The sequence below is a fragment of the Pseudomonas sp. FW507-12TSA genome (assembly GCF_058781435.1).
This window is the reverse complement of record NZ_JBYSWT010000014.1, coordinates 56,182-167,823: the sequence shown is the minus strand read 5'-3', so window position 1 is coordinate 167,823 and position 111,642 is coordinate 56,182. Positions and strand designations below refer to the sequence as shown.

Here is a 111,642-nt window from a genome sequence, read left to right as displayed (position 1 = left end):
TGACCTGTTGTCATTGCTGAACGAACAGGCGGCGATCCAAGGCCTGCCGTTGCGGACCTGCGCCGAGCGCTTCACCACGGTCAAGCTGAGCGTCAGTCCCCAGGGTTGGCGCTTTCATCCGGTGCTGGGGTTTGCCTCAAGAGCTTGAGCCACTGCCTCTGTTCAGGGGCATCGACCTCTTGAAGGCACAATCGCAGGTTGCTAAAACCCTTGGTGGCCAAGAGCCATCAAGGATTGTCACGGACTTGTCATCGACAAGCGCTCTACAGGGAAGGGACATGAATCAAGGAACGAACCCGGCAATACGCTCCAGGCTGTTTCGCCACACCATCAACGCTTTCATCCAGGAACGGCGAGACGCAAAACCGAAAGCCGCTGAGGCCAGTGATGCACTCAGCGCCGCAAAATATGAATACGCCACCTGGCTCGCCGACGCGGCCCGTCGAGTAGGGCAGATCCAGGCCGTCACCCATGTGCTCAAGGCCACCCATCCCGACGCTCGCGGCAGCAGCCTGCATGTCGCTCCGCAAACATTGCCGCGGCACCGGGAAGTCGGCAGCCACATGCTGGGCAGCGATTACGCGCAGGACATCGTCGGCAACGCCGCCGCGCTGGATGTCTACAAGTTCCTCAAGCTGGAGGTGGAGCAACGTCGGCTACTGGACTGGCTGCTGGAGGACGATGCCGACCTGTTGGCCGCCCTGAGCCCGGACCCGGCCCTGGCGCAAAGTTGGGCCGAAGCCTTCAAGGGCCTGGTTCGCCCCCATCAGACCTTGAGTTCCCACGCCATGGCCAAGCAGGTGTTCTGGTGTGTGTCGGGCGAGCCTGGCGACGATGCCGGTTTCGAACTGTTGCAACCGATGTTTCCCAGCAGCCTGGTCCATGCGGTCCATGCCGATATCAACGATGCACGTTTTGGGGAGCGCAACCAGGCGGCGCGCCAGGCCCGGCGCCAGCGTCAAGCCCACGACGGAATCTATCGCGACTATCCACAACTGGTGATACGCAAGCTCGGCGGGACCAAGCCGCAAAACATCAGCCAGCTCAACAGTGAGCGTGGCGGAGTGAATTACTTGCTGGCGTCCTTGCCCCCTAAATGGCGCCAGCAGCATCCGGGCAACCTGCTGCACCTGGAGTCGGTGTTCAGTCGCCTGCGGCGTTTCGAAGACATGGGCGAGCTGATCGAGGCCCTCTGCCTCCTGCTGCAAGCCGATCCGGCGCGCAGCCTGCGCACTCGGGCTCAACGTGAACGTATAGAGCGCGCCCTGGGCCGGGCGTTGGCGGCCTTTGGCCTGAGCTTGCGGGCCTCTTTACCTCCTGGTTGGAGTCGTGACCGGCACTGCCAGCTGCCGCTGTGCGAACAACTCTGGCTCGACCCGCAACGCGCGCAGTTGGCATCGGCTGATGACCACCAGGACGCGGACCAAGCCTTCGCTGCGGCCTTCGCCCAACGCCGTTGGCCGGACGAGATCGCCCAGCGTTTCGGCCACTGGTTGAATGCCATCCTGCTGCAACGGGGCCTGCCGGTGGGCGATACCGAACAGGCGCATTGGGCGCGGCAGGCGGTGGTCGATGCCGAGATCTCATGCGCTACCCGTGAGGTGGTGGAGCAGGAGGTGCGCCATGGCTGAGTGCCCACATTTCGAGCACCTGCTGGTCATCCCTCACCTGCAAGTACAGAACGCCAACAGCCTTTCCAGCCCGCTGACCCATGGCTTTCCGTCGATCACCGCCTTTCTCGGGCTGATGTGGGCCCTGGAACGCAAGACGGTCGATACGGGCCTGGATCTGCAATTCAACGCGGTGGGCGTGGTGGTCCACGATCACGAAGAACAGGTCACCGATGGTGATTTCGTCAACACCCTGCGCCTGACTCGCAACCCCCTCAATCGCGATGGCAGCACCGCCGCGATTGTCGAGGAAGGGCGGGTCCATCTGCGCATCAGCCTGGTATTCGCGGTCCAGAGCCAGGCCCTTGACGACAAGGAAAGTACCGTCGCCCGCCAAGTGCGGGAGCTCTTGCTGCAGATGCGTATTGCTGGCGGCAGCCTGATTCCCTCCCGTGCCCCCCAGGGCCAGCAACAGCCCTATTCGATCCCCATGACGGGGGATGAAGAGGCACGGGACGTGTTGTTCTACCAGGCCAAGTTGCGCCTGCTGCCGGGTTTCACCCTGGTGGAGCGCCAGGATCTGCTGGAGCAACGCCATCGCGATCTGCAAGCCAGGCAACCCGGGGCTTCGGTGTTGGACGCCTGGTTGTCGCTGGCGCGGATCAACTGGTCCAGCGTGGCCCCCGGTGCAGACGGGGAGGTTTCAGGGCCGGTGCAGTGGCGCAACGACCGCACCGACCTCGGCTGGCTGGTGCCGATCCCCGTGGGTTATGGCGCGCTCACCGCCTTGCAGGCGCCGGGCACGGTGGCCCGGGCCCGCGACTCGCAAACGGCCTTTCGCTTCGTGGAAAACCTCTATGGCATCGGGCAGTGGATCAGCCCACACCGTTTGCAATCGCCACAACAATTGCTCTGGTACGCCGACTCTCGCAGCGACCAGGGCCTGTACCGCTGCCGCAACGACTACCGCGTGCCATCGCTGGCGCACTTCGACTGACTTCAAAGGAGTTCGAACATGAGCAATGACGCCCTGAAAACCGCTTCGGTCCTGGCCTTCGAGCGCAAACTCGACCCTTCCGATGCGCTGTTCCATGCCGGCGACTGGCAGTCGCGCAGTCAGTGGGAGCCGGTGGTGGTGCGGGAAAAATCCGTACGCGGAACCATTTCCAACCGACTCAAGGCCAAGGAACTGGACCCAGCCAAGCTGGATGCCGCCATCGAGCATCCCAACCTGCAAACCGTGGACGTGGCCACCTTGCCGCACGATGCCGACACCCTGCGGGTCAGCTTCACCCTGCGGGTGCTGGCCGGTACTGGCCAGCCTTCGGCCTGCAACGATTTCGCTTACCGGCAGAAACTGCTCGAGACTGTACAGGGGTATGTCCAGGCCAATGGCTTCGGCGAATTGGCCCACCGCTACGCCCATAACCTGGCTAACGGTCGCTTCCTGTGGCGCAACCGCATTGGCGCCGAGCAGGTCGAGGTGGAGGTCGAGCATCTGGTGGAGGGCCAGGCAGCGACGCAATGGCGCTTCGACAGCCTGAGCCTGTCCTTGCGTCAGTTCGACGCTGCCGGTGAGCAGGGCGAGGCCTTGCAGTCGTTGGCTGGCTTGATTGCCCGGGGCCTGGCCGGCGAACAGCATGTGCTGCTGCGCATCACGGCCTACGCGCGCATGGGCGCCGGGCAGGAAGTGTTCCCGTCCCAGGAGCTGATCCTGGACCGTGGGCGCGGAGACAAGAGCAAGACGCTGTACAGCGTGGGCAACATCGCCGGCATCCACTCGCAGAAAGTCGGTAATGCCTTGCGCAGCATCGACACCTGGTACCAGGGCGCCGACAGCAACGGGCCGATCGCCGTGGAACCCTATGGCTCGGTGACTACCCAGGGCAAGGCCTATCGCCAGCCCCGCGGCAGCCAGGACGATTTCTACACCCTGCTGGACAGCTGGGTGCTCAAGGATCGAGTACCCGCGCTGGACCAGCAGCACTTCGTGATCGCCACCCTGATTCGCGGCGGCGTGTTCGGCGAGGCAGGTTGAGCCATGGACCATTACCTGGATTTGAAACTGCTGCCGGACCCTGAGTTTCCCGAGCCGCAGTTGATGAGCGCCTTGCTCAATAAATTCCATCGGGCCCTGCACGACCTGCGGCGCAACGATATCGGCATCAGCTTTCCCGATACCCGGCGGCCGATCAGGCACCTGGGCTCGCACCTGCGCATCCACGGCAATCGCCAGGCCCTGGGCCAGTTGCTGGCCATCGATTGGCTGACCGGTATGCGTGACCATGTACAGATCGGCCAGCCCTGCTCGGTGCCGACGCCGGTGCAGCATCGCCATGTCAGCCGGGTACAGGTCGATAGCAGCCCGGCACGCCTGCGTCGCCGCCTGATCAAGCGCCATGGGTTGACCGAGGACCAAGCCCGCCAGCGCCTGCCCGACAGCGCGGCGAAACGTTGCGACCTGCCGTTCGCGGTGATGCGCAGCCAGACCAGCCATCAGCTGTTCAACCTGTTCATCCGCCACGGCCCGTTGCTCGAACAACCCCAGCCCGGCACGTTCAACGGCTATGGCCTGAGCTCCAGCGCGACAGTGCCCTGGTTCTGACCCTTTTTTCCGGGTGCCGTGGAGCGCTTTGTAAAATCAATGACTTACAAAGCGCTTCAGAAAAAGGGTGTACAGCAACCTTTAACGGCCTTTCTTTTGAAATTCAGGAGGTTATAGAGAAAGTGCTCTAGTTCACTGCCGTATAGGCAGCTAAGAAAATTGAAGGCGGGCCGTTCATGCAGGCAACCGAGTTCACTGCCGTATAGGCAGCTAAGAAATGGGAGCTCAGGCAGGTATCTTCGATCTGCTCGTTCACTGCCGTATAGGCAGCTAAGAAAGCCATGGGTGTCAAAAAGGGTTGTGCGACCTTGTTCACTGCCGTATAGGCAGCTAAGAAATGATCATGAGGTCGTGATTGTCTTCGACCCCAGTTCACTGCCGTATAGGCAGCTAAGAAAATCGCCACGAAGGACGGCGACTACCTGCGCATGTTCACTGCCGTATAGGCAGCTAAGAAAGTGGCGACACCGGCAGTGGTGGAGCTGGTCAGGTTCACTGCCGTATAGGCAGCTAAGAAAAGTCCAGTACGGGCATTCCCTATGTTGAATCAGTTCACTGCCGTATAGGCAGCTAAGAAACGGCCCGGATAAGTCGGTCGCTAGCACCAGGAGTTCACTGCCGTATAGGCAGCTAAGAAAGCTTGCGCCGCCCCCACCGACCGCCCCGGCGGTTCACTGCCGTATAGGCAGCTAAGAAATGCACCGGCGTTACAGCCGCATCCTGCTGGAGGTTCACTGCCGTATAGGCAGCTAAGAAAAAGGACAAGTCATGCCTGAAGAAAGAACGGTAGTTCACTGCCGTATAGGCAGCTAAGAAAAGAGTCGTATTCTTCCTGGCCGAGATAGTCGCGTTCACTGCCGCACAGGTAGCTAAGAAACCAGTCCTTCAGCGTCCTTCGGTGCTGTTTATCTCGATTGCCGAACAGGCAGGCAACACACAATCCATCATCAATCCATCGGCACCCGTTACTGCCGTAGAGGCAGCTTGAGAGACCCGCTGCACCCGTCGCCGCTGGCCTGGGACTCCCGGGCCAGGACGCGGCTTTGTCACATCCCCTTCATCGGCGCTGGCTAAGGTGGCCTCTTTTGACCATGTCAGGGAGTCACCATGAGCGAGTTCAACCTCGGCCGTCGACGGATCATGCAAATCGCCGGGGCGGGGATGTTGCTGCCCAGCCTGGCGCCGGCGGTGATCGCCTCGGTCAAGGATCGGCCCAAGCTCACCGATGGCGTGCAGTCCGGGGACTTGCAGGGCGATCGGGCGATCATCTGGAGCCGCAGCGACCGCCCGGCGCGGATGGTGGTGGAGTGGGACACCCGCAGCATGTTCACCAACCCGCGGCGCCTGGTGTCGCCGCTGGCTGATGCCCGCACCGACTTCACCGCCCGGGTGGACCTGAGCGGGCTGCCGGTCAACCAGGCGATTTTTTATCGGGTGACCTTCGAGGATGCCCGCACCGGGGTGGCCAGCGAACCCTGGTTCGGCCATTTGCGCAGTGCCCCGAGCCAGCGCCGGGATATCCGTTTCGTCTGGAGCGGCGACACCGTCGGCCAGGGTTTTGGCATCAACCCGGACATCGGCGGCATGCGCATCTACGAGGCCATGCGCCTGCGCCTGCCGGACTTTTTTATCCACAGCGGCGACACCATCTACGCCGATGGCCCGGTGCCGGCGCAGCTGACCACCGAGGGCGGGCGCATCTGGCGCAATATCACCACCGAGGCCAAGAGCAAGGTGGCCGAGACCCTTGACGAGTACCGTGGCAACTATCGCTACAACCTGCTGGACGAGAACCTGCGCCGGTTCAACGCCGAGGTGCCGCAGATCTGGCAGTGGGACGACCACGAGGTGGTCAACAACTGGTCGCCGAGCAAGCAGCTGGACGAGCGCTACATGGTCAAGGACATCCAGACCCTGGTGGGCCGTGCGCGCCAGGCCTGGCTGGAATACGCGCCGATGCGCCGGCAGAGCGCCGATGGTGGCGGGCGCATCTATCGCAAGCTCAGCTACGGGCCGTTGCTGGATGTGTTCGTGCTGGACATGCGCAGCTATCGCGGGCCCAACGACGACAACCTCGGCGGCGAGAAGCCGTTCCTCGGCCGTGAACAGCTGGACTGGCTCAAGCGCGAGCTCAAGGATTCCCAGGCGCAGTGGAAGGTGGTGGCGGCGGACATGCCCATCGGCCTGGGCGTGCCCGACGGCGAGGTCAGCCCCGGCGTGGCGCGCTGGGAGGCCATCGCCAACGGCGACCCGGGCCAGGCCCAGGGTCGCGAGCTGGAGATCGCCGAGTTGCTGGCCTACCTGCGCAAGCACCGGGTGCGCAACCATGTGTGGCTGACCGCCGACGTGCATTACTGCGCGGCCCACCACTACCACCCCGACCGGGCGGCGTTCCAGGATTTCGAGCCGTTCTGGGAGTTCGTCGCCGGCCCGTTGAATGCCGGCAGCTTCGGGCCCAACGTGCTGGACAAGACTTTCGGCCCCGAGGTGGTGTTCCAGAAGGCGCCGCCGACCCAGAACGCCTCGCCGTTCGCCGGGTTCCAGTTCTTTGGCGAGGTGCAGATCGATGGCCAGACGGCGCAGATGAGCGTGATCCTGCGTGATCTCGATGGCGTGGCGGTGTTCGAGCGCAAGCTGCAACCGGCCTGATGCGCGCCTATGGCCCATGGGGCAGGAGCGCAGCTCGCCCGCGATAAATGCTAACGCGGTGTCCCAGGCACACCGCATCGCGCTTATCGCGGGCGAGCCTCGCTCCTGCGGGTCAGTAGACGTCGCGGCGGTAGCGGCCTTGTTCGATCAGGCGCTCGACCTGTTCGGCGCCCAGCAGTTCGTTGAGCACCTGGTCCACCCCCGAGGCCATGCCTTGCAGGCTGCCGCAGATATAGAGCGCGGCGCCGTCGTCGAGCCACTGTTGCAAGGTCTTGGCGGCTTCGCGCAGGCGATCCTGGACGTAGATCTTGTGTTCCTGATCGCGGGAGAAGGCCAGGTCCAGGCGACTCAGGTCGCCCCGGGCCAGCCATTCCTGCAGCTCGTCCTTGCAGTAGAAATCATGCTCGGCATTGCGCTCGCCAAAGAGCAGCCAGTTGCGTTGCTGGCCCTCGGCGATCCGCGCCTTGAGCAGGCTGCGCAGCCCAGCCAGGCCGGTGCCGTTACCCAGCAAGATCAGTGGGCAGGGCTCGGCCGGCAGGTGGAAACCGCTGTTGCGGCGCACCCGCAGGCTGATGCTCGCGCCTACTTGGACGTGCTCGGTGAGCCAGCCGGAGCCGATGCCCAGGCTGCCGTCGGCGTGGCGTTCCTGGCGCACCAACAGTTCCAGGCAGCCGTCGGCGGCGATCGAGGCGATGGAGTATTCGCGCTGGGTCAGCGGCACCAGCGCATCCACCAGGGCCTGGGCATGCAGGCCCACCAGGTGGGCGCGGTTCTCCGGTAGCTGGCGGCTGCCCAGGGCCTGCTCCAGGCTCTCTTCCAGGCCGTCGAGCTGCACCGGGCTCTCGCCGGAAAGCCCCAGGCCCTCGAGGAAGTGGTCCACCAGCCACGGGCAGTTGCGCGGCATGACTTCCACCAGGTCGCCGGCCAGCCAGCTGCTGGTGCCGGGCGGTTGCAATTGCAGCAAATAGACCCCGGAGCCGCTGCTCTCGGGGTTCAGCAGGTGGCGCTGGCTCAGGGTCCAGTTGGCGAAAGCCGGGGCCTGCCACAGGTCCACCGGGGCATGGCCGGTGAGCTGGCCCAGTTGTTGTTGCCAGTGGCGCAGGGCGTAGCTGTCGCCATTGTCGACTTCCACCGGGGTGAACAGGCTGCTGGCGCCCTGGCTCGACAGCCAGGTGTGCAGGCGCCGGGCGAAACCGCAGAACTGCGGGTATTGGCGGTCGCCCAGGCCCAGCACTGCGTACTCCAGGCCGTTGAGGGCCAGCTCGCGGCCCAGCAGCTTGCGCTCGAAGCCCCGGGCGCTGTCCGGGGCCTCGCCATCGCCGAAGGTGCTGACCACGAACAACGCCCGCTGGGCACTGCGCAGCTCCTGCTCGTCCAGGCTGGCCAGCGGGCGGACCCGGGCGCCGATGCCGGCGGCCTGCAATTGCCCGGCGGTCTGCCAGGCCAGTTGTTCGGCGAAACCGCTCTGGCTGGCAAAGCCGATCAGCCAGCCGTTGGTATCGTCGGTGGCCTGTTCCAGGCCCTTGCGGGCGTCCTTGATCTGGCGCTTCTTGCGCCGGCGATCCAGGTATAGCAACCAGCCGGTGATGAAGAACAGCGGCATGCACAGCGAGGCCAGGGTCAGCACGATGCGCCCCACCAGGCCGAAGTAGCTGCCCACGTGCAGGGCGTAGACGCTGGTCAGCAATTGCGCCTTGAAGCTCTTGTCGGCGTAGCGCTCGTGCCGGCTGATGACGCCGGTGGTCGGGTCCAGGGTGATCTGGTTCAGGGCGCGCTCGTGGGGCGAGTCCTTGAGCAGGTAGAACACCGTTGCCGGCTGCCCGGCCACGGGCGGCATGCGCACGTTGTAGGCGCTAAGGTCCTTGCCGGCGGCGCTGTAGATGCTGCTCCACATGGCGTTGTAGTCGGCCACCGGGGCCGGGCCCTTGGCCGGCGGGCCGCCGCGCCCGCCCCGGGCGCGCTCGCTGTGTGGCGAGTCGGACAGCAGGCGGGTCAGGCCCTTGCTGTACCACTCGTACGACCAGTACAGGCCGGTGAGGGCGAACAAGAGGTAGAACAACAAGCACCAGGTGCCGAACACCGCGTGCAGGTCCCAGTTGAAGGCCCGGCCTTTCTTGGCCCAGTCCAGGGTCAGCCAGGCGCGCCAGCTGGCGACCTGGCGCGGCCAGCGCAGGTACAACCCGGACAGGCAGAAGAAGATCAGGATCAGGGTGCAGGCGCCGGTGATCTGCCGGCCGCTGTCGCCCATGGCCAGGAACCGGTGCAGTTGCAGCATGAAGCCGAAGAAGCCCTGGCCCACGGCCTCGCCGGTGAACTGCCCGGTGTAGGGGTCGAAGTAGCGCATCTGCCCACGGCGCTCCCCGGGCGGCGGGGTGTAGAACACCCGCGCGGCATTGCCGCTGTCGGTCTCGACCCAGAGCATGGACACGTCCTTGCCCTCGGCCGCCTGGAGCTTGGCCACCAGCTCGGCCGGCGGCAGGGTGCCGGCGGGCAGCTTGTCGACCTGCAGCACCGAGGGGTTGAGCGCCCGCAGGATCTCATCCTCGAACGATACCGTGGCCCCGGTGATGCCCATCAAGGCCAGGACCAGCCCGGCGCTGATGCCGAAGAACCAGTGCAGCTGGAACAGGGTTTTCTTCAACACATCGACCGCCTTGTTCGTCCGAAGAGGTGAAACACGGCGCGCATTATGCCGTGTGTGAGCGAGAAGCATTCTTCTTTACATGCAAAAGCCCCAGGCAGCGGGTGCATGGGGCTTGGGCACCTGTGGCCGGGGCCACAGGGTGTCGCGGTGGATCAGAAGTGGAAGTTGGTGCTTAGCAGAGCGGTACGGCCTGGCGCCTGGTTGGCGAAGTGCGCCGCGTAGGCCTTGTCGTAGTAGGTCTTGTCCGTCAGGTTCTGCACGTTCAGTTGCAGGTCGACGTTCTTGGTCAGCTTGTAGCTGGCCATGGCGTCGTAGCGGGTGTAGGACGGTACATACAGAGTGTTGTTGTTATCACCCCAGACCTTGTCGACGTAGAAGGCACCACCACCGATGGTCAGCTTCTGGGTCAGGTTGTAGGTGGTCCAGAGGCTGAAGCTGTTCTTCGGCGTGTTGGGCAGCTCGTTGCCTTTGGCCGGGTTGTTCAGGTTAGTGATCTTGCCGCTGCGATCACCAGCGGCACCTGGATCGACGATGGTGCTGTCCAGATAGCTGTAGCCGGCGAACACTTGCCATTTGTCGGTCAACTTTCCGCTGGCTGTCAGCTCGAGGCCGTCGACGCGGGTCTTGCCGGCGTTTTCGTAGGTGTAGTTGCTACTCAAGACTCGGGTGTTTTCTTTCTCGGTGCGGAAGATCGCTCCGGTCAGCGATAGCCGCTCGCTGAACAGATCCCATTTGGTACCGATTTCGTAGTTGGTGGTTTCCTCGGGCTTCATGTCGCTGACGATGCTGGTCGGCGTCCCGGAGGTGGTCGCGAAGGGGTTGGTTTCAGCCCCGTTATCCAAGGTGCTGCCCACCGGTGTTGCAGAAGTGGCATAGGAAATGTAGACGCTACCGTTGTCCTGGGGCTTCCAGATCAACCCCAGCTGGCCGGTCACGAACTCACTGGTGTCCTCAGCCTTGAAGGTGGTGGTACGAGCGCCGTTCTTGGTCTTGGCTTGGGTTTCGAAATGGTCGTAGCGCAGGCCCATGTTGACCAGCCACTGCGGGGTCAGCTCCAGGGTATCTGCGAAGTAGATGGCACGAGTGGTGCCCTCGGTATCGGTACCCGCGTAGTTACGACTGATAGTGCCGGCGTAGATGTCGTCCGGCGTCGGATTCGACAGCGAGGTACAGACGCCCGATGGCTGCGGCACGTTGCACTTGATACTCGAGTTATTGGAAACGTTGTAGCCGCTCTTCTTCGAGGACTCGTCGGACAGTTCGATACCGGTGGAGAAGTTGTTCTTGAAGCCACCCAGGACGAACTCACCATAGAGATCGGTCTGGTTGGTGGTGGTCTCGGTATTCGAGACCCGGGTGTTGGCCCGGCGCCATACCGTGCCGCTGCGTACGTTGCCCTGGCTATCGTCCGGCTGGGTCAGGATGTAGTCCTGCATGCTGGTGCCGTGGCGGAAGGTGTTCTTGAGGGTCAACGAGTCGTTCAGGTCGTGCTCGAAGGCAAAGGTCGCCGTGTCCACCCGGGACTTGCGGAAGTCGCGATCGGTCAGGCCGTAGAAGTTGCTGCTATCGCCACCGTTGACTGGTTTGTCCGGATGCGCGGCGGTGTGGGCCGTGCCCATGGAGTAGCCGTAGGGAATGCCCGAATCCGGCAGGTCGTCGCTTTCCAGATGGTAGTAGTCGAGGAATACCCGGGTGTCGGTACCCAGGCCGAAGGCCAGGGACGGCGCGACGCCCCAACGGTCGTAGTTGACCTTGTCCCGTCCAGCGACATTGCTTTCATGGCTCATCAGGTTCAGGCGGCCCGCAACGGTGTCACTGAACTGATAGTTGCCGTCCAGGGTGTAGCGTTGAGTCTGGTCGGAGCCCCAGGTGAAACCACCGTCGAGGGAGTTGCCCAGGTGAGCTTTCTTGCTGACCAGGTTGATGCTGCCCCCTGCTGCGCCACGACCACCCATGGCCGAGTTCGGGCCTTTGCTGACCTCGATATTTTCCACGGCGAAGACTTCCCGGCTTTGAGCGCCGGTATCGCGTACGCCATCCAGGTAGGTGTCGCTTTGTGCATCGAAACCACGAATGAAGGGGCGGTCACCTTGTGGGTTGCCACCTTCACCAGCGCCGAAGGTGATACCTGGAACGGTGCGCAGTGCGTCTTGCAGCGAGGTCGCCGCCGTGTCCTTGAGGACTTGCTGCGGTACTACAGTTACCGAGCGCGGGGTGTTGACCAGCGGTGCCGTGTACTTCTTCGAGGAGGAGCTGTCGACCTTGTAGGACGTCGCATCCTGGGCTTCACCGGTGATGCTGGTGGCTTCCAGGGCAATCGCTCCCGAGGCTTTCTTGCCGGTGTCCTCGGCGGCCTGGACCATGTGCGCGGCGGAGCCGGCGGTGATGGCGACGCCGATGGCCGATGCCAGCAAACGTGGCGAACTGACAGCGGATAATGGTTGTTGGCGTGTCATATCTTGTCCCCTCCCCGAGGTTTTGAGGCCGCGGAATATAGGGGATGCGAGCATTCGTTATCAATTGCGAAATATTGCTATTCGCACTGAATTTACATTCTTTACAATTTATCTTTACGGTTTTTGCATTCCCATCCGTCCCGGGCGTTTTACACAGTCAATAAGAATCAATACCATTGCCGCACTTTCGGCTTCCAGGTACCTGGCCATGTTGCTGCACATCCCCGGCGTGTTCACCCGTGATGAAGTAGGGCGCATCCGCCAAGCCCTGGAGCAGGCGGACTGGGCGGACGGCAAGATCACCGCCGGCTACCAGTCGGCCAAGGCCAAGCACAACCTGCAACTGCCCGAGGGCCATCCGCTGGCCCGGGAGATCGGCGAGGCGATGCTCGAACGCCTCTGGCAGAACCCGCTGTTCATGTCCGCCGCCTTGCCGCACAAGGTGTTCCCGCCACTGTTCAACTGCTACACCGCAGGTGGCAGTTTCGACTTCCATATCGACAATGCCGTGCGCCAGCCCAAGGGTAGCGCCGAGCGGGTGCGCACCGACCTGTCCTCGACCCTGTTCTTCAGCGACCCCGAGGACTACGACGGCGGTGAGCTGGAGATCCAGGACACCTACGGCGTGCAGCGGGTCAAGCTGCCGGCTGGCGACCTGGTGCTGTACCCGGGCACCAGCCTGCACAAGGTCAATCCGGTGACCCGTGGTGCCCGCTACGCTTCGTTCTTCTGGACCCAGAGCCTGGTGCGCGAAGACAGCCAGCGGGCGCTGTTGTTCGAGATGGACGGGGCGATCCAGGAGCTGACCCGGGACATGCCCGAACACCCCTCGCTGATCCGCCTGACCGGCACCTACCACAACCTGCTGCGCCGCTGGGTCGAGGTCTAGGCCATGGCTTTTCGACTGCGCCGCGAGGAAAGCCTCGATGGCGGGCAACTGAGCGCCATGCTCGAAGAGAGCCCGGGCCGCGCCGCCCAGGCGATCCTGCTGGCCGCCGGCGAAGGCCTGGTGGACGCCCAGGCGCTGCTGGGGCAGATCTTGCTCGATGGTCGCGGCATCGAGCAGGACCAGGCCCTGGCCCTGCGCTGGTTCGGCATCGCCGCCCAGCGCGGGCACCTGATGGCGCGCAACATGCTCGGCCGTTGTCATGAACACGGCTGGGGCTGCCCGGCGGACCCAGGCGTCGCTGCCGAGCATTACCGCCAGGCCGCGGCTGCCGGCCTGGACTGGGGCCTGTACAACTACGCCAACCTGCTGGCCACCGGCCGTGGCGTGCCCCAGGACCACGGTCGGGCCCTGGCCTGCTACCAGCGCGCCGCGCAACTGGGCCATGCCAAGTCGATGAACCTGCTGGGGCGTTACCTGGAAGAGGGGCTGGTTTGCCCGGCCGACCCCCAGGCGGCCCGGGATTGGTATCGTCGCTCGGCCGAGGGCGGTGACTTTCGCGGGCAGTTCAGCCATGGGGCGATCCTCGCCGATGCCGGGCGCATCGACGAAGCCCTGGACTGGCTGCAGCGGGCCCTGGTCGGCGGCAACCTGAATTTCCTCCGGGTTGCCCGTGCTGCCTTGCTCGAGGCCCGCCATCCCGAGATCCGCCAGTTGGCCCTGGCCTATCACCAGCGTGCGGCGCAACTGGGGGATGAGCGGGATGCCGAGCGGCTTGCTGCCTTGATATAAATCACTATGATTCAAAGCTAATCGCTTTCAATCATTCTGATGCAGGTCTTGCCTCATGCCCGCGACAAAAGTGCTGACTGCACATATTCCTTTGGATCTGGCCAACAAGGTTGACCAGTTGGCCTCGCGCCTGGAGCGTTCGCGTGCTTGGATCGTCAAGCAGGCGCTGGTTGCCTGGGTGGACCAGGAGGAGGAGCGTCGGCGCCTGACTCTTGAGGCCCTGGCTGATGTGGATGCCGGTAGGGTTATCGATCACCAGGCTGTGCAGGCCTGGGCGCAGAGCTTGTCGGGTGACAGTCCTCTGCCACTGCCGAAATGAGACAGCTGGATTGGACGAGCAAGGCGCTTTCCGACCTGGCCCGTCTTTTCGAGTTTCTTGCCCAGGTCAATCGCTCCGCTGCCGCCCTGACTGTCCAATCCCTGGTACAGGCCCCTGAGACTCTTCTAAATAACCCTCGATTGGGAGAGCAGTTGGAAGAGTTCCTGCCCCGGGATGTGCGACGTCTGCTGGTGGGGCGCTATGAGATGCGTTACGAGATTCAAGGCATGACCTTGTTCATCCTGCGTATCTGGCATGTCAGGGAAGATCGGTAAGCGCAGCGCCATTAAAAAGCCCATGACTGCTCATGGGCTTTTTACTTGCAGCTTGAAGCTAACCGCTTGCCGCTGCCTTTATACGTAATACGACTTCAGCGGTGGGAAGCCGTTGAACTCCACGGCGCTATAGCTGGTGGTGTAGGCGCCGGTGGACAGCCAGTACAGGCGGTCGCCGATGGCCAGGTTCAGCGGCAGGCCGTACTTGTAGTTCTCGTACATGATGTCGGCGCTGTCGCAGGTCGGGCCGGCAATCACCACTTCTTCCACTTCGCCTTTCTTCTCGGTCCAGATCGGGAACTTGATGGACTCGTCCATGGTTTCGATCAGGCCGGAGAACTTGCCCACGTCGGTGTATACCCAGCGCTCCACGGCGGTGCGCGACTTGCGTGCCACCAGCACCACCTCGCTGACCAGGATGCCGGCGTTGGCGATCAGCGAACGGCCCGGCTCGAGGATGATTTCCGGCAGGTCATCGCCGAAGTCTTCCTTGAGGAAACGGATGATTTCCTCGGCGTAGGTTTCCAGGCTGTTGGTGCGGGTGATGTAGTTGGCCGGGAAGCCACCGCCCATGTTGATGAGCTTCAGTTCGATGCCGTCTTCTTCTTTGAGACGCTCGAAGATCACCTTGACCTTGGCGATGGCGGCGTCCCAGACGCTGATGTCGCGCTGCTGGGAGCCGACATGGAACGACACGCCGTAAGGCACCAGGCCCAGGTCGCGAGCCAGGATCAGGAGGTCCATGGCCATGTCGGTCTGGCAGCCGAACTTGCGCGACAGCGGCCAGTCGGCAGTGGTGGAGCCTTCGGTGAGGATGCGCACGTAGACCTTGGAGCCCGGGGCGGCCTTGGCGATGTTGCGCAGGTCGGCTTCGGAGTCGGTGGCATACAGGCGCACGCCCTTCTCGTAGAAGTAGCGGATGTCCTTGGACTTCTTGATGGTGTTGCCGTAGCTGATGTTGGCCGGGTTGACGCCGCGCCCCAGCACCTTGTCCAGCTCGTAGATCGAGGCGATGTCGAAGCTCGAGCCTTTTTCGTGCAGCAGGTCGATGATTTCCACGGCCGGGTTGGCCTTGACCGCGTAGTAGACCTTGGCGAACTCGAACCCGGCGCGCAGGTCGTCGTAGGCCTGGGCGATCATCTGGGTATCGATCATCACGAACGGGGTTTCTTTCTGGTCGGCGAACGCCTTCATTTTCTGAAAGGTTGCGCGCGCGAAATAGTCTTCGACGTTAATCGACATGCGTTGGGAGCTCCTGATGGCAAACGTTGGTAATCAATGGGTGCATATGAACGTCCTCCGTATCCCCACTTTGGTTCGCCTACTTCCCAAGGCATGTCGCCGAAAGCAAAAAGGCCATGGGAAATCTGCCCTTGGCCTTGCTGTCTCGTCGTCAGTACTTGAGCCGGATGGATCGTTTCCAGCATGGACGTTCGGCGCGAACTTTAGGCGGTGAGGGGGCTGAGATCAACAAAAAATGTCGCGTTTTTGCACTTGTCTGACGTGCGTTATCGGCATGTCCTTTTGTAGCCGACACAGATGACCGGCAGATGTTCCCGAAGAATTTCCGAGTGTTAAAAATACCTGCACGTTCGCGGCTTTTGCGCGCCAAGTGGTGGTGAACTGCCGAAGTCGCCAACATCGGCGACGTTAGCGGCGAGAGGGCGGTGCAAGGGGGATTTTGACTGTTTCGCAATCGCTCGCCGCAGGGCTGCCACAGGCGCGACTGTTGATATTTTTTTTCGGCACGTGGGAGCGCCAAAAATCGGTTGGCGAGGGTGCTGGTTTGCGCTGGACCGCGCAGCGGTTCCCTTCCTTTATGAAAAGAAGGGTCGCTGCATGGCCCAGCGCGAGCAGGCCACCGCGCCACGGGTTGGCTTTTGATTATTTATTGATCAGGCACTCACGGCCTCGGCCGGGGAGACGATGTTGGTCTTCATCCCACGGGAGCGTCCCGAGCTGAGATAGGCGGCGATGGACTCCTGGGTCACCTCGCCGAGGAACACCCTTTCGGCGTCCAGCACCGGCAGCCACGAGCGGTTGAACTCGTACATGCGCGACAGCAGGATGCGCAGGTGCTCGTCGTAGGCGGCGGTGGCGTTGAACTGGCGCAGGAACTGGCCGCAGGTGCCGCCCTGGCGGTGCAGGTCGCGGCGCCGTACATAACCCAACGCTTTGTTCTCGGTGCAGGTCACCACCACGTAGCGCCGATCGTGCTCGTCCATCAGTTCCAGGGCCTCGGTCACCGGGGTGTCCGGGCTCACCGACGGCGCGTTGTCGGCCGCGTCCTCGGCCTTGACCAGCAGCAGGCGCTTGAGGGTGCTGTCCTGGCCGACGAAGTTGCTGACGAAATCGTCCGCCGGATGGGCCAGCAGGGTGTCCGGGTGGTCGATCTGCAGCAGTTTGCCGGCGCGGAAGATGGCGATCTTGTCTCCCAGCTTGATGGCCTCGTCGATGTCGTGGCTGACCATGATCACGGTCTTGTTCAGCGCCCGCTGCATCTCGAAGAACTCGTTCTGGATCATCTCGCGGTTGATCGGGTCCACCGCGCCGAAGGGTTCGTCCATCAGCAGCAGCGGGGCCTCGGCGGCCAGGGCGCGGATCACCCCGATCCGCTGTTGCTGGCCGCCAGACAGCTCGCGCGGGTAGCGATGCAGGTAGTGCTTGGGTTCGAGCTTGATCATGCTCATCAGCTCGCGGGCGCGGTCGTGGCACTTCTGCTTGTCCCAGCCCAGCAGGCGCGGCACCACGGTGATGTTTTCCTCGATGGTCATGTTGGGAAACAGGCCGATCTGCTGGATCACGTAGCCGATGTTGCGGCGCAGGGTCACTTCGTCCAGGCCGGTGGTGTCCTCGCCGTTGATCAGCACCTTGCCCGAGGTGGGCATGATCAGGCGGTTGATCATCTTCAGCGTGGTGCTCTTGCCGCAGCCGGAGGGGCCGAGGAATACGCAGATCTCGCCTTCGTTGACGGTCAGGCTGACCGCGTCGACGGCTTTGACATCCTTGCCGTTGCTGCGAAAGGTCTTGCTCAGGTTCTGTAGTTCGATCATTTTAGGGCTCCTATTGGGCTCAATCCTTTTGGCGTCAGCGAACGTTGCAGCCATTGCAGAAGCAGGTCGGCAAAGATGGCCAGGAGGCTGACCAGCACGGCGCCGACGATCAGCATCGACATGTCGCTGCGGCTAATGGAGGCCAGGATCAGCACCCCCAGGCCGCCGGCGCCGATGGTGGCGGCGATGGTCATGACGCCGATGTTCATCACCACCGCGGTGCGTACTCCGGCGAGGATCACCGGCACCGCGATCGGCAGCTCGACCATGCGCAGGCGCTGGCCGAAGGTCATGCCGATGCCCCGGGCGGCCTCGCGGATGCCCGGTTCGACGCCGGTCAGCGCCAGGTAGGTGTTGCGCATGATGGGCAACAGGGAATAAAGGAACACGGCGGTGATCGCCGGCAGCGGCCCCAGGCCCTGGCCGAACTTGGAGTAGAACGGCAGCAGCAGGCCGAACAGGGCGATGGAGGGGATGGTCAGCAGCACCGTGGCGCTGGCCTGCAATGGCCCGGCGAGGCTGGGGAAGCGGGTCATCAGCACGCCCAGGGGTACACCAAAGACGATGGCCAGGGTGACGGCGATGCCCACCAGGGTGATGTGTTGCCAGGTCAGGTGCAGGACCTGGGCCCAATCGAGATGGGAAAAGGCGTTCAAGAATTCCATGTCTTCTCCTCTTTAATCGAGTGGGTGCTGGCGCAGGAAATCTGCGGCCACGGCGGAGGGGCTTTCATGGTCGACGTCGACCCGCGCGTTCAGCTGGCGCATGGTTTCGTCGTCGAACAGCGCCGCCAGCGGCTCGAGCTCGGCGGCCAGTTGCGGGTGGGCGTCGAGGTAGGCCTGGCGCACCACGGGAGCGGCGGTGTAGTCCGGGAAGTAGTGCTTGTCGTCTTCCAGCAATTTGAGCTTGAAGGCGCTGAGGCGTCCGTCGGTGGTGTAGACCAGGCCGGCAAACACCTGGCCATTGCGCAGGGCGGTATAGACCAGGCCTGCGTCCATCTGCCGGGTGTTCTTGCGGGTCAGGGCCATGTCATACAGCTTGACCATCCCGGCCATGCCGTCGGAACGGTTGGCGAACTCGGTGTCCAGGGCCACCAGGCGGTTTTCCCGGGTGTTTTCGTCCAGGGCCCGGGTCAGGTCGCTGATGCTGTTGATTTGTGGATGTTCCTTGGCCACGTTTTCCGGCAGCGCCAGGGCATAGGTGTTGCTGAACCTGGACGGCGACAACCAGACCAGGCCTTTTTTCGCGTCGAGTTCTTTCACCCGGGCGTAGGACTGCTGCTTGTCGAGTTTCTCGTCGATGTGGTTGTAGGCCACCAGCGACACCCCGGTGTATTCCCAGATCAGGTCCAGTTGGTCGCTTTCCTGGGCGCTGCGCGCCAGGTTGCTGCCCAGGCCGCCGGTGACCCGGGTGTCGTAGCCCTTGCTGCGCAGGTACTGGGAGGTGATTTCCGCCAACAGGGTCTGCTCGGTGAAGACCCGGGCGCCGATGCGGATCAGCGGTTTTTGTGCGGCGTGGGCCAGGCTGGCAAACAGCAGGACGCAGCCGAGTATCAGGCTCAATTTCTTCATGTCGGTTCCTTGTCTCTGACGGGCTTAGGACGGGCGCAGGCCACGTTCCAGCCAGAGGCGGCTGGCCAGGGTCACCAGGCCGTCCAGAAGCAGCGCCAGCAGGGCGGTGCAGGCGGCGCCGAGCAGCAGTTGCGGCTGATTGTTCAGGGCGATGCCGGGGAAGATCAGGCTGCCCAGGCTGTTGGCGCCGATCAGGAAGGCCAGGGGCGCGGTGCCGACGTTGATCGCCAGGGCCACCCGCACGCCGCCGACGATGATCGGCACGGCATTGGGCAATTCGACTTTCCACAGCACCTGGCGCGGGGTCATGCCGATGCCGGTGGCGGCTTCCTTGAGCGAGCCCTGGACGTTCTTCAGGCCTTCATAGGTATTGCGCACGATGGGCAGCAGGGAGGCCAGGAACAGGGCGAAGATCGCCGGTCCGCTGCCGATGCCGAGGACCCCGAGGGCGATGGCCAGGACGGCCAGGGGAGGGATGGTGTTACCGATGTTGAACACTTGCATGAAGCGTTCGGCGCGCCTGGCCATGGCGGGGCGGCTGAGGAGGATGCCGGCGGGAATGCCGACCAGCAGGGCGGCGCACATGGACGCCAGGACCAGGAACAGATGAGCTTGCAGGTAGAACAGTAGATCGTCGCGGTAGTGTTCGATCGTATCGATGCCGATCCAGTGGACCAGCAGGGCCAGGAGGGCAATGACCGCAGCCCCTCCTATCAGCCCTTTGCCATAGCGAATAGCCACGGGCGGACTCCTTTTTTCTTATCGGTCGGCGGGCGCTTTCCCCTGTGGCAGGGCCGTGGCCGACTGCCGGGAAAGTCCCCGCGAAAAGCAGTTCGTCGAGTGCCGGCAGGGCGGCGGTGAACGAACCATGAGCGCAGCTTCGTCAAGCTAACTTGCTGAAATTCCAGGCATCTGATGAGCGCCTGGCAGGGAAGTGGACGTCTCCACCTTTTAAAAGGTTCCATAGTCGGCGGCGTTTGGCCACCCTTGTGGCCGCGACCTCGTGGCGCGAGGCGGTGATCGAGGCGGGGAATCCAACGGGTTCCAGGGCGATGACCGGGTTGCGGATGCTGCGCGCCCGGTCGCAGCCGTCGCTGGCGCCCGACAGCGGCTACAGGGGGATGGCAGGGCCGGACGGTGGTCCGGGAAGGCAGCTTTGCGCTATACTCGCCGCCCTTTTTTGATCACCGCCAGGCGATTTCCCATGACCCAACAGGCCGCCGAAGTCGCGAAACGCCGCACCTTCGCCATCATTTCCCACCCGGATGCCGGTAAGACCACCATCACCGAGAAGCTGTTGCTGATGGGCAAGGCCATTGCGGTGGCGGGTACCGTCAAGTCGCGTAAGTCCGACCGCCATGCCACCTCCGACTGGATGGAGATGGAGAAGCAGCGTGGTATCTCCATCACCACCTCGGTGATGCAGTTCCCCTATCGCGAGCACATGATCAACCTGCTCGACACCCCCGGCCACGAAGACTTCTCGGAAGATACCTACCGCACCCTGACCGCGGTGGACTCGGCGCTGATGGTGCTCGACGGCGGTAAGGGCGTAGAGCCGCGGACCATCGCCCTGATGGACGTCTGCCGCCTGCGGGATACGCCGATCGTCAGCTTCATCAACAAGCTGGACCGCGACATCCGCGACCCGATCGAGCTGCTGGACGAAATCGAGGCGGTACTGAAGATCAAGGCCGCGCCGATCACCTGGCCGATCGGTTGCTACCGCGATTTCAAGGGCGTGTACCACCTGGCGGGTGACTACATCATCGTCTACACCCCGGGCCATGGCCACGAGCGCACCGAGACCAAGATCATCGAGAAGCTCGACTCCGCCGAAGCCCGTGCCCACCTGGGCGACGAGTACGAGCGTTTCCTCGAGCAGCTGGAACTGGTGCAGGGCGCCTGCCACGAGTTCGACCAGCAGGAGTTCCTCGACGGCCACCTGACTCCGGTGTTCTTCGGCACTGCCCTGGGCAACTTCGGTGTCGACCATGTGCTCGACGCCGTAGTGGACTGGGCGCCGCTGCCGCTGCCACGGGCGGCCAACGAGCGCAGCGTGGCGCCCCAGGAAGAGAAGTTCTCGGGCTTCGTGTTCAAGATCCAGGCGAACATGGACCCCAAGCACCGCGACCGCATCGCCTTCATGCGCATCTGCTCGGGCAAGTACGAGAAGGGCATGAAGATGCGCCACGTGCGCACCGGCAAGGACGTGCGCATCGGCGACGCCCTGACCTTCTTCTCCTCCGAGCGTGAGCAACTGGAAGAAGCCTATGCCGGCGACATCATCGGCCTGCACAACCACGGCACCATCCAGATCGGCGACACCTTCACCGAAGGCGAGGCCCTGGGCTTCACCGGTATCCCGCACTTCGCCCCGGAACTGTTCCGCCGCGTGCGCCTCAAGGACCCGCTGAAGTCCAAGCAGCTACGCCAGGGCCTGCAGCAGCTGGCCGAAGAGGGCGCGACCCAGGTGTTCTTCCCCGAGCGCAGCAACGACATCATCCTCGGCGCCGTCGGTGTGCTGCAGTTCGATGTGGTGGCCAGCCGCCTGAAGGAAGAATACAAGGTCGAATGCGCCTACGAGCCGATCACCGTGTGGTCCGCGCGCTGGATCAGCTGCGACGACAAGAAGAAGCTGGAGGAGTTTTCCAACAAGGCGGTGGAGAACCTGGCACTGGACGGCGGCGGTCACCTGACCTACCTGGCGCCGACCCGGGTCAACCTGGCGTTGATGGAAGAGCGCTGGCCGGACGTGAAATTCCGCGCGACCCGCGAACACCACTAAGTTCGCCGGCAACATCCCAAGCCCCGCAGTGCAGGCTGCGGGGCTTTTTTGTGCCTGTTGGCAAGCCCAGGGTGGCACGCACCGTTAGTCGGACGGGGGCTCCTGGCATGGGGATCGATAGCTGGCTATCTGGAAAGTCCCGGGTATCGCGACTAGGTTTCAGGTGGTGCTGTGGCCGCTGCACGTCAGGGTTTGCAGCCATCGATGATTCACCTATGAAGGGATGGAATCGGCTATGAGAATTTTTCAACGCGTGGTGCTGCTGATCAAGGTGCTGGTGCTGCTGAGCCTGGGAACCTCCGGGGCCTGGGCCCACAACCTGTTGCAGGTCAAGGAGCCGGGTTACTCGTCGGAGCAGAGCACGCCGGTGCAGATGCTGGCCAAGTCCGAGTCGGAGCCGGGGGATGAGGGGCAGGGCGGCAGTTCGGGGGATGACGACCAGACCACCGACGATGGCGGGGAGCCCGATCAGGGGTGAAAAAAACCCCTCGCGGCGGATCGATGCGCAATCCGTCGCAAGGGGCCGGTGCAACAAGGTCAAGGCGTCTGCGGTGGTTCCGCAGGCGCCTTTTTCATGCTCGTCTACAAGAACTGCTCGGCGTAGTGGCAAGCCACTTGGCGTGTGTCGAGCTGGCGCAGGGCCGGCTCTTCAGTGCTGCAACGCTCGGTGGCGTACGGGCAGCGCTTGTGGAAGGCGCAGCCGGGCGGCGGGTTCAGCGGGTTGGGCAGTTCGCCGGCGATCTTGATCTTCGGTTTGTCCGGGTCCGGGTGGATGGCCGGGGTCGCCGAGAGCAGGGCCTGGGTGTAAGGGTGCAGGGGACGGTTGTAGATGTCCTCCTTGGGCCCCATTTCCACCGGCCTGCCCAGGTACATCACCAGTACCTGGTCGGCGACGTGGCGCACCACCGCCAGGTTGTGCGAGATGAAGACGTAGGCGGTGTTGAATTCCTGCTGCAGGTCCATGAACAGGTTCAGCACCTGGGCCTGGATCGACACGTCCAGGGCCGAGGTCGGTTCGTCCGCCACCAGTACCTTGGGTTGCAGCATCATCGCCCGGGCCAGGGCGATGCGCTGGCGCTGGCCGCCGGAGAACATGTGTGGATAGCGCTGGTAATGCTCGGGGCGCAGGCCCACCTGCTTCATCATCGCCTGGACTTTCTCGCGGCGCTCGGTGGCCGACAGCTTGGTGTTGATCAGCAGCGGCTCGGCCAGCTGGTCACCGATCTTCTGCCGTGGGTTGAGCGAGGCATAGGGGCTCTGGAACACCATCTGCACGTCGCGGCGCAGTTGCTTGCGCTGCTCCTTGGTGGCGCCCTTGACCTCATGGCCGGCGATCTGCAGCGAGCCCGAGGATGGCTCTTCGATCAGGGTCAGGGCCCGGGCCAGGGTGGACTTGCCACACCCGGATTCGCCCACCACGGCCAGGGTCTTGCCGGCCTCCAGTTCGAAGGACACGCCATTGAGCGCGCGGACGGTGGCGTGGCCCTTGAACAGGCCCCGGGACACTTCGTAGTGACGGGTCAGGTCGCGGGCGGTTAGAACGACGGCCATCACGCCACCTCCTGGTTGAGCGGGTAGAAGCAGCGCACCAGGCTGGCGGCTTGCGGATCGAGGCCGGGGCGTTGCTGGCGGCAGTTTTCCTGGACGTAGGGGCAGCGTGGCGACAGCAGGCAGCCCTGGGGTCGGTCATAACGACCGGGAACGATGCCCGGCAGGGTGGAGAGCCGCGAGGCACCGAGGCTGTGCTCGGGAATCGCCGCCAGCAGGGCTTCGCTGTAGGGGTGTGCGGGGATGTCGAACAGCTCCGGCACCTTGCCTACTTCCACGGCCTGGCCGGCGTACATCACGCAGACGCGCTGGGCGGTCTCGGCCACCACGGCTAGGTCGTGGGTGATCAGCACCAGGCCCATGTTCTGCTCTTTCTGCAAGCTCAGCAGCAGGTCCATGATCTGTGCCTGGATGGTCACGTCCAGGGCGGTGGTCGGTTCGTCGGCGATCAGCAGCTTGGGTTCGCCGGCGATGGCCATGGCGATCGCCACGCGTTGGCTCATGCCACCGGACAGCTGGTGCGGGTAGGCGTCCATGCGGCTGGCGGCGCCGGGGATCTCGACCTTCTCCAGCAGTTCGATGGCGCGCTTGCGGGCGGCCTTGCCGGACATCTTCAGGTGCAGGCGCAGCACTTCCTCGATCTGGAAACCCACGGTGTAGCTGGGGTTCAGCGCGGTCATCGGGTCCTGGAAGACCATGGCCAGGTCCTTGCCGACGATCTGCCGGCGCTGGCGGGCGCTGAGCTTGAGCATGTCCTTGCCGTCGAAGGTCAGGGCGTCGGCGGTGACGATGCCGGGATGCTCGATCAGGCCCATCAGGGCCATCATGGTCACCGATTTGCCGGAGCCGGACTCGCCGACGATGGCCAGTACTTCGCCCTTGTCGACCTTGAGGTCCAGGCCGTCCACCACGGGAACTGCCTTGGCGTCGCCGAAACGGACATTGAGATTCTTGATTTCTAACAGTGACATGGGAATCTCCTCAGGCGGCATTCTTGAGCTTCGGATCCAGCGCATCGCGCAGGCCGTCGCCCATCAGGTTGATTGCCAGCACGCTGAGCAAAATGGTCAGGCCAGGCAGGCTCACTACCCACCAGGCGCGTTCGATGTAGTCGCGGGCCGAGGCCAGCATGGTGCCCCACTCGGGGGTAGGCGGCTGGACGCCGAGGCCGAGGAAGCCCAGGGCGGCGGCGTCGAGGATCGCCGAGGAGAAGCTCAGGGTGGCCTGGACGATCAGCGGCGCCATGCAGTTGGGCAGCACGGTGATGAACATCAGGCGCGGCAGGCCTGCACCGGCCAGGCGTGCGGCGGTCACGTAGTCGCGGTTGAGCTCGCCCATGACGGCGGCTCGGGTCAGGCGCACGTAGGACGGCAGCGAGACCACGGCGATGGCGATCACGGTGTTGATCAGGCCTGGGCCGAGGATGGCGACGATGGCCACGGCCAGCAGCAGCGAAGGCAGGGCCAGCATGATGTCCATCAGGCGCATGATGCTCGGGCCCAGCAAGCGCGGGAAGAAGCCGGCGAACAGGCCCAGCAGGATCCCCGGGATCAGCGACATCACCACCGACGACAGGCCGATCAGCAGCGACAGGCGCGAACCCTGGATCAGGCGCGAGAGCAGGTCGCGGCCCAGTTCGTCGGTACCCAGCAGGAACTGCATCTGCCCGCCTTCGAGCCAGGCGGGTGGGGTCAGCAGGAAGTCGCGGTACTGCTCGCTGGGGTTATGCGGGGCTACCCAGGGGGCGAACAGTGCGCAGAACACCACCAGCAGCATGAACAGCAAGCCGGCCACGGCGCCCTTGTTGCGGGAGAAGTGCTGCCAGAATTCTTTGTAGACGGACGGGTAAAGCAGGCTTTGATCGACTGCTACCGAGGAAGTTGGAGTACTCATGAGTCTTGGCCTCAGCGCTGATGACGGATGCGTGGGTTGGCAAAGCCGTAGAGGATGTCCACCACGAAGTTGACCATGATCACCAGGCAGGCGATCAACAGGATGCCGTTCTGCACCACGGGATAGTCCCGGGCGCCGATGGCTTCGATCAGCCATTTACCGATGCCGGGCCAGGAAAAGATGGTTTCGGTCAGGACCGCGCCGGCCAGCAGGGTGCCGACTTGCAGGCCGACCACGGTCAGTACCGGGATCAGCGCGTTGCGCAGGCCGTGGACGAAGACCACCCGGTTGGGCGACAGGCCCTTGGCCTTGGCGGTACGGATGTAGTCCTCACGCAGCACTTCGAGCATCGAGGAGCGGGTCATCCGCGCGATCACCGCCAAGGGAATGGTGCCCAGCACGATGGCGGGCAGGATCAGGTGTTCCAGGGCATCGACGAAGGCGCCGGTGTCGCCTGCCAGCAAGGTATCGATCAGCATGAAGCCGGTCTTGGGCTCGATGTCGTAGAGCAGGTCGATACGTCCGGAAACCGGGGTCCAGCCCAGGCTCACCGAGAAGAACATGATCAGGATCAGGCCCCACCAGAAGATCGGCATCGAGTAGCCGGCGAGGGAAATTCCCATCACCCCGTGGTCGAACAGCGAGCCGCGCCTGAGGGCGGCGATCACCCCGGCCAGCAGGCCGATGACGCCGGCGAAGAGCAGGGCGGCCATGGCCAGTTCCAGGGTCGCGGGGAACAGCGAGGAAAACTCGCTCCAGACGCTGGTGCGGGTGCGCAGGGACTCGCCCAGATCGCCGTGGGCAAGCTTGCCGATGTAGTCCAGGTACTGGGCATACAGCGGTTTGTTCAATCCAAGGCGTTCCATTGCCTGGGCATGCATCTCGGGGTCGACCCGGCGCTCGCCCATCATGACTTCCACGGGATCGCCGGGAATCATGCGGATCAAGGCGAAGGTCAACAAGGTGATGCCGAAGAATGTGGGAATCAACAACCCCACACGGCGGGCAATAAAACTAAACATCTTCTGAAGTACCTCAATCAGCCGGTTAGGCGTGTCCGCCGCTCCCGGGTCGGGAGCGGTGGGCGTTTCTTATTACTTCACCTGGGTGGTAGCGAAGTTGTTGGTGGTCAGGGGGCTCTGGTGATACCCCTCGACGTTCTTGCGCATGGCGGTGAACATTTTCGGATAGGCCATGGGAATCCAGGGTTGATCCTGCTCAAAGACCAGCAGGGCCTTTTCGTAGAGTTCGGCACGCTTGGCAGGTTCAGCCTCGGCGCGGGCCTGGTCGATCAGGTCCTGGAAGGTCTTGTTGCACCAGCGGGCGTAGTTTTCGCCGTTTTTCGCCGCGTCACAACTCAGGTTCGGGGTCAGGAAGTTGTCCGGGTCACCGTTATCCCCGGCCCAGCCAGCGGACACCATGTCGTGCTCGCCGTTCTTCGCGCGCTTGAGCATTTCGCCCCATTCCATCACGCGGATATCCAGCTTGAGGCCGATCTTGGCCAGGTCGGCCTGCATCATCTGTGCGCCCAGCAGCGGGTTGGGGTTGGTCGGGCCGCCGCCGTTGCGGGTGAACAGGGTGATCACGGTGCCTTCGGGCACCCCGGCTTCCTTGAGCAGGGCGCGGGCCTTGTCCAGGTCGCGGGGCGGGTTCTTCAGGCTGGTGTTGAAGCCCAGCAGGGTCGGTGGGTACGGGCCGGTGCCGACCAGGGCGTTGCCCGGGCCATACAGGCTATTGACGTAGGCTTCCTTGTCGAAGGCGATGTCGATCGCCTTGCGGACCCGCACGTCGCTCATGTACTTGCGGGTGGTGTTCATGGCGATGTAGCCGGTGGTCATGGCCGCCAGTTCATGTACCTGCAGGTTCGGGTCGGCCTTGATGCTGGGAATGTCGTCGGGCTTGGGATACAGGGCGACCTGGCACTCGTTGGCCTTGAGCTTCTGCAGCCGTACGTTGTTGTCGGTGGTGATCGCCAGGATCAGTGCTTCGGCCGGTGGCTTGCCACGGAAATAGTCCGGGTTGGCCTTGAACCGCACCTGGGCGTCCTTGGCATAGCGGATGAAGATGAACGGGCCGGTGCCGATCGGCTTGCTATTGAGCTCGGCGGTCTTGCCTTCCTTGAGCAGCTTGTCGGCGTATTCGGCCGGGAAGATCGACGAGAAGGCCATGGCCACGTCGGCCAGGAACGGAGCTTCGCGGCGGGTCAGTGTGAAGACCACGGTGTGGTCGTCGACTTTCTCTACGCTCTTGAGCAGTTCCTTGAAGCCCATGCTTTCGAAATAGGGGAAACCCACGCTGGACTTGTCATGCCAGGGGTGTTTCGGGTCCAACTGGCGCTGGAAGCTCCAGAGCACGTCGTCGGCGTTCATGTCGCGGGTCGGGGTGAAGTAGTCGGTGCTGTGGAACTTGACGCCCTTGCGCAGGTGGAAGGTGTATTGCAGGCCGTCAGGGCTGATTTCCCAGGACTCGGCCAGGGCCGGCTCGATGTCCGTGGTGCCCGGCTTGAAGTCCACCAGGCGGTTGAAAATGGTTTCCGCCACTGCGTCGGCAGTCACCGCGGTCGTGTACTGGACCATATCGAAGCCTTCCGGGCTGGCTTCGGTACAGACCACCAAGGGTTTGGCCGCGGCGCCCAGGGCGACGCTCAGCAATGCGGCGCTCAAGGCCGCTTTCATGGGTAGCATTTTCATCGAGAACCCCTTTCGAACGATGGAACCAGCGTAGCTTGAAGGGCGGACTCGTCATGAGTCCGCCGTTCGACTGGTGGGTTATAGGATATTGAATGGAACCGTGGTGACCAGGCGGAACTCGTTGATGTTGCCGTCGGCCTGGTACTTGCTGGCGCGGTGGGTGGTGTAGGTCGCGCGGATGGCGGTGGCCTTGAGCGGGCCGCTCTGCACCGCGTAGCTGGCGCCGATGCCGTATTCGTAGTGGGTTTCGCCGTCCATGGTGCTGACGCCGACCAGTTTGCCTTCGGAGTTCAAGCCACCGTAGGCGGTGCCCTTGTAGTGGGTACCGTCGATGCCCCAGCCACGGGCCTGGTAGATGTTGAACTTGAGGCCGGGCACGCCGTACTCGGCCATGTTCAGGCCGTAGGCGATCTGGAACGACTTCTCGTTCGGGCCGTTGAAGTCCGAGAGCAGGGAGTTGGCCAGGTAGATGCCGTTGGTTTCGTGCAGGTAGTCGAAGTACTCGTTACCGTTCACCGCCTGGTAGGAGAAGGTCAGGCTGTGGGCCTGGTGGGCCAGGCCCAGGGACAGCGAGTAGGTATCGTTGTCGATCTCGCCCATCTCTTTCTTGCCGGTATCGACGGTCTTGTAGTAGTTCAGGCCGGTGGTCAGGCCCAGCACCGAGCTGTCGCCCAGTTCGTGGGTGAAGCCGAAGTAGTACTGGTTCCAGAAGTCTTCCACCTTGGACGCGTAGAGGCTGGTCTTCAGGCTCTTGAGCGGCTGGTAGTTGGCGCCGATCACGCTGACGCGGTCGGTCTCGGCGGTGTTGTTGGTGTATTCGGAGCGGAATTTCGACAGGCTCTGTTCGGTCCGTGGCGATACCCGGTCATAGGTGCCCGCGTCGAACGACAGGTTGTTGAATTCTTCGCTGTGGATACTGGCCCCTTCGAAGCTCGAGGGCAGCGGACGGTTGCCGATGACATCGACGATCGGCGTGCTGACGTTCTGCCGGCCGACGGTCAGGGTGGTGTTGGATACGCGAAACTTGACGTTGGCCAGGCCCAGCTTGCTCCACTGGCCCACGGCGTCGCCGTCGGAGTGGGTCAGGGTACGGTTGTTCTTGCCGGCGATGTCCTTGCGGTCACGATCCAGGGCAATGGCGTTGTAGGCGGCGACTTCGGTACTGACCCCAACGGTGCCTTCGGTGAAGCCGGAGGTGTAGTTGAGGATGGTGCCCTGCACCCAGTTGATACGGCGTGATGTGGAGGTCGGCTGGCCGTTGTGGTTGTAGGAGAAACGGTCGTTACGACGCTTCAACTCGTTGGCGTACCAGTTACGGGTGCTCCCGGACAGGCTCTGGCCTTCGATGAACCCCTTGGACTCGGCCTGGGCATTCTTGCTGTTCAGTTCAGTCGGGACGAAGTCCTGGCTGACGCTCTCTGCATAGGCCGTAGCAGTAATGCTACTGATGGCCAGGGCTAACAATGCGCTGCTGCTCAGTTTCATGGGTGATGCTCCTTTGTTTTGTTTTTTTACTTGCCGGTTTTTTTCGGCCGGCTGGCTTTTTGGAACTCATTCAAGGCATCGCAAACGTTTGCAGAGGGCTCATTCTCTGAATCCAGGCAATACGCCTGCATGAGGGCGAGCAACGCCCTCAGGGTTCTAGGCTCATCGGTTATGGGGTCAGGCCGACCCCGGAAAAGGAGTTGCGGCCAAAGGGGCTGACCTTGAAGCCCTCGACTTTCGCGCTCAACGGCTGGTTGATCGTCGAATGGGCGATCGGGGTGATCGGCACCTGTTGCTTGAGCAGTTGCTGGGCCTGCTTGTACAACAAGGTGCGCTGGTCGCGGTCGGTGACGATCTTGGCCTGCTTGATCAGCTTGTCGTACTGCGGGTCGCACCACATCGAATAGTTGTTGCCGCCAATGGCATCGCAGCTGTACAGGGTGCCCAGCCAGTTGTCCGGGTCACCGTTGTCGCCGGTCCAGCCGATCAGGCTGACGTCGTGCTCGCCGTTCTTGGTGCGCTTGATGTACTCGCCCCATTCGTAGCTGACGATCTTCACCTTGAGGCCGATCTTCGCCCAGTCCGCTTGCAGCATCTCGGCCATCAGCTTGGCGTTGGGGTTGTAAGGGCGCTGCACGGGCATGGCCCAGAGGTTGATTTCGGTGCCTTCCTTGACGCCGGCGGCCTTGAGCAGTTCGCGGGCCTTTTCCGGGTTGTAGGCGGCGTCCTTGATGCTGTCGTCGTAGGACCACTGGGTGGGGGGCATGGCATTGACCGCCAGTTGCCCGGCGCCCTGGTACACGGCGTTGAGGATGGCCGGTTTGTTCACCGCCATGTCCAGCGCCTGGCGTACTTCGAGGCGATCGAAGGGCTTGTGCTGCACGTTGTAGGCGATGTAGCCGAGGTTGAACCCGGGCTTCTCGATCACCTGCAGTTTCGGATCGTTCTTCAAGGCCTCGATGTCCGCAGGGCGCGGATGCAGGGTGATCTGGCATTCGCCGGCGCGCAGCTTCTGCACCCGTACCGAGGCGTCGGTGTTGATGGCGAAGATCAGCCGATCGAGCTTGACCCGGCTCGGGTCCCAGTAATGTGGGTTGGCGGCGTAGCGGATCTGCGAATCTTTCTGGTAGCGCTGGAAGACGAAGGGACCAGTGCCGATGGGTTTCTGGTTGATCTGGCTCGGGTTGCCGGCCTTGAGCAGGTGCTCGGCGTATTCGGCGGAAAGGATCGAGGCGAAGCTCATGGCCAGGTTCTGGATGAACGCCGCATCCACGGTATTCAGGGTGATGACCACGGTCAGCGGGTCGGTCTTCTCGACCTTGGCGATGTTCTTGTTCAGGCTCATGCCGTTGAAGTAGGGGAACTCCGTCGGGTAGGCACGGCGGAACGGATGGTCGGCGTCGAGCATGCGGTTGAAGGTGAACAGCACGTCGTCGGCATTGAAGTCACGGGTTGGCTTGAAGTACGAGGTGCTGTGGAACTTCACGCCCTCGCGCAGGTGGAAGCTGTACTTCAGGCCATCCTCGGAGATGTCCCAGCGCGTGGCGAGGGCGGGCAGGACGTTGGTCGCGCCTCGCTCGAACTCCACCAGGCGGTTGTACAACGGCTCGGCCGCATCGTTGTCGGTGGCGGTGGTGTATTGCGCGGTGTCGAAGCCGGCCGGGCTGCCTTCGGAGCAGAACACCAGGCTGCGATCGGCGGCCTGGCCCAACGAACTGGCGACCAACAAGCTGCTGCCCAGCAATGCCGGGATGATCAAGGAGTGACGCATGACGATCCATCTCCATTTTTTGTTGTGATGATCAAGGGACCATGGCTCCTTCCTGGAGCCTGTAGAGGCCATTGATGACAAACCATGGTTGCAAAAATGCCCACCGTCGCCCTTGCAAGTTGAAGGCCAGGGCCGTATCCGGCGCGGGCTCTGCAAGTCTTTTCGGGTACGGCTCCGGGATCGCGCGGCTGCGAGGTAGCGCAGTTGCGTCGATGCCGGGGCGGACTCTTTCGGGGGGCAAGGCGACGGTGGCGTCAGGACGCCACCGTCGTCGCAAGTTACTTGCTGATGCTCACGCCGTAGAAGGAGTTCAAGCCGAACGGGCTGATCTTGAAGTCCTGCACGTTGGCGCGCATGGGTTGGAACACCGTCGAGTGTGCGATAGGTGTCATCGGGACTGCGTCTTTGAGGATGTGCTGCGCCTGCTTGTACAGCTCGGTGCGTTTAGCGACATCCGATGTGGCCTTGGCTTGCTTGATCAAAGCGTCGTAAGGCTTGTCACACCATTTCGAGAAGTTGTTGCCGTTCATGGAGTCGCAGCCGAACAGGGTGCCCAGCCAGTTGTCGGGGTCACCGTTGTCACCGCTCCAGCCGATGATCATCGCCTGGTTCTCGCCGCCCTTGGAACGCTTGATGTACTCGCCCCACTCATAGCTGACGATGTTCACCTTCAGGCCGATCTTCGCCCAGTCGGACTGCAGCATTTCTGCCATCAGCTTGGCGTTGGGGTTGTAGGGACGCTGTACCGGCATGGCCCACAGGGTGATCTGGGTGCCTTCCTTGACGCCGGCTTCCTTGAGCAGTTGGCGGGCTTTCTCGGGATCGTACTTGGCGTCCTTGATGGTGGTGTCGTAGGACCACTCGGTCGGCGGCATGGCGTTGACCGCCAGCTGGCCGGCGCCCTGGTACACCGAATCGATGATCTGCGGCTTGTTCACCGCCATGTCCAGGGCCTGGCGTACCTTGAGGTCGGCCAGAGGGTTGGCGTCGGTGCGGCCCTTGAGGACCGGCATCACGTTGTAGGCGACATAACCCAGGTTGAAGCCGGCCTGTTCAGGCATCTTCAGGTCCTTGTCTTCCTTGAGGGCCTTGAGGTCGGCCGGACGTGGGAAGAGGGTGACCTGGCATTCGTTCTTCTTCAGCTTCTGGATACGCACCGATGGGTCGGTGGTGATGGCGAAGATCAGGTTGTCGATCTTCACGTCTTCAGGTTTCCAGTAGTCCTTGTTGCCGGTGTAGCGGATGTTCGAGTCTTTCTGGTAGCTCTTGAACACGAATGGGCCGGTACCGATCGGCTTCTGGTTGATGTCGCTGGTCTTGCCTTCCTTGAGCAGCTTGTCGGCGTATTCGGCGGACTGGATGGAGGCGAAGCTCATGGCCAGGTTCTGGATGAACGCGGCGTCGACGCTCTTCAGCGAGAAACGCACGGTCTTGTCGTCGAGTTTCTCGATCTTGGTGATGTTGGTGTCCATCCCCATGTCGGTGAAGTACGGGAATTCGGTCGGGTATGCCTTACGGAACGGCATGTCCTTGTCGATCATCCGGGTGAAGGTGAACACCACGTCGTCGGCATTGAAGTTGCGGGTCGGGGTGAAGTACGGCGTGGTATGGAACTTGACGCCTTCACGCAGGTGGAAGGTGTAGGTCAGGCCGTCTTCGGAGATGTCCCAGCTGGTGGCCAGGCCCGGGATGACCGCGGTGCCGCCACGTTCGAACTGGCTGAGACGGTTGAACAGGGTCTCGGCCGAGGCGTCGAAGTCGGTTCCGGTGGTGTACTGGCCCGGGTCGAAACCGGCAGGGCTGCCCTCGGAGCAGAACACCAGATTAGTCGCCGCCTGGGCGATGGGGGCGCTGGCCAGCAGACCGGCGCTGACTAAAAACGGAATGACTGCTTGTTTGAACATGGTGGCCTCATGATTTGTTGTCATTGTTTGTGTTGAGGGCGACCTTGTGAGTCGACCCGCCGATACTTATGCAGGCCCCATACCCAATGCAAGATGTGGGGCCGGCGCAGGTATCAAAGAGTGGAACGAACGTACAGGAATGACGCATTTGTATAAAACTTGACGCATTTGATCGTTTGCGTCGGTTCTTTATGGTGCATTTGCCGCCTTTTTTGTGGGCATGCATGGGCGATTGCGCCCCGTAATGGTGCATGCCTTGGGCGGGCGGCGAGCGACTTGCGCAGCGGATTTTCCGGTGCACGGGCGGTCCTGCAGGAGAACTGCAACGCCATGGCGGCCGGAAGGAAAGACGCGGGGTAATGGTTGCCAACGGCGTGGGGCAGCGGGGAGCCGAGGCTCAGACCGGCGGCTTGCCAAACCTGGAATGGGTGGAACTTACACATGCAAACCTCATTTTTTCTTTTTCTAGGGCTTACCTGAGGGTGGCCTTGTGGGCCGTGGCAACTCGCCTTGCCATGGGGAATGGATGAACCCATGGAGCCTTTGCGGCGATGGCGAGTGCCTGTCATGTGTTTGCGTGGTCACTCGCCGATGCCGAAATTAAGTCATGCTGAAATTGCGGTCAACGAAAATTAAGCATGACTAACTTTTCTCCTGCGCAAAGCCTCGTCCTTGAGGCTCGGCAGGCATGGCGGGAATGGGTTTCAGGAGGCGGGGAGGTCGTCGAACAGGCCCATGGTGGTGACGGTCAGGACTTCCGCCGGACCGTCGCCGACATTGGCCAGGAAGTGGGCCTTGGTAGCGTCGAAGTGCACCGAGTCGCCGGGGCCCAGGGGGTATTGCCGGCCTTCGATGGTGTACACGATCTGTCCAGAGAGAACGTAGGAAAACTCCGACCCATCATGGGAGATGAGTTCTGATTGATATCCCACTGAGATGTTCATCTTCACCGCGTTGATCATGTTTCCGGGAAATGAACTGGACAGTCGTTCATAGGCCAGCGGCTGGCCCTCGATGGTGTAGCGCACCCGTTCGCCGTCGTGGGAGTCGGGCTGTGCCTGGATTGGCTGGTCGAACAGGGCGTTCAGTGGAACATTCAGGGACTTGGCGATGTTGACCAGGGATGAAATGGACACGCCGGTGAGATTGCGTTCTGCCTGGGAGAGAAAGCTGGCAGTCAGACCGGACTCGCTGGCAATCTGGCGCAGGGTTTTCTTGGCGGCGCGGCGATAGCGGCGCAGGCGTTCGCCGATGCGATCTGCGGTCATTGAAGAGACTCTTATTGGAAAGCTGCAGTAAAAATACCCGGCGTGTATCTGGCGGACGTCAGCAACGTATGACAGATCCATGACGGGGCGTCACTGTAACATCACCTTGCTGGTTGGATTCATACACAACGACGCGAGTTTTTCTAATTCGCCAGACGACAGGTAGAAACGCAAAACGGCGACCACGTTTGCCCGGGGTCGCCGTTTTGCGTGGTTGATGCGTGGCTTATTGCATCAGCACTTCGATGGCGCCGTCGGCGGTCATGTTGACCTTGCTGGTGCCGGCTTCGACTTCCGGGGTGACGGAAGAGGAAGCGAAGTCCGCGCTGGCGGCCTTCATCATCGGTGCGCGCAGGTAGGGCTGTGGATAGCCGTTGCTGTTGAGGTTCAGGTTGACGATCTTGTAGCCCTTGCCACCCAGGGCCTCGGTCGCCAGCTGGGCCCGGGCCTTGAATGCCTGGACCGCGTCCTTGAGCAGGGCATCCTCGCTGGCCTTGCGGGTCGCAGGGGCGATGGCGAAGTCCATGCCGTCCATCTTCAGGTCGGTCAAGAGTTCGCCGGTCAGCTTGGACAGGGCGGCGAAGTTGGAGCTTTCCAGGCGCAGTTCCGCGCGCTCGCGCCAGCCGGTGATCTTCTGGCCCTTGCTGTCGTAGATCGGGTAGCTGTTGCGGCTACCCTGGCTCAGGGTCACTTCCTTGACCTGGCGCGCCTGTTCCAGTGCCTTGTTCATGGTGGTGCTGATTTCTGCCGCCAGCTTGGCTGGATCGGAGTTCTGCGACTCGCTGTAGAGGGTCACGATCATCAGGTCCCGGGCCACTTCCTGGCTGGCTTCGGCGCGCAGGGAAACCTGGTTGTAATGCAAATCATCGGCGGCCAGGGCAGGCAGGCTGGTGAGGGTGCCGGCGCCAAGGGCCAGAAGGGCGACGCTGCGAGTGAAAGGCTGCATGGGATCTCCTTGAGTGCAGTCCGCAAGCCGAAAGTTCGCGCCTGCGTGAGCGATATGACTCTAGCTTTTATTCCCAGTTGCACCCATTACAACTTTGATACACCTTGGCCTCCCTTATTCCGGGACTTGTGCTTGTAGCTCAAAGCTTGCCGCTTGCCGCTGCTTTTCCTGTGGCGCTTTGCCGCAGTTTGCCTGCGTTGGGGGCTGCTTGGTTATACTCCCGCCGATTGCCCTGGAGCGCTCATCAGGAGAGCTCATGCTCGCCCCCGTAAAATTGCTGTCTGCAACTCGCCAGAACCTCTGGCGCCTGACCTTCATCCGCACCCTGGTTCTGGCCGCTCAGGCCGGTTCGGTGGGGCTTGCCTACTGGCTCGACCTGCTGCCGCTGCCCTGGTTGCAACTGGGCATCACCCTGGTGTTCTCCATGGTGCTGTGTGCCTTCACCGCCATCCGTTTGCGCACCTCATGGCCGGTGACGGAGCTCGAATATGCCCTGCAACTGGCTTGCGATCTATTTATCCACAGCGTGCTGCTGTATTTCTCCGGCGGCTCCACCAATCCTTTCGTCTCCTATTACCTGGTGCCCCTGACCATCGCCGCGGTGACCCTGCCCTGGCGCTATTCGGTGGCACTTTCCGGGATTGCCCTGGCCCTCTATACCCTGTTGCTGGCGTGGTTCTATCCCTTGCAGACCCTGCCCATCGCCCGCGAGAACCTGCAGGTCTACGGCATGTGGCTGAGCTTTGCCCTGGCCGCGGCGGTGATCACCTTCTTTGCCGCACGGATGGCCGAGGAGCTGCGGCGCCAGGAAGAACTGCGGGCGATCCGCCGCGAGGAAGGGCTGCGCGACCAGCAGTTGCTGGCCGTGGCCACCCAGGCCGCCGGCGCCGCCCATGAGCTGGGTACGCCGCTGGCGACCATGAGTGTGTTGCTCAAGGAAATGCGCCAGGACCATCCCGATCCGTTGTTGCAGGAGGACCTCAGCGTGCTCCAGGACCAGGTCAAGCTGTGCAAGGAAACCTTGCAGCAACTGGTACGTGCCGCCGAAGCCAATCGGCGGATGGCGGTAGAGATGCAGGATGTGACCCAGTGGCTCGACGAAGCCCTGAACCGTTGGCACTTGATGCGTCCTGAGGCCAGCTATCGTTTCCACCTGCTGGGCCAGGGCCCGATGCCACGCCTGGCACCGCCGCCGGACCTGACCCAGGCGCTGCTGAACTTGCTCAACAATGCCGCCGATGCCTGCCCCGAAGGCCTGGAGGTGCGCCTGGACTGGAATGCGGACGACCTGACCATCAGTATCCGCGACCATGGCGCCGGAGTACCCTTGGCCATCGCCGAGCAGATTGGCAAACCGTTTTTTACCACCAAGGGCAAAGGTTTCGGCCTGGGCCTGTTCTTGAGCAAGGCCAGCGTGACCCGCGCTGGTGGCTCAGTAAAACTCTACAGTCATGAGGAAGGCGGTACGCTCACCGAGCTGCGCCTGCCCCGTGCCGCCCGAGGAGACGACCATGAGTGAAGAGAACCAAGTCGAAGGCGAGGAACTGCCGCACCTGTTGCTGGTGGATGATGACGCTACCTTTACCCGCGTGATGGCGCGAGCCATGAGCCGTCGCGGCTTTCGCGTCAGTACCGCGGGTTCCGCCGAAGAGGGCCTGGCGCTGGCCCAGCAGGACCTGCCGGACTATGCCGCGCTGGACCTGAAGATGGACGGCGATTCCGGCCTGGTCCTGCTGCCCAAGCTGCTGGAGCTGGACCCGGAGATGCGCGTGCTGATCCTCACCGGCTACTCGAGCATCGCCACCGCGGTGGAGGCGATCAAGCGCGGCGCCTGCAATTACCTGTGCAAGCCGGCGGACGCCGACGATGTACTGGCGGCGCTGCTGTCCGAGCATGCCGACCTCGACACCCTGGTGCCGGAAAACCCGATGTCGGTGGACCGCCTGCAGTGGGAGCACATCCAGCGGGTGCTGACCGAGCACGAAGGCAACATCTCCGCCACTGCCCGGGCCCTGGGCATGCACCGCCGTACCTTGCAGCGCAAGCTGCAGAAGCGCCCCGTCCGCCGCTGATCCGCGCCGGGCGCCGTGTCCTCCAGGACAGGTGAAAAAGCGAGCCGATCGACTATGATCGGCTCGATGCTTTCCCCCCTCTCAATCGAGCTCCAATGATGAATCAGAACGCTGAATACTCTGCGGTCAACGATGCCGTGCGCGGGCAATTCTTCCGTCGGGTGTGGGCCATGACCGTGCCCTACTGGCGCAGCGAGGAAAAGGGCAAGGCCTGGCTGCTGCTGATCGCGGTGGTCGGCTTGTCGCTGTTCAGCGTGGCGATCTCGGTGTGGATCAACAGCTGGTACAAGGATTTCTACAACGCCTTGCAGAAGAAGGACGAAGCGGCATTCTGGCACCTGATCCTGTATTTCTGCGGCATTGCCGCGGTGGCGATCCTGGGCGCGGTGTACCGCCTGTACCTGACCCAGATGCTGACCATCCGCTGGCGGGCCTGGCTCACCGAGAAGCACTTCGCCCGTTGGCTGGACAACAAGAACTACTACCAGCTGGAGCAGGGCGGTTATACCGACAACCCCGACCAGCGGATTTCCGAGGACCTCAACAGCTTCACCACCAACACCCTGGCGCTGGGCCTGGGGCTGATCCGCAACCTGGTCAGCCTGGTGTCCTTTTCCATCATCCTCTGGGGCGTGTCCGGCAGCATCGAGGTGCTGGGCTATACCATTCCCGGCTACATGTTCTGGTGCGCCCTGGTGTACGCCCTGGTCGGCAGCTGGCTGACCCACCTGATCGGGCGCCGGTTGATCGGCCTGAACAACCAGCAGCAACGTTTCGAGGCCGACCTGCGTTTCTCCATGGTGCGGGTCCGGGAAAACGCCGAGAGCATTGCCCTGTATGACGGCGAGAAGAATGAGAACCAGCGCCTGAGCAGTCGTTTCGGCAAGGTCTGGCACAACTTCTGGGACATCATGAAGGTATCCAAGCGCCTGACCTTCTTCACGGCCGGTTATGGCCAGATCGCGATCATCTTCCCGTTCATCGTCGCGGCCCCACGTTACTTCGCCGGCAAGATCGAGCTGGGCGAACTGATGCAGATCAACTCGTCCTTCGGCAACGTCCAGGAGAACTTCAGCTGGTTCATCACGGCCTATTCCGACCTCGCAGCCTGGCGCGCCACCTGCGACCGTCTGCTGAGTTTCCGCCAGGCCATGAGCGACAACGAGGAACGCCCCCCGGCCATCGACGTGCGAACCGAGGGCAAGCAGCTGCAAGTGCATGACCTGGGCCTGGACCTGGCCGATGGCCGGCACCTGCTGGCTGGTGCGCAGATGACCGTGAGCCCGGGCGAGCGGCTGATGCTCAGCGGCCGTTCCGGCAGTGGCAAAAGCACCCTGCTGCGGGCCATGGGACGCCTGTGGCCGGCGGGCCACGGCAATATCCGCTTGCCGGACCAGCGTGCGCTGTTCCTGCCGCAAAAACCCTACCTGCCCATTGGCAGCCTGCGTGAGGCCCTGAGTTATCCACAAGCGGGCGACAGCTATGCCCAGGAGCGCTACGAGCAAGTGCTGGATACTTGCCGCTTGGCGCATCTGGTACCGCGCCTGGATGAGCCCAATCACTGGCAGCGCATGCTTTCTCCGGGCGAACAGCAGCGCCTGGCCTTTGCCCGGGCGCTGTTGTATGCACCGCAGTGGCTGTACATGGACGAGGCCACCTCGGCCATGGATGAAGAAGACGAAGCGGCGTTGTACCAGGCGTTGATCGACCAGCTGCCGGGGTTGAGCATCGTCAGTGTCGGCCACCGCAGCAGCCTCAAGCGTTTCCATCCGCGGCATGTTCGCATCGACCAGGGCCAGCTGGTGGAGCAGCCCCTGAGCGCCTGATCACCGTCCGGATGTACGAAGGCCCGCCCGGCAGTAGCTGCCGGGCGGGCCTTTTTTTCGCGGGTGTCAGCCGTTCTTGAGGATAGTGCGGTCGACCCGCACCGCCAGCTGGCCGCTGCCCGGCTTGGCGTTGAAGGCCACGTTGCCGCGTTCGTCGACGCTGGCCCGGGCGATTGGCGCGCCGTTGAGCAGCAGCTCCAGCGGAGCGCCCTTGAGGGATTGGCCGGAGGCCAGTTGCAGGTTCAGATTGATAGCCATGGTGATGTCCTTGTCAGGCGTTGCGGTCGATGAAGCGGGTGGCGTTCTTGTCGATGGAGCCGATCAGCTCCGGTGAGCCGCCACGGAACTGGCGGAATACATTGCGCCCGCTGGCGCCGCTGTTGCTGGTGCCGGCCGGGATCGCCAGGGTCGGCTGGAAGCTGTCGCCGAGCTCGACATAGGCCGACCAGGGGCCGATGTACGACTCGTTCAAGCCATTGGTTTCGCTGACGGCGTAGCGCACTGCGTGGCCTGGCAGCCAGTTCGGTTCGCTGGGGGTGTGGCTCTGCCAGCCATCGGCGACGATCGAAGGCATCGCACTGGGGGTTTCAAGGTAGCCCGCCGGCTTGTTGGGGCTGTAGTTCTTGAGCAGCAGGTAGGTGCTCCAGCCCCACCAGTTGTCGATGGTCTTGCTGTCGTTGAGGTTGTTGACGTCGCTGCGACGCAGCACCTGGTCGCCCTTGGTGACGAACAGTGGCGAGAAGTTGCCGCTCTTGGCGGCGTTCAGGTCCGGTGCCACTTTCAGCGCCGCATAGCTGGCCGGGGCCGGCAGGCTGCCGCTGAGGTAGCTGGCGAAGATCTCGTCGGCCGAGCGTTGGACCGCCAGTTTCACCAGCTGGCGATTGCGGTGGTCGACGCTGTCGAAATAGCGCTTGTCGCCGTAGGAGTGCCAGCGATCGCCCTGGGCGTTGCTGACATTGAGGCCGAACTTGCTGTCCTCGTCATGCATGAAGCGGGTGATCAACGAACCCAGGTCGCTGGGAGTGACCACAGCCGCTACTTGCTTGCGCGGCACCCGTACATGGCCGGCGGAGAACAGGTCGGTGAGGAAGTGGTCGGCGAAGGCGCTCATCGCATAGGCCAGTTCCAGTTGCTTGTCATCCGCGGTCTTGCCTGCCTGCACCGCTTGTTGCAGGGCGGCGGTATGGCCGGCGGTGTAGGCCGCCAGCGCCCATTCGCCGAAATGGTCGGCGTTGTTGGCGGCCAGCTTCAGGTAGCGGCCCAGGGGGAACAGCGCGGATACCGCGCTGCCACCGCCGGTGATCTTGTTCCATTCCTCGGACAGGCTGTCGCCGAGGGCGTCATAGGCCTCGTGGGGTTGCTTGCCGTCACGGATGGCCTGGTTGGCGGCGGCGGTTTCCTTCTGCATCACGGCCAGGATCTGCCGGGCCTCGTCCTTGGACGCGGGGAGCACTGCCAGGGAGTTGAATGCGGCGATGAAGCGTTGCACCCGTTCGGCCGGGGTCGCGCCATCGCAGATCGGCTGGTCGGGAATACCGTAGAAGTCACCGCCCAGGGCGACGACCTGGCCGTAGGTCAGGGCCAGGCCGTTGGGCAGGTGCAGTTCGACTTGCCAGGCAGGGATGGCGGGGGCGTCCTTGGCGAAACGCAGCAGGGTGCTGTCGCCGATGGCGGTGTGTTCGCCGCCTTCGAAGCGCAGCGATGGCTGGCCCGGTGCTACGGGCTGTGGCTCACGGGGCAGGTGTTCCGGGCGGTGGTACTTGATGGTGTGGTGGCCGTCGGCGACCAGTACCAGGTTGTCGCCATCGCCGTTGATGGCGATGCCTTGTTCGGTGAACAGGCGGTCCAGGTCGGCGATGATCTTGCCGGCATGTTGCGGTTGCTGCTTCTGTGCAGAGATTCCTGACATTTCTAGCTCCTTGATATGTCATGGGTTATTTGAATTTAACTGTATTTATATACAGTTGAAATCGAGGATAAACGAAAATCATTCCACGTCAAGATGGCAAGCATCCGAAGCAGGATGTTTTTTCGCGCCGGCCGCAGTGACGGTTTGGCGAGGCCTCTGGCCCAAGGGTTGGCGGCTCGCTCCTCGAGCGGCCGCGGGATGATTGGATTACCATTGGCCGCCTTACGACAGGCTCAAGGTCCACCCGCCCATGCTGGCCATCTTTTTCGAAACGCTGACGATTACCGCGCCCGTCTTCGCCATGCTGTTGCTGGGCCTGTTGCTCAAGCGGGTGGGCTGGATCAACGACAACTTCATCCATACCGCCTCGGCCCTGGTGTTCAACGTCACCATGCCGGCGTTGCTGTTCCTGGGTATCGTCCACGCCGACCTGCGTTCGTCGATCAAGCCCGGGGTGCTGGTGTATTTTTCCCTGGCCACCCTGGCATGCTTCGCCCTGGCCTGGCTCTGGGCGATCTGGCGTTGTCCGCGGGAGGATCGCGGCATCTATACCCAGGGCGCGTTTCGCGGCAACAACGCGATCATCGGCCTGGCCCTGGCGGCCAGCATGTATGGCAGCTACGGCATCTCCCTGGGGGCGGTGCTGGCGGCGCTGGTGATCCTTTTCTACAACACCCTGTCGACCATCGTCCTGGCGGTCTACAGCCCGGTGATCAAGTCCGACCCCTGGAGCATCTTCAAGAACGTGATCAGCAATCCGCTGATCGTCAGTGTGCTGGCGGCCGGGCCATTCGCCTACTGGCAGATCGACCTGCCTGGCTGGGTGCAGACCTCGGGCCAGTACCTGGCGCAGATGACCCTGCCGCTGGCGCTGATCTGCATCGGCGGCACCCTGTCCATGGCGGCCTTGCGCAACAGCGGGCGGATGGCTATCAGTTCCAGCCTGATGAAGATGATCAGCCTGCCGGCGCTGGCGACTTTCGGCGCCTGGCTTTGCGGCTTTCGCGGGGCCGAACTGGGAATCCTGTTCCTGTACTTCGGCAGCCCCACCGCGGCGGCAAGCTTCGTCATGGCCCGGGCGGCCAACGGCAATCATGAACTGGCAGCGGCGATCATCGTCATCACCACGGTGATGGCGGCAGTGACCACCAATATCGGGATCTTCCTGCTGCAGTGGGGCGGCTGGATCTAGGGGGCACGCCGGCGCGCAGGGGCGACCGGCGACGAGATATCACTGGTCTTGCTGGTAGGCGTCTATCACTTCCTGGGCGGCGCGAAAGGCATCGACGGCCGCCGGCACCCCGGCATACACCGCGCAGTGCAGCAGCGCTTCGCGAATCTCTTCGACAGTGCAGCCGTTGTTCAGCGCGCCGCGTACGTGGCCCTTGAGTTCCTGCGGGCACTTGAGGGCGGTCAGGGCCGCCAGGGTGATCAGGCTGCGGGTCTTGAGCGGCAGGCCTTCGCGGTTCCACACGCCTCCCCAGGCATGTTCGTTGACGAAGTCCTGCAAGGGTTGGCTGAACTCGGTGGCGTTGCCCAGGGCTCGGTCGACGAAGGCATCGCCCATCACCTGGCGACGCATCTGCAGACCGCTTTTATTGTTCTCGCTCATGGCGTTTCCCTCTTGTGTTGGCGGTGCCAGGCCCGTAGCGAACTGAACAGCAGGAACGCCACCAGCGCCGGCAGGATGAAAAACAGCATCAGGCGCTCCAGCTTGCCCGCCAGGGGCATGCCGGTCGTGAAGGACATCACGTGCAGCCCGTAGGCCAGGTACAGGCCGAGCAGCAGCAAGCCCTCGGCCCGCGTCACGCGGTAGCCGGAATAGAACACCGGCAGGCACAGGGTCGCGACGCCGAGCAGCACCGGCAGGTCGAAGTCCAGGGCATTGGGCGAGACCGACAGCGGCGTGGGCGCCACCAGGGCGGTGAACCCCAGGACCCCCAGCAGGTTGAACAGATTGCCGCCGATCACGTTGCCCACGGCGATATCGCGTTGGCCGCGCAGGGCGGCCAGCAGCGAGGTGGCCAGCTGGGGCAGCGAGGCGCTGACGGCGATCACCGTCAGGCCCATGACCCGCTCCGACAGGCCCAGGTCGTCGGCCACGGTGATCGCGGCGCCCAGCAACAAGTGCCCGGCGAATACCAGCAGGCCCAGGCCCAGGAGGATCAGCAGCAGGCTGCTGAACCAGGGCGTCGGGTGCTTGCGCGCGGGTGGCGCGGGGGAGTGCAGGCGCGTGGCGTGGCGCGACTGGCGCGACAGCAGGGCCAGGTACAGCACCAGCGCCGCCAGCAGGATCGCGCCGTCGAGCGGGCCCAGGTGCTCGTTGTAGGCCAGGGCGAATACCAGCAGGCTGGCGCCGATCATCAACGGGATGTCCAGGCGCACCAGTTGCCGGGAAACCCGTAGCGGAATGATCAGCGCCGAGAGGCCCAGGGTCACCAGGATGTTGAAGATGCTGCTGCCGATCACGCTACCCACGGCGATATCGGTGCTGCCGCCCAGCGTCGCTTGCAGGCTGATGGCCAGCTGCGGGGCACTGCTGCCGAAGGCGACGATGGTCAGGCCGATGATCAGCGGCCGCACATGCAGGCGGACCACCAGGCGCACGGCCGCGCGGACCAGCAGCTCGGCACCGGCGACCAGCATCAGCAGGCCGCTGATGAGCTGGATCAGGCTGAGCAGGGGCAGTTCGGCGAAGGCGGTAATGATGAACTCCGGGAATCAGTCGCTGAGGGCTTGGACACGTACTTTCGCGGTTCCGCTGCGCAGCATGTCCAACTGCTGGGCGGCACCGTGGGACAGGTCGATCAGGCGGCCACGGGTGTGCGGGCCTCGATCGGTGATACGGACCACGACGCGCTTGTCGTTGGCCAGGTTGGTGACTTGCACCCGGGTGCCGAAGGGCAGTTGGCGATGGGCGGCGGTAAGGCCGTTCTGGTCGAAGGCTTCGCCGCTGGCAGTGCGCTTGCCGTGATGCCGGGCACCATAGTAGGAGGCGGTTCCGGTCTCGTCATAACCCCGGGGGTCGACCAGTTGGCTACTGGCGCAGCCGCTGAGCAGTGCCAGCAGGGCGCAGGCGCCGAGCCAGGATTGCAGGGGCGAACGCATGGGGAAAAGGGGGGCGGGCATCGATGGGGAAGGAGGGCTTGCCAGCGAGAACGGCGGTACGCGGACCACGTTTCGACTGGCAAGCCACGGCTTCATGTCCCGGTCAGCCTTCGAGCTTGCTTTTCAGCAACTCGTTGACCTGTTGCGGGTTGGCCTTGCCCTTGGAGGCCTTCATCGCCTGGCCGACGAAGAAGCCGAACATCTTGCCGCGCTTGGCTTCGTCCGCGGCGCGATATTGTTCGACCTGCTCGGCGTTGGCCGCGAGCATTTCGTCCAGTACCGCCGAGATCGCGCCGGTGTCGGTGACCTGCTTGAGGCCGCGCTTGTCGATGATCTCGTCGGCGTTGCCTTCGCCGTTGGCCATGGCTTCGAACACGGTCTTGGCGATCTTGCCGGAGATGGTGTTGTCCTTGATGCGCTGGAGCATGCCGCCCAGTTGCTCGGCCGATACCGGGGCTTGGTCGATCTCCAGGCCCTGCCTGTTCAGCAGGCTGCCCAGCTCGACCATGACCCAGTTGGCCGCCAGCTTGGCGTCGCCGGCGATGTTGGCGACCTTCTCGAAGTAGTCCGCCTGCTCACGGCTGGAGGCCAGCACGCTGGCATCGTAGACCGACAGGCCGAACTGTTCCTGGAAGCGCTCGCGTTTCTGCGGTGGCAGCTCCGGCAGGGTCGCGCGCACCTGGGCGAGGAAGGAGTCCTCGATGACCACCGGCAGCAGGTCCGGATCGGGGAAGTAACGATAGTCGTTGGCTTCTTCCTTGCTGCGCATCGGACGGGTCTCGTCCTTGTTCGGATCGTACAGGCGCGTCTGCTGGATCACCTTGCCGCCGTCCTCGATCAGGTCGATCTGGCGCTGGATCTCGGAGTTGATCGCCTTCTCGATGAAGCGGAACGAGTTGACGTTCTTGATCTCGCAGCGGGTGCCGAACTCGGCCTGGCCCTTGGGTCGGATCGAGACGTTGCAGTCGCAGCGCAGGGAACCTTCGGCCATGTTGCCGTCGCAGATGCCCAGGTAGCGCACCAGGGCGTGGATCGACTTGACGTAGGCCACGGCTTCCTTGGCGCTGCGCAGGTCAGGCTCGGAAACGATTTCCAGCAGCGGCGTGCCGGCGCGGTTCAGGTCGATGCCGGAGGCGCCGTTGAACTCTTCGTGCAGGCTCTTGCCGGCATCTTCCTCCAGGTGCGCACGGGTGATGCCGATGCGCTTGACGGTACCGTCTTCCAGGGGGATGTCCAGGTGGCCCTTGCCGACGATCGGCAGGTCCATCTGGCTGATCTGGTAGCCCTTGGGCAGGTCCGGGTAGAAGTAGTTCTTGCGGGCGAACACGTTGTGCTGGCCGATCTGGGCGTCTACCGCCAGGCCGAACATCACCGCCATGCGCACCGCTTCCTGGTTCAGCACCGGCAGCACGCCGGGCATGCCCAGGTCCACCAGGCTGGCCTGGGTGTTGGGCTCGGCGCCGAAGGCGGTGGAGCTACCGGAGAAAATCTTCGATTGAGTGGTGAGCTGGGTATGGATCTCCAGCCCGATCACGACTTCCCATTGCATGTGTGTCTCCTCAGAAGCCGGTTGGGGTGCGGGTGTGCCAGTCGGTGTGCAACTGGTACTGGTGCGCAACGTTGAGCAAGCGGCCTTCCTGGAAATACGGGGCAAGCAGTTGCACGCCCACCGGCAGGCCATCGACGAAACCTGCCGGCATGGACAGGCCCGGCAGACCGGCGAGGTTGGCGGTGATGGTGTACACGTCTTCCAGGTACGCAGCGACCGGGTCGCTGTTCTTGGCGCCGAGTTTCCAGGCCGGGTTCGGCGTGGTCGGGCCGAGGATGACGTCGACTTCGTTGAAGGCGTTCATGAAGTCGTTCTTCACCAGGCGCCGGATCTTCTGCGCCTTGAGGTAGTAGGCGTCGTAGTAGCCGGCGGACAGCGCGTAGGCGCCGACCATGATCCGGCGCTGCACTTCGCTGCCGAAGCCTTCGCCACGGGAACGGGTGTACAGGTCTTCCAGGTCCTTGGGGTTCTCGCAGCGGTAGCCGAAGCGCACACCGTCGAAACGCGACAGGTTGGAGGAGGCTTCCGCCGGAGCGATCACGTAGTACGCCGGGATCGCGTGCTGCATGTTCGGCAGGCTGATTTCCTTGATCACCGCGCCGAGCTTCTCCAGCTCCTTGATGCTGGCGTGGATCAGGTCGGCGATACGCGGGTCGAGGCCGGCGCTGAAGTACTCCTTCGGCACGCCGATGCGCAGGCCCTGCAGCGAGCCGTTGAGGCTGGCGCTGTAGTCGGGCACGGGTTCATCGATGCTGGTGGAGTCGTTCGGGTCGAAGCCGGCCATGCCTTGCAGCAGGAGCGCGCAGTCTTCGGCGGTGCGTGCCAGCGGGCCGCCCTGGTCGAGGCTGGAGGCATAGGCGATCATGCCCCAGCGGGACACGCGACCATAGGTCGGCTTCAGGCCGGTGAGGTTGGTGAAGGCCGCGGGCTGGCGAATCGATCCACCGGTATCGGTGGCCGTTGCGGCCGGCAGCAGGCGTGCGGCCACGGCTGCGGCGGAACCGCCGGACGAACCGCCCGGCACGTGCTCGAGGTTCCACGGGTTCTTCACCGCGCCATACCAGCTCGACTCGTTGGCCGAGCCCATGGCGAATTCGTCCATGTTGGTCTTGCCCAGGGTCACGGTACCGGCGGCGGCCAGCTTGGAGACCACGGTGGCGTCGTAGGGCGCCTTGAAGTTGTCGAGCATCTTCGAGCCACAGCTGGTGCGGATGCCCTGGGTGCAGAACAGGTCCTTGTGGGCGATCGGCGCGCCCAGCAGGGCGCCGCTCTCGCCATTTGCGCGACGGGCATCGGCGGCCTTGGCCTGGGTCAGCGCGAGGTCTTCGGTGAGGCTGATGAAGCTGTTGATCTGCGGGTCGAGCTGGGCGATGCGCGCCAGCAGGGTCCGGGTCAGTTCTTCGGAGGAGAATTTCTTGTCGGCGAGTCCGCGGGCGATCTCGGCCAGGGTCATGTGGTGCATTGCAGGCTCTTTCCCTTTAGTCGATGACTTTCGGAACCAGGTACAGGCCGTTTTCGACCGCTGGCGCGATGGACTGGTAGGCCTCGCGATGATTGGACTCGGTCACAACGTCTGCGCGCAGGCGCTGGCTGGCTTCCAGGGGGTGGGCCAGCGGCTCGATACCGTCGGTATCGACTGCCTGCATTTCATCCACCAGCCCCAGAATGCTGTTCAGGGCGGAGGTGATGTGTGGAAGATCGCCTTCATTGAGCTTGATGCTGGCCAAATGAGCGATTTTTTCCACATCGGAGCGTTCAAGCGCCATGGGATTCTCCAGTGGAAAACAAAAGCGGAAATCGTCCGCGTGTCAGATTGTCGGAACACTACCGTATTTCTACGGTCTTACGGCCGCGATTGTGGGGGTTGGTGCACAGAAAAGCCGCCAATTTAACATATTGGCGCCTTGCCCAAAATCCCTGTCGTTGTTAGAGTTTGCCGCACTTTTTTACCCACGCGTTGCCTAGGGTCCCTTTCCCATGTTCAAGAAACTGCGTGGCATGTTTTCCAGCGATCTTTCCATTGACCTGGGCACTGCCAACACCCTTATTTACGTGCGCGAGCGCGGTATTGTCCTGAATGAACCATCTGTCGTAGCCATCCGGACCCACGGTAATCAGAAAAGTGTTGTGGCGGTTGGTACCGAAGCCAAGCGCATGCTCGGTCGTACTCCGGGCAACATTGCTGCCATTCGTCCGATGAAAGACGGCGTGATCGCCGATTTCAGCGTCTGCGAAAAGATGCTGCAGTACTTCATCAACAAGGTTCATGAAAACAGCTTCCTGCAGCCCAGCCCTCGTGTGCTGATCTGCGTTCCATGCAAGTCCACCCAGGTTGAGCGTCGTGCCATCCGTGAATCGGCCCTCGGCGCCGGTGCCCGTGAAGTGTTCCTGATCGAAGAACCGATGTCCGCCGCTATCGGCGCCGGCCTGCCGGTCGAGGAAGCCCGTGGCTCGATGGTCGTGGATATCGGTGGCGGTACCACCGAGATCGCCCTGATCTCCCTGAACGGCGTGGTCTATGCCGAGTCCGTCCGTGTCGGCGGCGACCGCTTCGACGAAGCCATCGTCACCTACGTGCGCCGCAACTACGGCAGCCTGATCGGCGAATCCACCGCCGAGCGCATCAAGCAGGAAATCGGTACCGCCTACCCGGGCGGTGAAGTGCGCGAAGTCGACGTGCGCGGCCGTAACCTGGCCGAGGGCGTGCCACGTGCCTTCACCCTGAACTCCAATGAAGTGCTGGAGGCTCTGCAAGAGTCCCTGGCCGCCATCGTTCAGGCAGTCAAGAGCGCCCTGGAGCAGTCGCCTCCGGAGCTGGCTTCGGATATCGCCGAGCGTGGCCTGGTGCTGACCGGTGGTGGCGCGCTGCTGCGTGACCTGGACAAGCTGCTGGCCCAGGAAACCGGCCTGCCGGTGATCGTCGCCGAAGACCCGCTGACCTGTGTCGCCCGCGGCGGTGGCCGTGCATTGGAAATGATGGACAAACACACCATGGACCTGCTCTCCAGCGAATAACTTCGCTGTCGGCATCTATGCTGTTGCGCTCACAGGCAGCACTTTGCAGTGCTGCCTGTCGCGTTTATCTTCTGTCAATCTGCACCCAGGCCGGTTCGACGCCTTATGAATAGACACAACATTTGCCCGGGAGGAGCGGCTTATTAAACCGCTTTTCGCCAAAGGCCCCTCATTGGGCGTGCGCCTCCTCGTGCTGGTCGTGCTGTCGATCACGCTGATGGTGGTCGACGCGCGCTTCACACTGCTCAAGCCGGTGCGTAGCCAGATGTCGCTGGTGCTGATGCAGTCCTACTGGATCACCGATCTGCCGCAACGGCTATGGCAAGGCGTGGCCAGCCAATTCGGCAGCCGCACCGAACTGGCCGCTGAAAACGAAAAACTCAAGACCGAGAACCTGCTGTTGCAGGGGCGCCTGCAGAAGCTTGCGGCCCTGACCGAGCAGAACGTACGTCTGCGCGAGCTGCTCAATTCCTCGGCACTGGTCAACGAAAAGGTCGAAGTGGCCGAGTTGATCGGCATGGACCCCAATCCCTTCACCCACCGCATCCTGATCAACAAGGGTGAGCGCGACGGCGTGTTCCTCGGCCAACCGGTGCTCGATGCCCGGGGCCTGATGGGCCAGGTGGTGGAGCTGATGCCCTATACCTCGCGCGTCCTGTTGCTCACCGACACCACCCACAGCATTCCCGTGCAGGTCAATCGCAACGGCTTGCGCGCCATCGCCAGCGGCACCGGCAATCCGGAGCGCCTGGAACTGCGCCATGTGGCCGACACCGCAGACATCAAGGAAGGCGACCTGCTGGTCAGTTCCGGCTTGGGGCAGCGTTTCCCCGCCGGCTACCCGGTGGCCACCGTCAAGGAGGTGATCCACGACTCCGGCCAGCCGTTCGCTATCGTTCGCGCGGTGCCCACCGCGGCGTTGAACCGCAGTCGCTACCTGCTGCTGGTGTTCAGCGATTCGCGTACCGCCGAGGAGCGCGCCAATGACGCGGCCCAGGCCCAGGAGGCCCAGGACCAGCAGGGTGGCGTCGTTGTGCCGGGCACGGTCGCCAAGCCCGCGGCGGCGCCTGCGCCTGCAGCGGCCGCGCCGGCCAGCGCTCCTGCGGCAACTCCGGCGACCCCGGTCAAGCCTGCGGCCCATGCTCCGGCCAAGCCGGTCCACAAACCCGTGGTGAAACCGGCAGCCGCCAAGCCGCCAGCCGCAGCGCCGGCCACCACCGGAGGAAGAGAATAATGGCGGGCACTACCTATTCGAATAACGGCTGGATCGTCTGGCTGACATTCCTGGTGGGCATGTTGCTCAGCGTGTCGCCGATGCCGCAGTTCATGGAGATCCTGCGGCCCCTGTGGCTGGCCTTGCTGCTGGCATTCTGGAGCCTGGCCCTGCCGCACAAGGTGGGCATGGTCACTGCCTGGTGCCTGGGGCTGGCCATGGATGTGCTGTATGGCACGCTGCTGGGACAGAACGCGTTGATCCTGACCCTGATCACCTTCCTGGTGCTGTCCTTGCAGCAGCGCCTGCGGATTTTCCCCATGTGGCAGCAGAGCCTGGTGATCCTGGTGATCTTCGGCCTGGCGCAGCTGGTGCAACTCTGGCTCAGTGCCCTGACCGGCAACCGCCAGCCGACCCTGGCGGTGGTCCTGCCAGCCCTGGTCAGCGCCCTGTTGTGGCCTTGGGTCAGCTTCGGCCTGCGCGGTTTGCGCCGGCGTTTCAAGATCAACTGAGCCGGTCAGGCATTGGCCCGCACCTCGACAGGGAGATGTCTTGATGAGTCCGCTCTACCTCGCTTCCGGTTCACCGCGTCGGCGTGAACTGCTCACCCAGATCGGCGTGCCGTTCACTGTCATCGGCGCGGACATCGATGAAACCCCGCTGGCCGCCGAAACCCCTGCCGCCTATGTCGAACGCCTGGCCCGTGGCAAGGCGGCGGCCGGTCGCGCGGCACTGGCCAGCGATTCCACGGCCTGTGTCCTGGGCGCCGATACCGCAGTGGTGCTCGATGGCCGCATCCTCGGCAAACCGCGGGACCAGGCCGACGCCCTGGAGATGCTCATGGCGCTTTCCGGGCGCGAGCATGAGGTGCTGACGGCTGTCGCCCTGCTCGACGGCCAGCGCAGTCAGGCGCGGGTGGTGCGCAGCCTGGTGCGGTTGCGCTCGATCAGCGAACAGGAGGCGAGGCGCTACTGGGCCAGCGGCGAACCCCGGGACAAGGCCGGCGGTTATGCGATCCAGGGGCTTGCAGCGGTGTTTGTGGCAGGGCTCAATGGCAGCTATTCCGCCGTGGTCGGCTTGCCAGTGTGCGAGACCGCAGAACTGCTCGGTGATTTCGGCATTTCCTGCTGGCAAGACGTTCCAGCGCACTAAGGCATTCAATCCGACCCATGCGGCCCTCCATGAACACGTCCGAACGAGACCTTGCCATGAGTGAAGAGATCCTGATCAACATCACACCGATGGAATCGCGGGTGGCGGTGGTCGAAAACGGCGTACTGCAGGAGGTTCACGTCGAGCGTACCCAGCGTCGCGGTATCGTCGGCAATATCTACAAGGGCAAGGTGGTGCGGGTCCTGCCCGGCATGCAGGCGGCCTTCGTCGACATCGGCCTGGACCGCGCGGCCTTCATCCATGCCTCGGAAATCTCCAGCCGCGAGGGCACGGCGGTGGAGAGCATCAGCGCCCTGGTCCATGAGGGGCAGAGCCTGGTGGTACAGGTCACCAAGGACCCCATCGGCACCAAGGGCGCGCGCCTGACCACCCAGCTGTCGATCCCGTCGCGCTACCTGGTGTACATGCCGCGCACCGCCCATGTCGGCATTTCGCTGAAGATCGAGGACGAGGCCGAGCGCGAGCGCCTCAAGCAGGTGGTCAGCGATTGCGTGGCCCAGGAGGGCATCCAGGAGGCCGGTGGCTTCATCCTGCGCACCGCCGCCGAAGGGGCCGGCGCCGACGAGATCATGATGGACATCCGCTACCTGCGCAGGCTCTGGGACCAGATTGGCGCACAGATCAAGACCATCGGTGCACCCAACGTGATCTACGAGGACCTGGGCCTGGCCCTGCGTACCTTGCGTGACCTGGTGAGCCCGAAGATCGAGAAGATCCGCATCGACTCCCGGGAAACCTTCCAGAAGACCACGCAGTTCGTTGCCGAATTGATGCCGGAAATCGCCGACCGCCTGGAGCACTATCCGGGCGAACGGCCGATCTTCGACCTGTACGGGGTCGAGGACGAAATCCAGAAGGCCCTGGAGCGCAAGGTACCGCTCAAGTCCGGCGGCTACCTGGTGGTGGACCCGGCCGAGGCCATGACCACCATCGACGTCAACACCGGCGCCTTCGTCGGCCATCGCAATCTGGAAGAGACCATCTTCAAGACCAATCTGGAGGCGGCGACAGCCATCGCCCGCCAGCTGCGCCTGCGCAACCTGGGTGGGATCATCATCATCGACTTCATCGACATGGAAGACGAAGAGCACCAGCGCCAGGTGTTGCGTACCCTGGAGAAACAGCTGGAGCGCGATCACGCCAAGACCAACATCATCGGCATCACCGAGCTGGGCCTGGTGCAGATGACCCGCAAGCGCACTCGGGAAAGTCTGGAACAGGTGCTCTGCGAGCCCTGCAGCAGCTGTCAGGGGCGGGGTAAGTTGAAGACCCCGGAAACCGTCTGTTACGAGATATTCCGCGAAATCCTCCGTGAGGCCCGGGCCTACCAGGCCGAAGGTTATCGGGTACTGGCCAACCAGAAGGTGGTCGACCGCCTGCTCGATGAAGAGTCGGGCAATGTCGCGGAGCTGGAAGGTTTCATCGGTCGCACCATCAGGTTCCAGGTCGAAACCATGTATTCCCAGGAACAATACGACGTGGTGCTGCTCTGATTCCGCGTGTTCTACATGATTGGAAACGGCTGGCTTCAGCTTTTTGCATGACATTTGCCATGGGAGCCAACTGACATGGAGCGGCTGATCCGCTTGTTCACCACACTGGTCCGCTGGGGGCTGGGCCTCTGTGCGCTGGCACTGGTGGCGACCGCCTTGTACGTCAGCCTGGGCCGGGAACTGACGCCGCTGGTAGCCGAGTACCAGGCCGAGGTCGAGGCCAAGGTCCAGGACGCCGTCGGCCTGCCGGTGCATATCGGCAGCCTGGAGGGGCGCTGGAGCGGCCTGTCGCCGATCCTCCTGGCCCATGACGTGATGGTGGGCGAGGGCGCCAATGCCCTGCGCCTGGATCGGGTCAGCGTCGCCCCGGACATGCTCGGTAGCCTATTGGCCCGCGACTTGCGGATCGGCCACCTGGAGCTCAGCGGCCTGAGCCTGAGCTTCAAGGAAGGCGCGGACGGCCAATGGCAGCTCGAAGGCCTGTCGGTGCAGCAAGACCAGCCCATGGAGCCGGAGCAACTGTTGTCGCGCCTGCAGCAACTGGCGGAACTCTCGGTGCTGGACAGCCAGGTCACCCTGTTGCCCCGTGACCACCAGCCCATCGCCTTGTCGTATGTCGGCCTCAATTTGCGCAGCGGATCCAGCCGCCAACGCCTGGACCTGCGCCTGAACCTGCCGGACGGCCAGCCCCTGGCCCTGAGCTTGCGCACGCGGATCCGCGCCGAGGCCTGGCGCGATGCCCAGGCCGACCTGTACCTGAGCCTGCCGCAGAGCGACTGGGCGCGTTGGCTGCCACCGCGCCTGACCCAGCAATGGAAGTTCTCGGAGCTCAAGGCCGGCGGCGAGCTATGGCTCAGCTGGGGCCGGCGCACCGTGCAGAGCGCAGCGCTGCGCCTCAATGCACCGCAACTGACCGGTGCCTACGCCGCGCGTACCCCGGTGACCCTGAAGAACCTGGCGCTCAACGCCAATCTGCAGCGCAATGCCCAGGGCCTCGAGGTGCAGCTGGACTCCCTGGCCTTGAACCTGGGCCAGACCCGCTGGGAGTCGCGCCTGCAATTGCAGCAGCGCAATACCGGCGAGCAGAACGAAGAACTCTGGCACCTGCAGGCCGACCGCCTGGACCTGGCGCCCATCACCCCGATCCTCGATGCGCTGGCGCCTTTGCCCGAGGGCGTAGCCACGGCTGTCGACCACCTGAAGGTCACGGGCGGGCTGCGCAATGTACTGCTGGACTACCGGCCCCAGGCCACGGGCGATGAGCGCCTGAGTTTCGCCGCCAACCTCGACCGTGTCGGTTTCGATGCCTATCACGGCGCGCCTGCGGCACGTAACGTCAGCGGCAGCATCAGCGGCAACCTGGGCAAGGGCGAGCTGCGCATGGACAGCAAGGACTTCTCCTTGCACCTGTACCCGATCTTCGCCAAGCCTTGGCAGTACATCCAGGCCAACGCGACGCTGACCTGGAAGCTCGACCAGGAAGGCTTCACCCTGATCGCTCCGTATCTCAAGGTGCTGGGCGAGGAAGGCAAGATCGCCGGCGATTTCCTGATCCGCCTGCACTTCGATCATGCCCAGGAAGACTACATGGACCTGCGGGTCGGCCTGGTGGACGGCGATGGGCGCTATACCGCCAAGTACCTGCCCCAGGTGCTCAACCCGGCGGTGGATGAATGGCTGCGCACGGCGATCCTCAAGGGCGCGGTGGACCAGGGGTTCTTCCAGTACCAGGGCTCGCTGAACCACGACGCCATCGAGGCCGCGCGCAGCATCAGCCTGTTCTTCAAGGTGCATGATGCCGAGCTGGCCTTCCAGCCGGGCTGGTCGCACCTGACCAAGGTCAACGGCGACGTGTTCATCGAAGGCAGCCGGGTGCGCATCGTCGCCAGCAAGGGGCAGTTGCTCGATACCAAGGTGCGCGATGTGTTCGTCAACATCCCCCATGCGCCGGACGGGCAAAGCTCGCACATGTACATCGACGGCGATTTTGCCGGTGGCCTGGGCGATGGCCTGAAGATCCTCCAGGAGGCTCCGATCGGTACCGCCTCGACCTTCGCGGGCTGGCAAGGCGAGGGCGACCTGCAAGGCAAGGTGGACCTGGATATCCCCCTGGCCAAGGGTGAAGAGCCGAAGATCGTGGTGGATTTCAAGACCGACAAGGCCCGTCTCAAGCTCAGCGAGCCGCCGCTGGAGCTGACCCAGCTCAAGGGCGACTTCCGCTTCGACAGCGCCAAGGGCTTGAGTGGTGAAGGAATCAGTGCCCAGGCATTCGAGCGGCCGCTGACGGCGCAGATCTTTGCCGATGGCCGCGCCGGCAAGCTCAATACCCGGGTGGTGGCCAAGGGTCAGGTGGCGGTCAAGAAGCTTACCGACTGGTTGCAGGTCAGCCAGCCATTGCCGGTGTCTGGCGAGTTGCCGTTCCAGTTGCAGCTGAACCTCGATGGCGCCGATAGCCAGCTGATGGTCAGTTCCAGCCTCAAGGGCGCCGCGGTGGACCTGCCGGCGCCATTCGGCATGTCCGCCAATACTGGGCGCAACAGCGTGTTTCGCATGACCTTGCAAGGTGCCGAGCGTCGCTACTGGTTCAGTTACGGCGACCTGGCGGGCTTCACCTTCGCCGCCCCCAATGGCAAGTTCGCCGAAGGCCGGGGGGAGTTGTTCCTCGGTGGCAGCGAAGCCCAGTTGCCGACGGTCAAGGGCCTGCGGGTGCGAGGCGTGTTGTCGGAGCTGGATGTCGAACCCTGGAAGGCCCTGGCCGACCGCTACGCCGGGCAAGACCCAGGTGGCAGCGCCAAGCAGCTGCTCAGCAGTGCGGATTTCAAGGTCGGCAAGCTCACGGCCTTCGGCAGCACCCTGGACCAGGTCAACTTGTTGCTGACCCGCAAGCCCAGCGCCTGGGAGCTGCAGATCGATAGCCAGCAGGCCAAGGGCAATGTCGGTATTCCCGATGCCAAGGCGGCGCCCATGGCCATCGACATGCAGTACGTCCGCCTGCCGGCTGTCGACCCGACGGTCCAGGCCGATGAAAACGCCCCTGACCCCCTGGCATCGGTGGATCCCAAGAACGTGCCGCCGCTGGACATCTCCATTGCCCAGCTGTTCCAGGGTCCGGACCTGATTGGCCGCTGGGCGCTCAAGGTCCGGCCCACGCCCAAGGGCATGTCGTTCAATGGCTTGAACCTTGGACTCAAGGGCATGTTGCTCGAAGGCGACGGTGGCTGGGAGGGGCAGGCGGGTGCCAGCAGCAGTTGGTACCGGGGACGCATCGGTGGCAAGAACCTGGCTGATGTACTCAAGGGCTGGGGCTTTGCCCCTACCGTAACCAGCGAGGACTTTCACCTGGACGTCGATGGCCGTTGGCCCGGTTCGCCGGCCTGGGTTGGCTTGAAGCGTTTCTCCGGCAGCCTCGATGCGACCCTGAACAAGGGGCAGTTCGTCGAGGTCGAGGGCGGTGCCCAGGCCCTGCGGGTATTCGGCTTGCTCAATTTCAACTCCATTGGCCGGCGCCTGCGCCTGGACTTCTCCGACCTGTTCGGCAAGGGCCTGAGCTACGACCGGGTACGGGGCGTGCTGGCGGCCAGCAACGGGGTGTATGTCACCCGTGAGCCCATCGCGCTCACCGGGCCCTCGAGCAACCTGGAGCTCAACGGCACCCTGGACATGGTGGCCGACCGGGTGGACGCCAAGCTGCTGGTGACCCTGCCGGTGACGAACAACCTGCCGATCGCCGCCCTGATCGTCGGGGCGCCGGCGGTGGGTGGCGCGCTGTTCCTGATCGACAAGCTGATCGGCGATCGCGTGGCGCGGTTCGCCAGCGTCAAGTACAACGTCAAGGGGCCGTGGAAAGAGCCGAAGATCACCTTCGACAAGCCGTTTTGAGCATCTGCGGCTTGCGTCCATGGAGTAGCATGGCGCTCTACCCAATATGGAGTTCGCCATGTCCCTTGCGGTGATTCAAATGGTCAGCCAGAGCGATGTGCAGGCCAATCTGGCACAGGCTCGCGGCCTGTTGGAGCGCGCCGCTGCCGGCGGGGCGAAGCTGGCGGTGCTGCCGGAAAACTTCGCCGCCATGGGCCGCCGGGACATGGCCGCCGTCGGGCGTGCCGAAGCCCTGGGTGAAGGTCCGATCCTGCCCTGGTTGAAACAGGCCGCCCGTGACCTCAGGTTATGGATAGTCGCCGGCACCTTGCCGTTGCCACCCCAGGACCAGCCCGAGGCCAAATCCAATGCCTGCTCGCTACTGGTGGATGACCAGGGGCAAGTGGTGGCGCGCTACGACAAGCTGCACCTGTTCGATGTCGACGTGGCGGACAATCGCGGGCGCTATCGCGAATCCGATGACTATGCTCATGGGAACCGGGTGGTGGTGGCGGATACGCCGGTGGGGCGTTTGGGGCTGACAGTCTGCTACGACCTGCGTTTTCCCGAGCTCTACAGCGAATTGCGCGCTGCCGGGGCAGAGCTGATCACCGCGCCCTCGGCCTTTACCGCCGTGACCGGGGCCGCCCATTGGGAGGTGCTGGTACGAGCCCGGGCCATCGAGACCCAGTGCTACCTGCTGGCGGCGGCCCAGGGCGGAGTGCACCCCGGCCCCCGCGAGACCTACGGGCATGCGGCGATCGTCGACCCTTGGGGGCGGGTGCTGGCCGAGCAGGAGCAGGGCGAAGGCGTGCTGCTGGCCGAGCGTGACAGCAGCGAACAAGCGTCCATCCGGGCGCGGATGCCGGTGTTCAGCCACCGGCGCATTTTCTCGCAAGGCGTTCAACGACTTGCATAAGTACGACGAATTTAAGGCCAAAGCATATGAGCGGGTTGTTGTCCTCAGTCAGTGAACATCTTCTAGCCCCTGGCGGCGTGACCATCGAAAGCCTGCAAGGCGTGCTGGGCGACCTGGCAGGTCCGGGCATCGATGCTGCCGACCTGTACTTCCAGGGGCAGATCTCCGAGTCCTGGTCGCTGGAGGACGGGATCGTCAAGGAAGGCAGCTTCAACCTCGACCAGGGTGTCGGGGTGCGCGCCCAGTCCGGCGAGAAGACCGGTTTCGCCTATAGCAACGCCATCACCCTGGAGGCCCTTGGCCAGGCCGCTCGCGCGGCGCGTTCGATTTCCCGGGCCGGGCAGAACGGCAAGGTGCAGGCGTTTTCTACCCAGGACGTGGCGCAGCTGTATGCCCCGGACAATCCGCTGGAGGTCATCAGTCGTGCCGAGAAGGTCGAACTGCTCAAGCGCGTTGACGCCGCGACCCGGGCCCTGGACCCACGTATCCAGCAGGTGAGCGTGAGCATGGCCGGGGTCTGGGAACGGATCCTGGTGGCTTCCACCGATGGTGGCCTGGCGGCGGACGTGCGGCCGCTGGTGCGCTTCAACGTCAGCGTCATCGTCGAGCAGAACGGCCGGCGCGAGCGCGGTGGCCATGGCGGTGGCGGGCGTACCGACTACCGTTATTTCCTCAGCGAGGACCGGGCCATGGGGTACGCCCGCGAGGCGCTGCGCCAGGCGCTGGTCAACCTGGAAGCGATTCCGGCTCCAGCCGGCACCTTGCCCGTGGTACTGGGCTCCGGTTGGTCCGGGGTGCTGCTGCACGAAGCCGTGGGCCACGGCCTGGAAGGCGACTTCAACCGCAAGGGCAGTTCGGCCTACAGCGGCCGCATCGGCGAGATGGTCGCCTCCAAGCTGTGCACCATCGTCGACGACGGTACCCTGGCCGAGCGCCGTGGCTCGCTGAGCATGGACGACGAAGGCACTCCCACCCAGTGCACCACGTTGATCGAGAACGGCGTGCTCAAGGGCTACATGCAGGACAAGCTCAACGCGCGCTTGATGGGCGTGGCGCGCACCGGCAACGGCCGCCGCGAGTCCTACGCACACCTGCCGATGCCACGCATGACCAACACCTACATGCTGGGTGGCGAAAGCGATCCGGCGGAAATCATCGCCTCGGTGAAGAAGGGCATCTACTGCGCAAACCTCGGCGGCGGTCAGGTGGATATCACCAGCGGCAAGTTCGTGTTCTCCACCAGCGAGGCGTACTTGATCGAGGACGGCAAGATCACCGCGCCGGTCAAGGGTGCGACCCTGATCGGTAACGGCCCGGAAGCCATGAGCCGGGTATCGATGGTGGGCAACGACCTGTCCCTGGACAGTGGCGTCGGCACCTGCGGCAAGGACGGGCAGTCCGTACCGGTAGGCGTCGGCCAGCCAACCCTGAAGATCGATGCGATCACGGTGGGCGGCACAGGGGCGTGATTGGGCAAGGGACGGCTGGGCGGCCTGGGCGGCCCAGCCGGAGCAAGGCTCAGCGCAGGCCGCGCTGGGACTCGTCGATATCGCGGATGTACTTGAAGATCTTGCGGCTGGTGGCAGGGGGCTTGTTATGGGCCACCTCATGCTGGGCCTGGCGGATCAGCGAGCGCAGTTGCTGGCGATCGGCCTCGGGATACTCGCTGACGAACTTGTCCAGCACGTCGTCGCCGCCGGCGATCAGGCGATCGCGCCAACGTTCCAGGTTATGGAAGCGTTCGTTGTACTGCCGGGTGGAGGCATCGAGTTGATCGAGCAACTGCAAGATGGCGTCTATGTCCTGGTCCCGCATCAGCTTGCCGATGAATTGCAAGTGGCGTTTACGGGCGATATGGGCGACATGCTTGGGGGCTTCCGCCAGGGCCCGGCGCAGGGCGTCGGTCAATGGCAGTTTGGCCTGCAGATCGGGTTTGAGAGTGGTAAGGCGCTCGCCGAGATCAACCAGAGCATGCAGCTCGCGTTTGACCTGGGTTTTGCTTTTCTCCCCATCGAGGGAGTCGTCGTAAGAATCAACCATGGTGGCAGTCCGCAAAGAAACGCCGCCATGATAACCAGTCGAGGGCCGCTTGTCCGGCCCGGTCGCTCGCCGGCCTTAATCGAAAGCAGAATTTGAGTGGAGAACACCATGAGTGCAGCACAAAGCGTCGGCCCACAAGCTTTGCCGGCCCTGCAGGAGCAAGTGGAGCAGATCATCGCCGAAGCGCGGCGCCAGGGGGCCAGTGCCTGTGAAGTGGCAGTATCCCTGGAACAGGGCCTGTCGACCTCGGTGCGCCAGCGGGAAGTGGAGACCGTGGAGTTCAATCGCGACCAGGGCTTTGGCATCACCCTCTATGTAGGCCAGCGCAAGGGCTCGGCCAGCACTTCCGCCAGTGGTCCGGACGCCATCCGTGAAACCGTGGCCGCAGCCCTGGCGATCGCCAAGCACACTTCCGAGGACGAGGCCTCGGGCCTGGCCGATGCGTCCCTGATGGCTAGCGAGGTGCAGGACTTCGATCTGTTCCATGCCTGGGACATCACTCCCGAGCAGGCCATCGAACAAGCCCTGGCCTGCGAGGCGGCGGCGTTCGCTGCCGATGCGCGAATCAAGAATGCCGATGGCACTACCCTGAACACCCACCAGGGTTGCCGGGTATATGGCAACAGCCACGGTTTCATCGGTGGCTACGCGTCCACTCGCCATAGCCTGAGCTGCGTGATGATCGCCGAGGCCGATGGCCAGATGCAGCGCGACTACTGGTATGACGTCAATCGCCAGGGCCAGTTGCTGGCGGATCCGGCGAGCATCGGCCAGCGCGCCGCCCAGCGTGCCGCCAGTCGCCTGGGCGCTCGCCCGGTGCCTACCTGCGAAGTGCCGGTGCTGTTTTCCGCCGAGCTGGCCGGTGGTCTGTTCGGCAGCTTCCTGGGGGCGATTTCCGGCGGTAACCTGTACCGCAAGTCTTCGTTCCTGGAAGGTGCCCTGGGCCAGCAACTGTTCCCGCAATGGCTGACCATCGACGAGCGTCCGCACCTTCTGCGCGCCATGGGCAGCTCGGCCTTCGATGGCGACGGCCTGGCCACCTACGCCAAGCCTTTCGTCAAGGATGGCGAGTTGGTGTCCTATGTGCTTGGCACCTATTCGGGGCGCAAACTGGGCATGCCGAGCACCGCCAATGCCGGTGGGGTACACAACCTGTTCGTCACCCATGGCGATGAAGACCAGGCCGCCTTGCTGCGGCGCATGGGCCGAGGGCTGCTGGTCACCGAGCTGATGGGCCATGGCCTGAACATGGTCACCGGCGACTATTCCCGCGGTGCCGCCGGTTTCTGGATCGAGAATGGTGAAATCCAGTTCCCGGTGCAGGAGGTGACCATTGCCGGCAACCTGCGGGACATGTTCAAGCAGATCGTGGCCGTGGGTAATGACCTGGAACTGCGCAGCAACATCCGCACCGGCTCGGTACTGATCGAACGCATGACCGTCGCTGGCAGCTGATCATCGTTTGCGTCTTCAGAACGCGCCGCCCTTGGATGGCGCGTTTTTTCTTTGCATGACCGTCGTTCGCAAATTTTCAGGGCTACTCCAAGTGCGCCCTGGCGTTGCCGAGGCTGCTCATGGCTGTTGGCGAGTGCCACTTAAATTTGATTCCCTATACAGGTCTTTGAGATTCAGTGTACTTGTATGGATCGGATGAACAGTCGTCGGGATGAACTGTTCTGATTATTTATATTCGATAGTAAAGAAGGCCGTGCCGTTGGCCTGTCCAGGCGTAATGGTATTGAGCGTTTGAATGTATCTTGCCGTGTAATTAAGGTCGTAGGCGTTCAGGACCGGGCCTACTAAAATGTCCTGTCCAAATTTGATTGGAGTTTGCTGGCTGTCTGTAATCTGAATGCCCACGCCCTTTGCGCTGGCCTGGCTGTCATCGAGCAAGATGACGCCATCCCTGCCATTCGGATCTTTTTTATTGGCATCGAATTTTAAGTAGACGGTGTTTATTGCGGAGTTCGCGCTTACATCACAGTTAAGACGAATCTTGAAGTTTGTGCCGCTCGCCGTGCTATTCACTCCGTTGAACGCGGACTGGGGAACTCTCCCTAATGGAACTTGAACAAATTTCGACTCATTAGAAACAACGCATGGAGGCGTGAATATCACGGAGGCCTCCCCGCCTGCCAACCTTATTTGAACTAGAGCTTTGTTGTCTCCATTTCCGGAAAGTTCAGCGTATATACCTCCTGGCAATGGACCAGAGCCGGTTTTTTCTTTGGTTTTTATTATCGAAACACTAACAGGAGTCAGTGGGTTAAGATGATACATAATATTTCCAGGATATTCTATGTATGGTATTCTCTTTTCACCAAGCCTGAAGCTTATTCCTATTCCCGGGATTTCCGTTGTGTAAACTTTATAAAAGCCTGAAGCCACCTCCTGATTATGGGTTAGGCGGAATAAGATCTCGCCACCGCCGCCTTTGCAGATGTAGGTCATATATCCGGCGAATGGTTTTACAGATTTTGTATATAGGACTTCTCCGACTTTTGAACCTGAGGGGATATTTAACTTTCCGATGTCCAGAATTGCTGTTTTCAGAGTCCAGTCGTCCGCTTTGTAACAAGCCGCGTTGGCCGCGGAAGATATGCCAAACACGAAAAGTCCAATACTCAGTTTTTTTGAATGTTTGACGATCAAACTGCTCATTTGGGAACGCGCCTTAGTATTATGTCAATTGGTTTGACTGGATGAAGGGGTGATGTTTAGGTGGTTACACCATTAAGTCGGAGAAATAGTAAGCGGTATTGTGCGATTAGTTGGCGAATGCGCCTTGGGCTCGCTTGCTTGGGTATTTGGTAGGGTAGCGTGCACTGGTCATTCTCGTTTCGGCCCCATATCACCCGCAGATAGACTTTTAAACTTGTACCGGTTGCTGAGGCTGGTCATGGCTGTTGGCGAGTGCCACTTAAATTTTATTCCCTACACAGAGCTTCGACATCAGTGTACTTGTGGACCGGTGAACAGTCGTCGGGGTGAACTGTTCTGATTATTTATATTCGATAGTAAAGAAGGCCGTGCCGTTTGCCTGCCCCGGCGTAATGGTATTAAGCGTTTGGATGTATCTTGCCGTGTAGTTAAGGTCGTAGGTGTTCAGGGCTGGGCCAACTAAAGTGTCTTGTCCAAATTTTATTGGAGTTAGCTGGCTGTCTATAATCTGAATGCCTACGCCCTTTGCGCTGGCCTGGCTGTCATCGAGCAAGATGACGCCATCCCTGCCATTCAGATCTTTTTTGTTGGCATCGAATTTTAAGTAAACGGTGTTTATCGTGGTGTTTGCACTGACATTACAGTTCAGACGAATTTTGAAGTTGGATCCTGCTGCTGTGCTGTTTACCCCATTGAACATTGACAGGGAGATTTTCCCTAATGGCACTTGAATAAATTTTGACTCATTCGAAACAACGCATGGTGGCGTAGTGATGACGGAGGCTTCCCCGCCTGCCAACATTATTCGTGCGAGAGCTTTGTTGTCTCCATCTCCGGAATATTCACCATATATACCTCCTGCTAATGTACCGGAGCCGGTTTTTTCTGCGATTTTTATTATTTCAATATTAAGCCCGGTCCTTGAATTGATATAAAAGCTATTTTGGGAATAAGTGTCAGTAAATGGAATTATAGCTTTTGTACCATTAGGCGATTCCTGCGCAAAACGTATACCTACTCCCGGAACATCCGTGGTGTAGACTTTTTGAAAGCCCGGGGCTAGCCCATAGTCTTTGGTTATTCGAAATGAAACTGTGCCGCCGCCGTCTTTGCAGATGTAAGTCATTTGCTCGGGGACAAATGGTTTGACTGTTTTTGTGTACAGGATTTCTCCAACTTTTGAAGTTAGTGGGATATTTAATTTTCCAATATCCAGCATTGCTGTTTTCAGAGTCCATTGCGGTAGCGCATAACAAGCCGCATTGGCCCCTGAAGATACGCCGAATATGAAAAGCCCAATGCTCAGTATTTTTGAATATTTGGCGATAAAACTGCTCATTTGGGAACTCGCCTTAGTGTTATATGAATTGGTTTGATTGTATTTTTGGCTGTTGATGTTTAGTTGGTTAAATCATCAAGCCGGCGAAATAGTCAGCGACATTGTGCGCTTAGTTCGCGTATGCGCGTTGGGCTCTCTTGCTTGGGTAATTGGTAAGGTAGCGTGCACTGATCGTTCTCGTTTCGGCCCCATATCACCCGCAGATCGCCTTTTTCACTTGCACCGGTAACGAAGGACTGTCCATCTGGACCGACAATGCCGACTTCCTGTCCTAGTTCGTCCTCGATCTTCGATCCGAATGGCAACGGCGCCCCATCCTTGCCTGTCAAGGTCATCATCAGGCGGTAACCGACCGATGTCGCGAACTGGGCCTTCACCACGGCTCCTCGGGTCGGTACTACGTCCAAGGCCGCGTTCTTCACTTCTACCTCGTCGCCCAAATCCCCCGTCAGTAGCGCCAGGCGGTTGACTCGGTATGGGCTCAGGTTCGGAATCACTGCGTCTCCGGCTTTATCGGTACGCACTCCAGGCCGGATCTCGAAGCCAACATCATTGGCTTTGGGCGCCTGCGCCAGTGCGATGGTTTCCCCCAGTGGCTGGGAAAGAGTCAGGCCATCGCCGTGCACCAACAGGCCACCCGCCACGCCTACGGTGGTCTGGCCGTAGCCACGGCCTTGGGAGCGTCCAAGGTCAAGTCGGCCAATGGATGAGAGGTAGCTCATGTTCGCGCTACTGCTGGTGCCCGATTGGTTCGAATCGTCGCCCGTCACGTTGTAGGTCAGGCGGTTGTCGTCAAAGGCCGAGCCGTACACGCTCGCCTGCTGGACAAGCTGGTCGTTGTTGTCCTTCATCACCATGTACTGCGCGCTGGCACGTGTATCTCCGAGGGGAAGGGACAGTGTCAGCATGAGTTGGCGGTTGGAGGCTGCGTCCAGGTTGGTGCTGTGGTTATAGAACAGGTTGAAGCTCAGTTTCTGGTAGGAGCCTGAGTAACCGACCTGGATCAAGCGATCTCTCGAGGAGCTGTTCCAATAGCTCTGCTGGCGGGCGGAGGTGTGAATCGTTCCCCACTTACCCATTGATTGCGCGAGTTCGAAGCGCAGTTCGTTGCGACGATTGTTGAAGAGCCGCCCATCGAGCACATCCTGCATCTGGACCGCTTCCTGGAGGGTGCGGTAGTCGCTGGTGGAGTACCGATAGCCGGCGACGCGGAAGTTGGTGTTGGTCTTCTCGAAGGTCTTGGCGTACAGAAATCGCAGTGATTGGCCGTTGAATGTTTGGTCATCTCGATCAGTGGTGCGGGCATGGGAGATATCGAACGAGAGCGCACCGAAGCTGCGCAGGTTCTTGCCTACCCCAGATAATACGGATTGATATTCATCTGCGAGGATGGTCCCACCATAGATCGAGAAGTCCTGAGCCAGGCCGCGAGCGAGAGTGCCTTGCACGAGGAAGGGGCGCTCTTCACCGCGCGATGATCCATAACCGCTGCGGTACTGGCCTGCTGTTGCGCTATAGCGCCAAGAGCCCTCGCGCAGCAGCGTTGGCACCGCCGAGAAAGCCTGTGCATAACGTGTTTCGCGCCCGTCCGCTTCAGTGATGATGACTTCGAGATCGCCACTCGAGGATGTAGGGTAGAGATCGTCGAGTACGAACGGCCCTGGCGCGACATAGGTGCTGTAGATGAGATAGCCGTTTTGGCGTACTTCTACCCGTGCGTTGGTTTGTGCCACGCCTCGGATGGTGGGTGCGTATCCTTGTTGGCTGTCCGGGAGCATCGCGTCATCGGAACTGAGTTGTACGCCGCGAAACTGTACGCTATCGAAGAAGTTACCCGGCGTATTGCCGTCGCCGATGACCAACTGGCCGCGAATAGATGCAATATCGCGCTGCAAGTAGGTATTGACTGCCTGCCAGCGACCCTGCCCATCCATGCTGCGGTTGTAGGTCGAGAAATGTCGGAAGCGCCAGTCATCGATATTGAAACCGCCGCGAAAACCACCGAAGTAGGTATCACGCTCCAATTTGTTGGGCGCAGTCGTGCTATCGAAAACGTTCTGCTGTACCGGGCTGGCGGTGTTTCCGCGCAGGTTGTTACCGTCGTAGCGCGAGAAGCTGAGTTGATAGTCGAGCATGGCCGCATTGATGCCCTTGTCCCACCTATCCGGACTGATGGCGCCGCGCGCTGAGCGCTTGAGTGCTGCCTGCGGGATGCCCAGGAAAAGACGCTGGTTGCCGGCGTCGTAACTTACAGTGGCTTGTGCGATCGCTTTGCCCAGGTCGATGCAGGTATCGGCCGGGGCGGTAGCCATTGCCGGGAAAGCGGTCATATTTACGCCCCACCCATCGAGCAGGGAATGCGTCAAGCAAGGTTTAGCGTCCTGGGTATCGTCCTCCTGCTTGATGAAGCGCACTTCGTTTTGTCCGATGCTGCTGTCGTTGAGCACCACGTCCACCCGGTAGGTGCCAGGCAAAACGCGGTTGCCAAACGAGAACACCGACAGGTCGGCGCTTGGCTGGTCACCGCCTATGCTCAAGAATTGCTCGTTGAATACAGTTCCGGCCTGACTCTTGCCGTATGCGGCTTGACTGGCCATCGCGAATACGAAAGCACACAGCGGTAGTCCCACTGCGCGTGCGGAAGCAGGGTAAGAAGAGGTCACTGTCATGACCCTGCGAGCCATCATTGCTCAACGGTCAGCGTTGTGACCGGCTCGATAGGTAGGATGACCGGATTGACTGCAACGGGTACTGTCGCGCGTTCTTCTGGCGTCTCCCCTCCGTAGTCATTGATTGTGGTAAATCTGACATCGATGCTTTTTTGTATCTGTACCGCATTCAATGAATAAATGGATTCTCCCTTGGGAGGAAGCATCTGCGCGTTAATCTCCTGTTGACCCTGATTGATCTTCAAGCTGGTAAATGTAACGTGGTAGGGCGTTGGGTTTTCTATCTTCAACACTGAGTCTGCGTTGTTCTTTCCTGATACTACTGCCCACTTCAACTTATGGCGTGATTCTGTAGGCTTGCCTTCCAGGTCTGATGGACGGTAGAACAACTTGATGCGTGTACGCATTGCAATTTGAAGAACGTTGTCTTCCTTGGCTTTTTCTGGAATTTCCTTGACGTTCAACCAGAATACGGACTCTCGATCGGTTGGCAGATTATTGGAAATTCGCATGACGCGTAGAATGTTCTCCATCCCCGGGTCCAGGCGAGACAAGGGCGGCGTAACCACGAACGGGGTTTTGGTCTTTCCTTCGCCCGCGTCTATCCAGGCCTGTATCACGTAGGGCGCTTGGCCAGCATTTTTTACCGGGATGGATGCTTCACGGTCCTGCTCGCCGATAATCACTCGTGTACCGCCAAGCGTCACGCTCGCGAAAGTAGGTGATACTGTGAAAGTTAATAAACCGGCACCCAATAAAATTTTATTGGCCAATTTCAAGCCGTTTGTATTCAGCATTAATCTATCCCGATAGTTGTTTCCGCCAAGCACGGTTCATCGCAGGAGTCAAAGGCCCTGAGTGGCGATATGTGCGTCTGTGATATTGATCGGAAGAAGTGAGTTACTTAATGAACCTCGAATCAAATTTATCCAGCCACCTGAAAGGTGGCTGGATAAAAACAGGGTTACTTGTAGTTCACCGTGAACTGAGCAGTCGCGTTACCCGTACCGGCCGTTACCTTGTCGGCAGTCGATACATAAACCGCTTGGAACTTCAGTGGGTTGTCGCCCTGGACCAGGGTGTATTGGGCCGATTCGGAGCCCACAGGAATCTTGGTACCGGTAGAGTCACTGAGTTCTATCGCTACTCCGGTGGCTGCTCCACCTGCCATTTCGTTTGCCCCGACACGCAGGCTGTCCGTTAGGGTCGTGTCGGTCGTACCGTTGAAGGTCAGCGTCGCGCCCTTGGCACTTGCGCCGCAATTGAGCAGTTCGATATTGAAGCGGGCAGGCGTCGCCTTCTTTCCAGCGCCGCCATCCAGAGTTGCACGTGAAACTTTGCCTAGTGGGACAGTCATGATTTGGCTATTGGGAGAGATCGAGCATGGAGCATCGACGATTTCCCCAAAAAAGTTGATCGTACCGTCGGCAGCGAGTGCTGCTTGGGACAGGAGAGCGAAGACGGCTGTAGCGGAAAGCTTGGTGATAATGAGTTTTTTCATTTTCTTCTCGAAGAATTAAAAGTTGTTTAGGGTGGTGAGTGACTGCTGTTGTTTTATATATCTCGAAAGTGACCTCTCTTCTGTTAGTCCTAGTGGTTGTTTATTTCGATTTTTTTGAGGGGGCTGAGTTGGGGGTATTAGTTGATAGTGATTGGTGCATTAGGTGCGGTGAAGGATCGAGAATTTATTATTCTGGCGATATAGGACAGGTGTTCTGAATCGGGTGGGATTTTTCCTCAGGCACCGTCAGAGCGTCTGATATGAAATAAATTATTGCGCTGTGATAGTTATATTTTGCGCATGGAGTTTCGTGGAGCGGATTGTCGTCGCTGATTTGGCTGAACTTGTGAGGTTAACGGCTGAGGTGAGTCAGGAAGCTCTCTAGCATACGCTTATTACGTAGTCATTTTTAACTTCAAGGCGAGAGGTCCTCGAATAAAGTGTCGAGCAGCCAAGATTTTTGAGTTTGAACGTGCTAGGCGTTCATGAAGTTTAGAATGTTAAAGTTTTGGAGTTAGTTTTTTTCATTAAATAGGAGCCGCAGTATTTGCCGGTCTGGGCGGCTTGTTCGTGTTATAGGAAGTTAGTTGTTCATGCGGAAGTTAAAGGCTTTGATATGTTTTTACAGACTTTGCTTTGAGTTCCAATTATTACTTGTCGAGATCGCTTAATCCCGGGTGCGGGGCCACGAAATGGCGAGGGGGAGACCTTGCGCACATTTGCAGCAAATTTTTTGGCTTTCGGGTTTTCTTCAAGCATGGCTGCGATGGGGAGATTCCTCCCTTGGCAGTGAGGGTCGAGCCAGCTACAAGGTTTGAGTGAAATTTGTACAATCCACATTGATTTGATTCTCAATATCATTTAATAATGAAAATCATTATTCAATGAGCCCAGGTCATGAGTCCTGCCTTGCACGAGCAGCCTTACCTTGAAAGCTGGCGCTGGATGAGCCGCCAGATCCGTTGCGCACTGGACCCGGACGAACCCCGTCTGATCGAGCATTACCTGGCCGAGGGGCGATATCTGGCCTGTTGCACGGCCATATCCGCCTGGACCGTTGCCGAAACCTCCTTCCGTTTGTTGATCGATACCGCGACCGATACCGCGTTGCCCTGGCACTGGCGCAGCTTGTGCCTGGACCAGGCGTGGCGACCTCTGCGCGATATGGAGCGGTTGTCGTTGTGCAAGTGCCGGCTCAAGCGCTGGCAAAGCCATGCCTGGCGACTGGCGACCTGTTCGCTGTTGCCTTCCATTCCCCTGATTGAACTGGTGCAAGGATTTCCCGATGAGTAATACCCGTATCGAGCGCGACAGCATGGGCGAGTTGCAGGTCCCGGAGCTGGCGTTGTATGGCGCGCAGACCCAGCGTGCGGTGGATAACTTTCCTATCAGCGGGCAGCGCATGCCGCGGGCTTTCATCCGGGCGCTGATCCTGGCCAAGGCAGCGGCGGCCAGGGCCAACGTCGAGCTGGGCCAGATCAGCCAGTCCCAGGGCAAGGCCATCGTGGATGCCGCCCAGGGGCTACTGGAAGGCGACTTCATGCAGCACTTCCCGGTGGATGTGTTCCAGACCGGTTCCGGTACCAGTTCCAACATGAATGCCAACGAAGTGCTGGCGACCCTGGCCAGCCGGTTGCTGGGCGAGGTGGTCAACCCCAATGACCATGTGAACTGTGGCCAGAGCAGCAACGACATCATTCCCACCACCATCCATGTCAGTGCCGCCCTGACCTTGCACGAGCAACTGTTGCCGGCCTTGGTGCACCTGGTCGAGGTCATCGAGCGCAAGGCGTTGGAGGTGCACTCGTTCGTCAAGACCGGCCGCACCCACCTGATGGATGCCATGCCGGTACGCATGAGCCAGGTGTTGGAGGGCTGGGCGCAGCAGCTCAAGGCCAACATCGCGCATCTGCAGGACTTGTTGCCGAGCCTGCAGGCCCTGGCCCAGGGTGGTACTGCGGTAGGTACGGGAATCAACGCGCATCCGGAGTTCGCCGCGCGTTTCAGCCGGCAGTTGAGCGAGCTGACCCAGGTGCAGTTCACCCCGGGCAAGAACCTGTTCGCCCTGATCGGCTCCCAGGACACCGCGGTAACCGTCTCCGGGCAACTGAAGGCAACGGCGGTCTCGCTGATGAAGATCGCTAACGACCTGCGTTGGATGAACTCGGGACCACTGGCCGGATTGGGGGAGATCGAGCTGGAGGGCTTGCAACCTGGTTCGTCGATCATGCCTGGCAAGGTCAATCCGGTGATTCCGGAGGCGACAGCGATGGTGGCGGCCCAGGTGATCGGCAACGACAGCGCCATTACCGTGGCCGGGCAGTCGGGTAACTTCGAGCTCAACGTAATGCTGCCGATCATTGCCCAGAACCTGCTGAGCAGTATCGAGTTGCTGGCCAACTCCAGCCGCCTGCTGGCAGACAAGGCCATCGCCAGCTTCAAGGTCAATGAAGCGAAGCTCAAGGAAGCGCTCTCGCGCAACCCGATCCTGGTGACCGCCCTCAACCCGATCATCGGTTACCAGAAGGCCGCGGAGATCGCCAAGACCGCCTACAAGCAGGGGCGTCCGGTGATCGATGTGGCACTTGAACACACCGATCTGTCGCGCAGCCAGCTGGAGGTCCTGTTGGATCCGGAGAAGCTCACCGCAGGTGGCGTGTAACCCCCGTTAGCGCTTTGGAGGTCGATCATGGAGCACTGGAAACGCACGATTGAAAGGGCCAATCGCCTGTTCATGCAGGATGAGCTGGTGGATGCCCGTGAGTTCTACCTGCAAGCGCTGGCATTGGCCCAGGTGCTGTTCGAGCGCTGGCCTGATGCCGACGAAGCGGTGGCGGCCTGCGTGATCTCCCACCACAACCTGGCGGACCTGCATTTACGCCTGAACCAGCCGGAGGAGAGCGCAGAGTATCTCTGTGCTATCCACCAGCGGTTGTTGCAGACCATGCAAGACAACCGCTTGCCCCTGGCGCTGCGTGAAGCGGCCTTGCGCCAAAGCAGCAAGACCTACCTCGAGCTGCTCAATTTCATCGGTGAGCACGGCGCATATCCCCGTTCCCACCGTTTGCTGGACAACAACACCGAGTGCCTGTCTGCGGATAGGCACGGCAGCCCCTCTCATGGAGTGCACTGACATGTCCTTTACCTTGCCTGCTCTGCCTTATGCATACGATGCCCTGGAACCGCATATCGATGCGCAGACCATGGAAATCCACTACACCAAGCACCACCAGACCTACGTCAACAACCTCAACGCGGCGATAGAAGGCACCGAATGGGCCGAGTGGGAAGTAGAGAGGCTGGTGGCGAGCATCCAGCAGTTGCCGGAGGGGTTGCGTGCCGCGGTGATCAACCAGGGGGGCGGGCACGCCAACCATTCGCTGTTCTGGGCAGTGATGACGCCTGCCGGCGGGGGCAAGCCCGATGGTGCACTGGCACAGGCCATTGACCGGCATTTGGGTGGGTTCGAGAGCTTCAAGGAGGCTTTCACCAAGGCCGCGCTGACCCGTTTTGGCAGCGGCTGGGCCTGGCTCAGCGTGACTCCGGAGAAAACCCTGGTAGTGGAGAGCAGCGGCAACCAGGACAGTCCGCTGATGAATGGCAACACACCGATTCTTGGCCTGGATGTGTGGGAACACGCCTACTACCTGCGCTACCAGAATCGCCGGCCCGAATACATCAATGCCTTCTATAACGTGATCAATTGGCCAGAAGTCGCCCAGCGTTACCACGCCGCGATGGCCTGATTTTTCCTTGGATAATAAATAAGGTCGACTATGGGCACAGAGACATTGGCGATCAGCAGCGGACGGATGTTTCGTTATGCCTTCGGTTCGCTGCTGGTGTTGGCGGGTACCGCATTGCTGGTGGCTCAGGGGCTCAACTGGCTGAACCTGGAACCGCGTTTGTTGCGTGCCTTGCAGGGTGGTGCGATCTGCGCCTTGGGCACTGCGCTGGGAGCAGTGCCGGTGCTGGTGATCCGTAAGATGCCGATCGCGGTGAGCGATACCTTGCTCGGCTTTGGCGCCGGAGTGATGCTGGCGGCGACGGCGTTTTCGCTGATCGTGCCGGGCATCGCAGCGGCCCAGGAGCTGGGACTGTCGGCCTGGGGCGCCAGTGGCCTGGTCTGTACCGGGATCATGCTGGGTGCCCTCGGCCTGTTCCTGGTGGACCTGAAGATTTCCGGCGGCAGTTCGCAGACCCTGGTGGGCACGCCGGAGCACCCAGTCATCGCGCCGCGGATCTGGTTATTCGTCTTCGCCATCATTGCCCACAACATTCCCGAAGGCATGGCGGTCGGAGTGTCGGCCGGCGGCGGCATGGCCGATGCGGATAGCCTGGCCATGGGTATCGCGCTTCAGGATGTGCCGGAAGGGCTGGTGATCGCACTGGTATTGGCAGGTGCTGGAATGTCGCGAGTCAGGGCGTTCCTGATCGGCGCTGCTTCTGGCCTCGTGGAGCCAGTGTTCGCCCTGCTTTGTGCCTGGCTGGTGAGCTTGGCACAGGTGCTGTTGCCGTTGGGGTTGGCCCTGGCGGCCGGAGCCATGCTGTTGGTGGTGACTCATGAGGTGATTCCCGAGTCCCGGCGCAATGGTCACGAAAAGCTTGCCAGTCTTGGCTTGTGTATCGGCTTCTGCCTGATGATGGTAATGGACACGGCACTCTCCTGAGTGCCGGCTGGGCAATGCCCGGGCAGGCTTACTCGCCTTCGTCGAAGTAGTTGTTGATCAAGGCGACCAGGGCATCCAGCGCTTGCTGTTCCTGTTCGCCCTCGGTCTTGAGATAGATCTTGGTGCCCTTGCCGGCGGCGAGCATCATCATGGCCATGATGCTCTTGCCGTCGACCATGGATTCCGGCGTCCGGCCAGCGCGAATCTGGCAGGGAAACTGGCCGGCGACGCCGACGAACTTGGCTGATGCGCGGGCATGCAGGCCCAGTTTGTTGATGATCTCGATTTCCAGAGCTGGCATCGCGGGGTAGATCCTTTCAGCTAAGGTCGCGGTGGCGAACCTGGACGTTCTTCAGGGATTTTTGCAGGACCTGGCCCAGGCGCTCGGTCAGGTACACGGAACGATGGTGCCCGCCGGTACAGCCGATGGCGATGGTCACGTAGGCGCGGTTGCTGGCGGCGAAGCGTGGCAACCACTTGAGCAGGTAGCTGGAGATGTCCTGGAACATCTCTTCGACATCCGGTTGCGCAGCCAGGTATTCGGCCACGGGAGCGTCCAGTCCGGATTGGGCGCGCAGTTCGGGTTTCCAGTACGGGTTGGGCAGGCAACGCACATCGAACACCAGGTCGGCGTCCACCGGCATGCCACGCTTGAATCCGAAAGATTCCACCAGGAAGGCAGTGCCTGGCTCGGGCTGGTTCAACAGCCGCAGCTTGATGGTATCCCGCAGCTGGTAGAGATTGAGGTTGGTGGTGTTGACCTTGAGGTCGGCCAGGTCGACGATCGGCCCCAGTAGTTGGGTCTCGTCATGGATGGCCTCGGCCAGCGAGCGGTTGGCGCTGCTCAAGGGATGGCGCCGGCGGGTTTCCGAGAAGCGCTTGAGCAGGGTTTCCTCGTCGGCGTCCAGGTACAGCACATCGCACTGGATGTGCCGGCTGCGAACCTCTTCCAGCAGCTCCGGAAACCGCGACAGGTGGCTTGGCAGGTTGCGGGCGTCGATGGACACCGCCACCAGCGGTTGCGCCAATTCGGTATGGATCAACGCGCGTTCGGCCAGCTCGGGCAGCAGGCCGGCTGGCAGGTTGTCGATGCAGTAGTAGCCGTGGTCCTCCAGAACATCGAGGGCGGTGCTTTTACCTGAGCCGGAACGGCCGCTGACGATGATCAAACGCATGGTTACCGACCGTTCTGTTCGTCCAGCACGACCTGGTACAAGGCTTCGTTGCTGGTGGCGCTGCGCAGCCGCTCACGAACTTCCTTGCGATCGAGCATGCTGGCGATCTGCCGGAGCAGTTCCAGGTGCGCATCGGTGGCGGCCTCCGGGACCAGCAGTACGAACAGCAGGTCCACGGGAGCGCCGTCGATGGCATCGAAGTCGATCGGAGCGTCCAGGTGCATCAGCGCGCTGATGGGGGACTCGCAGCCTTTGAGGCGGCAGTGGGGAATAGCGATGCCGTTGCCGAACCCGGTGGAGCCGAGTTTCTCGCGGGCGATCAGGCTCTCGAATACGTCCTGCATCTCCAGATCAGGCACTTCACGGCTGATCAGGTTGGCAATTTGTTCGAGGGCGCGTTTTTTACTGCCGCCCGGCACGTTCACCAGGGAACGGCCGGGGGTCAGGATGCTTTCAAGTCGGATCATGGGAGGGGAGTATCAGCGACCCGTGCCTTGGAGAAGGTGGAGTTGCTTTTCCTTATGCTTTTTCAGTTGGCGGTCAAGCTTGTCCGTGAGCAGGTCGATTGCGGCATACATATCGTCATGTTCTGCATTGGCGACGACCTCCCCACCGTGGATGTGCAGGGTCGCCTCGATTTTCTGCTTCAGCTTCTCGACGGCCATGGTGACCTGCACATTGGTGATCTTGTCGAAATGGCGTTCCAGTCGGTCGAGCTTCTCGCCGATGTAGACGCGCAGAGGTTCAGTCACTTCGAGTTGGTGTCCACTGATGTTGACTTGCATACAGCTTCTCCTTCGTTGCCAGTGCATAACGCGGCAGGCCGTTTTGCCTGCCACCTAGACTGTGTCTGAAACCAGCCTGCACATCGATCGGGCTACCTTGCCCGGTCATCGCTCGGCGGGTTTCAAGCACACTCCGAAACGCTGTGGCCAGCCCGGCGGCTACATCAACCGCTTGCGTTCGCTGGAAGGCGCGATCCCAAGGGATTCGCGGTACTTGGCGACGGTCCGGCGGGCTACCTGGATACCTTGTGCCTCCAGTAAACCAGCGATCTTGCTGTCACTCAACGGCTTTTTCTGATTTTCCGCAGCCACCAGTTTCTTGATGATCGCGCGGATCGCCGTGGACGAGCATTCACCGCCTTCGGAGGTGCTGACGTGGCTCGAGAAAAAGTATTTCAGCTCATATATGCCCCGTGGGGTATGCATGAATTTCTGCGTGGTCACCCGGGAAATCGTCGACTCGTGCATGCCTACCGCTTCGGCGATGTCGTGCAGGACCAGGGGCTTCATCGCTTCGTCGCCGTACTCGAGGAATCCACGTTGGTGCTCGACGATCTGGGTGGCGACCTTCATCAGGGTTTCATTGCGGCTCTGCAGGCTCTTGATGAACCAGCGGGCCTCCTGCAACTGGTTGCGCATGAAGGTGTTGTCCGCACTGGTATCGGCGCGGCGCACGAACCCGGCGTACTGGGCGTTGACCCGCAGGCGTGGCACGGATTCCTGGTTCAGCTCCACCAGCCAGCGTTCGTTGTCCTTGCGCACGATGACGTCAGGAACCACGTACTCGGCTTCGCTGGACTCGATCTGCGAACCCGGGCGCGGGTTGAGGCTCTGGACCAGTTCGATGACCTGGCGCAGCTCGTCTTCCTTGAGCTTCATGCGGCGCATCAGTTGGCTGTAGTCGCGGCTGCCCAGCAGGTCGATGTAGTCGTTGACCAGGCGCTGGGCCTCGGCCAGCCAAGGGGTTTTCGCCGGCAACTGGCGCAGTTGCAGCAGCAGGCATTCGCCCAGGCTGCGGGCGCCGATGCCGGCCGGCTCGAATTGCTGGATGCGGTGCAACACAGCCTCGACCTCATCCAGCTCGATATCCAGCTCGGGGTCGAAGGCTTCGAGAATCTCTTCCAGGGTTTCGTCCAGGTAGCCCTGGTTGTTGATGCAGTCGATCAGGGTCACTGCGATCAGGCGGTCGGTGTCCGACATCGGGGCCAGGTTCAGCTGCCAGAGCAGGTGGCTCTGCAGGCTTTCACCAGCCGAGGTGCGGGTGGTGAAGTCCCACTCGTCATCATCGCTGCTGGGCAGGCTGCTGGCGCTGGTCTGGTACACATCTTCCCAGGCGGTATCCACCGGTAGCTCGTTGGGGATACGTTCGTTCCATTCACCGTCCTCGAGGCTGTCCACCGTCTGGGTGGTTTCCTGGTAGGAGGGTTCCTGGATCTCGGTGTTGGGTTTGGACTCGGTGTTGTCGGCCAGGGGGTCGCTGTTGTCGAAGTCGTCGCCGTCTTCCTGGCGTTCGAGCATCGGGTTGGACTCCAGGGCTTCCTGGATTTCCTGTTGCAGGTCCAGGGTCGACAGTTGGAGCAGGCGGATGGCCTGTTGCAGCTGCGGTGTCATCGTCAGCTGCTGGCCCATTCTCAGGACTAGCGATGGTTTCATGGCAGGGGCTTAACACCTTAATTGCCGGCGCACATGCGCCATCCACTACAGGGCGCCGGAGCGCCAAACATAAGCAAATTATATGCCTGAAACTGAAGTGTTTGCCTAGAGCGCTGTAACAATAAAGTTTGTGGGGTTTTATCGTTCCCAGCGCCCAGGCAATGGGTCCTGCACCTCAGCCCTTACAGGCGGAACTCATGGCCCAGGTAGACTTCCTTGACCAGTTCGTTGGCCAGGATGGTCTGGGAGTCGCCTTCGGCTATCAGTTGTCCGTCGTTGACGATATAGGCGGTCTCACAGATGTCCAGGGTTTCGCGGACGTTGTGGTCGGTGATCAGCACGCCGATCCCCTTGGCCTTGAGGTGATGGATGATCTGCTTGATGTCGCCGACCGAGATCGGGTCCACGCCTGCGAAAGGTTCGTCCAGCAGGATGAACTTGGGGGCGGTGGCCAGGGCCCGGGCAATTTCCACGCGGCGGCGTTCACCACCGGACAGGCTCATGCCGAGGTTGTCGCGGATGTGGTTGATGTGGAACTCCTGCAGCAGGCTTTCCAGCTCCTGGCGACGGCCGGCCTTGTCCAGTTCCTTGCGGGTCTCGAGGATGGCCATGATGTTGTCGGCCACCGACAGCTTGCGGAAGATCGAGGCTTCCTGGGGCAGGTAGCCGATGCCGGCACGGGCGCGGCCGTGCATCGGTTGGTGGCTGACGTCCAGGTCGTCGATCAGGACTCGGCCCTGGTCGGCCTGGACCAGGCCCACGATCATGTAGAAGCAGGTGGTCTTGCCGGCACCGTTGGGGCCAAGCAGGCCGACGATCTGGCCGCTGTCGATGGACAGGCTGACATCACGCACGACCTGGCGGCTCTTGTAACTCTTGGCCAGATGCTGGGCTTTGAGAGTTGCCATTACTGGGCCTTTTGCTCGTCGGTTTTCTTTTTCGGCTGGATGACCATGTCGATTCGCGGACGTGGCGCGGTAACCGAGCTGCCGTTGGCGCGCCCGGCGTTGGCCACTTGCTTGACGGTGTCGTAGACGATTTTCTCGCCTTCGGTGGTGTTGCCGTCGTTGATGACCTTGGCCTTGTCGATCAGCACGATGCGGTTTTGCTGGGCATGGTACTGGATGGTCACGGCATAGGCCTGGACCGGCTTCGGGTCGGTCTGCTTCTGCAGTTGCTCGAAGTAGGCCAGGTTGCCCACCGAGGTCACTACGTCGATTTCACCGGTCTTGGCCCGGGTGATGGTCACGGTATTGCCGGTGATCTTCATCGAGCCCTGGGTGATGATTACATCGCCCTTGTAGGTGGCCACGCCATTCTTGTCGTCGAGCTGGGCGTCATCGGCCTGGATGCGGATCGGCTGTTGGCTATCGTTCGGCAGAGCCCAGGCGCTCACGCTTCCCAGTGCTGCGCCCAGACTGAGCAAAATAGGGAGGGTTTTAACGAGCCTCATACTGTCCTCTTACGTTCGATAGCAGGTTCATCCTGCCGTCTTTCAAATACGCTTTCATTCCCTTGGCAGTGGTCACGCCGTCGGCGCCGTCGATTCTAACGGCTTGCTCGGTCTGCGCATATTGCTTCTGCGGGAATACTGTCATGCGGCTGGTGGTGATCAGCAGGTTGCGATTTCTCTCGTCGGTACGGGCCACGCGGACCGAGTCGATCAGCTCGACTTCGGTGCCATCGGGGTTGACCTCGCCACGCTCGCTCTGGACATGCCACGGATAGGTGGTGCCGCGATACATCTGCAGGTCCGGCTTGGTCAGCAGGGTGACTTCGCTGGCCTTGACGTGCTCGACCTTGTCCGAGGTCATCTCGTACTGCAGCTTGCCATCGGGCAGGTACTGCACGCTTTGGGCGTTGATCACGAAATAGTCGATGGCGCTTTCGTCGACCTGCACCACTGGCTTGTCGAGAAACCGCTCAGGGCTGATGTTCCAGTAACCGACCGCCGCGAACAGCAGGGCGATGGTCCCGAAGATCAGGATGTTGCGAATCTTTTTGCTCAGCATCGGTGGGACCCTATAAATAAGCAGCGTTGGCTGCTTCGAGGCGGTCCTGGGCATGCAGGATCAGTTCGCAGAACTCGCGGGCAGCGCCTTCGCCGCCCCGTGCCGTTGTAGTGCCGTGGGCATGCTCGCGGACGAACGGGGCCGCGTTGGCGACCGCCATGCCCAGGCCGACGCGGCGGATAACCGGCAGGTCGGGCAAGTCATCGCCCAGATAGGCGACCTGTTCATAGCTTAGGCCCAGTTGGGCGAGAAGCTCGTCCAATACCACCAGTTTGTCTTCGCGGCCCTGGTACAGGTGAGGGATTCCCAGGTTCTTGGCCCGGCGCTCGACTACTGGCGTCTTGCGGCCACTGATGATGGCGGTTTGTACTCCGGCGGCCATGAGCATCTTGATGCCCTGGCCGTCGAGAGTATTGAAGGTCTTGAATTCGCTGCCATCCTCGAGGAAGTACAGGCGCCCGTCGGTCAGCACGCCATCGACGTCGAAGACCGCCAGCTTGATGTGCTTGCCGCGTTGCAGCAGGTCGTCGGTCATTACATCACTCCCGCGCGCAGCAGGTCGGACAGGTTGAAGGCGCCGATCGGGCGATCCTCGTTATCCACCACGATCAGTGCGTTGATTCGATTGTCTTCCATGATCTTCAAGGCTTCGGCTGCCAGCATTTCGGCGCGTGCGGTCTTGCCGCGCAGGGTCATGACTTCATCGATGGTGGTGTGATGGATGTCGATGTTGCGGTCCAGGGTGCGGCGCAAGTCGCCGTCGGTGAAGACCCCGGCCAGGCGCCCATCGGCCTCGGCGATGGCGGTCATGCCCAGGCCCTTGCGGCTCATCTCCATCAGGGCGTCCTTGAGCAGGGTGCCGCGCTGGACCTGGGGCAGCTGTTCGCCGGCATGCATGATGTTCTCGACCTTCAGCAACAGGCGACGCCCCAGTGCACCACCGGGGTGGGAGAAGGCGAAGTCTTCGGCGGTGAAGCCGCGCGCCTCCAGCAGCGCCACGGCCAGGGCATCGCCCATGACCAGGGCGGCGGTGGTCGAGGATGTCGGTGCCAGGTTCAGTGGGCAGGCCTCATGTTCGATATGGGCGTTGAGGTTGACGTCGGCGGCTTTGGCCAGCGGCGAATCAGGGTTGCCGGTAATACTGATCAATTGGATGCCCAAGCGCTTGATCAGTGGCAGCAGGGTCACGATTTCATTGGTGGAGCCGGAGTTGGAGAGGGCGAGGATCACATCGTCGCGGGTGATCATGCCCATGTCGCCATGGCTGGCTTCGGCCGGGTGGACGAAGAACGCCGTGGTGCCGGTACTGGCCAGGGTGGCGGCGATCTTGTTGCCGATATGCCCGGACTTGCCCATGCCGACCACTACTACTCGACCTTTGCTGGCCAGAATCATCTCGCAAGCACGAACGAAATCTGCATCGATATGGGGCAGCAAGCTCTCTACTGCCTGGATTTCGAGGCGAATTGTGCGTTGTGCCGATTGAATCAGGTCGCTGGATTGACTCATGTCTGAAATCGTATAGCCCGATGAAAAGGCGGCGATTATAGCGGTAATGATCGAATCCCTCACGCAAGTTCGTCAGCCTTTGTTTACTTGCGCAGAGAATCTGGCGATTTTGCCTGTCCTATACCTGAACGGTCCGGCTTCGGCCTTGGGGGCTCTGCATCAGCAGTGATATAGTTCGCCGCCAGTTCGGCCTGCCCAGGGGCACGTGCTCTCGGGAGAGAGCCTAGCGTCCGAGTGTTAGGCTGCATCGCAAGGAGTTTAGATGAGTGCCGACAACGCTTACGCGGTCGAGCTGAAGGGCGTTTCCTTCAAGCGCGGTGCGCGCAGCATATTCAATAACGTGGATATCCGTATTCCGCGGGGCAAGGTCACCGGCATCATGGGGCCTTCCGGCTGTGGGAAAACTACCCTGTTGCGCTTGATGGGCATGCAGTTGCGGCCCAGCAGCGGCGAGGTCTGGGTCAATGGCCAGAACCTGCCGACGCTCTCGCGCAGCGATCTGTTCGATGCTCGCAAGCAGATGGGCGTGCTGTTCCAGAGCGGTGCGCTGTTCACCGACCTGGATGTCTTCGAGAACGTGGCCTTTCCGCTGCGGGTGCATACCCAGCTGCCTGACGAAATGATTCGTGACATTGTCCTGCTCAAGCTGCAGGCGGTGGGGCTGCGTGGGGCTGTCGACCTCATGCCCGACGAGCTGTCCGGTGGCATGATGCGTCGGGTCGCCCTGGCCCGGGCCATCGCCCTGGATCCGCAGATCCTCATGTACGACGAGCCTTTCGTGGGCCAGGACCCAATCGCCATGGGGGTGTTGGTGCGCCTGATTCGCCTGCTCAACGATGCCCTGGGCATCACCAGCATCGTGGTGTCCCATGACCTGGCGGAAACCGCGAGCATCGCCGACTACCTCTATGTAGTGGGGGATGGCCAGGTGCTGGGCCAGGGAACTCCTGCCGAGTTGATGGACTCCGACAATCCGCGTATCCGGCAATTCATGAAGGGCGATCCCGACGGCCCGGTACCGTTTCACTTTCCAGCGCCGGACTACCGCGCAGATCTTCTGGGGAAGCGCTGATGCGCAAGATATCGCTAATCGAGAGGATTCGCCTCTTCGGTCGCTCAGGCATCGATGTCCTGGCGGTACTGGGGCGTTCCACCCTGTTCCTGTTCCATACGCTGCTCGGTCGCGGCAGTATCGGCGGTGGTTTCGGCCTGTTGGTCAAGCAACTGCATTCAGTGGGCGTCATGTCCCTGGTGATCATCGTCGTGTCCGGCATCTTCATCGGCATGGTGCTCGCGCTGCAGGGCTTCAACATCCTCTCAAGCTACGGTTCGGAGCAGGCAGTAGGCCAGATGGTCGCCCTGACCCTGCTGCGCGAGCTGGGGCCGGTGGTCACCGCGTTGCTGTTCGCCGGCCGCGCCGGCTCGGCACTGACCGCCGAGATCGGCAACATGAAATCCACCGAGCAGCTCTCCAGCCTGGAGATGATCGGTGTCGATCCGCTCAAGTACATCATCGCCCCGCGCCTGTGGGCTGGCTTCATCTCCTTGCCCCTGCTGGCCATTATCTTCTGCGTGGTGGGTATCTGGGGTGGCTCGTGGGTGGCCGTCGACTGGCTGGGGGTCTATGAAGGTTCCTACTGGGCGAACATGCAGAACAGCGTGAATTTCAATAGTGACGTGCTCAATGGCGTGATCAAGAGCATCGTCTTTGCCTTTGTAGTGACCTGGATCGCCGTATTCCAAGGCTACGACTGTGAGCCCACCTCAGAGGGGATCAGTCGTGCCACTACCAAGACCGTGGTGTACGCCTCGTTGGCCGTACTGGGCTTGGACTTTATTCTGACCGCCTTGATGTTTGGAGATTTCTGATGCAAAACCGCACCCTGGAAATCGGTGTCGGCCTTTTCCTGCTGGCCGGCATCCTGGCTTTGCTGTTGCTTGCCCTGCGGGTCAGTGGCTTGTCTCCGACCGCGAGCACCGATACTTATAAACTTTATGCCTATTTCGACAATATCGCCGGTTTGACGGTCAGAGCTAAGGTGACCATGGCCGGGGTGACCGTCGGCAAGGTCACGGCAATCGATCTGGACCGCGACAGCTTCACTGGCCGGGTGACGATGCAACTGGAAAAACGCGTGGATAACCTGCCGACCGACTCCACTGCATCTATCCTGACTGCTGGCCTGTTGGGTGAGAAATACATCGGTATCAGCGTGGGTGGGGAAGAGGCCCTGCTCAAGGATGGTGGAACCATCCACGACACCCAGTCGTCGCTGGTATTGGAAGACCTGATCGGTAAATTCCTGCTCAATACCGTTAGCAAAGACGCCAAATGAGGAGTTTTTCGATGATTTCTATCTTGCGACGTGGCCTGCTGGTGCTATTCGCTGCGCTGCCGTTGCTGGCCAATGCGGCAAGCCCGACCTCCGCCCATGACCTGGTGCAGGACACTACCAACCGCCTGCTGGCCGATCTTGCCGCCAATAAAGAGAAGTACAAGCAAAGCCCGAACGACTTCTACAACTCCCTGAACGGTATTGTCGGCCCTGCGGTGGACGCCGATGGCATCTCCCGCAGCATCATGACCGTGAAGTATTCGCGCAAGGCCACCCCGGAGCAGATGGCGCGCTTCCAGGAGAACTTCAAGCGCAGCCTGATCCAGTTCTATGGCAACGCGCTGCTGGAATACAACAACCAGGGCATCACCATTTCTCCTCCCAAGGATGAAAGCGGTACCCGTACCAGCGTCGACATGCAGGTCAAGGGTAACAACGGGGCGATCTACCCGGTGTCCTACACCCTGGAGAAGATCAGCGGCGAGTGGAAAATTCGTAACGTGATCATCAATGGCATCAATATCGGCAAGCTGTTCCGCGATCAGTTCGCCGATGCCATGCAGCGCAACGGCAACAACCTGGACAAGACCATCGACGGCTGGGCCGGCGAAGTGGCCAAGGCCAAGGAAGCTACCGACAACGCTGCGCCAAAGGCCGAGCAATGAGCGAGGCGGGCGTACGCCTCGGTACCGCCGGGGAGCTGTTGATCAGCGGCGTGCTGGACTATCGCAGCGGCCCGGGCCTGCGCAAGCAGGGCCAGGCGCTGATCAAGTCGAGCCAGGCCCCGGCGCTGGTGCTCGACTGCTCGGCGGTAGAGCGCTCCAGCAGTGTCGGCCTGGCCTTGTTGCTGGCCTTCATGCGTGACGCCCAGGCGCTGGGCAAGGCCGTGAGCGTGCATGCGCTTCCGGACGGCATGAAGGAGATCGCCGAGGTGTCCGGAGTGACCGAGATCCTCGCGCAGCCCTAGTCGCCACAGGGTCACGCAAAGCCCCCCGTCAGAGTCCTGCTTATGCGGGGTTCGCAGGCGCGGGGCTTTTTTGTATGATGTCCGACCCGCGCGCACAGGGCGCCGATTGAGGTTGAGCATGCAGGCCAACGAAGTGAAGAGCTTTCTCGAGGGAAAGCTGCCCGGAACTCAGGTAGAAGTTGAGGGCGAAGGCTGCAACTTTCAGCTGAACGTGATTAGCGACGAACTGTCGGCCTTGAGCCCGGTTAAGCGTCAGCAGAGCATCTATGCCCATTTGAATCCATGGATTGCCAATGGCAGCATCCACGCGATCACCATGAAATTTTTCAGCCGCGCGGCCTGGGCCGAGCGCACCTGAGCCCAAGGGCGTCGAGACTCTTATGGATAAATTGATTATTACCGGCGGTGCACGCCTCGATGGCGAGATCCGCATTTCCGGGGCCAAGAACTCCGCGCTGCCTATCCTGGCGGCAACCCTGCTGTGCGATGGCCCGGTCACCGTGGCCAACCTGCCGCACCTGCACGACATCACCACCATGATCGAGCTGTTCGGTCGCATGGGCATCGAGCCTGTGATCGACGAGAAACTCAGCGTCGAGATCGACCCGCGGACCATCAAGACCCTGGTGGCGCCTTACGAACTGGTCAAGACCATGCGTGCCTCGATCCTGGTGCTGGGCCCGATGGTCGCGCGCTTCGGTGAAGCCGAAGTGGCCTTGCCTGGCGGCTGCGCCATCGGCTCGCGACCGGTGGACCTGCACATCCGCGGCCTGGAAGCCATGGGCGCGCAGATCGACGTCGAAGGCGGCTACATCAAGGCCCGTGCCCCCGAAGGCGGCCTGCGTGGCGCGAACTTCTTCTTCGATACCGTGAGCGTGACCGGTACCGAGAACATCATGATGGCCGCTGCCCTGGCCAAGGGCCGCAGCGTGCTGCAGAACGCCGCCCGCGAACCCGAAGTCGTCGACCTGGCGAACTTCCTGATCGCCATGGGCGCGAAGATCTCCGGCGCCGGCACCGACACCATCACCATCGATGGCGTCGAGCGCCTGCACTCGGCCACCTACAAGGTCATGCCCGACCGTATCGAGACCGGCACCTACCTGGTGGCCGCCGCCGTTACCGGTGGCCGGGTCAAGGTCAAGGATACCGATCCGACCATCCTTGAAGCCGTACTGGAAAAACTCAAGGAAGCGGGCGCCGAAGTCACCACCGGCAGCGACTGGATCGAGCTCGACATGCACGGCAAGCGCCCCAAGGCGGTCAACGTGCGTACCGCTCCATACCCGGCTTTCCCGACCGACATGCAGGCGCAGTTCATTTCCCTGAACGCGATTGCCGAGGGCACTGGCGCGGTGATCGAGACCATCTTCGAGAACCGCTTCATGCACGTGTACGAGTTGCACCGCATGGGCGCCAAGATCCAGGTCGAAGGCAACACCGCCATCGTCACCGGCGCCGACCTGCTCAAGGGCGCGCCAGTGATGGCCACCGACCTGCGGGCTTCGGCCAGCCTGGTGATCTCGGCCCTGATGGCCGAAGGCGATACCCTGATCGATCGCATCTACCACATCGACCGTGGCTACGAGTGCATCGAAGAGAAGCTGCAGATGCTGGGCGCGAAGATCCGCCGCGTACCGGGCTAGCCTGCCGTGGGCACAGGGAGGTGCCACAGATTCTTGTTCCACGTCGAGCCTGTCTTCAGGCTCGACGCATGTCTGGCGCCGTTTGCGTCCGGGCATCAGTCGCCGCATAAGGACTTACGTTACTCATGTTGACCATCGCACTGTCCAAGGGCCGTATCCTCGACGACACGCTGCCGCTTCTGGCTGAAGCGGGCATCGTGCCAACCGAGAATCCGGACAAGAGCCGCAAACTGATCATCCCCACGACCCAGGACGATGTACGCCTGCTGATCGTGCGTGCCACCGACGTGCCGACCTATGTCGAGCATGGCGCCGCCGATCTCGGGGTGGCCGGCAAGGACGTCCTGATGGAGTACGGCAGCCAGGGCCTGTACGAGCCGCTGGACCTGCAGATCGCCAAGTGCAAGTTGATGACTGCCGGCGCCATCGGTGCCCAGGAGCCCAAGGGCCGCCTGCGGATCGCCACCAAGTTCGTCAACGTGGCCAAGCGCTACTACGCTGAGCAGGGCCGCCAAGTGGACATCATCAAGCTTTATGGTTCCATGGAGCTGGCACCGCTGATCGGCCTGGCGGACAAGATCATCGACGTGGTCGATACCGGCAATACCCTGCGAGCCAATGGCCTGGAACCCCAGGAACTGATCGCTACCATCAGCTCCCGCCTGGTGGTCAACAAGGCATCCATGAAGATGCAGCACGCCCGCATCCAGTTGCTCATCGATACCCTGCGCAAGGCAGTGGAATCGCGACACCGCGGCTGACTCACATGCGTGGCCCACGAGCCGCGCCCATCTATCCGCGTCATACCCAGCATGCTCAGGTGCCCACGCGGATGGCCTGGTAGTCTTGCGGCGCCTGAGTCATGCAAAACCAAGCTTGTCCTTTTGTGCATTCGCCAATCAATGAGGCCTTCGCTATGACCGCTCCCACTGCAATTCGCCGACTCAACGCTGCCGATGCGGATTTCGCCCGACATCTGGATCATCTGCTGAGCTGGGAAAGCGTGTCCGACGACGCGGTCAACCAGCGTGTGCTCGACATCATCAAGGCCGTGCGCGAGCGTGGTGACGCGGCGCTGGTGGAGTTCACCCAGCGTTTCGATGGCGTCCAGGCCAAGGCCATCGATGACCTGATCCTCGACCGTGCCCGCCTGGAGCTGGCCCTGACCCGCATCACTCCGGTACAGCGCGAGGCCCTGGAAAAGGCCGCCAACCGCGTGCGCGTCTACCATGAGCGGCAGAAGCAGGACTCCTGGCAGTACACCGAGGCCGATGGCACCGTGCTCGGCCAGAAGGTCACGCCCCTGGACCGTGCCGGCCTGTATGTACCGGGTGGCAAGGCGTCGTATCCGTCTTCGGTGCTGATGAACGCCATCCCGGCGAAAGTTGCCGGTGTCTCCGAGGTGGTGATGGTGGTGCCGACTCCTCGTGGCGAGGTCAACGAGCTGGTGCTGGCCGCCGCCTGCATCGCCGGGGTCGACCGGGTGTTCACCATCGGTGGCGCCCAGGCCGTGGCCGCGCTGGCCTATGGCACCCAGAGCGTGCCCCAGGTGGACAAGATCGTCGGTCCGGGCAACATCTATGTGGCCACCGCCAAGCGGCATGTATTCGGCCAGGTCGGTATCGACATGATCGCCGGTCCCTCGGAGATCCTGGTGGTGTGCGATGGCCAGACCGATCCGGACTGGATCGCCATGGATCTGTTTTCCCAGGCCGAGCATGATGAGGATGCCCAGGCGATCCTGGTCAGCCCGGATGCCGAGTTCCTCGATCGGGTAGCCGCCAGCATCGCCAAGCTGCTACCGACCATGGAGCGGGCCGAGATCATCAACACCTCGATCAATGGCCGGGGTGCGCTGATCCAGGTCCGCGACATGCAGCAAGCCATCGAGGTGGCCAACCGCATCGCTCCCGAGCACCTGGAGCTATCGGTGGCCGACCCGCAAGCCTGGCTGGGGCAGATCCGCCACGCCGGGGCGATCTTCATGGGCCGCCACACTTCGGAGGCCTTGGGCGACTACTGCGCCGGCCCGAACCACGTGCTGCCGACTTCCGGCACCGCGCGTTTTTCCTCGCCGCTGGGGGTGTATGACTTCCAGAAGCGCTCGTCGATCATCTTCTGTTCCGAGCAGGGCGCATCCGAACTGGGCCGTACGGCCTCGGTGCTGGCCCGTGGCGAGTCGCTGACCGCCCACGCCCGCAGCGCTGAATACCGTATCGTCGACGACCAAGATCAGGGGCAATGAGCATGAGCAAATTCTGGAGTCCGTTCGTCAAGAACCTGGTGCCCTACGTACCGGGCGAACAACCCAAGCTGACCAAGCTGGTCAAGCTCAACACCAACGAAAATCCCTATGGCCCGTCGCCCAAGGCCCTGGCCGCGATGCAGGCCGAGCTCAACGATAACCTGCGGCTGTACCCCGATCCCAACAGCGACCTGCTCAAGCAGTCGGTGGCCAGCTACTACGGGGTGCAGGCCAACCAGGTGTTCCTCGGCAACGGTTCCGACGAAGTCCTGGCGCACATCTTCCATGGCCTGCTGCAACAGGACCTGCCGCTGCTGTTCCCGGACATCAGCTACAGCTTCTATCCGGTGTATTGCGGCCTGTATGGCATCGATTTCGAGGCGGTGCCGCTGGACGAGCAATTCCAGATCCGCGTGGCCGACTACGCCAAGCCCAATGGCGGCATCATTTTCCCCAACCCGAATGCGCCTACCGGTTGCCTGTTGGCCCTGGAGGCGGTGGAGCAGATCCTCAAGGCCAGCCCCGATTCGGTGGCGGTCGTGGATGAGGCCTACATCGATTTCGGTGGCCAGACCGCCATCAGCCTGGTGGATCGCTACCCGAACCTGCTGGTGACCCAGACCCTGTCCAAGTCCCGTTCCCTGGCGGGTTTGCGGGTGGGCCTGGCGGTAGGGCATCCGGACCTGATCGAGGCCCTGGAACGGGTCAAGAACAGCTTCAACTCCTACCCCCTGGATCGCCTGGCGATCGTCGGTGCGGCCGCGGCTTTCGAAGATCGCGAGTACTTCCAGAAGACTTGCCAGCAGGTAATTGAAAGTCGCGAATGGCTGGTGGCGCAGTTGCAGGCCAAGGGTTTCGAAGTACTGCCTTCGGCGGCCAACTTCATCTTTGTCCGCCACCCGCAACACGATGCCGCGGGCCTGGCAGCCAAGCTGCGGGAGCAAGGCGTGATCGTGCGTCACTTCAAGCAGCAGCGGATCGCCCAGTTCCTGCGGATCAGCATCGGCACGCCGGAGCAGAACCAGGCCCTGGTCGACGGATTGGGGCAGCTCTAAGCGGCAAGCTGGAAGCCCTGAGCATGTGCCTGGGGCTTCTCGCTTGCAGCTAAAGGCTTGCCGCTTTGCCACTGCAGCCTGCGGCTGCTCTTATTCGTGGTGCGGTTGTCCCAGGAAGGTCAGGGAGCTGAACAGGCCGCGGGAGGCCGCGTCGGGGTTGTCCTTGAGCGGCACCTCGACCTGCGCGGCGATCACGTTCAAGCCTTCGTTGCGCACCAGTACCTGGGCGCGGCCCTGGGCATCGGTCTCGGTGCTCAGGGTATTGGGTGCATTGCGGTAATCCCCCACCAGCTTCACTCCCGCCGCCGGCTGGCCGTCGAGCAGGACCCGTACCGGCAGGCTCTTGCCGGGGCCCACCAACAGCGGATCGGTCTCGGGCACGATCACCAGCTTGAGCTGATCGAGGCTGGGCAGCTTCGTTCCGGGCTGATAGATCGCCAGGCTGTACTTGAAGGTATGGGTCGAGGCGATGGCGCCAGGCACCTGGCTACGTCCCTGGTTGATCCACTGTTTGTCGGCGGTTTGCGACCAGGGCCCGTTGTCCAGGGCGACCGCCAGCACAGCTGGAGGCTTGAGCGGTTGCAGCCGGGCGTGATCGGCAAGGCGTTGCACCGTCACCGGGATCATCCTTCCCAGGCTGTCATAGGCCCAGGCGCCGCTGATCTTGCGCGGCTTGAAGGCATCGTCCTCGGCGCCATGGCCGTACACCACCTCGATGTTGCCGCGTCGCTGTTCGGTCCACAGGCCATGGGCCACGGCCTGGGTGGTGCCTAGGGTGCCGAGCAGGCCCAGCAGGACAATGGTTTGCATCGATTGCATGGTGGTTCCCTTCTACAGGTTGAGTGTCAGGCTGACGGTGAAGTTGCGCGGTTCTCCCGGGGTGACCCAGTAGTTGCTGTAGGAGCGCTCGTAGTACTTCTCGTCGAACAGGTTGTTCAGGTTCAGGCCCAGGGTCAGGTTGTCGCTGGCCTTGTAGTGGGCCAGCAGGTCCAGGGTACGGTAGGCGGGAAGTTCGAAGCGGCCTCCGGCCTCGCCCGAACGGTCGCCGACATAAGTCAGGGCCGCGCCGATATCCGAGCCCTTGAGGCGACCGTCCTGGAATTCATAGACCCCCAGCAGGCTGCCACTGTGCTTGGCGACCCCGAGAATGCGGCTGCCGGCGGGAATTGCCTGGTCGCCCTTGGTGACTTCGGCATCGATCAGCGCATAGGCGCCGATCACCCGTACCGCGTCGCTCAACTGGCCACTGAATTGCAAATCGAAGCCCTGGCTGCGGGCCTTGCCCATGGCGCGGCTGGAATCGGTGCCGGGATCCAGGGCCAGGACGTTCTCCTTGTCTATATGAAAAGCGGCGAGGGTTGCGCTCAAGCGCTCGTCGAACAGTTCGCTCTTGATCCCCACTTCATAACCGACGCCTTCCTCGGGTTTGAAGGTCTTGCCGGCGGCATCCAGCCCATTGTTGGGCTTGAACGAGGTGGAGGCGTTGGCGAATACGCCGAGCTGCGGAGTCAGTTGATACAGGAGCCCGGCGCGTTGGGTCAGGGCGTCGTGGTTCTGGCGGCTGCGCTTGCCGGTGGCGTGGTCGTCGATCCGTTGCTCGAAATGTTCGAAACGCGCGCCCAGCATGCCGCGCAGGCGTTCGCTGAAGACGATCTGGTCTTGGAGGTTCACGGCGCGGCTTTCGACGTGCTCGAAAAAGTCAGTGCCGGAGCGCTTGCCGTCGGGCTTGGCCTGGCCGTAGACCGGGTTGTAGATATCGATGGCATAGGGGCTGCCAGCAATGGCGGTGACCCGCTCGTTCTTGCGGTAGTTCTCGTATTCGCTACCGATCAGCAGCTCATGTTGCCAGCTGCCGAGGTCGAACAGGCCGCGCAGTTCCAGCTGGGTGATGCTGTCGTGCCAGTTATTGTCGCGCTCGCGGTAGCGCCGGTCGACGGTATGCCGGTCGGCATTCAAGGGGCGGGTTTCCGAGGCGAAGCCCCACAGTTTGCCCTCCTTGTAGTGGCTGGCCAGGCGCAGCTTCCAGTTGTCGTCGAGGTGATGTTCCAGGCTGGCCTGAAGCATGCTGTTGTGGTTGTCGATGTTGCCGTCGCTGGGCTCGCCGAGAAAGGTCGAGCGCGAGACGCCATTCCAGCGGTTGCCGGGGGCGACGATGCCGCGGTCGAAGGTCGAGCTGTGGCGAACGAACTCGCTTTCCAGCAGCAGGCTGGTATCCGGGTTCAACTGCCAGCTCAAGGAGGGGGCGACGAACACCCGGCGACTGTCGACGTGCTCGCGAAAGCTGTGGTTGTCCTCCACCGCCAGGTTGACCCTCGACAGCAGGTTGCCCTGGGCATCCAGCGGGGTGTTGAGGTCCAGTTCGGTGCGGTAGCGATCCCAGCTACCGGCACTGGTGCGCAGGGTGGTGAATGCCTGCGGCTGGGGCTTCTTGGTGACGATGTTCACCGTGCCCCCGGGGTCGCCACGGCCGTAGAGGCTGGCGGCCGGGCCCTTGAGCACTTCGATGCGTTCGATGCTGGCGGCGTCCGGGGTGCTGGGGTAGCCACGATTGGCGCTGAAGCCGTCCTTGTAGAACTCCGAGGTGGTGAACCCGCGGATGCTGTATTCATACAAGGTCAGGCCGCCGAAGTTGTTCTGCTTCGAGACGCCGCCGGCGAAGTCCAGGGCCCGCTCGACGTTACTGCTGCCCAGGTCCTGGAGCACGCTGGCGGGGATCACGCTGATGGACTGCGGGATCTCGCGAATCGCCGTATCGGTCTTGGTGGCGCTGGCGGAGCGGGTGGCCCGGTAGCCCTTCACCGGGCCCGTGGCGGATTCGGACTCGCCGCTGATGCGGATGGTTTCCAGTTCCACCGGCTGCGGTTCTTCGGCGTATACGGGATCGGCCAGCAGGCCCAGGGCCAGGCCTGCCAGGGGGAAGATTCTTCGGGGCGTCATGGGGCTGTTCCAATAGCGATATTGAAACAATATAACATGACCAATGAGAATGTATATTGTTAGCCCGGCATGGCCGGGCTCACATCATTCCTCTTCCTTGACTGGCGCGGGAGGCGGTCGCAGGCCGATCTCGGCGGTCAGCTTGAGTTCCTTGCCGTTGCGCATGACCTGGATCGCCACCTTCTCGGTGGGCTTGATCCGGGCCACCTGGTTCATCGAGCGGCGGCCGTCGCCGGCAGGTTCGCCATCGATGCTGAGGATCACGTCGCCCAGTTGCATGCCGGCCTTTTGCGCCGGGCCATCGCGGAAGATCCCCGCCACTACGATGCCCGGGCGCCCGGCCAGCCCGAAGGACTCCGCCAGCTCCTGGGTCAGCGGCTGCACCTCGATTCCCAGCCAGCCACGGATGACCTGGCCGTGTTCGATGATCGACTTCATCACTTCCATGGCCAGCTTGATCGGGATGGCGAAGCCGATGCCCTGGGAGCCGCCGGACTTGGAGAAGATCGCGGTGTTGATGCCGGTCAGGTTGCCGTTGGCGTCCACCAGGGCGCCGCCGGAGTTGCCCGGGTTGATCGCCGCATCGGTCTGGATGAAGTCTTCGTAGTTGTTCAGGCCCAGCTGGTTGCGGCCAGTGGCGCTGATGATGCCCATGGTCACGGTCTGGCCTACCCCGAACGGGTTGCCGATGGCCAGGGCGACATCGCCGACGCGGACGTTTTCCGAGCGGCCGACGGTGATCGAGGGCAGGTTCTTCAGGTCGATCTTGAGTACCGCCAGGTCGGTTTCCGGGTCGCTGCCGATGACCCGGGCCAGGGTTTCCCGGCCGTCCTTGAGGGCCACCACGATTTGCTCGGCGCCGGAGGTCACGTGGTTGTTGGTCAGCAGATAGCCTTCGGGGCTCATGATCACCCCGGAACCCAGGCTCGACTCCATGCGCTGCTGCTTGGGCAGGTTGTCACCGAAGAAGCGTCGGAACTGCGGGTCCTCGAACAGCGGGTGGGCCGGCCGGTTGATCACCTTGGTGGTGTACAGGTTGACCACCGCAGGGGCGGCGATGATCACCGCATCGGCGTAGGACACCGGGCCCTGTTGGGTACCAGTGGTTTGCGGCGCTTGCTGCAGGTTCACATCCAGGCTGGGCAGGCCGACCCATTGCGGGTAACGCTGAATAATCAACAACGCGATAAGCACGCCGGCCAGTAGTGGCCAGCCGAAAAAACGCAGAGCCTTGAGCATCGGGCAAGTCCTGGGTGGTTACGAAGGGCTGCGCACGGCCCCATAATGTCGCGCATTATACGAGGCCGCACGCGCCTCTGGACGGGATATTTAGGAGTCTTTCATGGCCGTTGCCCTGAGCACACTGGTAGAAGAAGCGGATCGCTACCTGGGCAGTTCGCGTATCGCCGACTATTGCCCCAATGGCCTGCAGGTCGAAGGGCGTCCACAGGTCATGCGCATCGTCAGTGGAGTCACCGCCAGCCAGGCGTTGCTGGACGCGGCAGTAGAGGCCAAGGCCGACCTGGTGCTGGTCCACCATGGCTATTTCTGGAAAGGCGAGAACCCTTGCATCACCGGCATGAAGCAGCGCCGGTTGAAGACCCTGCTCAAGCATGACATCAGCCTGCTGGCCTATCACCTGCCCCTGGACCTGCATCCGGAATTGGGCAACAACGTGCAATTGGCCCGGCAACTGGACATAACCGTGGAAGGCCCGCTGGATCCGGAGAACCCCAAGGTCGTGGGGCTGGTGGGTTCCCTGGACGAGCCCGTCACTGCGCGGGACTTCGCCCGCCGGGTACAGGAAGCGATGGGCCGCGAACCGCTGCTGGTGGAAGGCAGCGAGATGATCCGCCGGGTCGGCTGGTGCACTGGCGGTGGCCAGGGTTACATCGACCAGGCGGTGCAGGCCGGGGTCGACCTGTACCTGAGTGGCGAGGCTTCGGAACAGACCTTCCACAGCGCCCGGGAGAACGACATCAGTTTCATCGCTGCCGGCCACCATGCCACCGAGCGTTACGGCGTGCAGGCTCTGGGTGACTACCTGGCCCGGCGCTTCGCCCTGGAGCACCTGTTCATCGATTGCCCGAACCCGATCTGACGGCATTTCGTCAGGTCTTTCCCGGTGGGCCCCGCCGGTGTCGATCGCCGCTTGCGGCCGCATCGGCAGGGCCCGGAACCAGCGAACGGGCGGGTATATTCATATACCGTTTCGTTCTATTTGGCTCCCTGATTAGAAGAAGGCCGCTGTGCTAGCATGCCCCGCTCGAACACGGCCCGCAGGCCGTCCATAAGAAAGCTTTCGTGAGTAGCCATGGTCGACAAACTGACGCATCTGAAACAGCTGGAGGCGGAAAGCATCCACATCATCCGCGAGGTGGCGGCCGAGTTCGACAATCCGGTGATGCTGTACTCCATCGGCAAGGACTCTGCGGTGATGTTGCATCTGGCCCGCAAGGCGTTCTTCCCCGGCAAGCTGCCATTCCCGGTGATGCACGTCGATACCCGGTGGAAATTCCAGGAGATGTACAAGTTCCGCGATCGCATGGTCGAGGAAATGGGCCTGGACCTGATTACCCACGTCAACCCCGATGGCGTGGCCCAGGGCATCAATCCCTTCACCCACGGCAGTGCCAAGCACACCGATATCATGAAGACCGAGGGCCTCAAGCAAGCCCTGGACAAGCACGGCTTCGACGCCGCGTTCGGCGGGGCTCGCCGCGATGAAGAGAAGTCCCGCGCCAAGGAGCGCGTCTACTCGTTCCGCGACAGCAAGCACCGCTGGGACCCGAAGAACCAGCGTCCCGAGCTGTGGAACGTGTACAACGGCAAGGTCAACAAGGGCGAGTCGATCCGTGTGTTCCCGCTGTCCAACTGGACCGAGCTGGACATCTGGCAATACATCTACCTGGAAGGTATCCCGATCGTGCCGCTGTACTTCGCCGCCGAGCGTGAAGTGATCGAGAAGAACGGCACCCTGATCATGATCGACGACGAGCGCATCCTCGAACACCTCAGCGATGAGGAGAAGGCGCGCATCGTCAAGAAGAAAGTGCGTTTCCGTACCCTGGGCTGCTACCCGTTGACGGGCGCGGTCGAGTCCGAAGCCGAGACCCTGACCGACATCATCCAGGAAATGCTCCTGACCCGTACGTCGGAGCGCCAGGGCCGGGTCATCGACCACGATGGCGCAGGCTCGATGGAAGACAAAAAACGCCAAGGGTACTTTTAAGCTTCGAGTTACAAGCGGCAAGCAGCAAGTTAAAGGCGGTATGCGTAACGTCGTGGTTTGTTGCTTGCAGCCGGTTGTTGCGAGCCGGAATCGGAACACTCGTCATGGATTTCGAGAAACTGATTGTTTGGCAGCGAAGCAAAGCTTTGGCGGTGGGGATTTATAAAGAGTTTGCGCAGTGCGGGGACTTTGGATTCAAGGACCAGATCACTCGCTCTGTTCTTTCGGTGCCTTCCAATATTGCCGAGGGCATGGAGCGTCGTAGCAATAGAGAGAAAGTCCATTTTCTCTGGATTGCGAAAGCTTCTTGCGGCGAACTCCGGACTCAAATCCTTATCGCTCGTGAAATTGCCTACATCGCGAACCCGCTGGCTGAGAATTGGATTAAAGAAACCCGCGAGCTATCGAAGATGCTCAGCGGCTTGATCAAAAAAATTTCTGACTAGCTGTACGCCGACAAGCTTGCCGCTTGAAGCTTACAGCTTGGAGCTTGACGCTATGAGCCACCAATCCGATCTGATCAGCGAGGACATCCTCGCCTACCTGGGCCAGCACGAACGCAAGGAACTGCTGCGCTTCCTTACCTGCGGCAACGTGGATGACGGCAAGAGCACCCTGATCGGGCGCCTGCTGCACGACTCGAAGATGATCTACGAAGATCACCTGGAAGCCATCACCCGTGACTCGAAGAAGGTCGGCACCACCGGTGACGACATCGACCTGGCCTTGCTGGTGGATGGCCTGCAGGCCGAGCGCGAGCAGGGCATCACCATCGACGTGGCCTACCGTTACTTCTCCACCGCCAAGCGCAAGTTCATCATCGCCGACACCCCGGGCCATGAGCAGTACACCCGCAACATGGCCACCGGCGCCTCCACCTGCGACCTGGCGATCATCCTCGTGGACGCCCGCTACGGTGTGCAGACCCAGACTCGCCGGCACAGCTACATCGCCTCCCTGCTGGGGATCAAGCACATCGTCGTGGCCATCAACAAGATGGACCTCAAGGGGTTCGACCAGGACGTGTTCGAGTCGATCAAGGCCGACTACCTGCAGTTCGCCAAGGGCCTGAAGATCCAGCCCACCAGCCTGCACTTCGTGCCGATGTCGGCGCTCAAGGGCGACAACGTAGTGAACCGCAGCGAGCGTTCGCCGTGGTACACCGGCCAGTCGCTGATGGAAATCCTCGAGACCGTGGAGGTTTCCGGCGATCGCAACTTCACCGACCTGCGTTTCCCGGTGCAGTACGTCAACCGTCCGAACCTGAACTTCCGCGGTTTCGCCGGCATCCTGGCCAGCGGCATCGTGCACAAGGGCGACGAAGTGGTGGTGCTGCCTTCGGGCAAGAGCAGCCGGGTCAAGTCCATCGTCACCTTCGAAGGCGAACTGGAGCAGGCCGGTCCCGGCCAGGCCGTGACCCTGACCATGGAGGACGAGATCGACATCTCCCGGGGCGACCTGTTGGTGCATGCCGACAACGTGCCGCCGGTGACCGAGAACTTCGAAGCCATGCTGGTATGGATGGCCGAGGAGCCGATGCTGCCGGGCAAGAAATACGACATCAAGCGCGCCACCAGCTATGTGCCGGGTTCGATCGCCAGCATCGTTCACAAGGTCGATGTGAACACCCTGGAAGAGGGTGCTGCCAGCGCCCTGCAACTGAACGAGATCGGTAAGGTCAAGGTCAGCCTCGACGCGCCGATCGCCCTGGATGGTTATGAAAGCAACCGCACCACGGGCGCGTTCATCGTCATCGATCGCCTGACCAACGGCACCGTTGGCGCCGGCATGATCATCGCCCAGCCTGTGGCCCACGGCAGCGCCTCCCAGCATGGCAAGCTGGCCCATGTCGCCACCGAGGAGCGTGCCCAGCGCTTCGGCCAGCAGCCGGCCACCGTGCTGTTCAGCGGCCTGTCGGGCGCAGGCAAGAGCACCCTGGCCTATGCCGTGGAGCGCAAGCTGTTCGACATGGGGCGGGCGGTGTTCGTCCTCGACGGCCAGAACCTGCGTCACGACCTGAACAAGGGCCTGCCCCAGGATCGCGCCGGGCGTACCGAAAACTGGCGGCGTGCGGCTCACGTTGCCCGTCAGTTCAACGAGGCGGGCTTGTTGACCCTGGCGGCGTTCGTGGCGCCCAGTGCCGAAGGTCGCGAGCAGGTCAAGGGGCTGATCGGCAAGGAGCGTCTGCTGACGGTCTATGTCCAGGCTTCGCCAGCCGTATGCGCCCAGCGTGATCCCCAGGGCCTCTATGCCGCCGGTGGCGACAACATTCCGGGCGAGTCCTTCCCCTATGACGTGCCGCTGGATGCCGATCTGGTGATCGACACCCAGTCCGTGTCGCTGGAAGAGGGCGTCAAGCAAGTGCTGGATCTGCTGCGCAAGCGCGGCGCGATCTAAGGTAAGGGCAGCGGCGAGCTTCTAGCTTCAAGCTGCAAGAAAAAGCCCGCGGACAGGTGACTGTCTGCGGGCTTTTTTGTGTCTGTTCGAACGCGAAGCGACCCTTGCAGGCGCTTCATCGCTTGCCCGGATATTCCCGGTGCAGCTGCTCGAGCAGCGCGTCCTTGGTTTGCCAGCGCTGGTTGATCCAGTCCTGGAAGGCCTGCCGATAAACCGCGTCCTGTTCGTAGTTGCGCCCGATGAACTGCTGGGGAATCGACACTTCTTCGAAACGCACCACCACGTCCTTGAGCTTGCCGCTGAGCAAGTCCCAGAACCCCGGGCGGCCGGCCGGATAGTGGATGCTCACGTCGACGATCGATTGCAGCTGCTCGCCCATGGCATCCAGCACGAAGGCGATGCCGCCGGCCTTGGGCTTGAGCAGGTACTTGAATGGCGATCGCTGCTGGGCATGCTTGGCCTCGGTGAAGCGCGTGCCCTCGACGAAGTTGAAGATACCTACCGGATTGCTGCGGAATTTCGCGCAGGTCCTGCGGGTGGTTTCCAGGTCCTTGCCCTTTTTTTCCGGATGCTTTTCCAGGTAGGCCTTGGAGTAGCGCTTCATGAAGGGAAAGCCCAGGGCCCACCAGGCCAGGCCGATCACCGGCACCCAGATCAGTTCCTGCTTGAGGAAGAACTTCAACGGGCGGATACGCCGGTTGAGCACGTACTGCAGCACCAGGATATCGACCCAGCTCTGGTGGTTGCTGGTGACCAGGTAGGAGTGCTGGTAATCCAGGCCTTCAAGGCCCTGCACGTGCCAGCGGGTGCGGCAGACCAGCTGCATCCAGGCCTTGTTGTTGCTGATCCAGGCCTCGTGGGTGTGGTTCATCAACCAGTGGCTGAAACGCTGGGTGAGGCGCAACGGCAAGGCCTTGAAGAGCGCCACGCAGAACAGGAACGAGCACAGCAAAATAGTGTTGAGCGCCAGCAGCAGCGAGGCGATGGTGCCGCGTACGGCACCCGGTAGAAAGTCCAGCATTCAGGCATCCATGGGTCGGTTGGCAGCTTGGATCGCCGTCAGGGCGATGGTGTAGACGATGTCGTCCACCTGGGCGCCGCGCGGCAGGTCGTTCACCGGCTTGCGCAGGCCTTGCAGCATCGGCCCCAGGCTCACGCAATCGGCGCTGCGTTGCACCGCCTTGTGGGTGGTGTTGCCGGTGTTCAGGTCGGGGAACACGAACACCGTGGCCTTGCCCGCGACCTGGCTGTTGGGGGCCAGTTGCCGGGCGACGTTCTCGTTGGCGGCGGCGTCGTACTGCAACGGGCCGTCGATCAACAGCGAGCGCTGGGCTTCATGGGCCAGCAGGGTGGCCTCGCGGACCTTCTCCACTTCTTCGCCGCTGGCCGAGTCGCCACTGGAGTAGCTGATCATCGCCACCCGTGGCGAGATGCCGAAGGCCGCTGCCGAATCGGCGCTCTGCAGGGCGATCTCCGCCAGTTCGCTGGCGCTGGGGTGGGGGTTCATCACACAGTCCCCGTAGACCAGCACCTGCTCGGGAAACAGCATGAAGAACACCGAGGACACCAGGGTGCAGCCCGGCGCGGTCTTGATCAATTGCAGGGCCGGGCGGATGGTGTTGGCGGTGGAGTGGACGAGCCCGGAAACCAGGCCGTCGACCTCGTCCAGGGCCAGCATCACGGTGCCGATCACCACTGGGTCTTCCAGTTGCTGCTCGGCCATCGGCGCGTTCAGGCTCTTGCTCTTGCGCAGGGCCACCATGGGCTCGACATATCGCTCGCGGATCAGGTCCGGATCGAGGATCTCCAGGCCCTCGGGCAGCTCGATGCCCTGGGCCCGAGCCACGGCGTGGACGTCGTCCGGCTTGGCCAGCAGCACGCAGCGGGCGATGCCGCGGGCCTGGCAGATGGCGGCGGCCTGCACGGTCAGGGGCTCGCTGCCCTCGGGCAGGACGATGCGCTTGTCGGCTTGCTGGGCGCGCTGGATCAACTGGTAGCGGAACACCGCCGGCGACAGGCGCATTTCCCGCGGGGTGCCACAGCGCTGGTGCAGCCAGTCGGCGTCCAGGTGACTGGCGACGAAGTCGGTGATGATTTCCGCACGCTCGCGGTCATCGATGGGGATTTCCTTGTTCAGGCCGTTGAGCTGGTTGGCGGTGTCGTAGGAGCCGGTGCTTACCGACAGCACCGGCAGGCCGGCATTCAGCGCTCCACGGCACAGGTCCATAATCTTCGGGTCGGGCAGGGTGCCGCTGGTCAGCAGCAGGCCGGCCAGCGGTACGCCGTTGATCGCCGCGAGACTCACGGCGAGGATGATGTCGTCACGGTCGCCCGGGGTCACCACCAGCACTCCGGGCTTGAGCAGCTCCACGGTGTTGCGCATGGTGCGCGCGCAAATGATGATCTTGGTCATGCGCCGGGTTTCGTAGTCCCCGGCGTTGAGTACCTGGGCGCCCATCAGGTCGGCCACGTCGCGGGTGCGCGGGGCATTGAGCTCCGGCTGGAACGGAATGCAGCCCAGCAGGCGGAAGTCGCCACTGCGCAACAGCGGCGAATGTTCCTTCAGGCGGGCGCTGAACGCCTCGATGCTTTCGTCGGTGCGCACCTTGTTGAGGATCACCCCCAGCACCTTCGGATCCCGTGGGCCACCGAACAACTGCGCCTGCAGCTCGACCCGCCCGGACAGTTCGGTGAGCACTTCGTTTTCCGGGGCCGAGACCAGGATCACCTCGGCATCCAGGCTCTTGGCCAGGTGCAGGTTGACCCGGGCCGCGTAGCTGGCGGCACGGGTCGGCACCATGCCCTCCACGACCAGTACATCCTTGCCGATGGCCGCCTGCTGGTAGAGGGTGATGATTTCTTCCAGCAGCTCGTCCAGCTGGCCATCGCCCAGCATCCGCTCTACATGGGCCAGGCCCAGGGGTTGCGGCGGTTTCAGGCCGTGGGTGCGGGCCACCAGCTCGGTGGAGCGTTCGGGGCCGGTGTCGCCCGGGTGCGGTTGGGCGATGGGCTTGAAGAAACCGACCTTGAGGCCGGCGCGCTCCAGGGTGCGTACCAGCCCGAGGCTGATGGAGGTCAGGCCCACACCAAAATCGGTGGGTGCGATGAAGAAAGTTTGCATGCGAATTCTCGAAGGGTGCATGGCAAGGGCGACGGTCTATGGCCGTCTGCCGCGCTAGTCAGGGGCTAAGATTATCGTTTCCGGCGTCCTGCGCACACCAGCCACAGGCAAAGGGCCGGCCTATTTTTTCTGCCCGCCGCGCCGGGTCCAGGACCCAGGCGCGTGACTGCCATGGTGGCTGGTGGCGCAGGTGCTGGGTGTGGCCGCACGACAGTTCGACCACCCAGTGGCCGTCCTCGTCCTGGTGGAAACCGCAGATTGTCGGGGGCTGCTGCATATTCCGTTTGTCCGGGTTCCGTTCGCTTTCGCGCGATTGCTTCGCTAAACTTGGACGTTCTTCATTCTTATGCAAAAGGTCTCGCCCCATGCTGATCGCCGCCAATAAGGCTGTCTCCATCGACTATACCCTCACCAACGACGCTGGTGAGGTCATCGACAGCTCTGCCGGCGGCGCCCCGCTGGTCTACCTGCACGGCGCAGGTAACATCATCCCGGGCCTGGAAAAGGCCCTGGAAGGCAAGCAGGTCGGTGACGAGCTGAAGGTTGCCGTGGAACCTGAAGACGCCTACGGCGAATACGCTGCCGAACTGGTCAGCACCCTGAGCCGCAGCATGTTCGAAGGCGTCGACGAGCTGGAAGTGGGCATGCAGTTCCACGCTTCCGCTCCGGATGGCCAGATGCAGATCGTCACCATCCGTGACCTGGACGGCGACGACGTGACCGTCGACGGCAACCACCCACTGGCTGGCCAGCGCCTGAACTTCCAGGTCAAGGTCGTTGCCATCCGTGATGCCAGCCAGGAAGAAGTCGCCCATGGCCACGTCCATGGCGAAGGCGGTCATCACCACTGAGTTTCTGCGCTAAGCTCAGGATTACTCGAAAGGCGCCCGCGGGCGCCTTTTTAGTCTGCGGCTTTTGGCTGTACTGTCGAGAGGCTGTCTTCTGCAAGAACACGGGAATTTGGAGTTCGTCATGAGTGCTTTTCACGACCTTAAACTGAAAGCCCTGGATGGTCAGGAACTGCCGCTCGCGCCCTTCAAGGGGCAAGTCGTGCTGGTGGTCAACGTCGCTTCCAAATGTGGCCTGACGCCACAATATGCGGCTCTGGAGAACCTCTACCAGCAATACAAGGCCCAGGGTTTCAACGTGCTGGGCCTGCCCTGCAACCAGTTCGCCGGGCAGGAGCCCGGGACCGAGCAACAGATCCAGGAATTCTGCAGCCTCAACTATGGGGTGACTTTCCCCCTGAGCAGCAAGCTGGAGGTCAACGGCCCGGAGCGGCACCAGTTGTACCGCCTGCTGGCAGGCGAGGGTGCGGAGTTTCCCGGGGACATTACCTGGAACTTCGAGAAGTTCCTGGTGGGCAAGGATGGCCGGGTACTGGCGCGTTTCTCCCCGCGCACCGCCCCCGATGATCCCGCCGTGGTCCAGGCCATCGAGAAAGCCCTGAGCTGACTCCGCGCGCCGGGCGCTCGCCCGGCCTGCCGCGCTACCTGTCCGACGCCGCTGCATAGCGGCGTTTTTGCCTCCAGATCACTCAAATCAATAGTGCTGTGCAGTGCCTTGAGGGGCGAATATTATCCTCATCATAAGTGCGCCGGGAGCCATACCCGGCGCGGCCTTGTGCGTCGATCCTCGACTCCAGTCCTTTTCTGTCGGAGTGCAGCATGCCTGTCCAAGCCTTGTTCAAACCCTTCCAGCTGGGTGCGTTGGAATTGCCGACCCGCGTGGTGATGGCGCCGATGACCCGCTCGTTCTCGCCGGGCGGCGTGCCCAACTCCAAGGTCATCGAGTACTACCGCCGGCGTGCCGCGGCAGGGGTCGGCCTGATCATCACCGAAGGCACCACCATCGGGCACCAGGCATCCAACGGCTACCCCAATGTGCCGCAGTTCCACGGCGAGGCGGCACTGGCCGGCTGGAAGAAGGTGGTGGACGCGGTCCACGCCGAGGGCGGCAAGATCGTCCCGCAGCTGTGGCATGTGGGCAACGTGCGGCGCCTGGGCACCGAGCCGGATGCCAGCGTGCCGGGCTACGGTCCGTGCGAGAAGCTCAAGGACGGCCAGGTGGTGGTGCATGGCATGACCCACCAGGATATCCAGGAGGTGATCGCTGCATTCGCCCAGGCCGCCAAGGATGCCCAGGGCATCGGCATGGACGGCGTGGAGATCCATGGTGCCCATGGTTACCTGGTGGACCAGTTCTTCTGGGAAGGCAGCAACCAGCGCACCGACGAGTATGGTGGCGACCTGGCCCAGCGCTCGCGTTTTGCCATCGAGCTGATCCAGGCCGTGCGTGCTGCCGTCGGCCCGGACTTCCCGATCATCCTGCGCTTTTCCCAGTGGAAGCAGCAGGACTACGCGGCCCGCCTGGTAGAGACCCCAGAGGCCCTGGAAGCCTTCCTCAAGCCGCTGGTGGATGCCGGCGTGGATATCTTCCACTGTTCCACCCGGCGCTTCTGGGAACCGGAGTTCGAAGGTTCCGAGCTGAACCTGGCCGGCTGGACCCGCAAGCTCACCGGCAAGCCCACCATCACCGTGGGCAGCGTTGGCCTGGATGGCGAGTTCCTGCAGTTCATGGTCAAGACCGACAAGGTGGCGCAACCGGCCAGCCTGGAGAACCTGCTGCAACGCCTGGATAACGACGAGTTCGACCTGGTGGCCGTAGGCCGCGCACTGCTGGTGGATCCGGACTGGGCGCAGAAGGTCCGGGACGGGCGTGACCAGGAAATCCTGCCGTTCAGCCGTGATGCGCTGACAACCCTGGTCTAACCACCGGCTCCGGGTGGCGAGGGGGGCAAGCCCCTGGCCACGCCGAGCGTCTCGCCGTCGTCCTCTACCAGGCCGGTCGCCCCGGCCACGGCCTGGAGGGCCGCCGTTGGCTCCTCTTGGCAGGCGCTGCGCAATTGCTCCTCGAACTGTTCGATCACCGTTGCCCAGCCTTGGCGGCTGGCGTGTTGGCGGGCGTTGAGGCGTACCCGGCGCAGGGTCTCGGTTTCTTCCAGCAGCCAGCTGGCGGCATCGCAGAAGGCATTCTCGTCACCCGGCATCGCCAGCACGCCGTTGTAGCCGTGACGGATGTGCTGCGCCGCCGCAGCCTGATCGTAGGCCACTACCGCCAGGCCTGAAGCCAGGGCCTCGAGCACCACGTTGCCGAAGGTCTCGGTAAGGCTGGGAAACAGGAACACGTCACCGCAGGCGTAATGGGCCGCCAGGGCTTCGCCGCGCTGGCTACCGCAGAACAGCGCTTGGGGCAGGCTGCGCTCCAGGCTGGCCCGTTGCGGGCCATCGCCCACCACGATCAATTTCATCTTGCGCTGCGCGTAGGTCGCTTGCAGTTGTTCGAAGCAGCGCTTGAGCAGGCCCAGGTTCTTTTCCGGCGCCAGGCGCCCGACATGGATCACCGCCAGGTCATCCGGCTCCAGGCCCCAGCTGGCGCGCAGCTCATTGACCCGTTTGGCCGGGTGGAACAACTGGCTGTCGACGCCCCGGGACAACAGGGACAGGCGTTCGAAGTGGCGCCGCTCCAGCTCCAGGCGCTGGCTGGCGCTGGGGACCAGGGTCAGTTTCGAGCGGTTGTGGAACCAGCGCAGGTAGTGGGTCAGCAAGCGCGTCAGCAAGCCCAGGCCGTACTGGCTGGAGTACTGCTGGAAATTGGTGTGGAAGCCGCTGACCACCGAGATCCCCAGGCGCTTGGCCGCCCGTAGTGCGGATAGGCCAAGGGGCCCTTCGGTGGCGATGTACAGCACATCCGGGCGCTGGCGTTTCCAGCGGCGCAGCAGCTTGTGCATCGACGACTGGCCCCACTGCAACCCCGGATACCCCGGCAACGGCCAGCCCCGGCACAGCAGCAGGGCCTCGTCGCTGCGCCGGCTCTGGTCGCAACCCTGGCGCGGGCGCACCAGTTCCACCTGATGCCCACGGGCCCGCAGGCCATCGCACAGGCGGCCAAGGGTATTGGCCACACCGTTGATTTCCGGCGGGTAGGTCTCGGTGATGAGAGTGATATGCAGGGCTGTGCTCATGGCCCCAGTGTCGGCTGGGGCCATGTCGTCATTGTGACCTTGGGATGATGGATTTATGACTGCCCGGCATTGGGTTCGGGTGCAGTGCTTGCAGGTTGGCCCCCGTGCGATGTCGTGCAGGAGCCGGAACAGGGACGGACAGGTTCAGCGCTGTTGGCCCGGCAAGTTATCCACACCGCGCTCGCGGACCCAGAACAGCGTCGCCCCGGCCACGGCGGCGGGCATCATCAGGATGTTGACGAAGGGAATCATCAGCGCCAGGTAGACGATGCCGCCAAAGCCCAGGCTCTGCCAGCGCTTGGCCCGCAGCCAGGCGAGCATGTCCTGCCAGCTCATCTTGTGGTTGTCCGCCGGGTAGTCGATGTACTGGATGGCCATCATCCAGATGCCGAACAACAGCCACAGCGGCGCGGCCACCAGGTTGACCACCGGGATCAGCGAGAGGATGAACAAGCCGATGGCCCGGGGCAGGAAGTAGCCCAGCTTGCGCATCTCCCGGGACAGGGTGCGGGGGATCATCGCCAGCAGTTCGCCCCAGCTGAAGGGGGGGAAATCATCGGTGCCGCGGACCACGGTCTCGACCTTTTCCGCGAGGAAGCCGTTGAACGGGGCGGCGATGATATTGGCCAGCATGGTGAAGCTGAAGAACACCATCAGCACTATCAGCACCACGAACAGCGGCCACAGGATGTAGCTGAGAAAGCTCAGCCATTGCGGCAGCGTCGGCATCAGGGCGTCGACCCAGAGGCTGAATTGATGACCGGCGAAATAGATCAATCCGACGAACAGCACCAGGTTGACCAGCAGCGGCAAGAGCACGAACAGGCGCAGGCCGGGCGTGAGGATCAACTTGAGGCCCTCACGCAGGTATTGCGGGCCGGACAAGACAGGGGCGGGCATAGAAGGCTCCGAGCAGAAGGAAAACGCGCCGACCTTACCGGCTTTGCACAAGGGGCGAAAGTGCGGCGCATAGGGCGACATCAACGGTAACAAAGACCTCTTCATACGGGTCTTCAGAAGATAGAGACCGCCTATGAGCTGGATTGTTAAACCGTATTTCCTTAATCTTCGCCCCCTCTATACGCTGCACCCATTATTTTTTGGACGGACGAGTTTTAGCCTTCCCCAAGGTTTCGCCGTCCTTTTTTATTCCAGCCGGCAATCCGGCGTTCCGCGCCAGGGCAGCCGGGCCGGTCGATAGGAGTGAGTCATGTCTGATGTACGTCATTCGCGTGTGATTATTCTCGGTTCCGGCCCTGCCGGTTACAGCGCCGCGGTCTATGCCGCCCGCGCCAACCTGAAGCCACTGCTGATCACCGGCATGCAGGCCGGTGGCCAGCTGACCACCACCACCGAAGTCGACAACTGGCCGGGCGACGTGCACGGCCTGACCGGCCCGGCGCTGATGGAGCGGATGCGCGAGCACGCCGAGCGCTTCGAAACCGAAATCGTCTTCGACCACATCAATGCCGTGGACTTCGCCGCCAAGCCCTACACCCTGACCGGTGACAGCGGCACCTACACCTGCGACGCCCTGATCATCGCCACCGGCGCCAGCGCTCGCTACCTGGGCCTGCCATCGGAAGAAGCCTTCATGGGCAAGGGCGTTTCCGCCTGCGCCACCTGCGACGGTTTCTTCTACCGCAACAAGCCAGTGGCCGTGGTCGGTGGTGGCAACACCGCTGTCGAGGAAGCCCTGTACCTGGCCAACATCGCCAGCAAGGTCACCCTGATCCACCGTCGCGATACCTTCCGCGCCGAGAAGATCCTGATCGACAAGCTTCACGCCCGGGTTGCCGAAGGCAAGATCGAGCTCAAGCTCAACGCGACCCTGGACGAAGTGCTGGGCGACAACATGGGCGTGACCGGTGCCCGCCTGAAGAACAACGATGGCAGCTTCGACGAGCTGAAGGTCGACGGCGTGTTCATCGCCATCGGCCACACCCCGAACACCTCGCTGTTCGAAGGCCAGCTGGCGCTCAAGGACGGTTACCTGGTCGTGCAGGGCGGTCGTGAAGGCAATGCCACCGCCACCAGCGTCGAGGGCATCTTCGCCGCCGGCGACGTGGCTGACCACGTCTACCGCCAGGCCATCACCTCGGCCGGCGCCGGTTGCATGGCGGCCCTGGACACCGAGCGTTACCTGGACGGCCTGCAGAACGCTTCGTTCTGATCGTCCTGAAATGAAAAAACCGGCGCAAGCCGGTTTTTTTATGGGTGATGGTCTTGCCGGTGTGGATCAGCGGCGGGTCAGCGGCTGGGCGTTGAACTTCACTCCGGCCAGGCCATGGGCGATCAGGGCGCGGATGTTGCCGTGGTCGCTGCCTTCTGGGGTGGCCAGCACCGAGCGATAGTGCTCGCCGAATGCCAGCAACGCTTCGGCGTCGCTCAGGCCTTCCAGCAGGGCCAGGCCCAGGGTCTTGCACGAGCCTTCGTTCTGCCCGGCGGCGTTCTCCACGCCACCATTGCTGAACGCCTGGGGCTGGTAATCATAACCGGCGGCGATGAACGCCAGGGTGTCGGCAAAGGCGTGTTCGCCGCTGTTGAGGCTGGCGCGCAGGGTGTTCAGGTCAGTCATGGGGTTTTCCTTTGGCGAACGCCGCTTGCTGCTCGGCGCTGGCTTCTTTCTGATAGAGATTCTTCCACTCGGCGTAGGGCATGCCATACACCACTTCACGGGCGTCATCGAGGCTGACCTCGATCTGGCGCTGGTCGGCTTCGGCCTTGTACCACTTGGACAGGCAGTTGCGGCAGAACCCGGCAAGGTTCATCAGGTCGATGTTCTGCACGTCCTTGCGGTTGTCCAGATGGGCCACCAGGCGGCGAAAGGCCGCCGCTTCCAGTTCCAGGCGTTGTTGAGGGGACATAAGACTCTCTGCACATAGAGGGGTGGGAACAGCTGCAAGCTACAAGCTACGAGAGGCAAGTCAAAGCCGAACCGCTTTTACTTGCCGCTTGCCGCTAGCGACTTGCCGCCAACGTGATGGATACCGATTCGGCAAAGCGCAGGGCGTGGGGTTTGTCCACTTCGACCTCGGCGTACTGCACCGAGGCGTTGCTCATCACCAGGTCCAGCAGTTCCTGGGTCAGGCGCTCCAGCAGGGCGAAGCGGTTGCCCTCGACGTGGGCGATGATGGCCTTGGTAATGGTGCGATAGTTCAGCGCGTGATCGATGTCGTTGTCGCGCACCGCATCTTGGGCGGGATACAGGATGGTCAGGTTGATCAGGACATCCTGCTTGTTGAGGATTTCTTCCTCGTTGATTCCGATGTAGGTCCGCAGGAGCAGGTCCTTGACTCGGATACGAGCCATTCCTGGCTGAAGTTGTGGCATTTACTTGCTCCGTCCAATCAATTGCAGGAATTCCTGGCGAGTGGTGCTCGATTCGCGAAAGGCGCCGAGCATCACCGAGGTATGCATGGTGGAATTCTGTTTCTCGACACCGCGCATCATCATGCACATGTGCTTGGCTTCGACCACCACGGCGACGCCGGCTGCCTGGGTCACGCTCTGCACTGCGTCGGCGATCTGCCGGGTGAGATTTTCCTGGATCTGCAGGCGCCTGGCGAACATGTCGACGATGCGCGCGATCTTCGACAGCCCCAGCACCTTGCCCGTGGGAATATAAGCCACATGGGCCTTGCCGATGAAGGGCAGCAGGTGATGTTCGCACAGGGAGTACAACTCGATGTCGGCGACTATCACCATCTCGTCGTTGTCGGAGGCGAACAGCGCGCCGTTGACGATTTCCTCCAGCGACTGCTCGTAGCCATGACACAGGTACTGCATGGCCTTGGCGGCGCGCTTGGGCGTATCGAGCAGACCCTCGCGCTCGGGGTCTTCGCCGAGACCCTTGAGGATCTCGCGGTAGTGCTGGGGCAGGGAAAGGCTCATGCAAGGTCCTCGCGGGGCCGGTCTATTTGACGTGCCGCCCGCCGTTGACGGTCAGGGTGGTGCCGGTGACATAGGGATTGTCCAACAGGTAGCGCAGGCTCTGGTAGATCACTTGCGCGCCGGGCTCGATGCCCAGTGCGGATTTGGCCAGGGTCTTGGCGCGGTACGCCGCGTCGTCGTCGGGATTGAACAATAGCAGGGCCGGTGCGATGCCGTTGACCTTGATTGTCGGGGCGTACTTGGCGGCGAAAGACAGGGTCAGGCTGTCCAGGCCGGCCTTGCTGGCGCAGTAGGCGATGTGCTTGGCGCTGCCCTTGCGGGTCACGTCGTCGCTGATGTGGATGATGTCCGCCGGGCTGCAGGCCTGCAGCAATTGGGCGCAGTGCAGGTTGATCAGGTAGGGCGCCAGCATGTGCACGCCGAACATCCGGGCGAAGGCCTCGGTTTCCTGGCCCGGGCTTTCCTCGAGCCATTCCGAGGCGTTGTGGATGATCGCCCGCAGGCTGTCGGTGTGGGCCTTGAGCTCGTTGATCAGGGCCATGATCCCGGCCTCGCAGGACAGGTCGGCGAACAGCAGGGTCGCGCCCTGCTCACGCAGGGCCTCGAGCCCCGGGCGCTGGCTGCGGTAGGTGACGATCAGCCGATGCCCGTCTTCGAGCAGGCGCAACGCGCAGTGCAGGCCGACACGCTGGCTGGCGCCGGTGATCAGGATCGGTGCGGAGGAAGCGTTCATGGCGGGCTCGCGTCGGCGGGTAGGGCAGAACTATACCAGCGGGGGCGCCCGGGCGTGGGATGGATCGGCAGCAAGCCGGCACCGCTCCGTGGTGGGCGGTGACCGGCTTGGATGAGGCTCAGGAGTTTTGCGTCGAAGGCGCCACGGGCAGCCGGCGGGGCGGGGCGGCGTTGAGCCAGTTGGCCAGCAGCCGGGTGGACAGCGGGATGAAGAAGTAGACCATCAGTGGGGTCAGGGCCAAGGTGCTGACGAACACCCGGGGCAACATGCCCAGGTCGTTGAGCAGCGGGCCGAGGACGAAGTTGAACAGCAGCGAGACCGGGAAGAACGCCAGCCAGATCGCCACGGCCTGCTTCCAGCGCGGCGGACGCTGTCCGGCGGCGCCGAACCAGCCATCGATACCGCTGACCCGATGTTCCAGCGGATGGGCGAACAGGTCGCTGCCGCGGGCCAGCCAGGCGGTGCGCGAGGCGGAGTGTTCCCAGGTGTGCAGGGTCTGTTCGTCGACGAAGCGGAAGATGATCTGGAATTCATCGTCGCCGGGCGGAGGGGCCAGGACGCCGGAGCCCAGGTAGCCGGGAAAGTCGGTGGCCAGTTGCTCGCCTTCGCGCAGCCAGGCGATCAGGTCCTGGTAGCGACCATCGGCAACGCGCCGGGCCACCATCAGGGTGACGGGTGAGGTAGACATCATGTATCTCCGTAAAACCAATACGCTGCCTGGGTAAGGCAGTCGTTGACGGGGCACCGGGGTGTCGGGCCGCACCTTGGACAAGCAAGGATTATTCCTGATTGGCACGGATGTACCAATGACAGTGGTCGGATATTCCCGCCCTTGAAGCTTCGGCACCCTGGGAGAGTAGAATGACGGCCATCTTGTCCATCGGTGTTCTCTCCCCCAGATGCCCGCCACCACTGCACCTTCCGCCACCCACCAGGCTCCGGACGCCGTCGCGCAGGACGAGCTGTTCCCGATCCGCGAGGTTTCCCGCCTGACCGGCATCAATCCCGTGACCCTGCGGGCCTGGGAGCGACGCTACGGTCTGATCCAGCCGACGCGCACCGAAAGTGGGCACAGGTTGTATTCCATGCACGATGTTGAGGCGGTGCGCGAGATCCTCGGCTGGATCGAGCGCGGCGTGGCGGTGAGCAAGGTCGGGCGGATCATGGCCAAGAACCGCGCCGTCCAGGCCCAGCTCAAGGCTTCGGCGGACGATGGCCAGCAGGATGAATACGCCCAGTGGCGCGATCAGTTGAAGCTGGTGGTCAATACCTTCGATGAAGAGCAGTTGGAGCGGATCTACGGCCAGGTGTTCTCCAGCTATGCCCTGCCGGTGGTGTTCCAGGACATCTTCCTGCCGTTCTGGAAGCAGCTGCTGCAGCAGCGCGACACCTTCGGCCATACCAGCGAGTGGCTGTTCCTGGATGCCTTCCTGCGCTCGCGAATCAGCCAGCGCCTGTTGTTGCAGCGCACAGGCTCGCAGCCGCTATTGCTCACCGCATTCAACCAGCAATGCCGCGAGCTGGAGCTGCTGGTGGCGGCGCTGTTGCTGGGGCACGACCAGCTCGGCGTACAGGTGCTGGGGCCGGGAGTACCGCTGGAGGAATTGACCCTGGTCTGTGAAAAGCTCAAGCCCCAGGCCCTGGTGGTGTTCTCCAACCATGCGCCGACGGCCGAGCTGCCCAAGCGCCTCAAGCGCCTGGCGCTGACCCTGGACTGCCCGCTGATGCTGGCCGGGGATGCCGCGGACCTGGCCCAGGACAGCCTGGCGGAGTCGCCAGTGGCCTGCCTGGGTGGAGAGGGACGGTTGATGCAGCAGCGCCTGCGGCAATTCCTCGGCGGGCACCTGGATACCTGACACCGCACGCGGATGCCTCAGGCGTGCAGGGCGGGGTGGGAATGGCGGTGTTGCTGGAGAATGAACTGGCGCAGGCGCTCGGTTTCCTCGGCATCGTCCTGCTCCAGGCGATAGGCGTAGAAACCCGCCTCGGTCTCGCGCTGCAAGTGCCCGCGCAGGGCGATCCGCTCGTATCCCGAGGGGCTGAACCACTGGGCGAACTGCCTGGGCGGCCGGGTCCTGTTGCGGACTTCCAGCAGCACCCCCTTGAACGACACTTCCCGCACCCACAGGCGCCCGGGCTGGCCCTTGGCATTCTCCAGGGCCACCGGTTCTTCCAGGGCCAGGCGCCATGGCCGCACCATGGGGCCGTCCTCGAAGATGCTCGGTACGCCCAGGCGAAGGTGCAAGGCGTGGAATTCGTCTTCCACCAGGTGCAGCGGGAAGGTCATCTGCTGATTGTCGAAATGCGCCTGGATGGTGACCTTCTCGTTGGCCGCCAGGCGTGTCAGCAAGTCACGGATCTGCGAGCCGCCGTTGACCAGCAGGCTGGATGTGGTGTCGCGCACATTGAGGTGCGGGTTGTGCTGGATGCTCCGGATGAAGTCCAGTTCATCCTGAGTGAGAAGGGCGTCGCGCTGCATGATGTTGCTCGGAAGGTGGAAGACAAGTCAGCGGGGATACCCCTACGACCACTAAACCTGCGACTTATTAGGGCCGTTGGTCGCCTTGAGGGCGGCCAGTTCAGCCCGGGCCTGGGCCAGTTGCTGCTCCACCTGCGAGAGGCGCTGCTGGGCCTTGACCTGTTCGGTGACGTCCTTTTGCACCCCGATGAAATAGTGCAGCCGGTCGCTGTCGTTGAATACCGGGGTGATCGACAGCTCGTTCCAGAAGTGGCTGCCGTCCTTGCGATAGTTGCGCAGCACCTCGCGGCACGGCCGGCCCTCCTTCAGGGCCTGGCGGACCGCCTGCAAGGCTGGCTGGTCCCGATCGCCCGATTGCAGGAAACGGCAGTCCTGGTACAGCACTTCATCGGCGCTGTAGCCGGTCAGCCGCTCGAAGGCCGGGTTCACATAGATCAGTATGGTGTCCTCGCCTTCCTGCTCGGCGACCACAATCCCGTCGTTGGAGGCGTTGATCATCCGTTGCAGCAAGTGGGCGTTGATCATCCCGGAGTCCCGTCTTCGATCGGCAAGGGCTGGATTCTAAGGCATGCTGGCATTGTGTCTACAGCTGCTTTGCAGCCTGAGGACGAGCGAAGACGGGATTTTACTCCGTAGCTGTTAATATCCCAGGCTTTTAGTCAGCTTCAGGACCAGATTGATGAAAGTCGCCATCCTTTCCGGCACGGTGTACGGCACGGCTGAAGAAGTCGCCCGGCATGCCGCCAAACTCCTCGACGCCGCGGGCTTCCAGGCCTGGCACAACCCCCGTGCGACCCTGGCCGATGTCCAGGCGTTCGCGCCAGAGGCGTTCCTGGCCGTGACCTCGACCACCGGCATGGGCGAGTTGCCGGACAGCCTGCTGCCGCTGTATTCGAGCATTCGCGATCAACTGCCGGCCGCCTGGCGCGGTTTGCCCGGGGCGGTGATCGGCCTGGGTGACTCCAGCTATGGCGATACCTTTTGCGGTGGCGGCGAGCAGATGCGCGAGCTGTTCGCCGAACTGGGCGTACGCGAGGTGCTGCCGATGCTGCGCCTGGACGCCAGCGAGACCGTGACCCCGGAAACCGACGCCGAGCCCTGGCTGGCGGAGCTGGTCAGCGCACTGCGGGGCTGACTGGCTGTTCCCGTAGCAGCGCCAGCCAGGCCTGCGCGGCCTTGGACAGGTAGGCCCCTTCGCGCCAGATGAAGGCAATGTCCCAGCGCAGGTACTCCGGGGCCTTCAGGGTCAGGCGCACTACGCCCGGGCGTACCAG

At 62.2% G+C, this 111,642-nt stretch carries 108 protein-coding genes and 1 CRISPR repeat array (2 of these 109 cut by a window edge); of the genes, 50 read left to right on the top strand and 58 right to left on the bottom strand.

Going from position 1 to position 111,642, the window contains the following annotated elements:
• The 6 genes from cas3f to AC3WK8_RS15595 all read left to right on the top strand — a co-directional run.
• Positions 1-148, top strand: partial view of a type I-F CRISPR-associated helicase Cas3f gene (gene cas3f, locus AC3WK8_RS15620; protein WP_158250054.1) — the final stretch only. 2,939 nt of this gene lie to the left of the window's left edge; only the last 148 of its 3,087 coding nucleotides appear in the window; its start codon lies beyond the left edge, outside the window; the stop codon is at positions 146-148.
• Positions 149-278: 130 nt separating this feature from the next.
• A complete protein-coding gene (gene csy1 / locus AC3WK8_RS15615) occupies positions 279-1,631 on the top strand; it encodes a type I-F CRISPR-associated protein Csy1 (protein WP_103325043.1) in 1,353 nt (450 codons plus the stop codon).
• Positions 1,624-2,607: a type I-F CRISPR-associated protein Csy2 gene (csy2, locus tag AC3WK8_RS15610; RefSeq protein WP_103325042.1), complete on the top strand. Its 984-nt coding sequence runs from the start codon at positions 1,624-1,626 to the stop codon at positions 2,605-2,607. The genes csy1 and csy2 overlap by 8 nt, the downstream gene beginning before the upstream one ends.
• Before the next feature lie 18 nt (positions 2,608-2,625).
• Positions 2,626-3,648: a type I-F CRISPR-associated protein Csy3 gene (gene csy3, locus AC3WK8_RS15605; RefSeq protein ID WP_103325041.1), complete on the top strand. Its 1,023-nt coding sequence runs from the start codon at positions 2,626-2,628 to the stop codon at positions 3,646-3,648.
• A gap of 3 nt (positions 3,649-3,651) precedes the next feature.
• Positions 3,652-4,215 (top strand): type I-F CRISPR-associated endoribonuclease Cas6/Csy4, encoded by a 564-nt coding sequence (cas6f, locus tag AC3WK8_RS15600; protein ID WP_103325040.1) that lies wholly within the window; start codon positions 3,652-3,654, stop codon positions 4,213-4,215.
• 130 nt (positions 4,216-4,345) lie between these two features.
• A CRISPR array of direct repeats spans positions 4,346-5,092; the repeat unit is 28 nt; unit sequence GTTCACTGCCGTATAGGCAGCTAAGAAA.
• 230 nt (positions 5,093-5,322) lie between these two features.
• Complete coding sequence (locus tag AC3WK8_RS15595; protein WP_085596345.1) at positions 5,323-6,864, top strand: alkaline phosphatase D family protein; 1,542 nt, start codon at positions 5,323-5,325, stop codon at positions 6,862-6,864.
• A 112-nt stretch (positions 6,865-6,976) separates the two neighbouring features.
• Here AC3WK8_RS15595 and AC3WK8_RS15590 read toward each other — a convergent pair whose 3' ends face one another.
• Together AC3WK8_RS15590 and AC3WK8_RS15585 are read right to left on the bottom strand one after the other, a co-directional pair.
• A complete protein-coding gene (locus tag AC3WK8_RS15590) occupies positions 6,977-9,508 on the bottom strand; it encodes a PepSY domain-containing protein (RefSeq protein WP_103325039.1) in 2,532 nt (843 codons plus the stop codon).
• A gap of 152 nt (positions 9,509-9,660) precedes the next feature.
• A complete protein-coding gene (locus AC3WK8_RS15585) occupies positions 9,661-11,964 on the bottom strand; it encodes a TonB-dependent receptor (RefSeq protein ID WP_103325038.1) in 2,304 nt (767 codons plus the stop codon).
• Between the two features lie 208 nt (positions 11,965-12,172).
• On the opposite strand from AC3WK8_RS15585, the gene AC3WK8_RS15580 reads away from it, so the two are divergent.
• Genes AC3WK8_RS15580 through AC3WK8_RS15565 form a run of 4 tightly spaced genes read left to right on the top strand, consistent with a single transcriptional unit; the run spans position 12,173 to position 14,236 of the window.
• Positions 12,173-12,853 (top strand): Fe2+-dependent dioxygenase, encoded by a 681-nt coding sequence (locus AC3WK8_RS15580; protein WP_053138545.1) that lies wholly within the window; start codon positions 12,173-12,175, stop codon positions 12,851-12,853.
• A gap of 3 nt (positions 12,854-12,856) precedes the next feature.
• Positions 12,857-13,642, top strand: a complete 786-nt coding sequence (locus AC3WK8_RS15575) for a tetratricopeptide repeat protein (RefSeq protein ID WP_103325037.1) — start codon at positions 12,857-12,859, stop codon at positions 13,640-13,642.
• Positions 13,643-13,697: 55 nt separating this feature from the next.
• Positions 13,698-13,961, top strand: coding sequence for a CopG family ribbon-helix-helix protein (locus AC3WK8_RS15570; protein WP_085596340.1), 264 nt, complete (start codon positions 13,698-13,700; stop codon positions 13,959-13,961).
• Positions 13,958-14,236 (top strand): type II toxin-antitoxin system RelE/ParE family toxin, encoded by a 279-nt coding sequence (locus AC3WK8_RS15565; RefSeq protein ID WP_085596339.1) that lies wholly within the window; start codon positions 13,958-13,960, stop codon positions 14,234-14,236. Before AC3WK8_RS15570 ends, AC3WK8_RS15565 begins: the two co-directional genes overlap by 4 nt.
• 78 nt (positions 14,237-14,314) lie before the next feature.
• On the opposite strand, the gene AC3WK8_RS15560 is transcribed toward AC3WK8_RS15565, so the two are convergent.
• From AC3WK8_RS15560 to AC3WK8_RS15540, 5 genes are all read right to left on the bottom strand, one after another.
• Entirely contained in the window at positions 14,315-15,478 is a 1,164-nt protein-coding gene (locus tag AC3WK8_RS15560; RefSeq protein ID WP_103325036.1) for a type III PLP-dependent enzyme, read from the bottom strand.
• A gap of 653 nt (positions 15,479-16,131) precedes the next feature.
• Entirely contained in the window at positions 16,132-17,289 is a 1,158-nt protein-coding gene (locus AC3WK8_RS15555; protein ID WP_103325035.1) for an osmoprotectant ABC transporter ATP-binding protein OsmV, read from the bottom strand.
• A complete protein-coding gene (locus tag AC3WK8_RS15550; RefSeq protein WP_022642285.1) occupies positions 17,286-17,954 on the bottom strand; it encodes an ABC transporter permease in 669 nt (222 codons plus the stop codon). Before AC3WK8_RS15550 ends, AC3WK8_RS15555 begins: the two co-directional genes overlap by 4 nt.
• Positions 17,955-17,966: 12 nt before the next feature.
• Entirely contained in the window at positions 17,967-18,860 is an 894-nt protein-coding gene (locus AC3WK8_RS15545) for a glycine betaine ABC transporter substrate-binding protein (RefSeq protein WP_103325034.1), read from the bottom strand.
• Positions 18,861-18,884: 24 nt separating this feature from the next.
• Positions 18,885-19,601: an ABC transporter permease gene (locus tag AC3WK8_RS15540; RefSeq protein ID WP_103325033.1), complete on the bottom strand. Its 717-nt coding sequence runs from the start codon at positions 19,599-19,601 to the stop codon at positions 18,885-18,887.
• 463 nt (positions 19,602-20,064) lie between these two features.
• Here AC3WK8_RS15540 and AC3WK8_RS15535 point away from each other — a divergent pair, with 463 nt between their 5' ends.
• Both AC3WK8_RS15535 and AC3WK8_RS15530 read left to right on the top strand, forming a co-directional pair.
• Entirely contained in the window at positions 20,065-21,648 is a 1,584-nt protein-coding gene (locus AC3WK8_RS15535; protein WP_022642288.1) for a peptide chain release factor 3, read from the top strand.
• 235 nt (positions 21,649-21,883) lie between these two features.
• On the top strand, positions 21,884-22,126 hold the full coding sequence (locus tag AC3WK8_RS15530) for a hypothetical protein (protein WP_022642289.1): 243 nt from the start codon (positions 21,884-21,886) through the stop codon (positions 22,124-22,126).
• A gap of 104 nt (positions 22,127-22,230) precedes the next feature.
• Here the strand turns inward: AC3WK8_RS15530 and AC3WK8_RS15525 are convergent, their stop codons facing one another.
• The 10 genes from AC3WK8_RS15525 to AC3WK8_RS15480 form a co-directional block, all read right to left on the bottom strand.
• A complete protein-coding gene (locus AC3WK8_RS15525; RefSeq protein ID WP_022642290.1) occupies positions 22,231-23,199 on the bottom strand; it encodes a peptide ABC transporter ATP-binding protein in 969 nt (322 codons plus the stop codon).
• The gene (locus AC3WK8_RS15520; RefSeq protein WP_085596336.1) at positions 23,199-24,167 is read right to left on the bottom strand and encodes an ABC transporter ATP-binding protein; all 969 of its coding nucleotides are present in this window, start codon (positions 24,165-24,167) and stop codon (positions 23,199-23,201) included. The genes AC3WK8_RS15525 and AC3WK8_RS15520 overlap by 1 nt, the downstream gene beginning before the upstream one ends.
• Before the next feature lie 10 nt (positions 24,168-24,177).
• Positions 24,178-25,089, bottom strand: coding sequence for an ABC transporter permease subunit (locus AC3WK8_RS15515; protein WP_022642292.1), 912 nt, complete (start codon positions 25,087-25,089; stop codon positions 24,178-24,180).
• A gap of 11 nt (positions 25,090-25,100) precedes the next feature.
• The gene (locus tag AC3WK8_RS15510; protein ID WP_053138564.1) at positions 25,101-26,111 is read right to left on the bottom strand and encodes an ABC transporter permease subunit; all 1,011 of its coding nucleotides are present in this window, start codon (positions 26,109-26,111) and stop codon (positions 25,101-25,103) included.
• Positions 26,112-26,183: 72 nt separating this feature from the next.
• Positions 26,184-27,779 (bottom strand): ABC transporter substrate-binding protein, encoded by a 1,596-nt coding sequence (locus tag AC3WK8_RS15505; RefSeq protein ID WP_085596335.1) that lies wholly within the window; start codon positions 27,777-27,779, stop codon positions 26,184-26,186.
• 78 nt (positions 27,780-27,857) lie between these two features.
• The gene (locus AC3WK8_RS15500) at positions 27,858-29,264 is read right to left on the bottom strand and encodes an OprD family porin (protein ID WP_085596334.1); all 1,407 of its coding nucleotides are present in this window, start codon (positions 29,262-29,264) and stop codon (positions 27,858-27,860) included.
• Between the two features lie 169 nt (positions 29,265-29,433).
• Positions 29,434-31,035 carry an ABC transporter substrate-binding protein gene (locus tag AC3WK8_RS15495; protein ID WP_103325032.1) on the bottom strand — a complete coding sequence of 534 codons (1,602 nt, stop codon included), beginning with the start codon at positions 31,033-31,035 and terminating at the stop codon, positions 29,434-29,436.
• A gap of 278 nt (positions 31,036-31,313) precedes the next feature.
• A complete protein-coding gene (locus AC3WK8_RS15490; protein WP_053138570.1) occupies positions 31,314-32,939 on the bottom strand; it encodes an ABC transporter substrate-binding protein in 1,626 nt (541 codons plus the stop codon).
• A 704-nt stretch (positions 32,940-33,643) separates the two neighbouring features.
• A complete protein-coding gene (locus tag AC3WK8_RS15485; protein ID WP_022642296.1) occupies positions 33,644-34,207 on the bottom strand; it encodes a helix-turn-helix domain-containing protein in 564 nt (187 codons plus the stop codon).
• Between the two features lie 226 nt (positions 34,208-34,433).
• Positions 34,434-35,153, bottom strand: coding sequence for an SIMPL domain-containing protein (locus AC3WK8_RS15480; protein ID WP_103325030.1), 720 nt, complete (start codon positions 35,151-35,153; stop codon positions 34,434-34,436).
• Between the two features lie 256 nt (positions 35,154-35,409).
• Between AC3WK8_RS15480 and AC3WK8_RS15475 the strand changes: the two genes are divergently transcribed.
• The 3 genes from AC3WK8_RS15475 (at position 35,410) to AC3WK8_RS15465 (ending at position 39,051) form a co-directional block, all read left to right on the top strand.
• The gene (locus AC3WK8_RS15475; RefSeq protein WP_085596330.1) at positions 35,410-36,672 is read left to right on the top strand and encodes an ATP-binding protein; all 1,263 of its coding nucleotides are present in this window, start codon (positions 35,410-35,412) and stop codon (positions 36,670-36,672) included.
• Positions 36,665-37,225 carry a response regulator transcription factor gene (locus AC3WK8_RS15470; RefSeq protein ID WP_053138573.1) on the top strand — a complete coding sequence of 187 codons (561 nt, stop codon included), beginning with the start codon at positions 36,665-36,667 and terminating at the stop codon, positions 37,223-37,225. The genes AC3WK8_RS15475 and AC3WK8_RS15470 overlap by 8 nt, the downstream gene beginning before the upstream one ends.
• 98 nt (positions 37,226-37,323) lie before the next feature.
• Positions 37,324-39,051, top strand: a complete 1,728-nt coding sequence (locus AC3WK8_RS15465) for an ABC transporter ATP-binding protein/permease (RefSeq protein ID WP_103325029.1) — start codon at positions 37,324-37,326, stop codon at positions 39,049-39,051.
• 66 nt (positions 39,052-39,117) lie between these two features.
• On the opposite strand, the gene AC3WK8_RS15460 is transcribed toward AC3WK8_RS15465, so the two are convergent.
• Both AC3WK8_RS15460 and AC3WK8_RS15455 read right to left on the bottom strand, forming a co-directional pair.
• Positions 39,118-39,309, bottom strand: a complete 192-nt coding sequence (locus AC3WK8_RS15460) for a hypothetical protein (protein ID WP_022642299.1) — start codon at positions 39,307-39,309, stop codon at positions 39,118-39,120.
• 13 nt (positions 39,310-39,322) lie between these two features.
• A complete protein-coding gene (locus AC3WK8_RS15455; RefSeq protein ID WP_103325028.1) occupies positions 39,323-40,960 on the bottom strand; it encodes a phospholipase in 1,638 nt (545 codons plus the stop codon).
• Between the two features lie 250 nt (positions 40,961-41,210).
• On the opposite strand from AC3WK8_RS15455, the gene AC3WK8_RS15450 reads away from it, so the two are divergent.
• Entirely contained in the window at positions 41,211-42,152 is a 942-nt protein-coding gene (locus tag AC3WK8_RS15450; protein ID WP_103325027.1) for an AEC family transporter, read from the top strand.
• A gap of 39 nt (positions 42,153-42,191) precedes the next feature.
• Here AC3WK8_RS15450 and AC3WK8_RS15445 read toward each other — a convergent pair whose 3' ends face one another.
• From AC3WK8_RS15445 to gatC, 6 genes are all read right to left on the bottom strand, one after another.
• Complete coding sequence (locus AC3WK8_RS15445) at positions 42,192-42,572, bottom strand: carboxymuconolactone decarboxylase family protein (protein ID WP_022642302.1); 381 nt, start codon at positions 42,570-42,572, stop codon at positions 42,192-42,194.
• Positions 42,569-43,633 carry a calcium/sodium antiporter gene (locus tag AC3WK8_RS15440; protein ID WP_085596326.1) on the bottom strand — a complete coding sequence of 355 codons (1,065 nt, stop codon included), beginning with the start codon at positions 43,631-43,633 and terminating at the stop codon, positions 42,569-42,571. The genes AC3WK8_RS15445 and AC3WK8_RS15440 overlap by 4 nt, the downstream gene beginning before the upstream one ends.
• Before the next feature lie 48 nt (positions 43,634-43,681).
• Positions 43,682-44,056: a septal ring lytic transglycosylase RlpA family protein gene (locus tag AC3WK8_RS15435; protein WP_085596362.1), complete on the bottom strand. Its 375-nt coding sequence runs from the start codon at positions 44,054-44,056 to the stop codon at positions 43,682-43,684.
• 115 nt (positions 44,057-44,171) lie between these two features.
• Positions 44,172-45,617 (bottom strand): Asp-tRNA(Asn)/Glu-tRNA(Gln) amidotransferase subunit GatB, encoded by a 1,446-nt coding sequence (gene gatB, locus AC3WK8_RS15430; RefSeq protein ID WP_103325026.1) that lies wholly within the window; start codon positions 45,615-45,617, stop codon positions 44,172-44,174.
• A 10-nt stretch (positions 45,618-45,627) separates the two neighbouring features.
• Positions 45,628-47,079: an Asp-tRNA(Asn)/Glu-tRNA(Gln) amidotransferase subunit GatA gene (gene gatA, locus AC3WK8_RS15425; protein WP_085596324.1), complete on the bottom strand. Its 1,452-nt coding sequence runs from the start codon at positions 47,077-47,079 to the stop codon at positions 45,628-45,630.
• Between the two features lie 16 nt (positions 47,080-47,095).
• Complete coding sequence (gene gatC / locus AC3WK8_RS15420) at positions 47,096-47,383, bottom strand: Asp-tRNA(Asn)/Glu-tRNA(Gln) amidotransferase subunit GatC (protein ID WP_022642307.1); 288 nt, start codon at positions 47,381-47,383, stop codon at positions 47,096-47,098.
• Between the two features lie 211 nt (positions 47,384-47,594).
• Between gatC and mreB the strand changes: the two genes are divergently transcribed.
• From mreB to tldD, 8 genes are all read left to right on the top strand, one after another.
• Positions 47,595-48,632, top strand: coding sequence for a rod shape-determining protein MreB (mreB, locus tag AC3WK8_RS15415; protein ID WP_022642308.1), 1,038 nt, complete (start codon positions 47,595-47,597; stop codon positions 48,630-48,632).
• A gap of 142 nt (positions 48,633-48,774) precedes the next feature.
• Complete coding sequence (mreC, locus tag AC3WK8_RS15410) at positions 48,775-49,866, top strand: rod shape-determining protein MreC (protein WP_085596323.1); 1,092 nt, start codon at positions 48,775-48,777, stop codon at positions 49,864-49,866.
• Positions 49,866-50,357 carry a rod shape-determining protein MreD gene (gene mreD / locus AC3WK8_RS15405; protein WP_022642310.1) on the top strand — a complete coding sequence of 164 codons (492 nt, stop codon included), beginning with the start codon at positions 49,866-49,868 and terminating at the stop codon, positions 50,355-50,357. The genes mreC and mreD overlap by 1 nt, the downstream gene beginning before the upstream one ends.
• Positions 50,358-50,400: 43 nt before the next feature.
• A complete protein-coding gene (locus tag AC3WK8_RS15400; RefSeq protein ID WP_103325025.1) occupies positions 50,401-50,997 on the top strand; it encodes a Maf family protein in 597 nt (198 codons plus the stop codon).
• A 56-nt stretch (positions 50,998-51,053) separates the two neighbouring features.
• Positions 51,054-52,511 (top strand): ribonuclease G, encoded by a 1,458-nt coding sequence (gene rng, locus AC3WK8_RS15395; protein ID WP_022642312.1) that lies wholly within the window; start codon positions 51,054-51,056, stop codon positions 52,509-52,511.
• Between the two features lie 75 nt (positions 52,512-52,586).
• Entirely contained in the window at positions 52,587-56,390 is a 3,804-nt protein-coding gene (locus AC3WK8_RS15390) for a YhdP family protein (protein WP_103325024.1), read from the top strand.
• 58 nt (positions 56,391-56,448) lie between these two features.
• On the top strand, positions 56,449-57,288 hold the full coding sequence (locus tag AC3WK8_RS15385) for a carbon-nitrogen hydrolase family protein (protein ID WP_103325048.1): 840 nt from the start codon (positions 56,449-56,451) through the stop codon (positions 57,286-57,288).
• A 26-nt stretch (positions 57,289-57,314) separates the two neighbouring features.
• Positions 57,315-58,757, top strand: a complete 1,443-nt coding sequence (gene tldD, locus AC3WK8_RS15380; protein WP_085596320.1) for a metalloprotease TldD — start codon at positions 57,315-57,317, stop codon at positions 58,755-58,757.
• 49 nt (positions 58,758-58,806) lie between these two features.
• Here the strand turns inward: tldD and yjgA are convergent, their stop codons facing one another.
• Entirely contained in the window at positions 58,807-59,328 is a 522-nt protein-coding gene (gene yjgA / locus AC3WK8_RS15375) for a ribosome biogenesis factor YjgA (RefSeq protein WP_085596319.1), read from the bottom strand.
• Positions 59,329-59,436: 108 nt separating this feature from the next.
• Here yjgA and pmbA point away from each other — a divergent pair, with 108 nt between their 5' ends.
• Entirely contained in the window at positions 59,437-60,783 is a 1,347-nt protein-coding gene (pmbA, locus tag AC3WK8_RS15370) for a metalloprotease PmbA (protein WP_103325023.1), read from the top strand.
• 225 nt (positions 60,784-61,008) lie between these two features.
• On the opposite strand, the gene AC3WK8_RS15365 is transcribed toward pmbA, so the two are convergent.
• The 5 genes from AC3WK8_RS15365 to AC3WK8_RS15345 all read right to left on the bottom strand — a co-directional run bounded on the left by AC3WK8_RS15365 (position 61,009) and on the right by AC3WK8_RS15345 (position 67,498).
• The gene (locus tag AC3WK8_RS15365) at positions 61,009-61,989 is read right to left on the bottom strand and encodes a fimbrial protein (protein ID WP_103325022.1); all 981 of its coding nucleotides are present in this window, start codon (positions 61,987-61,989) and stop codon (positions 61,009-61,011) included.
• 340 nt (positions 61,990-62,329) lie between these two features.
• A complete protein-coding gene (locus AC3WK8_RS15360) occupies positions 62,330-63,328 on the bottom strand; it encodes a fimbrial protein (protein WP_103325021.1) in 999 nt (332 codons plus the stop codon).
• Positions 63,329-63,420: 92 nt separating this feature from the next.
• Positions 63,421-65,997 carry a fimbria/pilus outer membrane usher protein gene (locus AC3WK8_RS15355; RefSeq protein WP_178088016.1) on the bottom strand — a complete coding sequence of 859 codons (2,577 nt, stop codon included), beginning with the start codon at positions 65,995-65,997 and terminating at the stop codon, positions 63,421-63,423.
• A 14-nt stretch (positions 65,998-66,011) separates the two neighbouring features.
• Positions 66,012-66,794: a fimbrial biogenesis chaperone gene (locus AC3WK8_RS15350; RefSeq protein ID WP_103325019.1), complete on the bottom strand. Its 783-nt coding sequence runs from the start codon at positions 66,792-66,794 to the stop codon at positions 66,012-66,014.
• A gap of 167 nt (positions 66,795-66,961) precedes the next feature.
• The gene (locus AC3WK8_RS15345; RefSeq protein ID WP_103325018.1) at positions 66,962-67,498 is read right to left on the bottom strand and encodes a fimbrial protein; all 537 of its coding nucleotides are present in this window, start codon (positions 67,496-67,498) and stop codon (positions 66,962-66,964) included.
• 897 nt (positions 67,499-68,395) lie between these two features.
• On the opposite strand from AC3WK8_RS15345, the gene AC3WK8_RS15340 reads away from it, so the two are divergent.
• The 5 genes from AC3WK8_RS15340 to AC3WK8_RS15320 are packed head-to-tail and all read left to right on the top strand — an operon-like array spanning position 68,396 to position 72,168.
• On the top strand, positions 68,396-68,791 hold the full coding sequence (locus AC3WK8_RS15340) for a FagA protein (protein ID WP_085596317.1): 396 nt from the start codon (positions 68,396-68,398) through the stop codon (positions 68,789-68,791).
• Positions 68,784-70,160, top strand: a complete 1,377-nt coding sequence (locus AC3WK8_RS15335) for a class II fumarate hydratase (RefSeq protein WP_103325017.1) — start codon at positions 68,784-68,786, stop codon at positions 70,158-70,160. Before AC3WK8_RS15340 ends, AC3WK8_RS15335 begins: the two co-directional genes overlap by 8 nt.
• Positions 70,161-70,187: 27 nt before the next feature.
• Entirely contained in the window at positions 70,188-70,631 is a 444-nt protein-coding gene (locus AC3WK8_RS15330; RefSeq protein ID WP_085596315.1) for a DUF2753 family protein, read from the top strand.
• Position 70,632: 1 nt separating this feature from the next.
• Complete coding sequence (locus AC3WK8_RS15325; RefSeq protein WP_085596314.1) at positions 70,633-71,244, top strand: superoxide dismutase; 612 nt, start codon at positions 70,633-70,635, stop codon at positions 71,242-71,244.
• 30 nt (positions 71,245-71,274) lie between these two features.
• A complete protein-coding gene (locus AC3WK8_RS15320; protein ID WP_103325016.1) occupies positions 71,275-72,168 on the top strand; it encodes a ZIP family metal transporter in 894 nt (297 codons plus the stop codon).
• 28 nt (positions 72,169-72,196) lie between these two features.
• Here the strand turns inward: AC3WK8_RS15320 and AC3WK8_RS15315 are convergent, their stop codons facing one another.
• The 10 genes from AC3WK8_RS15315 to AC3WK8_RS15270 all read right to left on the bottom strand — a co-directional run bounded on the left by AC3WK8_RS15315 (position 72,197) and on the right by AC3WK8_RS15270 (position 79,302).
• A complete protein-coding gene (locus AC3WK8_RS15315) occupies positions 72,197-72,469 on the bottom strand; it encodes an HPr family phosphocarrier protein (protein WP_085596312.1) in 273 nt (90 codons plus the stop codon).
• A 16-nt stretch (positions 72,470-72,485) separates the two neighbouring features.
• Entirely contained in the window at positions 72,486-73,343 is an 858-nt protein-coding gene (gene rapZ, locus AC3WK8_RS15310; protein ID WP_011059266.1) for an RNase adapter RapZ, read from the bottom strand.
• A 2-nt stretch (positions 73,344-73,345) separates the two neighbouring features.
• Entirely contained in the window at positions 73,346-73,810 is a 465-nt protein-coding gene (gene ptsN / locus AC3WK8_RS15305) for a PTS IIA-like nitrogen regulatory protein PtsN (protein ID WP_022642324.1), read from the bottom strand.
• A gap of 12 nt (positions 73,811-73,822) precedes the next feature.
• The gene (hpf, locus tag AC3WK8_RS15300; protein ID WP_011059268.1) at positions 73,823-74,128 is read right to left on the bottom strand and encodes a ribosome hibernation-promoting factor, HPF/YfiA family; all 306 of its coding nucleotides are present in this window, start codon (positions 74,126-74,128) and stop codon (positions 73,823-73,825) included.
• A gap of 159 nt (positions 74,129-74,287) precedes the next feature.
• Positions 74,288-75,781, bottom strand: a complete 1,494-nt coding sequence (locus AC3WK8_RS15295; protein ID WP_085596310.1) for an RNA polymerase factor sigma-54 — start codon at positions 75,779-75,781, stop codon at positions 74,288-74,290.
• Positions 75,782-75,963: 182 nt separating this feature from the next.
• Positions 75,964-76,689 (bottom strand): LPS export ABC transporter ATP-binding protein, encoded by a 726-nt coding sequence (lptB, locus tag AC3WK8_RS15290; protein ID WP_022642325.1) that lies wholly within the window; start codon positions 76,687-76,689, stop codon positions 75,964-75,966.
• Positions 76,689-77,234 (bottom strand): lipopolysaccharide transport periplasmic protein LptA, encoded by a 546-nt coding sequence (gene lptA / locus AC3WK8_RS15285; RefSeq protein ID WP_053134140.1) that lies wholly within the window; start codon positions 77,232-77,234, stop codon positions 76,689-76,691. Before lptA ends, lptB begins: the two co-directional genes overlap by 1 nt.
• Positions 77,221-77,793, bottom strand: coding sequence for an LPS export ABC transporter periplasmic protein LptC (gene lptC / locus AC3WK8_RS15280; protein ID WP_103325015.1), 573 nt, complete (start codon positions 77,791-77,793; stop codon positions 77,221-77,223). Before lptC ends, lptA begins: the two co-directional genes overlap by 14 nt.
• 10 nt (positions 77,794-77,803) lie before the next feature.
• Positions 77,804-78,328 (bottom strand): KdsC family phosphatase, encoded by a 525-nt coding sequence (locus AC3WK8_RS15275; RefSeq protein ID WP_103325014.1) that lies wholly within the window; start codon positions 78,326-78,328, stop codon positions 77,804-77,806.
• Positions 78,328-79,302 (bottom strand): KpsF/GutQ family sugar-phosphate isomerase, encoded by a 975-nt coding sequence (locus AC3WK8_RS15270; protein ID WP_031320905.1) that lies wholly within the window; start codon positions 79,300-79,302, stop codon positions 78,328-78,330. Before AC3WK8_RS15270 ends, AC3WK8_RS15275 begins: the two co-directional genes overlap by 1 nt.
• Before the next feature lie 262 nt (positions 79,303-79,564).
• Between AC3WK8_RS15270 and AC3WK8_RS15265 the strand changes: the two genes are divergently transcribed.
• The 10 genes from AC3WK8_RS15265 to hisC all read left to right on the top strand — a co-directional run bounded on the left by AC3WK8_RS15265 (position 79,565) and on the right by hisC (position 87,551).
• Entirely contained in the window at positions 79,565-80,374 is an 810-nt protein-coding gene (locus AC3WK8_RS15265) for an ATP-binding cassette domain-containing protein (protein ID WP_085596306.1), read from the top strand.
• Positions 80,374-81,171 (top strand): lipid asymmetry maintenance ABC transporter permease subunit MlaE, encoded by a 798-nt coding sequence (gene mlaE / locus AC3WK8_RS15260; RefSeq protein WP_085596305.1) that lies wholly within the window; start codon positions 80,374-80,376, stop codon positions 81,169-81,171. The genes AC3WK8_RS15265 and mlaE overlap by 1 nt, the downstream gene beginning before the upstream one ends.
• Complete coding sequence (gene mlaD, locus AC3WK8_RS15255; RefSeq protein ID WP_085596304.1) at positions 81,171-81,638, top strand: outer membrane lipid asymmetry maintenance protein MlaD; 468 nt, start codon at positions 81,171-81,173, stop codon at positions 81,636-81,638. Before mlaE ends, mlaD begins: the two co-directional genes overlap by 1 nt.
• Positions 81,639-81,649: 11 nt before the next feature.
• A complete protein-coding gene (locus AC3WK8_RS15250; protein WP_103325013.1) occupies positions 81,650-82,303 on the top strand; it encodes an MlaC/ttg2D family ABC transporter substrate-binding protein in 654 nt (217 codons plus the stop codon).
• On the top strand, positions 82,300-82,605 hold the full coding sequence (locus AC3WK8_RS15245; RefSeq protein WP_085596302.1) for an STAS domain-containing protein: 306 nt from the start codon (positions 82,300-82,302) through the stop codon (positions 82,603-82,605). The genes AC3WK8_RS15250 and AC3WK8_RS15245 overlap by 4 nt, the downstream gene beginning before the upstream one ends.
• A 118-nt stretch (positions 82,606-82,723) precedes the next feature.
• Positions 82,724-82,963, top strand: coding sequence for a BolA family protein (locus AC3WK8_RS15240; protein ID WP_022642333.1), 240 nt, complete (start codon positions 82,724-82,726; stop codon positions 82,961-82,963).
• Positions 82,964-82,985: 22 nt separating this feature from the next.
• Positions 82,986-84,251, top strand: a complete 1,266-nt coding sequence (gene murA, locus AC3WK8_RS15235) for a UDP-N-acetylglucosamine 1-carboxyvinyltransferase (RefSeq protein WP_022642334.1) — start codon at positions 82,986-82,988, stop codon at positions 84,249-84,251.
• Positions 84,252-84,376: 125 nt separating this feature from the next.
• Positions 84,377-85,012, top strand: a complete 636-nt coding sequence (gene hisG, locus AC3WK8_RS15230; protein WP_053134145.1) for an ATP phosphoribosyltransferase — start codon at positions 84,377-84,379, stop codon at positions 85,010-85,012.
• 155 nt (positions 85,013-85,167) lie between these two features.
• On the top strand, positions 85,168-86,496 hold the full coding sequence (gene hisD, locus AC3WK8_RS15225) for a histidinol dehydrogenase (protein WP_103325012.1): 1,329 nt from the start codon (positions 85,168-85,170) through the stop codon (positions 86,494-86,496).
• A 2-nt stretch (positions 86,497-86,498) separates the two neighbouring features.
• Entirely contained in the window at positions 86,499-87,551 is a 1,053-nt protein-coding gene (hisC, locus tag AC3WK8_RS15220) for a histidinol-phosphate transaminase (protein WP_103325011.1), read from the top strand.
• 90 nt (positions 87,552-87,641) lie between these two features.
• Here the strand turns inward: hisC and AC3WK8_RS15215 are convergent, their stop codons facing one another.
• From AC3WK8_RS15215 to algW, 3 genes are all read right to left on the bottom strand, one after another.
• Positions 87,642-88,361, bottom strand: coding sequence for a DUF4198 domain-containing protein (locus tag AC3WK8_RS15215; protein WP_178088017.1), 720 nt, complete (start codon positions 88,359-88,361; stop codon positions 87,642-87,644).
• Between the two features lie 21 nt (positions 88,362-88,382).
• Positions 88,383-90,488 carry a TonB-dependent siderophore receptor gene (locus AC3WK8_RS15210; protein ID WP_103325009.1) on the bottom strand — a complete coding sequence of 702 codons (2,106 nt, stop codon included), beginning with the start codon at positions 90,486-90,488 and terminating at the stop codon, positions 88,383-88,385.
• A gap of 84 nt (positions 90,489-90,572) precedes the next feature.
• Positions 90,573-91,727 carry a Do family serine endopeptidase AlgW gene (algW, locus tag AC3WK8_RS15205; protein WP_022642338.1) on the bottom strand — a complete coding sequence of 385 codons (1,155 nt, stop codon included), beginning with the start codon at positions 91,725-91,727 and terminating at the stop codon, positions 90,573-90,575.
• A 103-nt stretch (positions 91,728-91,830) separates the two neighbouring features.
• Here algW and AC3WK8_RS15200 point away from each other — a divergent pair, with 103 nt between their 5' ends.
• The 4 genes from AC3WK8_RS15200 (at position 91,831) to cysN (ending at position 96,117) form a co-directional block, all read left to right on the top strand.
• Complete coding sequence (locus AC3WK8_RS15200) at positions 91,831-92,589, top strand: Nif3-like dinuclear metal center hexameric protein (RefSeq protein ID WP_103325008.1); 759 nt, start codon at positions 91,831-91,833, stop codon at positions 92,587-92,589.
• 213 nt (positions 92,590-92,802) lie between these two features.
• On the top strand, positions 92,803-93,720 hold the full coding sequence (cysD, locus tag AC3WK8_RS15195) for a sulfate adenylyltransferase subunit CysD (RefSeq protein WP_022642340.1): 918 nt from the start codon (positions 92,803-92,805) through the stop codon (positions 93,718-93,720).
• 104 nt (positions 93,721-93,824) lie between these two features.
• Positions 93,825-94,166, top strand: coding sequence for a four helix bundle protein (locus tag AC3WK8_RS15190; protein WP_022642341.1), 342 nt, complete (start codon positions 93,825-93,827; stop codon positions 94,164-94,166).
• A 52-nt stretch (positions 94,167-94,218) separates the two neighbouring features.
• Positions 94,219-96,117 carry a sulfate adenylyltransferase subunit CysN gene (gene cysN / locus AC3WK8_RS15185; RefSeq protein ID WP_103325007.1) on the top strand — a complete coding sequence of 633 codons (1,899 nt, stop codon included), beginning with the start codon at positions 94,219-94,221 and terminating at the stop codon, positions 96,115-96,117.
• Between the two features lie 115 nt (positions 96,118-96,232).
• Here cysN and yihG read toward each other — a convergent pair whose 3' ends face one another.
• From yihG to AC3WK8_RS15170, 3 genes are read right to left on the bottom strand one after another with little or no spacing between them, the layout of a single operon-like run.
• Positions 96,233-97,138 carry a 1-acylglycerol-3-phosphate O-acyltransferase, YihG family gene (gene yihG, locus AC3WK8_RS15180; RefSeq protein WP_103325006.1) on the bottom strand — a complete coding sequence of 302 codons (906 nt, stop codon included), beginning with the start codon at positions 97,136-97,138 and terminating at the stop codon, positions 96,233-96,235.
• On the bottom strand, positions 97,139-99,238 hold the full coding sequence (gene pta, locus AC3WK8_RS15175) for a phosphate acetyltransferase (RefSeq protein ID WP_022642344.1): 2,100 nt from the start codon (positions 99,236-99,238) through the stop codon (positions 97,139-97,141).
• A gap of 58 nt (positions 99,239-99,296) precedes the next feature.
• Positions 99,297-99,635, bottom strand: a complete 339-nt coding sequence (locus AC3WK8_RS15170) for a DUF3565 domain-containing protein (RefSeq protein ID WP_083456939.1) — start codon at positions 99,633-99,635, stop codon at positions 99,297-99,299.
• Between AC3WK8_RS15170 and AC3WK8_RS15165 the strand changes: the two genes are divergently transcribed.
• The 3 genes from AC3WK8_RS15165 (at position 99,604) to AC3WK8_RS15155 (ending at position 102,009) form a co-directional block, all read left to right on the top strand.
• On the top strand, positions 99,604-100,089 hold the full coding sequence (locus tag AC3WK8_RS15165; protein ID WP_022642345.1) for an FKBP-type peptidyl-prolyl cis-trans isomerase: 486 nt from the start codon (positions 99,604-99,606) through the stop codon (positions 100,087-100,089). The two genes, AC3WK8_RS15170 and AC3WK8_RS15165, sit on opposite strands and share 32 nt — an antisense overlap.
• A gap of 121 nt (positions 100,090-100,210) precedes the next feature.
• The gene (locus AC3WK8_RS15160; protein ID WP_053134161.1) at positions 100,211-100,693 is read left to right on the top strand and encodes a glutathione peroxidase; all 483 of its coding nucleotides are present in this window, start codon (positions 100,211-100,213) and stop codon (positions 100,691-100,693) included.
• Positions 100,694-100,905: 212 nt separating this feature from the next.
• Positions 100,906-102,009 carry an NADH:flavin oxidoreductase gene (locus tag AC3WK8_RS15155; protein WP_085596296.1) on the top strand — a complete coding sequence of 368 codons (1,104 nt, stop codon included), beginning with the start codon at positions 100,906-100,908 and terminating at the stop codon, positions 102,007-102,009.
• Here AC3WK8_RS15155 and AC3WK8_RS15150 read toward each other — a convergent pair.
• On the bottom strand, positions 102,006-103,286 hold the full coding sequence (locus AC3WK8_RS15150; protein ID WP_103325005.1) for a glycosyltransferase family 4 protein: 1,281 nt from the start codon (positions 103,284-103,286) through the stop codon (positions 102,006-102,008). The genes AC3WK8_RS15155 and AC3WK8_RS15150 overlap by 4 nt on opposite strands.
• 120 nt (positions 103,287-103,406) lie before the next feature.
• On the bottom strand, positions 103,407-104,162 hold the full coding sequence (cysZ, locus tag AC3WK8_RS15145) for a sulfate transporter CysZ (protein WP_103325004.1): 756 nt from the start codon (positions 104,160-104,162) through the stop codon (positions 103,407-103,409).
• A 310-nt stretch (positions 104,163-104,472) separates the two neighbouring features.
• Here cysZ and trxB point away from each other — a divergent pair, with 310 nt between their 5' ends.
• Positions 104,473-105,435 carry a thioredoxin-disulfide reductase gene (trxB, locus tag AC3WK8_RS15140; RefSeq protein WP_053134173.1) on the top strand — a complete coding sequence of 321 codons (963 nt, stop codon included), beginning with the start codon at positions 104,473-104,475 and terminating at the stop codon, positions 105,433-105,435.
• Between the two features lie 66 nt (positions 105,436-105,501).
• On the opposite strand, the gene AC3WK8_RS15135 is transcribed toward trxB, so the two are convergent.
• The 6 genes from AC3WK8_RS15135 to AC3WK8_RS15110 all read right to left on the bottom strand — a co-directional run bounded on the left by AC3WK8_RS15135 (position 105,502) and on the right by AC3WK8_RS15110 (position 108,577).
• Positions 105,502-105,840, bottom strand: a complete 339-nt coding sequence (locus tag AC3WK8_RS15135) for a HopJ type III effector protein (RefSeq protein ID WP_085596293.1) — start codon at positions 105,838-105,840, stop codon at positions 105,502-105,504.
• Positions 105,833-106,129 (bottom strand): DUF1244 domain-containing protein, encoded by a 297-nt coding sequence (locus AC3WK8_RS15130; protein WP_103325003.1) that lies wholly within the window; start codon positions 106,127-106,129, stop codon positions 105,833-105,835. Before AC3WK8_RS15130 ends, AC3WK8_RS15135 begins: the two co-directional genes overlap by 8 nt.
• 94 nt (positions 106,130-106,223) lie before the next feature.
• Entirely contained in the window at positions 106,224-106,595 is a 372-nt protein-coding gene (folX, locus tag AC3WK8_RS15125; protein WP_085596291.1) for a dihydroneopterin triphosphate 2'-epimerase, read from the bottom strand.
• Positions 106,596-107,156 carry a GTP cyclohydrolase I FolE gene (folE, locus tag AC3WK8_RS15120; RefSeq protein WP_022642355.1) on the bottom strand — a complete coding sequence of 187 codons (561 nt, stop codon included), beginning with the start codon at positions 107,154-107,156 and terminating at the stop codon, positions 106,596-106,598.
• Between the two features lie 22 nt (positions 107,157-107,178).
• A complete protein-coding gene (gene folM / locus AC3WK8_RS15115) occupies positions 107,179-107,889 on the bottom strand; it encodes a dihydromonapterin reductase (protein WP_085596290.1) in 711 nt (236 codons plus the stop codon).
• A gap of 118 nt (positions 107,890-108,007) precedes the next feature.
• Entirely contained in the window at positions 108,008-108,577 is a 570-nt protein-coding gene (locus tag AC3WK8_RS15110; protein ID WP_085596289.1) for a putative antibiotic biosynthesis monooxygenase, read from the bottom strand.
• Between the two features lie 211 nt (positions 108,578-108,788).
• Between AC3WK8_RS15110 and AC3WK8_RS15105 the strand changes: the two genes are divergently transcribed.
• Entirely contained in the window at positions 108,789-109,745 is a 957-nt protein-coding gene (locus AC3WK8_RS15105) for a MerR family transcriptional regulator (RefSeq protein WP_085596288.1), read from the top strand.
• 17 nt (positions 109,746-109,762) lie between these two features.
• Here AC3WK8_RS15105 and AC3WK8_RS15100 read toward each other — a convergent pair whose 3' ends face one another.
• Complete coding sequence (locus tag AC3WK8_RS15100; protein WP_085596287.1) at positions 109,763-110,368, bottom strand: hypothetical protein; 606 nt, start codon at positions 110,366-110,368, stop codon at positions 109,763-109,765.
• 51 nt (positions 110,369-110,419) lie between these two features.
• Positions 110,420-110,893, bottom strand: a complete 474-nt coding sequence (locus tag AC3WK8_RS15095) for a PAS domain-containing protein (RefSeq protein ID WP_085596286.1) — start codon at positions 110,891-110,893, stop codon at positions 110,420-110,422.
• Positions 110,894-111,047: 154 nt separating this feature from the next.
• Between AC3WK8_RS15095 and AC3WK8_RS15090 the strand changes: the two genes are divergently transcribed.
• Positions 111,048-111,503, top strand: a complete 456-nt coding sequence (locus AC3WK8_RS15090) for a flavodoxin (protein WP_053134183.1) — start codon at positions 111,048-111,050, stop codon at positions 111,501-111,503.
• On the opposite strand, the gene AC3WK8_RS15085 is transcribed toward AC3WK8_RS15090, so the two are convergent.
• Positions 111,484-111,642 carry the end of a LysR family transcriptional regulator gene (locus AC3WK8_RS15085; RefSeq protein WP_022642364.1) on the bottom strand. Its footprint extends 738 nt past the window's final position, so 159 of the gene's 897 nt are visible here — the last part of the coding sequence; the start codon falls outside the window, past its right edge; its stop codon occupies positions 111,484-111,486. The two genes, AC3WK8_RS15090 and AC3WK8_RS15085, sit on opposite strands and share 20 nt — an antisense overlap.

Bases quoted from the DNA above. Each gene is read 5' to 3' on its own strand.
- AC3WK8_RS15500 (WP_085596334.1), bottom strand. From the start codon at position 29,264: ATGAAACTGAGCAGCAGCGCATTGTTAGCCCTGGCCATCAGTAGCATT.
- hpf (WP_011059268.1), bottom strand. From the start codon at position 74,128: ATGCAAGTCAACATCAGTGGACACCAACTCGAAGTGACTGAACCTCTG.
- AC3WK8_RS15270 (WP_031320905.1), bottom strand. From the start codon at position 79,302: ATGAGTCAATCCAGCGACCTGATTCAATCGGCACAACGCACAATTCGC.
- AC3WK8_RS15350 (WP_103325019.1), bottom strand. From the start codon at position 66,794: ATGCTGAATACAAACGGCTTGAAATTGGCCAATAAAATTTTATTGGGT.
- lptB (WP_022642325.1), bottom strand. From the start codon at position 76,689: ATGGCAACTCTCAAAGCCCAGCATCTGGCCAAGAGTTACAAGAGCCGC.
- algW (WP_022642338.1), bottom strand. From the start codon at position 91,727: ATGCTCAAGGCTCTGCGTTTTTTCGGCTGGCCACTACTGGCCGGCGTG.
- ptsN (WP_022642324.1), bottom strand. From the start codon at position 73,810: ATGATCCGACTTGAAAGCATCCTGACCCCCGGCCGTTCCCTGGTGAAC.
- AC3WK8_RS15100 (WP_085596287.1), bottom strand. From the start codon at position 110,368: ATGCAGCGCGACGCCCTTCTCACTCAGGATGAACTGGACTTCATCCGG.
- AC3WK8_RS15295 (WP_085596310.1), bottom strand. From the start codon at position 75,781: ATGAAACCATCGCTAGTCCTGAGAATGGGCCAGCAGCTGACGATGACA.
- AC3WK8_RS15215 (WP_178088017.1), bottom strand. From the start codon at position 88,361: ATGCAAACCATTGTCCTGCTGGGCCTGCTCGGCACCCTAGGCACCACC.
- AC3WK8_RS15520 (WP_085596336.1), bottom strand. From the start codon at position 24,167: ATGTCACTGTTAGAAATCAAGAATCTCAATGTCCGTTTCGGCGACGCC.
- folM (WP_085596290.1), bottom strand. From the start codon at position 107,889: ATGAACGCTTCCTCCGCACCGATCCTGATCACCGGCGCCAGCCAGCGT.
- AC3WK8_RS15165 (WP_022642345.1), top strand. From the start codon at position 99,604: ATGCTGATCGCCGCCAATAAGGCTGTCTCCATCGACTATACCCTCACC.
- hisG (WP_053134145.1), top strand. From the start codon at position 84,377: ATGTTGACCATCGCACTGTCCAAGGGCCGTATCCTCGACGACACGCTG.
- AC3WK8_RS15265 (WP_085596306.1), top strand. From the start codon at position 79,565: ATGAGTGCCGACAACGCTTACGCGGTCGAGCTGAAGGGCGTTTCCTTC.
- AC3WK8_RS15545 (WP_103325034.1), bottom strand. From the start codon at position 18,860: ATGAAGAAATTGAGCCTGATACTCGGCTGCGTCCTGCTGTTTGCCAGC.
- AC3WK8_RS15550 (WP_022642285.1), bottom strand. From the start codon at position 17,954: ATGGAATTCTTGAACGCCTTTTCCCATCTCGATTGGGCCCAGGTCCTG.
- AC3WK8_RS15485 (WP_022642296.1), bottom strand. From the start codon at position 34,207: ATGACCGCAGATCGCATCGGCGAACGCCTGCGCCGCTATCGCCGCGCC.
- AC3WK8_RS15130 (WP_103325003.1), bottom strand. From the start codon at position 106,129: ATGTCCCCTCAACAACGCCTGGAACTGGAAGCGGCGGCCTTTCGCCGC.
- AC3WK8_RS15250 (WP_103325013.1), top strand. From the start codon at position 81,650: ATGATTTCTATCTTGCGACGTGGCCTGCTGGTGCTATTCGCTGCGCTG.
- mreB (WP_022642308.1), top strand. From the start codon at position 47,595: ATGTTCAAGAAACTGCGTGGCATGTTTTCCAGCGATCTTTCCATTGAC.
- AC3WK8_RS15595 (WP_085596345.1), top strand. From the start codon at position 5,323: ATGAGCGAGTTCAACCTCGGCCGTCGACGGATCATGCAAATCGCCGGG.
- AC3WK8_RS15560 (WP_103325036.1), bottom strand. From the start codon at position 15,478: ATGTCGATTAACGTCGAAGACTATTTCGCGCGCGCAACCTTTCAGAAA.
- AC3WK8_RS15505 (WP_085596335.1), bottom strand. From the start codon at position 27,779: ATGAAAATGCTACCCATGAAAGCGGCCTTGAGCGCCGCATTGCTGAGC.
- AC3WK8_RS15355 (WP_178088016.1), bottom strand. From the start codon at position 65,997: ATGACAGTGACCTCTTCTTACCCTGCTTCCGCACGCGCAGTGGGACTA.
- gatB (WP_103325026.1), bottom strand. From the start codon at position 45,617: ATGCAATGGGAAGTCGTGATCGGGCTGGAGATCCATACCCAGCTCACC.
- AC3WK8_RS15090 (WP_053134183.1), top strand. From the start codon at position 111,048: ATGAAAGTCGCCATCCTTTCCGGCACGGTGTACGGCACGGCTGAAGAA.
- AC3WK8_RS15200 (WP_103325008.1), top strand. From the start codon at position 91,831: ATGGCCGTTGCCCTGAGCACACTGGTAGAAGAAGCGGATCGCTACCTG.
- AC3WK8_RS15580 (WP_053138545.1), top strand. From the start codon at position 12,173: ATGTTGCTGCACATCCCCGGCGTGTTCACCCGTGATGAAGTAGGGCGC.
- folE (WP_022642355.1), bottom strand. From the start codon at position 107,156: ATGAGCCTTTCCCTGCCCCAGCACTACCGCGAGATCCTCAAGGGTCTC.
- AC3WK8_RS15245 (WP_085596302.1), top strand. From the start codon at position 82,300: ATGAGCGAGGCGGGCGTACGCCTCGGTACCGCCGGGGAGCTGTTGATC.
- csy2 (WP_103325042.1), top strand. From the start codon at position 1,624: ATGGCTGAGTGCCCACATTTCGAGCACCTGCTGGTCATCCCTCACCTG.
- AC3WK8_RS15515 (WP_022642292.1), bottom strand. From the start codon at position 25,089: ATGAGTACTCCAACTTCCTCGGTAGCAGTCGATCAAAGCCTGCTTTAC.
- yjgA (WP_085596319.1), bottom strand. From the start codon at position 59,328: ATGGTTGATTCTTACGACGACTCCCTCGATGGGGAGAAAAGCAAAACC.
- lptC (WP_103325015.1), bottom strand. From the start codon at position 77,793: ATGCTGAGCAAAAAGATTCGCAACATCCTGATCTTCGGGACCATCGCC.
- AC3WK8_RS15110 (WP_085596289.1), bottom strand. From the start codon at position 108,577: ATGTCTACCTCACCCGTCACCCTGATGGTGGCCCGGCGCGTTGCCGAT.
- hisC (WP_103325011.1), top strand. From the start codon at position 86,499: ATGAGCAAATTCTGGAGTCCGTTCGTCAAGAACCTGGTGCCCTACGTA.
- folX (WP_085596291.1), bottom strand. From the start codon at position 106,595: ATGCCACAACTTCAGCCAGGAATGGCTCGTATCCGAGTCAAGGACCTG.
- AC3WK8_RS15335 (WP_103325017.1), top strand. From the start codon at position 68,784: ATGAGTAATACCCGTATCGAGCGCGACAGCATGGGCGAGTTGCAGGTC.
- gatA (WP_085596324.1), bottom strand. From the start codon at position 47,079: ATGCACCACATGACCCTGGCCGAGATCGCCCGCGGACTCGCCGACAAG.
- AC3WK8_RS15160 (WP_053134161.1), top strand. From the start codon at position 100,211: ATGAGTGCTTTTCACGACCTTAAACTGAAAGCCCTGGATGGTCAGGAA.
- AC3WK8_RS15480 (WP_103325030.1), bottom strand. From the start codon at position 35,153: ATGCAGCCTTTCACTCGCAGCGTCGCCCTTCTGGCCCTTGGCGCCGGC.
- AC3WK8_RS15345 (WP_103325018.1), bottom strand. From the start codon at position 67,498: ATGAAAAAACTCATTATCACCAAGCTTTCCGCTACAGCCGTCTTCGCT.
- mreD (WP_022642310.1), top strand. From the start codon at position 49,866: ATGGCGGGCACTACCTATTCGAATAACGGCTGGATCGTCTGGCTGACA.
- AC3WK8_RS15135 (WP_085596293.1), bottom strand. From the start codon at position 105,840: ATGACTGACCTGAACACCCTGCGCGCCAGCCTCAACAGCGGCGAACAC.
- gatC (WP_022642307.1), bottom strand. From the start codon at position 47,383: ATGGCGCTTGAACGCTCCGATGTGGAAAAAATCGCTCATTTGGCCAGC.
- trxB (WP_053134173.1), top strand. From the start codon at position 104,473: ATGTCTGATGTACGTCATTCGCGTGTGATTATTCTCGGTTCCGGCCCT.
- AC3WK8_RS15575 (WP_103325037.1), top strand. From the start codon at position 12,857: ATGGCTTTTCGACTGCGCCGCGAGGAAAGCCTCGATGGCGGGCAACTG.
- AC3WK8_RS15105 (WP_085596288.1), top strand. From the start codon at position 108,789: ATGCCCGCCACCACTGCACCTTCCGCCACCCACCAGGCTCCGGACGCC.
- AC3WK8_RS15470 (WP_053138573.1), top strand. From the start codon at position 36,665: ATGAGTGAAGAGAACCAAGTCGAAGGCGAGGAACTGCCGCACCTGTTG.
- AC3WK8_RS15475 (WP_085596330.1), top strand. From the start codon at position 35,410: ATGCTCGCCCCCGTAAAATTGCTGTCTGCAACTCGCCAGAACCTCTGG.
- cysZ (WP_103325004.1), bottom strand. From the start codon at position 104,162: ATGCCCGCCCCTGTCTTGTCCGGCCCGCAATACCTGCGTGAGGGCCTC.
- AC3WK8_RS15445 (WP_022642302.1), bottom strand. From the start codon at position 42,572: ATGAGCGAGAACAATAAAAGCGGTCTGCAGATGCGTCGCCAGGTGATG.
- rng (WP_022642312.1), top strand. From the start codon at position 51,054: ATGAGTGAAGAGATCCTGATCAACATCACACCGATGGAATCGCGGGTG.
- AC3WK8_RS15565 (WP_085596339.1), top strand. From the start codon at position 13,958: ATGAGACAGCTGGATTGGACGAGCAAGGCGCTTTCCGACCTGGCCCGT.
- tldD (WP_085596320.1), top strand. From the start codon at position 57,315: ATGAGCGGGTTGTTGTCCTCAGTCAGTGAACATCTTCTAGCCCCTGGC.
- AC3WK8_RS15275 (WP_103325014.1), bottom strand. From the start codon at position 78,328: ATGACCGACGACCTGCTGCAACGCGGCAAGCACATCAAGCTGGCGGTC.
- AC3WK8_RS15555 (WP_103325035.1), bottom strand. From the start codon at position 17,289: ATGATCGAACTACAGAACCTGAGCAAGACCTTTCGCAGCAACGGCAAG.
- AC3WK8_RS15385 (WP_103325048.1), top strand. From the start codon at position 56,449: ATGTCCCTTGCGGTGATTCAAATGGTCAGCCAGAGCGATGTGCAGGCC.
- csy1 (WP_103325043.1), top strand. From the start codon at position 279: ATGAATCAAGGAACGAACCCGGCAATACGCTCCAGGCTGTTTCGCCAC.
- AC3WK8_RS15330 (WP_085596315.1), top strand. From the start codon at position 70,188: ATGGAGCACTGGAAACGCACGATTGAAAGGGCCAATCGCCTGTTCATG.
- AC3WK8_RS15465 (WP_103325029.1), top strand. From the start codon at position 37,324: ATGAATCAGAACGCTGAATACTCTGCGGTCAACGATGCCGTGCGCGGG.
- AC3WK8_RS15340 (WP_085596317.1), top strand. From the start codon at position 68,396: ATGAGTCCTGCCTTGCACGAGCAGCCTTACCTTGAAAGCTGGCGCTGG.
- AC3WK8_RS15190 (WP_022642341.1), top strand. From the start codon at position 93,825: ATGGATTTCGAGAAACTGATTGTTTGGCAGCGAAGCAAAGCTTTGGCG.
- AC3WK8_RS15460 (WP_022642299.1), bottom strand. From the start codon at position 39,309: ATGGCTATCAATCTGAACCTGCAACTGGCCTCCGGCCAATCCCTCAAG.
- AC3WK8_RS15450 (WP_103325027.1), top strand. From the start codon at position 41,211: ATGCTGGCCATCTTTTTCGAAACGCTGACGATTACCGCGCCCGTCTTC.
- yihG (WP_103325006.1), bottom strand. From the start codon at position 97,138: ATGCTGGACTTTCTACCGGGTGCCGTACGCGGCACCATCGCCTCGCTG.
- AC3WK8_RS15495 (WP_103325032.1), bottom strand. From the start codon at position 31,035: ATGCGTCACTCCTTGATCATCCCGGCATTGCTGGGCAGCAGCTTGTTG.
- cysN (WP_103325007.1), top strand. From the start codon at position 94,219: ATGAGCCACCAATCCGATCTGATCAGCGAGGACATCCTCGCCTACCTG.
- AC3WK8_RS15365 (WP_103325022.1), bottom strand. From the start codon at position 61,989: ATGAGCAGTTTGATCGTCAAACATTCAAAAAAACTGAGTATTGGACTT.
- AC3WK8_RS15570 (WP_085596340.1), top strand. From the start codon at position 13,698: ATGCCCGCGACAAAAGTGCTGACTGCACATATTCCTTTGGATCTGGCC.
- AC3WK8_RS15490 (WP_053138570.1), bottom strand. From the start codon at position 32,939: ATGTTCAAACAAGCAGTCATTCCGTTTTTAGTCAGCGCCGGTCTGCTG.
- murA (WP_022642334.1), top strand. From the start codon at position 82,986: ATGGATAAATTGATTATTACCGGCGGTGCACGCCTCGATGGCGAGATC.
- AC3WK8_RS15585 (WP_103325038.1), bottom strand. From the start codon at position 11,964: ATGACACGCCAACAACCATTATCCGCTGTCAGTTCGCCACGTTTGCTG.
- AC3WK8_RS15095 (WP_085596286.1), bottom strand. From the start codon at position 110,893: ATGATCAACGCCCACTTGCTGCAACGGATGATCAACGCCTCCAACGAC.
- AC3WK8_RS15525 (WP_022642290.1), bottom strand. From the start codon at position 23,199: ATGGCCGTCGTTCTAACCGCCCGCGACCTGACCCGTCACTACGAAGTG.
- AC3WK8_RS15390 (WP_103325024.1), top strand. From the start codon at position 52,587: ATGGAGCGGCTGATCCGCTTGTTCACCACACTGGTCCGCTGGGGGCTG.
- AC3WK8_RS15320 (WP_103325016.1), top strand. From the start codon at position 71,275: ATGGGCACAGAGACATTGGCGATCAGCAGCGGACGGATGTTTCGTTAT.
- AC3WK8_RS15360 (WP_103325021.1), bottom strand. From the start codon at position 63,328: ATGAGCAGTTTTATCGCCAAATATTCAAAAATACTGAGCATTGGGCTT.
- csy3 (WP_103325041.1), top strand. From the start codon at position 2,626: ATGAGCAATGACGCCCTGAAAACCGCTTCGGTCCTGGCCTTCGAGCGC.
- AC3WK8_RS15535 (WP_022642288.1), top strand. From the start codon at position 20,065: ATGACCCAACAGGCCGCCGAAGTCGCGAAACGCCGCACCTTCGCCATC.
- rapZ (WP_011059266.1), bottom strand. From the start codon at position 73,343: ATGCGTTTGATCATCGTCAGCGGCCGTTCCGGCTCAGGTAAAAGCACC.
- AC3WK8_RS15530 (WP_022642289.1), top strand. From the start codon at position 21,884: ATGAGAATTTTTCAACGCGTGGTGCTGCTGATCAAGGTGCTGGTGCTG.
- AC3WK8_RS15170 (WP_083456939.1), bottom strand. From the start codon at position 99,635: ATGGAGACAGCCTTATTGGCGGCGATCAGCATGGGGCGAGACCTTTTG.
- hisD (WP_103325012.1), top strand. From the start codon at position 85,168: ATGACCGCTCCCACTGCAATTCGCCGACTCAACGCTGCCGATGCGGAT.
- lptA (WP_053134140.1), bottom strand. From the start codon at position 77,234: ATGAGGCTCGTTAAAACCCTCCCTATTTTGCTCAGTCTGGGCGCAGCA.
- AC3WK8_RS15510 (WP_053138564.1), bottom strand. From the start codon at position 26,111: ATGTTTAGTTTTATTGCCCGCCGTGTGGGGTTGTTGATTCCCACATTC.
- AC3WK8_RS15240 (WP_022642333.1), top strand. From the start codon at position 82,724: ATGCAGGCCAACGAAGTGAAGAGCTTTCTCGAGGGAAAGCTGCCCGGA.
- mlaD (WP_085596304.1), top strand. From the start codon at position 81,171: ATGCAAAACCGCACCCTGGAAATCGGTGTCGGCCTTTTCCTGCTGGCC.
- AC3WK8_RS15400 (WP_103325025.1), top strand. From the start codon at position 50,401: ATGAGTCCGCTCTACCTCGCTTCCGGTTCACCGCGTCGGCGTGAACTG.
- AC3WK8_RS15315 (WP_085596312.1), bottom strand. From the start codon at position 72,469: ATGCCAGCTCTGGAAATCGAGATCATCAACAAACTGGGCCTGCATGCC.
- pmbA (WP_103325023.1), top strand. From the start codon at position 59,437: ATGAGTGCAGCACAAAGCGTCGGCCCACAAGCTTTGCCGGCCCTGCAG.
- AC3WK8_RS15150 (WP_103325005.1), bottom strand. From the start codon at position 103,286: ATGGCCCCAGCCGACACTGGGGCCATGAGCACAGCCCTGCATATCACT.
- mlaE (WP_085596305.1), top strand. From the start codon at position 80,374: ATGCGCAAGATATCGCTAATCGAGAGGATTCGCCTCTTCGGTCGCTCA.
- cysD (WP_022642340.1), top strand. From the start codon at position 92,803: ATGGTCGACAAACTGACGCATCTGAAACAGCTGGAGGCGGAAAGCATC.
- AC3WK8_RS15210 (WP_103325009.1), bottom strand. From the start codon at position 90,488: ATGACGCCCCGAAGAATCTTCCCCCTGGCAGGCCTGGCCCTGGGCCTG.
- cas6f (WP_103325040.1), top strand. From the start codon at position 3,652: ATGGACCATTACCTGGATTTGAAACTGCTGCCGGACCCTGAGTTTCCC.
- AC3WK8_RS15325 (WP_085596314.1), top strand. From the start codon at position 70,633: ATGTCCTTTACCTTGCCTGCTCTGCCTTATGCATACGATGCCCTGGAA.
- AC3WK8_RS15455 (WP_103325028.1), bottom strand. From the start codon at position 40,960: ATGTCAGGAATCTCTGCACAGAAGCAGCAACCGCAACATGCCGGCAAG.
- AC3WK8_RS15155 (WP_085596296.1), top strand. From the start codon at position 100,906: ATGCCTGTCCAAGCCTTGTTCAAACCCTTCCAGCTGGGTGCGTTGGAA.
- pta (WP_022642344.1), bottom strand. From the start codon at position 99,238: ATGCAAACTTTCTTCATCGCACCCACCGATTTTGGTGTGGGCCTGACC.